Origin of the sequence: Chelativorans sp. ZYF759, assembly GCF_012911015.1 — a bacterium.
Classification (GTDB): domain Bacteria; phylum Pseudomonadota; class Alphaproteobacteria; order Rhizobiales; family Rhizobiaceae; genus ZYF759.
In genome coordinates, this window is sequence record NZ_WVVV01000001.1 from 1 (window position 1) to 114,634 (window position 114,634).

The following is a 114,634-nucleotide window of genomic DNA, read 5'->3' on the forward strand; positions in this document are numbered from 1 at the left end:
CGACGCCGGAGCGGCGGGCGCGGGTGGCGTCTCGGACGCCTGCGCGTCGCCTTCCGGCATGTGGGCGAAAGCGCTCGGCCGCGGGCCGGAAAGGCGCTGCGAGCGGACATGCCGGGCGAGCCGCTCGCCCGCCGCGTGCGCAAGCCGGCCGGCATCGGTCGACAGGGTCTGGGCGTCGTTGGAAACCATCGGCCTGCTCCTCTCAGCTGGGATATGGGCGGGGGCGGCGATCTCCGCAAAGGGGTCGCCGCCAGCCTTCGCGTCGTACCGGCCGACAAAGGCGCTCGGGACGCTTGCCTCGCGCCGCACGAAGCGGATGAAGGCCGCCTGGATGGCGCCGGCGCGGCTTGCCAGTTCGCCCATGAAGCGGCCCATCGCCTCGAGCGTCGACGGCAGCGCGAAGGGAGCCGGCAGCCTGATCTTGCGGCTTGCCGTCTGCGGCTTCTTCTCGGTGGCGCCGCCGAGATAGGCGTTGATCACCGCCGGGTCCTCGGCCAGCGCGGCGGCCGTGTTCTCGCCGGTGATGAGCCCGTTCTCGATCAGATAGCCGCGATCGGCGATCTTCAGGCTTTGCTTGGCATTCTGCTCGACGAGCAGGATCCCGACGCCGGTCGCCGCGATGGCGCGCAGCGACTTGAAGAGGTCCTTGGTGAGCAGCGGCGACAGGCCGAGCGAGGGTTCGTCCAGCATCAGGATGTTGGGTTTCGACATCAGCGCGCGGCCGATGGCCACCATCTGCTGCTCGCCGCCCGACATGGTGCGCACGACCTGGCCCTTGCGTTCGGCCAGTCGCGGGAACAGCTCGTAGATGCGCTTCAGCGTGGCGGATTCGAGGTTGCGGGCGCGGCGCGCGAAGGCACCCAGCTGCAGGTTCTCGCCCACCGTCAGATCGCCGAAGATGCCGCGGCCCTCCGGCACCAGCGCGATGCCCTCCTCCACGATCCGGTGCGGTCTCATCCCGGTGATCGTTTTGCCGTTCATGACGATCTCGCTGCCGGCCTCGACCTTGACCATGCCGGAAATGGCCTTGAGCAGGCTCGACTTGCCGGCGCCGTTGGCACCCAGGATGACGCAGATCTCGCCCTTCTCGACCTTGACCGAGACGCTCTCAAGGGCCAGGTGGTGGCCGTAGCGCACACCCACGTTGCGGATCTCAAGCATCCTCGTCGTCTCCCAGATAGGCGCGCATCACCTCTGGATCCGACAGCACCGCGCCGACCTCTCCCTCCGCGATCTTGTGGCCGGTGTTCATGACCACGCAGCGGTCGCACAGGGCACGGATGGCGTCCATCACGTGCTCGACCATGATGATGGTACGCCCCTCATTACCCAGTTCCTCGATCAGCGAGATGCCGATCTGGAGCTCGCTCGGATTGAGGCCGGCCAGCCACTCGTCGAGCAGCAGGAGTTTCGGGTTCGAGGCGAGCGCACGGGCGAGTTCGATACGCTTCTGATCGATATAGGTGAGCGCGGAGACCGGCAGATGGGCCCGCTTTTCCAGCCCGACACGGGCCAGGAGGTCGCGCGCCACGTCGCGCGCCTCGTCGCCCCACAGGCGGGCATGCCCGAACACGGCACCCGCCATCACGTTGCGCTCGGCCGACATGGATGGCAGGACGCGCACGAGCTGGAAGGTGCGGGCCACGCCCTTCTGGGCGATCTCGTGCGGCGACTTGCCGGAAATGCGCTCGGCGCCCAGCCGGATCTCGCCGGCGGTCGGCTTGAGGGCTCCCGAGATAAGGTTGAGCATCGTGGTCTTTCCGGAGCCGTTCGGTCCGATCAGTCCCAGAAGCTCGCCCTCGCGAACCTCGAAATCGACGTCGTTGACGGCGACCAGGCCGCCGAACTGCTTGCGGGCGGCGTTGACGGTGAGGGCCGGCGTGCTCATGCGGGCTTCTCCTCGCTCACCGCCTCGGGCTTGGGCTGGCGATGGCGCAACCTCTCGCGCAGCTGTTCGAGCCGTCCGGTCACGCCGTTCGGCAACAGATAGACGATCGCCAGAAAGGCAATGCCCATGACGATGTAGGTGTGGTTGGGGAAACGGGACGAAACGATGTCCATCAGGATGGTGAAGGGGATGACGCCCACGAGCGGCCCCCATAGCCGTTTCGTGCCGCCGAGCAGCGCCATGATGACGACCAGGAAGGAGATCATGGGATTGAAGGCGGAGGGCGGCTGGATATAGGCGTAGCGCGGCGCCATGATGGCCCCGGCGATGCCGATGAAGGCGCCCGAAATCATGAACAGCAGGATCTTGGCGCGGGCGGTGTCGATGCCCGAGTGCTTGGCGACCGTCTCGTCATTGCCGATGATCTCCATCGCGAAGCCGAGCCGCGAGCGGTTGATCAGCCAGCCGGTCAGGAACACGACCACGGTGAGCGCCAGCAACATCCAGAGGATGTGCATCTCGCGGATGTCGGTGAAGACATAGAGGCCCATGCGGCCGGTGAATTTCGACTGCGACCAGGAGACGAGCTGGCGCACGAGTTCCGCAAGACCGAGCGTGAAGACAACGAAGTAGACACCCGATATGCGCAAGGTGGCCGCGCCGACAATGCCGGCGAGAAGGGCGGCCGCAACGGCGCCGACGCCGACAAGCACGGGGAACGGCAGATGGTCGATGCCCAGACCCACCGCGTAAGTGCCAATGCCGAAGAAGGCCGCGGTGGCAAGCGACACGTAGTGGGTCGGGCCGGAAAACAGCGTCCAGGCGGTGCACAAAGCCGCGTAGAGCATGATGTTGACCGTCAGCGACAGATAGAAGCCGTTGTCGAAGAAGGGCAGGAGTGCGACCAGCGCCACGACGACGGCACCGATGACGCCGATACGGATTTCCTCGGTGGTAAGCCGCGTCATGATTGCTGCCTTCCGAAGATGCCCTGCGGCCGGACCATCAGGACGAGAATGAAAAGCGCATAGGTTGCGGCAAGCGTCAGCCCCGGGTCGATCAGGGTCGCCACCGCCGTCTCGGTGATCCCGAGAACCATGGCCGCGATGACGGCCCCGCGCACGTCGCCGACGCCGCCCATGATCACGATGATAAGCGCCTTCATGGTGAAGACCACGCCCATCGAGGCATTGAAGGTATAGAAGGTCGACAGCAACGCACCCCCGCAGGCGGTCAGCGCGCCCCCCAGCGCGAATGCGATCATGGCAGTTCTGGCCACATCGATCGCGACCAGATTTGCAGAGGTCGGATCGACCGCAACCGCGCGCACGGCGGTGCCCTGCCTTGTGTGGAAAAGATAGACGTAGAGCGCCGCGGCGATGATCGCGGCGACAGCGAAGGCCACCACGCGATTGAGCCCATAGGCGCTGCCGAGGATCACGAAGCGCTCGGCCAGGAACGTGTAGGAGAAATAGGCGCCGCCAAAGCCGAGGATCATCAGGCCCTGGAGAAGGAAAAGCAGACCGAAGGTCGCGAGGATGGAATCCACCTCCAACTGACCACGGTTCTTGGCCCGGTCGACCAGCGGCTTCAGGAGAAACCAGTAGATCGCGCCGTTCACGACGAAGGCCAGAGGCGCGATGACCAGCAGACCCAGGAGCGGGTTGATATGGTAGGCGGTGAACAGCCAGAAGGCGATGAAGCAGGCCGCCACGAAGGTCTCGCCATTGGCGAGATTCATGATGCGCGCCACGCCGTATTGCAGCGTGAGGCCCATGGCGATCAGTGCGTAGGTTCCACCAAGCAATATGCCCGTGACAAGGATGGTCATGTCTTCACTCTGTTGCCCCATCGAGACGTCGGCGCGGAGGACCGCGCCGACGCGTTTTGTTGATCAGTAGCGGGAGATTACTCCCAGCCTTCCTTGCGAACCGGCTCTGCGGAGACGTCGAGACCATCGGCCGCAACCGCCACGAAGACGCCATCGCGCCACTGGCCCGTGGTGTAGACGTTCGGGTTGACGTTGTTCTCGAAGGTCACTTCGCCGATGACCGTATCGAAGGTGCCCGACTTGATCGCCTCGATCACCTCGGCCCGGTCGATCGTCCCTGCAGCCTCGATGGCCTGCTCGAGGACCTGCAGCCCCGCATAGGTCGTGGCACTGGCCCAGAAGTCGGGACCGGCGCCAGCGGACGCATTGTGCCGCTCGATGTAGTCGGCGATCTTCGGATCTTCGACATTGATGCCGCCGATGCCGAGGACGCCCTCGGCTGCTGCACCGAACCGGCCGACATAAGGCGGGAAGGCAGTGCCGACGCCGGTGTAGAACGCGCCGACGTCGAGGCCCTGAATCTGGGCCTGCTCGGTGAGCGCAAAGGTGTCGCCCGGATAGGAGAACGCCACGAAGGAATCAGGATTGGCGGCAGCAGCACCACTGATGATGGGAGCCACGTCCTGGGTGCCGAGCGGATATGAGGCTTCGTAGACGATCTCGAAACCGGCTTCTTCGAGTTCGCCCTTGGCCGCGTTCACCAGTTCGAGGCCGAAGGCGTCGGCGACGTGTACCAAGGCAACGGTGTCGCCAATGTCGCCATTGTCGCGAAGCTTGATCAGCGTCTGGACGGCACCCTCGGCGAGCTGCGTAGCCGTGCCGAGCATCCAGAACGAGTTCGGCCAGCGCTCGGCGAACTCAGCCACGCCATCGGTCGCCGCGCTCGTGGTGATGTGCGGATAGCCGTACTGGGCGATCATCGGCGCCGTGGCGACGTTGATGCCGGTCGAGTAGGGCGTGATGAGGAAATCGACCTGATCCTGGGTTGCCAGGCGCTGGATGTTCTGAATGGCCGTTTCGGCGCTGGTCTGATCGTCATACTCGATCAGTTCGATCTGCATCTGCTGATCGCCCACCTGCAGGCCGCCGCGCTCGTTGACCTCGTTCACCCACATGTGGACGTTCGGCCAATGGGTCATGGCGGCGCCGCCCGCCAGCGGGCCCGACTTCGGCGCGCTGGCGCCGATCTTGATGGTGTCGGCGGATGCCGCACCGGCGAATGACAGCGCCGCAGCCGATGCCGCAAGTGCCAGGAATGTACGTCTGATCATGTCTTCCTCCCTTTCGTCTCACTGGATAGTTGCAAGCGGGTATCCCGCATGCCGTAATCTCAGATCGGATAGTCGACCTTTCCGGTCTGAATCGTCAGCCACCGCAACTCGGTGAATTCTTCTATGCCCGCCTTGCCGCCGAAACGGCCGTAACCCGACGATTTGACGCCGCCGAAAGGCATTTGTGGCTCGTCATGGATCGTCGAGGAATTGATGTGGCAGATGCCGGTCTCCAGTCGCCGCGCCACATCGAGCGCCCGCGTGACGTCCCGCCCGAAGACCGCGGCCGAGAGGCCGTATTCGGTGTCATTGGCGATCGAAACGGCTTCATCGACATCCACGAAGCGAATGAGCGAGGCGACCGGCCCGAAGGTCTCCTCGTGATAGACGCGCATGTTGGGCGTGATGCCGTCGAGCACCGTTGCATCGACCCAGGCGCCCTGCTGGCTGCCGCCGGCGATCAGGCGCGCACCCTTCTGCAGGGCATCGTCGATCAATCCCTTCACGCGGATGGCGGCGTGTTCGCCGATCAGCGGCCCGATGCGGCTGCCTTCCGTGCGCGGATCACCGGCGGTGATCGAATTGGCAAGGTCTGCCAGCCGTTCGATGAAGGCATCGGCCACGTCGTCATGAACGATGATGCGCTCGGTCGACATGCAGATCTGGCCCTGGAAGGCGAAGGCCCCGTAAGCCGCCGCGCGGGCCGCCTCGTCCAGATCGGCATCGTCCAGAACGATGAGCGGCGCCTTGCCGCCCAGTTCCAGCAAAGCTCTTTTCAGGTGCCGGGCACAGAGATCGGCGATGACCCGGCCGGTGCGCGTGGAGCCGGTGAAATTGATCCGGCGAACGGCCGGATGCGCGATGAGGGCTTCCACCACCTCGGCCGCCGAACGATCCGGCGTGTGGAGGATCGAGAGGACGCCATCGGGCAGGCCAGCGGCGGCGAAGATGTCCCCCAGCAGCGAATGGACCCCGGGGCAGAACTCCGAGGCCTTGAAGACGACGGTGTTGCCGCAGGCGAGCGGCGTGGCGAGTGCGCGGCAGCCGAGTACGATGGGCGCGTTCCAGGGCGCCATGGACAGCACCACACCACAGGGCTGGCGTACCGACATCGCGAGCGAGCCAGGGCGGTCTGCCGGAATGACCTCGCCGGAAATCTGGGTGGTCATGGCGGCGGCCTCACGGAGGATGGAGGCGCCGAGCCTGATGTTGAGTTCACCCCAGGCCCGCGTTCCGCCGGTTTCCGCGCAGATGAGGGCGATGACGTCTTCCGATCGCTCGATCATGATGTCGGCGGCGCGCATGATGATCTCGCGGCGCGCTGACGGCGACATGCTCGACCACGCAGGAAAGGCGGAAGCCGCGACATTGGCCGCATGGCGCGCATCGGCGACGGTGGCCGCCGGCACGCGCGTGACGACCTCGCCCGAAACGGGGTTCGCCCGTTCGAGATAGGGACCGTCGGACATGACGGCTTCCTGCGTCTTGATTGACGCCTGGTCGTTCAATGCAAGCCTCCCTTGACGAATATTCGGCTGCACAGGCTTGGCCTTCTCGCTCCCGGCCCAGCGCGCAGTTCTTCGTCCCAGCTACAACACCTCCAAACGATGCCGACGAGAATGCAAAAAACTGGCTATCACTTGCGGGAAAATGGTAACCCTGATCGATTCTCGGCGAATGGGCATAAGCCCGGCTGCCAGTATGGAGGCAATTGCCATGCGCGTGGAAAGGATCGACAGCAGCCTGCATGCGCGCTTCTGGTCCTTCAACCGGCGGCCGGCGGAGGCCGAACGACAGGTGGTCCTGCTTCTGGACGGCTCCGGCGAGGCTGAGGTCGAGACGCGATACGCGATCGCATCGCCAGCGCTGCTCTGGCTGGGCGACCTGAAGCCCGGCCGGCTGCGCACGGAGGCGGGCGCGACGGGGTTTCGCGGCACCATCTCCAACGACCTCATCATCGCGTCGATCGGCGATCTGCCGGAATCGGTGGACCTGCGCTATCTGGTCGACAGGGATTTCGTGCTCTCACTGGCGGGCGCACCGGACCAGATCGGGGTGCTGGAGCGCTGTTTCAACGCTGTATCGCTCGAGAACCAGCTGCCGCGTGAGGCCTCCTCGCTGCTCCTGTCTGCGCTCCTGCGCATTATCCTTGTGGTGATGCTGCGCCAATCCAGCGGCAGCGAGTTGATGTTGCCTGGCGTCGGCGAAAAGGCGGGCCTCCTGCAGCGTTTCCGGCAATTGGTGGAGATGAACTTCCGGGCGCATTGGACGATCGGTCAGTATGCCGATGCGCTCGGCATATCCTCCGACCGGCTGCACGCGATCTGCACCACCGGCATCGGCAAACCGCCCAAGGCGCTCGTCTCGGAAAGGCTCGCCCAGGAGGCCGTGCAGCGCATGGAGCGCTCGTCCATCACCATCCAGCAACTCGGCCATTCACTGGGCTTCAACGATCCAGCGCATTTTTCCAGCTTCTTCAAACGTATGACCGGCATGGCGCCGAGCCGCTATCGCGAACTCATGGTGAAGTCGCGCGCCGACGGTCAGAGCCCCCAGCAGAAGCGCTTCGCGGACTGGCCCTGAACGCTAATGCTCGTGGCGCCGGGAGACGAGGTCAGGGCGGCCCGGCAGCCGAAGCCGGGCATGTGCGGCTGGTCGCTCGGAAACGATTTTTCCACTCGCGATGACGCAGAGACGCTGGGCTCGCAGCCGGATGGCCTCAACGGGATCGGCGGCGTCCAGCACCAGGAGGCTGGCCTTCTTGCCGGCTGACAGCCCGTAATCATCGAGCCCCATGATCGCGGCGTTCTCGACGGTCACCATATCGAAGCAGCGCTTCATGTCGGCGGGACTGGTCATCTGCGCCACGTGCAGGCCCATGAAGGCGACATCGAGCATGTCAGCCGTGCCGAGTGGGTACCAGGGGTCGAGCACGCAGTCCTGGCCGAAGCCGACGCGGATGCCATGGGCCAGCATCTCCGGCACGCGGGTCATGCCGCGGCGCTTGGGATAGGTGTCGTGGCGGCCCTGGATGACGATGTTGATCAGCGGGTTGGGCACGGCGGAAACCTGCGCCTCTGCCATCAGCGGCAGGAGCTTGGAGACGTAATAATTATCCATCGAGTGCATGGAGGTGAGATGCGAGCCGTTGACGCGGCCCTGGAGCCCGAGCCGCTGCGTCTCGTAGGCAAGCTGCTCCACATGGCGCGACATCGGATCGTCGGTCTCGTCGCAATGCATGTCGACGCGAAGTCCGCGCTCGGCGGCGATCTCGCAGAGTTCGGTCACCGAGCGACGGCCATCTTCCATCGTGCGCTCGAAATGCGGGATGCCGCCGACTACCTCGACGCCCATGTCGAGCGCGCGGATGGTATTCTCGCGCGCCGTCGGCGAACGGTAGAATCCGTCCTGCGGGAAGGCGACGAGTTGCAGGTCGATATAGGAAGCAACCTCCTTCTTAACCTCGAGCAGCGCCTCGACGGCGAGGTGGCGGTCGTCGCAGGTGTCGACATGCGAGCGGATGGCGAGCAGGCCCATCGAGACGGCCCAGTCGCAATAGGCGAGCGCCCTCTCCTTCACCGCCTCATGCGTGAGAAGCGGTTTCAGTTCGCCCCACAGGCCGATGCCTTCCAGCAATGTGCCGGACTTGTTGATGCGCGGGATGCCGTAGGAGAGCGTCGCATCCATGTGGAAATGCGGGTCGACGAAGGGCGGCGACACGAGGCAACCCGAGGCGTCGACCACCTGGCCGGCCTCCGCCTCGATATCCGGCTCGACCGCCGCGATGCGGTCGCCGCGAATGGCTATATCCGCCTTTGTCCGATCGGGCAGCGTGCCCCCTCTGACGATCATGTCGAAGCTCATCTCTCGCCTTTCTGGTACGGCACCATCAGCGCCTTGGGATAGGACGCGCGGCGCGACATCACGATCAACGCCAGGATCGACAGCACATAGGGCATCATCAGGAACAGCTGGTAAGGGATGCCTTCGGCCACCTGCTGAAGGCGGATCTGGTAGGCGTCGAAAGCGGCAAACAGGATGGCGCCCAGAAGCGCCTTGCCCGGCCGCCACGAGCCGAACACCACCAGCGCGATGCACACCCAGCCGCGGCCATTGACCATCTCGAAGAAGAAGGAGGAAAAGGCCGACATGGTCAGGAAGGCGCCGCCGACGGCCATCAGCGCGCTGCCGACCATGACCGCGCCCATGCGGATGGCGGTGACCGACATGCCTTGCGCCTCGACGGCGGCCGGGTTCTCGCCGGCCGCCCGGACCGCGAGCCCCAGCGGCGTGCGGTAGAGCACCCAGGCCACGAGGCCCACGGTGATGAAGGCCAGATAGGTGAGCGGCGTCTGGTTGAAGAGCGCCGGGCCTATCAGCGGGATATCGGAGAGGTAGGGAACGGCGAACGGCCGGAAGGGCTCGATGCGCGGCGGCGAGGTGACCTCGGGCAGCACGAGCCGGTAGACGAAATAGGTCAGGCTCGTCGCCAGCAGCGTGATGCCGATGCCCACCACGTGCTGGGAAAGCCCGAGCGGCACGGTCAGCGTCGCATGCAGCGCGCCGAACATGGCGCCTGCCAGCGCCGCGACCGCCACGCCCGTCCACAGATCGCCGCCCGAATAGACGGTGAACCAGCCGGCAAAGGCGCCCGCCGTCATGATGCCCTCGATGCCGAGATTGAGCACGCCCGCCCGCTCGCAGATCAACTCGCCCATGGTGGCGAAGATCAGTGGCGAGGCGATGCGGATGGCGGCGACCCAGAAGGAGGCGGTGAAGAGGATCTCGAGCGCTTCCATTACGCGCATTCCCCGAACGGCTGAACCTGGACCTGCGCCCCCTCCACCATGCTTCGCATGGTCCCTTGGGGCGAGTCGCTTGCCTCGCCCGTCCTTCGGACCCCCCGCTTCGCAGGGGAGGATAGGCCGTCGCGGCCATATGCGCCCTCAATCCTCCCCCGTTTACGGGGGAGGGGGACCGCCGAAGGCGGTGGAGGCGGCGCATCACGACCGGGTCCGATCATCCCTACCTCCACCTGATCCGGAAACGCGACAGCATGATCGCGGTGACCATGGTGAGCAGCGCCGTGGCGACCATCACATTGGCGATGTAGCTCGGCACGCCGGCGGTGCGGCTCATGGCGTCGGCGCCAACGAAAATGCCGGCCACGAAGATCGCGGCGGCCACGACGCCGAGCGGGTTGAGCATGGCAAGCATGGCGACGACGATGCCGGTATAACCGTAGCCCGGCGACAGCTCGAGGGTGAGGTTGCGCGCCGTGCCCGAGACCTCGGAGAAGCCGGCGAGCGCGGCCAGGCCGCCCGAGATCATTGCCGTTTTCAGGAGCACGCGGTTGACCGGAATGCCGGCAAAACGCGCGGCCTCGGCATTGTGGCCGACGGCGCGCATCTCGTAGCCGAGCGTGGTCTTCTTCATCACGAACCAGACGGCGATCGCCGCAACCACAGCCAGCACGAAGCCGTAATGGAGGCGCAGCCCGGTTACCACGCGGGGCAACCGCGCCTCCGCGATGACACTTGCAGAACGCGGCCATCCCAGCGCCATCGGGTCCTTGAGCACGCCTTCAAGGAGCATGGAAACGAAAAGCAGCACGACGAAGTTGAGGAGTAGCGTGGTGACGACCTCGTCCACGCCCAGCCGGACTTTCAGGAAGGCCGGGCCGAGCAGCATAAGGCCGCCTCCGATCATCGACGCTACAATCAGGACCGGGATCAGTATCGGCGCCGGCAGGGGTAGCGCGCCGGTACCCAGCACCACGGTGACGACTGCGCCGACATAAAGCTGCGCCTCCGCGCCGATGTTCCACAGCTTGGCCCGGAAGGCGACAGCGACCGCAAGGCCCGTGAAGATCAGCGGCGTCGCGCGCGTCAAAGTCTCCAGCGCGGCGAACGGGGTCCCGGCCGCGCCCACCAGCACCAGTTGGAAGACGGAAAATGGCGAGGCGCCTGCGGCCACGACGAGCGCAGAGACAATGACCAGCGTGACCGCCACGGCGCCGAGCGGATAGGCCAGCGATTGCGCGAGCGAGGGCATGGGCTTGGCTTCGAGCCGCATCAGGCGGCCTCCCCGATGCCATGACCCGCCATCAGTTCGCCCAGTTCGGCCACCGAACGTTCACCGCGCTTGGATGGCATCGAGATCTGGCCCTGATAGGCGACAATGACAGTGTCGGAGAGTGCCAGCACCTCGTCCAGGTCCTCTGAGATGAGCAGGACGGCCGCGCCGCGGTCACGCGCCTCAAGCAGCTTGCCATGAACATAGGCGACGGCGCCGACATCGAGCCCGCGCGTTGGCTGGTTGGCCAGAATGACGATCGGGTCGGGATCGAGTGCCCGGCCCAGGATGAGCTTCTGCATGTTTCCGCCCGACAGGAGCCTGATGCGCGTGTCCGGCGACGGGCACTTGACGTCGTAATCGGCAATGAGCCGGCTCGCGAATTCATGTGCCTTTGCCCAATCCATGACGCCACGCCGGCTGAAGGGCTTTTCCCGGTAGCGTTCAGCGACGACGTTTTCAGCCACCGACATGTCGGCGATGCTGCCGACGGCGTGCCGATCTTCGGGGATACGCGCGATGCCCGCCGAAAGCGCCGCACGTGGCGACCAGTCGCCGATCTCCCTTCCGCTCACGATGATACGGCCCGAAGCTGGCCGCTCGACCCCGGCGATCAGTGCCGCAATCGCGCCCTGACCGTTGCCCGAGACCCCGGCAAGGCCGGTGATGGCACCGGCGCGCAGTTCGAACGACAAATTCTGGAGGCGGCTGCCGCCCGAGCGCTGACCTGTCGAGACATTCTCGAAGACGAGCAGCGGCTCGCCGGGGCTGGCCGGGCGCGGCTCCGGCATCTTGACGTCCTGCCCCACCATCAGCGCGGCGAGTTCCTGTCGCGTGGTCTCGGCTGTGCGGCGTTCGCCCACCAGCCAGCCACCGCGCAGCACCAGAACCCGTTCGGAGACGGCCATGACCTCGTTGAGCTTGTGCGATATGAATATGATGGAAAGCCCTTCGGCGACCAGCTTCCTGAGCGTGGCGAAGAGGGCCTCCGTCTCCTGCGGCGTCAGCACGGCCGTCGGCTCGTCAAGGATCAGGATGCGCGCATCGCGATAGAGCGCCTTGAGGATCTCGACCCGCTGACGCTCACCCACGGCGAGCGAGGAGACTGGCGCGAGCGGATCGATCGCCAGGCCGAAATCGGACGACAGCTTGCGAATGCGCGCGACGGCTGCCGCCCGGTCGAGCCGCCAGGACCATTTGCTCTGGGTGCCCAGAACGATGTTTTCCAGCACGCTCATATTGTCGGCCAGCGTGAAGTGCTGGTGGACCATGCCGATGCCGGCCTGAAGCGCCGCCTTGGGATCGCCCGGTGGCAAGGGCTGACCGAAGGCCTCGATACTGCCCTCATCGGCCACGTAGTGGCCGAACAGGATATTCATCAGCGTGGTCTTGCCGGCGCCGTTTTCCCCCAGAAGCGCCACCACTTCGCCCTTCGCGAGGCGAAGGTTGATGGCGTCGTTCGCCACCAGCGCTCCGAAGCGCTTGGTAATGGAGGAGAGATTGAGGACGGTTTCGGGCATCGGAGACGCGGTGATCTGTTCTGGAAGAGCGTCCTACCCTCTCCCGTTACGGAGAAGGGGGTGCGAAGAAGACAGGCGGGATGACGCCGGCGCCATCCCACCCACCCTTGGCAGATTCCTCTCGGGAGGAAAGGAAGGCTCAGCCCGAACGTGGTTCGTCGTCGTTGATGTTGACCACGAAATCGCCGGCCTTGATCTCGGCTTCGCGCTGGGCGACCAGGGCCTTGATGTCGTCTGAAACGCGATCCTCGAAGGTCCCGAGCGGGGCCATCGAGCAGCCGCCGTGCTCCATGAAGGAGTAGACACCGTAATCGGCTGCCTCGAAGGTTCCCGCGCGAACCTCCTCGATCGCTTTGTCGAGCGTCGGCTCGAAATGCCAGATTGCCGAGGCGGCCACCGTGTCGGGATAGTCGGCCTGGGTGTCGATGACATTGCCGATGGCGAGAATGCCCCTTTCCTGGGCGGCATCCGACACACCGAAACGTTCGGCATACATGATGTCGGCGCCCGCATCGATATGAGCGAAGGCGGTCTCCTTGGCAGCCGGCGGATCAAACCAGGAGCCGATGAAGGCGACCTGGAAGCGCGCGTCGGGCGCAATCTCGCGCACGCCGTCCATGAAGGCATGCATGAGGCGGTTGACCTCGGGGATCGGATAGCCGCCGACCAGGCCAATGTTCTTGGTCTCCGTCAGCGAGCCGGCGACGAGGCCGGTGAGATAGGCGGCATCCTGGATGTAGTTGTCGAACACCGCGAAATTGGGCAGCGCGGCGTCTTCCTTGAAACTTGATCCCATCAGGAAGGCTGTGTCGGGATAATCAGCGGCGACCTCGCGCGCGGCATCCTCGACGCCGAAGACCTCGCCGATGATCAGGTCGTGGCCGGCCTCGGCATATTCGCGCATGACGCGCTCGTAGTCGGCGTTGGAGACATTCTCGGTATAGACATATTCGATGTCGCCACGGTCACGCGCGGTGTTGGCAGCGAGATGGATGCGGCTCACCCATTGCTGCTCGGTGGGCACGGTGTAGATCGCGGCGACCTTGATCGGCTCCTGGGCGATGAGACGGCCGGGAAAGCTGCCGATGGCGGCAAGCGAGGCGCTTGCTCCGGCAAGCTGGAGAAGCCGCCGGCGTGAAACGAGTAACTTGTTCCGGGAATTCAGAAAATTCGACATGGTCCACCTCTGGTATGGGGACGTTGCCCCGCTGCTTTTTGATCGTTTGGTCAAGCGTATGTCAGAACTTCGTGAACGGCAATCGGCTCGTGCGGCCATGCACATATTGCGGCGCAACAATCATTTGCCGGCAATCGCCAAGGCAATCGCCGCGCGCAACTCTTCGAGCCCCTGGCCTTTTTCCGAGGAGGTGGCCAGTACCTCGGGGAAAGCGGCCGGGCGCTTCGCGATCTTCGCCAGAGATTCGGAGATCAGGCGCGGCACGCCAGCCTCCTTGATCTTGTCGGTCTTGGTCAGCACGATCTGATAGGAGACGGCCGCCTTGTCGAGAAGGCCCAGCACCTCCTCGTCATTCTTCTTGATGCCGTGGCGCGCGTCGATCAGGACATAGACGCGCTTCAGCGTCACACGACCGCGCAGATAGTCGAAGACAAGCTTCGTCCATTCATCGACCTTCTCCTTGGGCGCCTTTGCATAGCCGTAGCCCGGCATGTCCACGATGGCGAAAGGTGGCAGATCTCCGGGATCACCAGAGAAGCCGCCCGGCACGAAATAATTGAGTTCCTGCGTGCGTCCCGGGGTGTTGGAGGTTCGGGCCAACGCCTTCATGCCGACAAGAGCGTTGATGAGGGAGGACTTGCCGACATTGGACCGGCCGGCGAAGGCGATCTCGGGCGGCCCCTCTGGCGGCAGGAACTTCATCGCCGGCACACCGCGGATGAAGACCCAGTTGCCGGCAAAGAACCGCTCGAGGGAAGTCTCGCCGTCGCCTGTCATCGCCATCGCCTATCCTGCCTCTTCCAATGCGTCCACGCTGCCGCCACGAATGGCGCCGAGATTGCGCGAGATCTTCTCCGGCGGCCAGTTCCACCAGCCGATTGCCAGCAGCCGCGCGACGGTCGCATCATCGAACCTTCGCTTGACCGTTTGCGCCGGGTTGCCCGCCACGATCGCATAAGGCGGAACGTCGCGCGACACCACGGACTTCGCAGCGATCACGGCACCATCCCCGATGGTTACCCCCGGCATGATGGTTGCGTCGTATCCGATCCAGACGTCGTTGCCCACCACCGTATCGCCGCGCACAGCATCTGCCCACGTTTCGGCATCGAAACCTTCTTCCCAGCCCCCTCCGAAGATGTTGAAGGGGTAGGTCGACAGCCCCGACATGGCGTGATTGGCGCCGTTCATGATGAAGCGCACGCCGGCCGCGATGGCGCAGAAGCGACCGATCACCAGACGGTCTTCGATGAACGGGTAGTGGTAGAGGACGCATTTGGCAACGAAATGCTCCGGACCGTCGGGATCGTCATAGTAGGTGTAGTCGCCGATCTCGATGTGCGGGTCGTCGACGAGCGGTTTCAGGAAACCGACCCGGGGCTGGCCGTCCATGGGATGGGGGTTGAGGGGATCTGGTCCGTGCATGCGCCAGACCTCCTTCGATCTGTATTGAGCTGTCGGACCATCGTAGCCAGGGCACGCCATCAATCAATGCAAGACGCGGCCACGAGAAATCAGTGGCCGCGTCGGATGGTCAAAGCTGCACGAGCGCAAGACCGAAGGCGAGCGAGGCGAGCGCGCTGCCTACCGTGCGCACATGGTTCCAGACAACCCACCGGCCGACGAACCCATCCCAGGCTTCGGCTGCCTGGTGTCCGATCGGGTCGACACGGGCGAGCCGCCGGTTCATCGGCACGTTGACGATGGCGGTCGCCCCGATGCCGAGCAGGAGATAGGCGGCGGAGCCGGCCAGCAGCAGAGGTGCGGCGGGCGCGGTGAAGTTGACGATCGCGAATCCCCCGAGTGCTATGGCAAGCAGGGTCGTGCCCGCCAGCAGGAATCCGAAAAGCACGTTTTCCACGACCACGTTGATCGTCTGCATGGTCCGGATCGCCGCCGGCGCGTCCTGGCGCGCCAGCGATGGCATCACGACGTTGGAGAAGGCGAAGAGGAAGCCGGCGAAGAGACCGGTGCCAAGCATCGCCAGCGCCGTGGCGGTGAAGATCAGGCCGGTCATCACGCGGCCTCCCACAAACCGTCGGCGGCTGCCTTGCGGGCGAACTCGGCAAAGTCGCGGGGCGGGCGGCCGAGCGCCTGCTGCACGCCGTCGGCGAGATGTTCGTTGCGGCCGTCCAGCACCTCGCGGATCAGCAGTTCCAGCACGGCCAGCAGGTCTTCGGGAACGCCTGCACCGCGTGCCGCGTCGAGATAGGCATCCGCCGACAGGGGCGTGTAGGTGACGGGCCGGCCGGTGGCGCTGGCGATCTCCTCGACGGCATCGGCGAAGGTCATCAGGCGCGGGCCCGTCACCTCGTAGAGCTTGCCTTCATGGCCAGGCTCGGTCAGCGCAGCGACCGCGACATCGGCGATGTCGTCGGCATCGATGAACGGCTCCAGCACCTTGTCGGCGGCAAAATGCACCTCGCCGGCCGTGATCCCCGGCGCGAGCAGGCTTTCCGAGAAATTCTGGGCGAACCAGGAGGCACGAACGACCGTCCAGTCCGCGCCGGAGCGCATCAGTTCCTCTTCGGCCGCCTGCGCCTCCGGCTCGCCACGACCGGACAGCAGCACCAGACGCTTCATGCCGTGCTCGATAGCGAGGGCGGAGAAGTCGCGGATGGCCTCGACGGCGCCCGGTGTGGCGAGATCGGGATAGTAGACGATGTAGGCGGCGCGGGCGCCGGCGATGGCTGCCGGCCAGGTCGATCTGTCGGTCCAGTTGAAGGCGGGTGAGGAAGCGCGAGAGGCGAGACGGACGTCTACGCCTTTCGCCTCGAGCCGGTCGGCCACGCGGGCGCCGGTCTTTCCCCTGCCGCCGATCACCAGGACGGTGCCTTGGTCAATTGCTTCGCTCATTTCCACTCTCCTTATTGTGAGGACTGCTCATGTTTGTAAATGTGATAAATCCTCGTATTATAGGCGTCAAGTGAAAAAGTGAGGATGCCTCATATTATGGATGGAACCCCCGAACTGGCGGCCGAGCAGCTTCCGGCTCCGCGGCGCGAACCCGTTCAGAAGCGGAGCCGCGAGCGCTACGAGCGCATGCTGGCTTCGGCGACGGAGATTATTGCCGAAATGGGAAGCCACGCGATGCGGATGAGCGACGTGGCGGCGCGCGCGGAGGTGGCGATCGGCTCGCTCTACCAGTACTTCCCCGACAAGGCGGCGATCATCCGCGTGCTGGCCGAGCGTAGCCATGCGGAATGCCGGCGCTGCATCGTGGAGCGGCTGGCGGGGGTGGAAACCATTGAGGAATTCCGCGTCGGGTTCCGCGAGATCTTCGACGAGTATCTCGACATGTTCCGCGCCGAGCCGGTGATGCGCGACATCTGGAGCGCGCTGCAGGCGGAAAAATCGCTCGCGGCGGTCGAGATGGCGGAGAGTCGTGCAAGCGGACGTGTCGTGGCCGACATCCTGGCGCGCCTGCGCCCGACTGCGGACCGGCGCGAGCTCGAGGAATCGGCTTTCCTCGTGATGTATCTGGGTGAGACGGCGATCCGCCTCGCCTCCTCGCAGAACGAGGAAGACGGCCGGCAGACCACGCAGGCCTATTCACGCATGGCGCTGCGCGAACTGCTGGACGAAGGCGCGAAGGAAAGGGCCTGAAACGACGAGGGCCCGCGCGTGCGGACCCTCGTGCCGAAACATCTCTGCCTGCCCCGAAGGGGTGGTGTTGCCTGAGACACCCTGCATCCGAAGAGCCGGCGACGCGCTGGTAGCGCCGAATGAGGGCGAAAGAAAGGGCCGGCCTCCACGAGGGTCATTGCGGAGACCGGCCCGAAGCATCCGGTCACGTGGACCGGCGCTCCTTACATCGCCGGCAGGAGCACGGCGTTGATGACGTGGATGACGCCGTTGGACTGATTGACATCGGCGATCGTCACCACGGCCTCGTTGCCATTGGCATCAACGACCGCCACGCCCTGGCCGGAAGGCACCACGGTCAGCATGCCGCCCTGCACGGTGGTCAGCATGGCGTTGTCGCCGCCCATCTGGGCCATGCGACCGAGTTCGGGGCCCGAAAGATTGCCGGCGACGACGTGATAGGTGAGCACGCCCGTCAGCTGATCGCGGTTTTCTTCCATCAGCAGCGTGTCGACGGTGCCGTCGGGCAGCATGTCGAATGCGGCATTGGTCGGGGCGAAGACGGTGAAGGGGCCCGGACCCTGGAGCGTATCGACGAGTCCGGCAGCCTGCACGGCAGCCACCAGCGTCGTGTGGTCGGCGGAATTGACGGCATTCTCGACGATGTTGCGGTCGGCCAACATCGGCGCACCGCCCACCATCGGATTGTCCTGGGCATGGACGGCGCCCGTGAAGGCGATCGCGGCCGAAAGGGCAAGGGTCTTAAGGGTGAGGTTACGCATTGGACAGTCTCCCTGTGTTTAAGTTTGCACAGGGGGTACACGGCAGAATGGCGCCGGGATGCGATCGCATCATCACATGAACGTGAGGCCGGATAGCTCCGACCTCACGAGCTTTGGATACCGGGCGCGAACGCGCGCCCCGGCTACTCGGCCGGCTGTTTCGGCTTCTTCTTGAACAATCCCGTGAGATTGTCCCACAGCTCGATCCTGGCTCCCTGACGCTTCATGATGATGCCCTGCTGGAGGATCGACAGGAAGTTGTTCCACGCCCAGTAGATCACCAGACCGGCCGGGAAGGTGGCGAGCAAGAACGTGAACACCACCGGCATCCAGTTGAAGATCATCGCCTGGGTCGGATCGGGCGGCGTCGGGTTCATGCGCATCTGGAGGAACATGGTAATGCCCATGATGATCGGCCACACGCCCACCATCAGGAAAGACGGAACGTCATAGGGCAGGAGCCCGAACAGGTTGAACACCGTGGTCGGGTCCGGCGCGGCCAGATCTCGAATCCATCCGAAGAAGGGCGCGTGCCGCATCTCGATCGTGACGTAGAGCACCTTGTAGAGCGCGAAGAAGACCGGGATCTGGATCAGGATCGGCCAGCAACCGGCTAGCGGATTGATCTTCTCCGTCTTGTAGAGCTCCATCATCGCCTGCTGCTGCTTCATCTTGTCATCCGCGTATTTCTCACGGATTTCCAGCATCTTGGGTTGGACCTTTTTCATATTGGCCATGGAAACGTAGGACTTGTTGGCCAACGGGAAGAAGATCGCCTTGACGAGAACGGTCGTCGCCAGGATGGCGAGGCCGAAATTGCCGAGCAGGCGGAACAGCCAGTCGATGACGTAGAAGAGCGGCTTGGTGATGAAATAGAACCAGCCCCAGTCGATCAGCATTTCGAACTGGCGGATGTTGTGCTGGGCCTCGTATGCGTCGATGACCTGGACTTCCTTGGCTCCGGCGAAGACCATGTTCTCGACGGTGACCGACTGGCCCGGCGCGATTGCGATGGCATCGGTCAGGAAGTCGACCTGAAAACGTTCGCGACCATCATCGAGAAATGCGTAACGTGGTTGGAAGCTCTCGCCCGAACGCGGGATCAGCGTGACGGCCCAGTACTTGTCGGTGATGCCGAACCAGCCATCGACGGAGCGGCTGGGCTGGATCTGGCGATCGTCGCGCAGGCGCGAGTATTTGATCTCCTGCAGCCCTTCGTCGCCCGTGACGCCGATCAGGCCTTCGTGCAGGATGAAGAAACCTTCGATGTCCGGCATCCCGATACGGGTCACACGGCCGTAATTGTAAATGCTGACGGCTTCCCCACCCTCGTTGATGACCTCGTCGGAGTAGGTGAAGAGGTAGTTATCGTCGACCGCGATGGTGCGCTGGAAGGTCAAGCCGTCATCATTGGCGTAAGTCAAGGTAACAGGCGTGTCAGGCGTCAGGACGGCACCCTGTTCGGCCGTCCATTCGGTCTGGGGTCCCGGCAGGGAATTAGCCTGCTGCGCGCCCGTGTAGCCGATCTCCGCATAATAGCCGTCGGAAAGCGTGGACGGATTGAGAAGTTCGATGTTGGGCGAATTGGGCTCGACGGTCACACGATAGTCGTTGAGCACGAGATCGTCGACTCGTGCACCAACGAGATTGATCGAGCCTGACAGGCGCGGCGTGTCGATGCGGACGCGCTGGCTCGCGGCAAGCGCGGCATCGCGGCCTTCGGCCGTCGGAAGCGCCGTTCCGCCACCTGGGATGGCCGGCTGGCCCGCCGGCGCGCTCGCATCGCCCGGCTGCGGCAGGTCCGCTGCCTCGCCCGGCTGCACCTGGCGCTGCTCGGATTCGACGCGCGCCAATTCGCGCTCCCGCTCGGCCTCGATGCGGGGGTTCATGTAGAAGAGCTGCCACACCGTCAGGATCAGAACCGACAAGGCGATCGTGATCAAAAAATTACGGCTGTTTTCCATCGGAGATCCCTGGCCCCTGACCCCGCCCGCGTATGCGGCGGGACAGTTCTCGCTTCAGTGTCTCGAAGGGCGCGTCGAGCACCTCGTTTCGTCCGACGACCACATAGTCATTTCCGGCCGCCATGTCATTACCCGCATATTGGCGCACCGCTTCGCGTATACGCCGCCTGATGCGGTTGCGCACCACCGCGTTTCCCACCTTGCGGGTCACGGTGATGCCGAGGCGCGGCGGCCCGCCATCCTTTCGGTCGCGGACTTCCAGCAGGAAAAGCTTGCCGCGGCGTTTCTCGCCGTTGCGCGCGGCCAGGAACTCGGCGCGCCGCGTAAGGCGGCCGATTTCTTGCGTTCCGGCCGGCCGTTCCTGCAATGCGATTCGCCCGCCGACTAGGCCGACAGGCGCTTGCGGCCGCGGCTGCGGCGAGCAGCGATCACGGAGCGGCCGCCCTTTGTGGCCATGCGTGCACGGAAACCGTGACGGCGCTTGCGAACGAGCTTGGAGGGTTGGTAAGTGCGCTTCATTTGTTTGATTACCGCGGAGTGCGGCCCTTCTTGTATCTGTCTCTCAAGGAGCAGGAGCTGGGATCGGTCGTCTGCGGTCAAGCATGATGGCGCCGGGCGGCAAGTCCGATCGTGGCGCGGCTTATAGTTTCAGGGCCTCACAGAGTCAATCGGTCGGCCCAGGCAGAGCACACGCCGTCACTTTCAGGTGAAGGGGCCTGTTTTGGCCGTTCAATCGGCCGCGACCGCGGCAGCGGCGATTGCATTGCACGCTCTCAGGGTACATTTCAATTCGGCGATGAGGGGCTCGGTGTGCCGCCGGACGGTCGAAGACGCGAAAAGGTTCGGATGCAGTATGAGTGACAAGGCCGGACGGATAATCGACGAAGAGACGACAGCTGGCCGTTCATCCTGGATTCGCCGGCTTTTGCCGCCACTGCTGCTCCTGGTCCTTTTCACGACCGGCTATCTCATGGGCTGGCATCAATATCTGACCCTGGAGCGGCTGGCTGATAGCCGCGTCGCGCTCAAGCAACTCGTCAACGCCTACCCGCTGGCCGCGCCCCTGGCCTATGCGCTGCTCTATGCACTGGCCGTCGCAATCGCCTTCCCCGCAGCCTGGGTACTCACGCTGCTCGGCGGCTTCCTGTTCGGGTGGCTCCTGTCGAGCGTGCTTGTGGTCCTGGCGGCAACGGCTGGCGCAAGCGTGCTCTTTCTGGTTGCCAAGACCGCCTTCGGCGAGAGCCTGCGCAGCAAGCTGTCGGGACGGGTCGATGAACTGGCAGCGGGGTTCGAAAAGAACGCATTCGCGTATCTCCTGGCTCTGCGGTTGGCGCCCATTCTGCCCTTCTTCCTGGTCAACATCGCACCCGCCCTCTTCGCGGTACGGCTTCGCACCTATGCGGCTGCGACCTTGCTCGGCATCCTTCCCGGCGTCGTCGCCTATTCCTGGCTCGGAGAGGGTCTCGACAGCGCGTTTGATGCGGCGGAAATGTCAGGAGAGACGGTCTCGCCCGCCGATCTCGTAACCGTCGAGCTCACGGTGGGTCTTGCCCTTCTGGCGCTTGTCGTGGCCGTTGGCGCCATAGTAAAGGGCCGGCGCACGCGATGACGGGCGTCGCATAAGGCAGAACAGGCCCGCATCACGGGACATCGGGGGGAGTGTCAAGGCGCAATGGAACGACTGCTCAAGCCAGACATATGCGTGATCGGCGCCGGTTCAGGCGGGCTGACCGTCGCAGCCGCAGCCGCGGCTTTTGGTGTCACGGTTGTTCTCATCGAGCGCGGACGCATGGGCGGCGATTGCCTGAATTATGGCTGCGTGCCGTCCAAGGCGCTGATCGCATCTGCCAAGCTCGCCGAACGCATGCGTCATGCCTCGGCGTTCGGGATGGGCGGCATGGAGCCCGAAATCGATTTCGCGGCTGTGAACCGTCATGTGCAAGGCGTGATCGAAACGATCGCTCCCAATGACTCGGTCGAGCGTTTCACCGCGTTGGGCGTCAGGGTGATCCAGGCGGAGGCGCGCTTTCTCGACAAGCGAACCGTCCAGGCCGGGGACACCCGCATCCGCGCCCGGCGTTTCGTCATCGCGACCGGATCCTCTCCCCAGGTGCCGCCCATCCCCGGTCTGGATGAGGTTCCCTACCTGACCAACGAGACCATCTTCGAACGAAAGCGGCTGGCCCGCCGGCTCCTCGTCATCGGTGGCGGGCCGATCGGTCTGGAACTGGCCCAGGCCCATCGCCGTCTCGGTGCGGAGGTGAAGGTGATCGAGGCGGGCGAGATCCTTGCGCGCGAAGACCGGGAACTTGCGGCTCTCGTGCGTCGCCGCCTCCTCGACGAGGGCGTCGAGATCCGCGAGCGGGCGAAGGTCGTCCGGATCGAGAAGCGGGGCAATGGCGTGCGGGCCCATCTCGAAGAGAACGGCCAGGCGACCCAGATTGACGGCTCGCATGTGCTTCTGGCAACCGGCCGCCAGGCCAATGTCGAGAGGCTCGGTCTCGATGCCGCGGCGATCCGCCATTCGCGTTCCGGCGTGGTGGTCGATCCGCGCCTGCGCACCTCTAACCGGCGGGTCTATGCGATCGGCGACATTGCAGGCGCGGGCCAGTTCACGCATCTCGCATCCTTCCACGCCGGCATCGTGCTTAGGAACATCCTGTTCCGTTTGCGGGCCAGGGCCGATCGGACGGCAATCCCGCGCGTGACCTTCACCGATCCCGAGTTCGCTCATGTGGGGCTGAGCGAGGTCGAAGCGCGGGCCGCGCGGCGCCGTATCCGCATCTTGCGCTGGCCCTATGCGGAGAATGACCGCGCGCAGGCCGAACGCAGGACCGAAGGTCTCATCAAGCTGGTCACCGATCACCGTGGCCGGGTGCTGGGGGTGTCCATACTGGGCGACGCTGCCGGCGAGCAGATCGCGTTCTGGTGCCTCGTCGTCGCCAAGGGAATGCGCGTGCACGACGTCGCCGGGCTGGTGCTGCCCTATCCGACGATGAGTGAAATTGGCAAACGCGCCTCAGTGGCCTATTTTTCGGAAGCGACAGCCAGGCCGATCGTGCGCCGGATCATCGGATTCCTGGGCATCTTCGGCTGAGGCCGGCACGAGCCGGCGATCAGGGAGCTTCAGATAGGATGAGCGCTGCCGACCGCGACAAGAAGCCGGATGCGGGCGAGACGTCGCCGCGCGCCGTCCCCCTGTCGCGTGGCCTGTCGACAAAACTCCTGCTGTTGACCGTGCTGTTCGTCATGCTGGCGGAAGTGCTGATCTTCATGCCTTCGGTTGCCAATTTCCGCATTGCATGGCTGCAGGAGCGCCTGTCGACGGCGGCCGCCGTCGGCCTCGTCCTCATCGACAGCGATCCCGACACGCTGTCGCCGGCCACCCAGGACGACGTCCTCATGGCGATCGGCGCGCGCGCGATCGCGGTACGCGACGCAGGCGCGTCTCGCCTGCTGGTGGTCTCCGAAATGCCGGCCGTCATCGACGAGCACGTCGACCTTCAGGCCGTCACTCCGATGGCCGCGATGCGCGATGCGCTGGACACGCTCATCTTCGGCGGCCAGCGCATGGTGCGCGCCTTCGGCCCCGTGGCCGAGAGCGACAAGGAATTCGAGATCATCATCCCCGATGCCGGCCTGCGCCAGGCCATGCTGACTTTTGCGCGCAACATCGCGATCCTGTCGCTCATCATCTCCCTCATCACCGCGGCGCTTGTCTTCTACGCCATCACCCGCATCATGATCCGGCCGATCCGCGCCATGACACGGGCCATGCTCTCCTTCGGCGAAGCCCCGGAGGATCCGGCACGCGTGATCCGACCCGCTGCGCGCGACGACGAAATCGGCGTCGCCGAAAGGCAACTGGCGGAAATGCAGAGCGAATTGCAGCGAACGCTGGCCGAACGGCGACATCTGGCCGATCTCGGCCTCGCCGTCTCCAAGATCAATCACGACATGCGCAACATGCTGACCTCGGCACAGCTCGTTTCGGACCGCCTTCGGGGTGTGAAGGACGAGACCGTACAGAGGCTGGCGCCCAAGCTTGTACGCGCGCTCGACCGCGCCATCTCCTATTCGCAAGGCGTCCTGACTTACGGCCAGACGCGCGAACCCCCGCCGGTACGGCGACTTGTGCGGCTATGGGGCATGGTGGAGGAGGTCTTCGAACTGGTGGAGCTTGGCACCTATCCCGAAGTCGAGCTTGTCAACGCGGTCGACGAGTGTTTCGAGGTCGACGCCGATGCCGACCAGCTCTTCCGCGTATTGGTCAATCTCGCGCGCAATTCGGTGCAGGCCATGTCGGGCAGGAGCGAACCCGACATCGTCGTGCGGCGCCTGACGATGTCGGCAGCGAGGGAAGGCAGCGTGGCGCGGATCGTGGTCGAGGACACCGGCCCCGGACTCCCGAAGAAAGCGCGCGAGAACCTCTTTGCCGCCTTTCGAGGCTCGACGCGCAGCGGGGGCACCGGGCTGGGCCTGGCAATCGCCAGCGAACTGGTGCGTGCGCATGGCGGGAGCCTGGAACTGCTTGAGAGCCGGGGCGGACGCACGGCGTTCCAGCTGACCATCCCCGACCAGCCCCTCCAGCTGAACGAGGCCCGCGGAAAGCTGCGACGCCCCGCCTGAAGTTCGGATCATCCACCGCAGCACGGTTTTTGCGATTCTCGCGCTTGCATTTGTCCGCGCGTGTAGCTAGGTAACCGGCTCACCGGCACGGACATCCGTCGCCGGGACGGCAGAAATTGCCAAGCGCGCCCGTAGCTCAGCTGGATAGAGCACCAGACTACGAATCTGGGGGTCAGAGGTTCGAATCCTTTCGGGCGCGCCAGTCTCTTCAGAGATTTATGCAGATTGCACCGTTTCGATTTTCTGGTCTGAAACGGTTGTGGGCTTTTGGATAGTTCCGGGTAACCTTGCGAACGATCTGCGCCTGCTTCTGCCAACGGCTGCCCAAACTGGATGAGGCTCTAGCGGCAGGCCCCCCCCACTAAAATGCGCCGCCCTGACTTCTGCTGGATGGTGGCTGCCCGGCGGACGTTTAAGCGATCATGCGCAGCGGCCATCGCCAGGCGTTGGCGCCTCAAAGCGATAACCTGTCCGGAGCGTAGCGCTCATGAGCCAAGAGCAGTCATAAATGAATACCGCCCTCCGGCTTGTTCCTTATCAGTTTGAGGAGACGGGTCCCACGTCGGATTGCCGTTCATGTGCTGCCGGGAGCATGAAGCCCGCAAAGAACGTCGAAAGCTCGTCATGGGCGTCGATCGGCAGGATATGGGCAACATACTGGTCAGGGCGCACAATGACGAGGCAGCCCTGCTGCCGGTCGATTCCGCGCATCTCGAAGATGTCGCGGCCGCTCTTCAGGTCAGGGCAGAACATCTTTTCGTAGTCGACCAGCCCCAATCTGCCTTTTTTCGGCAGCAGCAGACCCGGCATCGCCTCCAGCGCGAGATCGCGGAATCCTTGCTGGAAGATCGCCCGCAGATCGATGACGGAATCGATGTCCTCCCCGTCGGGCGTGTGGTTCCGAACGGGCGACGCGGTCCCTTCAGCGAGAAACCCGCACAGCTGGCGGATCGCAGAATCCTTTTCGGCCGGATCTCCGGCGGGGCAGAAGGCATAGAGGCGCCAGCGCGCATCGGCCTTGACGGTGTGGCCCAACTCCACCGGCTTGGCGTCGGCCAGCCTCACGACAGGCGCGGAGTGGAAACGCGCGCCGATCGGAAACCCCGGCGCCAGCTTCTGCCAGTCCGGCTTTCCCGTCAGCACCGAGGGCGCATAGGTGACAGACATCCCGGCGGTGTAGCGACCATGCTGGATAAAATAGCGCTGGAACCTGGGAGCCTCCTCACCATCCGCCTCGCCGGTCTGCGGCCTCTCGCTCATGATGCGCGACCATTCCCGATCAAACTCGATCAGGTCCATCGCCACCGCCTGCCGCTCGGCCGAATAGCTGTGCAGGATTTCCGGCGGGCAGCGGCCCTTGAGCACCGAGACCAGTTTCCAGCCTAGATTGAAAGCGTCGCCCATCGACACGTTCATGCCCTGTCCCGCCTTGGGGCTATGGGTGTGGCAGGCGTCGCCGGCAATGAAAACATGCGGCAGGCGCGCGGCGATCTCGTCATCGGGAACGTCGTCAAACTTGTCCGTCAGCCGCTGTCCAATCTCGTAAACCGACCACCATGCTACCTCCTTCACTTCCAGCGAGTAGGGCTGGAAGATGCGCTGCGCGGTGGCCACCAGCTGGTCGATGGTGATGTTCCGGCCAGCCACCCGCTCGCCGGGTTTGAGCTTGTCGAGCTCGATATAGAGCCGGGTGAGATAGCCGCCCTCGCGCGGGATGATGATGATGTTGCCCTCGGCCGCCGACTGGATCAGCGTCTTGCAGCGTATGTCGGGGAAATCCGTGACCGCCAGGACGTCCATGACCCCCCAGGCCTGGTTCGCCGAGTCGCCGACGAGTTCGCGGCCGATCGATTCGCGCACGCTGCTGCGCGCCCCGTCGCAGCCGACGACGTAGCGCGCGCGCAATTCCACGATCTCGCCTTTGCGCGCCTCGTCCAGACGCTCCAGACGCACCGAAACAGGGTAGTCGCCTGCCTCAACCTCGATGCTCAGATCGACCAGTTGCAGATCGTAGTCGGGCGTCAACCGGGAAGGCGACTTGCGCATGACCTCAAGATACATGTCGTGCACGCGCGCCTGGTTGAGGATGATATGGGGCATCTCGGAAAGCCCGTCCTCCACATCCTGGATGCGCCCGTTCCGCACGATGTGCTCGGGTCGCTTTCCCTCGGGCTTCCAGAAGGTGGTCTCGTTGACCCAGTAGCCCTGCTTCATGACCTTTTCGGCAAAGCCGAAGGCGTTGAACATTTCCATCGAGCGGCAGGAGATGCCGTCCGCCTGTCCCTTCTCGATACGCCCCGGCTTTCGTTCGACGATGCGGGTCGAAATCTCGGGAAAGGCGGCCAGTTGTGCAGCCAGCGTCAGCCCCGCCGGACCACAGCCGACGATCAGCACATCCACAGTCGCAGGCAGATCCGATTCCTCAAGGTCGCGGCCGGGCGCGGCATCGAACTGTTCCGGATCACCTGGCTGGAAACCATCAAGGTGATACTGCATGCTTGTCTCCCCCGAAATATGATATGTGTACTTATTATTTTGATGGAGCCACGTCAACGCTATTGAAGGCAGCGGTTTTCGTTGCCTTGGTCGCGGAACTGGGCCAAACCGGAAACCGGCGGCAAAGACTGGCCGAGCGAGGGGTCAATGTACGTAAGTTCCGGGATGCCTGGGCATCTGATCAGGCGACTGCACCAGTATTCGACGCAGGTTTTCATGCGTCATGTCCGCGAGGCTGGATTCGACCTGACCCCCGTCCAGTTTGCCGCACTCGACGCTCTGCGCGACAACCCGGGAACCGACCAGGCCGGACTTGCCGAGGCCATCGCAAAGGACCGTGCGACCGTCGGAGCGGTGGTCGATCGACTCGAGCAGAAGGGGTTCGTCGCTCGACATGTCAGCCGGCGGGACAAGCGGGCCCGCGAATTGAGCCTGACGGCCGAAGGCGCGGCAGTTCTCAGCCGTCTGCTGCCCGTCGTGCAGGATCTGCAGAAGGCGATCCTGCCCGGCCTTGATGATGCAGAGTATCGCCAGTTCATCGAGCTGGCAGCGCGAGCCGCCAGGGCTGCCGGCACCCAGGAATGCGATTGAGCGGCCGTCAACGGAACATGGCCTGCGGTATCGTCAGGGCGATCTGCGGGAATACCACGATCGCCAGCAGGCAGATTGCCATGGCGAACCAGAACGGCAGCACCCCGCGGAAGATGGTCGACATCGGCACGTCGCCAGCCACACTCTTGACCACGAAGACATTGATCCCGACCGGCGGCGTGATCATGCCCATCTCGATGACGATGACCGCGATAACGCCGAACCAGATCGGGTCGAAGCCGAGCCCCATGATGATGGGAAAGAAGATCGGCGTGGTGACCACGAGCATTGCCAGCCCGTCCATGAACATTCCCAGCACGACATAGGTCAGCAGGATCAGGAACAGAACGCCGTACGGGCCCAGCCCGATAGAGGTCATCGCATCGCCAAGTGTTGCGGGAACGTGGGTGAGCGCCAGGAACGGGTTGAGGACGCTTGCTCCGATGATGATCAGGTAGAGCATCGCCGTTGTCCGAACTGTGTCGGATACAGCCCTTTTGGCCGACGCCAGGTTAAGCTTGCCCGAAAAGACCGCCATCAGGATCACGAACCCGGCCCCGATTCCCGCAGCTTCGACAGGCGTAAAGATGCCCATGTAGATGCCGCCGATGGAGACCACGATGACGAGCAGCAGCGGCAGCGCCCGAAGCAGCGCGACGAAGCGCTCAGCGAACGGAACGGCTGCCCCGCGCGGCCCGGCGGATTCGTCGCGCAGGGTCACCAGCGTGATGGTGAGCATGAACAGAGCAGTCAGCAGCAGCCCCGGCAGGATGCCCGCCATGAACAGCTGCCCGATGCTCTGTTCCGTAAGGATGGCGTAGACCACGAACCCTGTGGAGGGTGGAATGAGAAAGCCCAGCGTTCCCCCCGCGGCCACGGCGCCCGTGGCCAGCGAATCGGAGTATCCGAACCGCTTCATCTGCGGCAATGCGACCCGCCCGATGGTCACGGCGGTTGCGACCGAAGACCCGCTGACCGCGGCAAAGGCCGCGCAGCCCATGATCGACGCGGAGGCGAGCCCGCCGCGCAGCCGACCCACCCACGCGAACGCGGCCTCGTAGAGCCGGCTGCTGAAACCCGCGGCCGAGGCCACGTTGCCCATCAGGATGAAGAGCGGAATGACGGTCAGGGAATAGCTGGAGGCGGCCGAAAAGGTCTCGGTCAACAGAACCGCGTTGGCCGCGCGGCTGCCATTCAGGATCCAGACCCCGAAAAAGCCGACCACGAGCATCGCCATGCCGACTGGTGTGCGCAGGATCATCAGGACGAACATCGCCCCGAGCCCGAGTAGCCCGATCGCGAAATCAGTCATTCTGGGTGACTCCGGGCCGGATGACGTCGAGCAGCTGGAGCGCGAGCACGATGGCGTAGAGCAGCGCGCCCAGGCAAAGGAGCCCATAGAAGGGCCACAACGGTATGTTCAGCATGTTGGTGGCATCACGGAATTCAACAGCGTCCCACATTTTCGCCCAGGAGCGCGACGTCAGCAGCCACAGCAGGTAGACCGACACAACGCGCGACAGGATGTCTGCCGCGAACCGTCCCCACCTGCCGAGCTTGCCGTCAAAAACGTCAACGCGGACGTGATCGTCGTTCTGCGCTGCCGCCGGCATTGCCAGCATCACCAGCGCGACCGAGACCAGTTGCACGATCTCGTTGCCACCCAGAATTGGCGCGGAGAAGACATAGCGCATCACGACGCCCGCAAATGTCGCCAACAGCAGGACCGCCAGCGCCAGCGAAGACAGCAGCGTCAGAAGGCGGACGGCCCAAAGAACAATCGTCGAATGGGCCAGTCCGTTTGTTCGTTGCATGGGGAAGATTCACTCGCCACGCAGGGCTTCGACATAGGCCCTGGCCTGGACACCGCTGGCCTCCACCTGCTCGATGACCTGCTCCACGACAGGCGCGGAGGCGGCATTGAACTTCTCTGCTTCGTCGGGCGAAAGAACGATCAGTTCCTTGCCGTCGGTCGCTGCGAAGTCATCCAGCGTCTTGTCGGCAAGGGCAAGCCAGGCCGCATTGGCGCGGATCGCCGCCTCGCGCCCGGCTTCGCGAACGACCGCCTGATACTCCTCGCTCAGATCGTTGAAGCTGTCGCGATTCATGACCAGGAAGAAATCCGAGATGGCGGTTTCCATTCCCATGGTGATGTAGTTGGTCACTTCGCCGAGCCGGAAGGCGGTCAGCGTCGTGGCATCGATCATCGCGCCGTCCACGACGCCGGTCTGCATGGCGTTGTAGATTTCGGGCGCAGGCATGGACACCGGGGTGGCACCCCATGCCTCGACCACGAGACCGGAATTGCGCGACGGCACGCGGATCTTCAGGCCACGGAGATCCTCCATTGTGCGGATGGGCTTGTCGGCCATGAAGAGGATGCCGGGGGCGTTGTTCCAGATCCCGAGCAGCACGACGCGCCGGTACTCGTCGTCCAGCATGTCGATATTGGCCAGCATCCGCTCGGTTCCGGTCTCCACCGATATGACACCGGGCAGTTCAGCCAGCAGTGTCTTGGGGAAGGTCGATGCGGTATAGCCCGGCAGGCCAAAGGCGATATCTGCGACGCCATCGACGGCGCGGTTATACTGCTCGGCGGGTCCGGGCCCCAGTTCGCCGCCCATATAGATGCTGACCGTCACCGCGCCATTTGTCTTTTCCGAAATCGTTTCGGCAAAGGGCTTGTAGACCTGGTCGAGGATGAAATGGGTCGGCGGCTGGAAATCGGCGAGCTTTAGATCGCGCGCAACGGCATATGAGGCCGTGGCGACGCATGCAGCGGCAAGGGCCGAGACAAGAGCTTTCTTCATCATTGGTTTCTTCCTCCCTTTCTGATTCCTCGCGACCACTGGAACCCCCCAAAAAAGTCCGGCCACATCGGAAAATGATAAGTAGACTTATCATATGCACCCTGATCAGGAGCGAGTCAATCAGCGCGAAACCGGTCTCTGGCGCAGTTCTTTTGGCACGGCGGCGGTCAGGCAACGTCAAGCGCAGCCCTGCGGCTGAGCTGAAGGGGCGCATTCCCGTCGAAGCGTTGCTGCCACGACGATGACCCTTTTCCAGTTTCCCAGCTCAGAAGCCGTAGGGCAGGAAACCTCCCCATCCCAGTCGTGGGCATCCGGCCGGCTTGCTGAAGCTGCGATTGGACCGGCGCAGCCGATTGCCGCCCTGGCAGAGGTGACTGTCATCCTCAGGATAGTAGATGAGGTCGGCACGCTCGAAGCTGCCATCGTCGCCGGCGGATTTGTCGAACACCGGGATGGGCGGCGCGATGCCCTTTTCGTCGACTAGCCACCCAAGGTTCGCCGCGGAGCCATACGCAGCATTCGCAACAAGCCCAAGGGGCCAGATCGGGAAGCGCTCCCGCATAAGCCTCTCGACACCATGCAGGCCGCGGCATTCAAAGTGTGATGCCTGGGCAATTCCCTCATTGCCTTGGCGAATTGTCCTCACCGGGCGAGCGAAACGACCCGGCCGCACTCATCAAGGCGTGGCATCGCCAGGTTCGGGGTCAGTTGTCACAGGCTGCCCACCAGCTTTGCGTCTGCCGCAGCCAACTCTTTGAAAAGACGCGCGACGGCTTCGGCGCCGGGGTCGTTGTGCCCCAGAATGCTGTTTTCGGCCAGATAGCTAGCCCTGCCCGCCCGGGCGCGCCTGATCTGAGCTGTCGCGTCCGCGCCAGACCGCGCCGCCGCGGCTGCCTGGGCGGGCGAACGGGAGAGTTCTTCGAGCGCAGGGGCTAGTGCGTCGATCATCGTGCGGTCACCGGGACGCGCGCCACCCACCTGCTGGACCCGGTCGAGGCCGGCCTTGAGCGCATCGATCGTGTTGGCCCCGCTGGCCGACGCATCACCGGCGGCGGCGAAGAAGATCGCCAGCAACACGCCCGACGACCCTCCCATCGTCTGGCTGAGTTCAAGCCCGATCGCGCGGTAGAGTTGCGTGTGATCGGCCAGCGGCAAGCGGTCCAGCGCCTTGAGAAGGGCGCGCCCGGCGGTAGCGAGCGTCGAGCCCGTGTCGCCGTCTCCGGACTTGGCATCGAGCGCATTGAGATCGCCTTCAGCCGCGATCAGAGCGTTGCAGCAGCGTTCGATCAGAGCGCGGGTGGTGTCGTTGCGCGAGGGAATGGGCTGTATCGGGGCCAACCCGTCTGGCAGGACCATGATCTCGATCTCGCCGACGGGCTTGCAGCCGGGCCATGCCCATGGCGCAACCGGGGCCTGCAGCGCTGCCTCGTCGGCCTGGGTGGCCGGCAGCAGCGAAACGGAGAAGCCCTGCATGTCCAGCGAAGTCATCAGCGGCGCCGGCCCGACCAGCCAGCGGATCTGCTCGCCGATGCGCGAGCGCACCAGCTCTTCCGCGAGTACAGACATTTCCAGCGGCGTCGCGCCACCCAGATTGTTCAGCAATGCCACATGCGGGCCCGAGCCGATCTTCGGCGTCAGGCGCGCGACCACCTTTTCCATCGCGTCCCGCGCCGTCGAAAAATCGACCTGCTCGATTCCCGCCTCGCCGTGGATGCCCAGTCCGAGCTCGGCCTTGCCCGGAGCGATGCGGTCCTCCTTGGGCGAACCCGGAACCGTGCAGGTATCGAGCGACATGCCGATGGACACGACACCCTTGATGATGCGCCGCGCCTCGCGGGTCAGCGTGTCAAGATCGGCACCCTGCTCGGCCAGCGCGCCGATGATCTTGTGCACGAACAGGGTTCCGGCAACGCCGCGCGCCTGCGGCAAATCTGGCAGCGCCACGTCATCGTCGACGATCACCATGTTGACCTTCAGGCCCTGTGCGCGCGCGCGTTCGGCCGCCAGTCCGAAGTTCAGCCGGTCGCCGGTGTAGTTCTTGACGATCAACAGGCAGCCGGGCTTTCCGGTCACAGCGAGGATGCCAGCCAGAACGGCATCGACCGAGGGCGAGGCGAAGACCTCGCCGCAGACGGCCGCCGTCAGCATTCCCTGCCCCACGAAGCCGGCGTGGCTGGGTTCGTGGCCCGACCCGCCGCCCGACACCAGCGCCACGCGCGAGCGGTCCCAGTCGCTGCGCAGAACGACCTTGATGTGCGGATAGCCATCCAGCCGCGCCAGCCGTCCGTCTGCCGTGCGCAGAAGTCCATCGATCGCCTCGGTGACGAGCGTTTCCTTCGAGTTGATGAACTGCTTCATGGGATCCTCCTCAGGCGATACGCGCGCCGGCCGCGTCGAAATAGAGAGCGTTGACGGGTTCGATTGGCAGGGTGTCGCCCGGTTCCAAATCCAGATCGGGCTCAGACAGCGTCACCACCGGATGCCCCTCCAGCACCAGGTGAAGTCTGGTCTGGTCGCCCAGATGCTCGATCCTGACCACGCTGGCGGGTCTGCCCTGACCGATGCGGATATGCTCGGGGCGCAGCGCGATCGTCCCTGCGCCCGCAGGCGCGCCGGGAAACAGGTTGGCCGGCAGGACGTTGATGCGCGGTTGGCCAAGCCGGCTGGCGACATAGAGGTTCAGCGGCTGCTCGTAGATTTCACGTGGCGTGCCGATCTGCACAAGTCGGCCATTTTCCAGAACCCCGATCCGGGTCGCCATGGTCATCGCCTCGATCTGGTCGTGGGTGACGTAGAGCAGCGTGGCGCCGAGCTCGGCATGGATGCGCTTGAGCTCCACGCGCAGATCGGCCCTAAGCTTGGCGTCGAGCGAACTGAGCGGCTCATCCATCAAGAACAGCGCCGGATCGCGCACCAGCGCGCGCCCAATGGACACGCGCTGCATCTCGCCCCCCGACAAGGCGGTCGCCTTGTTGTCCAGCTTGTGCGCGATCTGCAGGGTTTCGGCCACCTGCTGCACCTTCCGGCGCACCTCATCGGGCGGCGTTCGCAGCACCGGCGAGCGCAGCGGAAATGCCAGGTTTTCCCGCACGGTCATGTGGGGATAAAGGGAGTATTGCTGAAACACCATCGCGACGTCGCGTTGCGCGGGCGTCTCGCCCACCACCGATCGTCCGTCTATGAGGATGTCGCCGCGCTCGGGCGTCTCCAGCCCCGCGATCAGGCGCAGCGTCGTCGTCTTTCCCGCCCCGGTGGGCCCCAGCAGGACCATGAACTCGCCATGGCCCATGCTCATGTCCATGTCGATCACGGCCGGCGTCGTACCGAAGGACTTGGTCACGCCGGCAAGCCTGACTTCAGCCATGCTGCAGCACTCCCTCGTTGAGTTCCGAACGCAGGGCCCGCCCCGACTGGGCGTCGAACAGGGTGATGGTGCCCGGGTTGAAGGTCAGCCCCACCGTCTCGTCCATGCGCGCCACCTGCTGCGCGGTTACCCGCGCCTTGATCTGGCCGTCCTCGGTCTGCAGCGTGACGATCTGCGTGGTGCCGAGATATTCGCTGGCCAGCACCCTGGCGCGATAGGGCGCGTCATCGGACAGGCGGACGTTTTCGGGCCGAACGCCCAGCACCATCTCCCCTTCGAAGGCGACGCGCATGGCCGGCACGGCGATCTGCTGGTGATGCAGCGTCACCTGGCGGTCACCGATGCCCAGCCGACCGCGAAAGCGCAGCAGGTTCATCGCTGGCGAGCCGATGAAACCGGCCACGAAGAGCGTGGCGGGCTTGTCGTAGATGTCGCGCGGAACGCCGAACTGGTCGATCACGCCATGGTTCATCACCACGATCTTGTCGCCCATCTGCATGGCTTCGAGCTGGTCGTGCGTGACATAGACGGTCGTCGCCCCCATGCGGTCGTGAAGTGCGCGCAGTTCCTCCGCCATGCGCTCGCGGAATTCGGCGTCCAGCGCCCCCAATGGCTCGTCCATGAGAAAGCATTTGGGATTGCGCACGATGGCGCGCCCAAGCGCCACGCGCTGCCGGTCGCCGCCGGAAAGCCCGCCCACGGGGCGGTCGAGTATCCCCTCAATGCCGAGTATGCGCGAAACCTCGGCCACCTTCTCGCGGATCTGGGCACGCGGCATGCCTTGGCTGGCCAGCGGATAGCTGATGTTGCGGCGCACGTTCATGTGCGGATAGAGCGCAAACATCTGGAAGACGAAGGCGATGTCGCGCTGGCTGGCCGGCTTGCGGCCGACTTCCTCGCCATCGATGAAGATTTCGCCCGACGTCGGCAGTTCCAGCCCCGCGATCATGCGCAGCGTCGTCGTCTTGCCGCAGCCCGAGGGACCGAGCAGCATGAAGAACTCGCCATCCTCGATCCGGAAGCTCGAGGACTGGACGGCGGTGAAGCTGCCGAATTCCTTGCGCAGGTTGTGAATAACAATCTCGGCCATGCTTATTCCGGAAAATGGCTGACGACGAGGAACATGACAGTGCCCGTCAGCGTGACGATGAAGGACCAGGAAAAGGCCCAGAGAAGATATGGCTGCATCAGCATGACCACGCCCAGTCCGATCAGCAGGGAGGCGAGCATTTCCCACGGCCCGCGCCGCAGCCGCATCAAACCATCAAGGAAAGTCCTCATTTGCGCACCGCGCCGAATGTGATCCCGCGCAGCAGATGCTTGCGCAAGAGAATCGTGAAAACGATGACCGGTAGCAGGAAGAGGGTCGCCCCGGCAGAAACCGCGGGCCAGTCGCGCCCGCTCGAGCCTATGATCGTGGGAATGAAGGGCGGGGCGGTCTGCGCCGTACCGGAGGTCAGCAGCACGGCGAAGGCATATTCGTTCCAGGCAAAGATCAGGCAGAAGATTGCCGTCGAGGCGATGCCTGTCGCGGCCTGCGGCAGCACGACCTTGTAGAAGGCCTGAAAACGCGTGTAGCCATCGATAAGGGCAGCCTCCTCGTATTCTCGCGGGATCTCGTCGATGAACCCCTTGAGCAGCCAGACCGCCAGCGACAAATTGACCGCCGTGTAGAGCAGGATCATGCCCGCATGCGTGTCCGACAGGCCGGTCGCGCGAAACATCAGGAAGATTGGTATGGCGACCGCAATCGGCGGCATCATCCGCGTCGACAGGATAAAGAACAGCAGGTCGTCCTTCAGCGGCACCCGGTAGCGCGAGAAGCCATAGGCCGCGAGCGTTCCCAGGAACACCGACAGAAAGGTCGAACCAAAGCCGATGATGACCGAATTCATGAAGCGCTCGCCGAAGCGCGAAGGACCGCTGATCATCATGCCCTTGTCGTGAACGATCTGCTCGTACCAGGTCTCGGGCGGGTTGGCGGCCAGTTGCTCCGGGCTGGCTCGGTTCTGGACGGTGAACAGGTTCACGTAGCCTTCCAGCGTCGGCTCGAACACGACCTTGGGCGGATAGGCGATGGAGTCACTTGAGGATTTGAAGCCGGTGGCGATGATCCACATCAGCGGCATCAGCGTGACCAGCGCATAGCCGACGACCAGCAGGCCCGCGATCCATTTCAGCCGCCGCGAAGGCTCGGTGACCGAGAAACTGCTCATCGTTGTTTCACCCTGTTCAAAGCCTTGACGTAGATCGAAGCGAGGCCAAAGACGGTGACGAACAGAATGACCGCATAAGCCGACGCAAAGCCCGTGCGCCATTTCTCGAAGGCTTCACGCTTGAGGTTGATTGAGGTGAGTTCGGTGACAGAGCCCGGTCCGCCGCCTGTCAATTGCACCACCAGATCGAACATCTTGAAGTTCTCGATCCCGCGGAACAACACCGCCAACATGAGGAATGGCATGATCATCGGAACCGTGAGCGTCCAGAACTGGCGCCATTTCGATGCCCGGTCGCATTCGGCCGCCTCGTAGATCGAATCCGGGATCGAACGCAGGCCTGCAAGGCAGATCAGCATGACGAAGGGCGTCCACATCCAGGTGTCCACGATGATGATCGCCCAGGGGGCAAGCCGGACATCGCCGATCATCGAGAACCCGCTGGGATCCGCGCCGGTGAAGAAGCCCACCACGTAGTTGAAGACGCCGATCTGCGGCTGATAGAGAAACGTCCAGAAATTCCCCACCACCGCTGGCGACAGCATCATCGGCAGCACGATGACGGTGGTCCAGAAATTGCTGCCGCGAAACTTGGCATTGATGAGCCACGCCAGAGCGAACCCGATCAGGACCTGGAAGAACAGCGTCCAGAACAGGAAATGCGCCGTCGCCTGCATGGTCTGCCAGATTTCCGGATTGCTCAGGATGCGCTGGTAGTTCTGCAGGCCCACCCATTCCACATCAGCGTTCGGACGGTTCGCCCTGAAATTGGTGAAGCTCAGATAGATGGTCCACAGGAGCGGGAAGATGTTGACGGCCAGCAGCAGCACGATCGTGGGCCCGATGAAGATCCAGGCAATCGTCCGGTCTGACAGGCCGTGGATCTTGCGGGCGACCCGCGGCGGGGTCGCCTTCGCGATGCGGTCAATCGCGGTAACGGACATGCGCGTTTCCCTGGTGGCAAGCCTGGCGGCAGGACAAGGTTGTATTGCGGTACGGAACGGCGCGGGCGCCCCAGAAGTCAGGGCGCCCGCATCTACCTACATCTTGCCGTCGTCTTCGAAGACCTCGGTCCAATCGCGCACCAGAGCGTCCAGGGCTTCCTGTGCCGTGCCCTCGCCTGCCACGACGTAGCGGTGGACGCGGTTCTGCATAGACAGCAGCAGTTCGGCATAGGTCGGCTCGGCCCAGAAATCCTGCACGATCGCCATGGAATCGAGGAAGGTCTGCGCATAAGGCTGGCTTTCGGCGAAACCGTCGGCTTCGACGACCGCGCTCAGCGCGGAGAACCCGCCGAGTTCCCACCAGCGCTGCTGGACCTCCGGCTGGGCAAACCACTTGATGTATTCCAGTGCCGCCTCGCGGTTCTGCGAATACGACACGACGGAAATGCCCTGTCCGCCGAGCTGGGCCAAATGCCCCGCAGGGCCGGCAGGGTTGGGGAAGTAGCCGGAACGATCGCCACCGACATTGGCATCCTGATCGACACCTGGCCAGATGAAGGCGAAGTTCATCTGAAGGGCCACCTGGCCCGAGCGGAAGGCGTCGATGGTCTCGGACATGTACCAGTCCGAGGAGCCGGGGGGCGTGCAGCACTCGTAGAGTTCCTTGTAGAACTCCAGCCCCTCCACCGCGCCGGGCGAGTTCACATAGCCTTCGAGATCATAGGGATTGTCCGGGCTGCCATAGGTGAAGCCGTAATTATACAGCACATTGGTCACACCCATGGTGATCCCTTCGGAGCCCCTTTCGGTGTAGATGGCGGCGCCATAGACGGTCCGTCCGTCGATCTCGCGCCCCTGGAAGAATTCGGCGATGTCCTTCAGCTCGGCGAGCGTCTCGGGAACGTCGAGATCGCGGCCATAGGCCTCGCGGAATTCGGCCTGGAGCTCCGGACGCTCGAACCAGTCGCGCCGATAGGTCCAGCCGACGACATCGGCAAAGGCCGGCAGCGCCCAGTAGTTCGGCGTGCCTTTCGGCCATTCCGAATAGCCTTCGACCGTGGCGGGAATGAAGGCATCCATGCTGATGCCCTCGGCATCGAAGAATTCGTTCAGCTGGACATAATGGCCGGACTCGGCAGCCAGCCCGATCCACTGGCTGTCGCCGATCATGAGGTCGCAGAGCTGCCCCCCCGAATTCAGCTCGTTGAGCATGCGATCTGCGAAATTGGGCCAGGGCACGAACTCGAAACTCATCCGGTGGCCTGACTGTTCTTCGAAATCGCGCGACAGCTCGATCAGCGCATTGGCCGGATCCCAGGCGGCCCAGCAAAGGGTCAGGTCGGCGGCCTGCGCACCCGTGGCGGCACCGCTCATCAGGCCGGCGAGAGCCGTTGCCGCAAGCATGCGGGTCTTCATCTTCATGATTTCTCTCCTCCCAGATTTCCGGCTGGCACGATGGCCCCGGACGATCCCCCCGTATCGGGGAGACGGCTCACCATAAATGATGTGCGTACCTCATTTCAACTTGAATCTTGATGTACGTCTCGCGCCTCCAGTGTTCGAATGATGAAAGTTACCCGGACTCAGGCAGGTTCTCGCGCAGCACGATCTCGATGCGCAGCCGTTCCTGGGGTTCGAATATGGGCAGATTGTCGCTCAAGCTGCGCAGGACACGGATAGCGCTGCGCACCAGATGCCCCACATTCTGCGCAATGACGGCATCAACCTCATTGGCCATCAGGGCGGCGCGCGTCGGCGGCGTCAGTTCATGCATGATGACCGGGATTTCTCCCACACGCGTGCTTCGCCGCAAGGCCCGCAGGACCGACAGATTGCCGGACCCCATCGAATAGAGGCCCACCAGCTGAGGTTTCCGGATCAGCATGCCGAAAACCAGCTCTTCCATCCTTTCGGGATCGTCGAAGGATTCGATTGTCGGGATGACGGTAAGGTGCGGAAAGTCGGCCTGCATCACTGCATCGAACCCGAGCCGTCGCTCCAGGCTGTCGCGGGACCTCATCGAATTGGTTGCAAGCAGGATCTCGCCTGGCTTGCGGGCGAATTTCCCCATCAGGAGCGCCGCCGTGCGGCCCGCGGCTATGCTGTCCGTGCCGACGAAATAATCCCGTGGCGAGTTGGGCAGGTCGGAGACCATCGCCACGATCGCGATGCCTTCCTGCTTGATGCGGGCCAGGGCGTCGCGCACCTGCGGCGTTTCCGGGACCATCAGCGCCAGGCCGTCAAGCTTCCTTGGATCCAGCGAAAGCAGCGCCCGCACGATGGCATGTGGGTCATTGGCCGGCACCGAGATTATGCGCAGCACCAGACGATCGGCAATTTGGGACGAATAGGCGTCACGCAGCGCGGCGCGAATGGACTCGGCGAACTGGCTAGGACCTTCTGGCAAGACGAATGCGAAAGTGTATCGCCGCTGCCGGGCAAGGTTTGCGGCGGAGGTGTCACGCACGTAGCCGAGCCTGGCAATCGTGTCGTTTACCTTGTCGATGGTCTTCTGGCGTACGCCTGCGCGCGCATTCAGCACGCGGTCGACCGTGGCCAGGCTGACCCCGGCTTCTCGGGCGATGTCATGTACTGTCGGGCGATCCACGCGTCTCTTTCCTCCCCCATCGAAAGTACCGAACCGGACTGACGTACGTCAATCACGCCAGAGGCACAATATGGTCGCCGGGCGCAGATCCGCCTTTCGGCAGCGGCCGCGTAATGTCAGCATATGCACCTCGAACGCCATCTCACCTGGGCGGATCACGACCACGTCGAGTGGCCTGACATCGCGCCGGCTGGCAGGACGGCTCCGTCGCGTGCGCCGCACCTGATCTGCACAAAGTTTCATCACACCATGGCCGCTGCCTATGATTTGACAGAAAGAGAAAATTTCTCTATTCGGAAAATCGTTCGAATGCCGCCACTCTCAGAGGTGAACCATGCCATCTGCTGCCTTTCTGACGCGTATTGCCGCGCTCGCCCTTCTCTCAGCCACAGCCTTCACTGCTCATGCCCAAGACCGCCAATTGGTGATTTCCGACTGGGGCTACAGCAACGAGTTCTTGATCCCCAACCTGTTTGAACCCTTCGAGCAGGAGCACGACGTCAAGATCGTGCTGGAAACGGGCAATGCACCTGACCGCCTGAACCGGCTGCGAATCCGCGGCGGCGTCGACCTGATCTATCTTACCGACGTGTTCTCGCAGCAGGGCATCGATTCTGAGTCCTTCGCCCCGATCGACCCGGCGCTGCTGTCCAATTTCGACGACCTCTACGAACCTGCCAAAAACCCCCAGGGCGACTACGGGCCTGCGGTCACCTTTGGCCAGTACGGCATCATCTACGACACTGCCAAGGTCGACGAGACGATCACCTCCTGGGAAGATCTTTGGCGGCCCGAATTCAGCCGCGCGATCGCGATGCCCGGCTTCAACACCACCTCCGGCCCGCTTACGGTTCTGATGGCCGCCAAGCGCGTCGGCGTGGACGCTTTCCAAGACCCCGACGCCGCCTTCGCGTCCATGGCCGAACTCGAACCCAACATTCTGAAGACTTACAATTCGGGATCGGAACTGACCAACCTCTTCACCACGGGCGAGGTCTATATCGGACTGGTTCAGGATTTTGCTTTCCCAGCCATCAAGGCGGCCATCCCCACCGTCGAGTGGGCGGAGGTCAGCGAAGGCAACTTCCGGATGATGAACACGCTCAACATTGCCGCGCGCTCGGAGAATGTCGAACTCGCTCACGCCTTCATCGACTGGCAGCTGAGCCAGAAGGCGCAAAAAGACGGTGCCGTGGCCCTGCGGACGGGGCCCGTCAACAAGGCGGTCGAGTTGTCGGACGAAGAGGCTGCACAGGTCATATATGGCGAGGAGCAGGTGATGGGCCTGCAAAGCTCTCCCTATCGCGATCTGCTCGACAACAGGGCCGATTGGGAAACCCGCTGGAACGCCATTTTCGGCCAGTGATCCAGAACGATGGGCGCTGACACCATTACACGCACGAACCGGGTCACCGCCCTTGCGCCATGGTTGCTGGTCTTGCCGGCAACCATGGCAGTGTTCGCGCTGCTTGCCGTACCGGTGGGGAGCACACTCGCCGAGAGCTTTTCCAACCCGCTCGGCGTGTTCGAGAACTATCGCCGCTTCTTTGCCAGCGACTACAATCGCATGGTTGTGCTGCGCAGTTTCTGGATCGCTTTTGCAACGACCGCGATTGCCCTGGCCGCCGGATTTTTCGCGGCCTATCTGATCGCCGGAAGCGGTCCGCGCACGAAACGTATCCTGATTCTGCTTTCCGTCTTTCCCCTTCTGACCGGCGTGGTTGTACGCTCATTCGGCTGGATGGTGATCCTCGGGCGCAACGGCATCCTCAACAATGCGCTCATCGAGCTTGGCCTGATCAATGCACCGCTAAGCCTGCTGTTCAACCAGGGGGCCGTTCTGGTTGGCATGGTCTACCTCTTCCTACCGCTGATGATCCTGTCGCTTGTCGGGGTATTGGAAACGATCGACCAGGATCTCTATTCGGCGGCGGAATCGCTTGGCTCGTCTCCCTTCGGCGTCTTCCGTCAGGTGACCTTCCCGCTTGCGCTTCCGGGGATGGTCGTAGGTTCGATCCTCGTCTTCACCGGCAGTCTGGCCACGTTCGTCACGCCGCGCCTGCTGGGCGGCGAGCGCCAGATGACATTGGCCACGCTGTTGCACGAAAAGGCGATCATCTCCTTCGACTGGGAGGCCGCCAACACGATTGCAACCATCATGATCGTGCTGACGGCCCTGTCGCTTGTGGCGCTTGGCATGCTGGCGAAGCGCCTGTCGCCGAAGGGGAGGGCGTGATGCAACAGCGGTCCGTGAATCCTGTCGTGGCTGCGATCGGGTGGCTGGTCATGGCGTTCTTGATGGCGCCGATCGTGATCGTGATCGGAGCAGCCGTCAGCGACACTACCTATCTGGCCTTTCCTCCCCAAGGTTTCTCGCTCAGATGGTTCGGGAACGTGCTGCAGCAGCGCAGCTTCATGGCCTCCTTCCAGACATCGATGCAGGTAGCCATCAGCGCGACATCCATTGCGCTGGCCATCGGCCTTTTTGCCGCTTATGGCCTGGCACGTTTCGGCAAGACGATCCCCGCGTGGTTCGGTTCGGTCTTCTTGCTTCCCCTGTTCGTGCCGGAGATCGTGTTCGGCTTCTCGCTGCTCAAAACAGTCATCGTATCGCTCGAACTGCCTGTTACCACCGCCCTCATCGTCGGCCACACCATTATCTGCCTGCCCTACATGGTGCGCGTGATCAGCGCGAGCCTGTCCTCGTTCGACTTCTCTATTGAAGAAGCGGCGGTCAGCCTGGGCATGCACCCGATCAAGGTCTTTCTGACGATCGTCCTTCCCAACATCCGGTCCGGCGTCATCGCGGCGGTGGTTCTTGCCTTCATCACCTCGCTGAACGACGTGGCGGTATCGCTGTTTCTCACCGGGCCGGGGGTCAGCACGCTGCCGATCGAGGTGTTCACCTACGTCGAACAGTTCTTCGACCCCTCCGTGGCCGCGGTATCGGTGCTTCTGATGGGCGTGACAATCATCGTCATGGCACTGGTGGAACGCACGCTGGGCCTGGGCAAGGCTGTAAAATAAGGGAATCTCATGCAAAGCAATGCCGTCAGCCTGAACGATATTGTAGCTCACTACGGGAACTCGCAGGTCCTGCACGGCTTGAACATGTCGGTCGCAGACGGGGAACTCGTCTCGCTCCTGGGATCAAGCGGCTGCGGTAAGACGACGACGCTGCGCCTGCTGGCGGGGTTCATCAGGCCCTCGTCGGGCAGCATTGCCCTTTCAGGCAGGGATGTCACTGGACTTCCTCCCTACAGGCGCGGCATCGGCATCGTCTTCCAGAACTATGCGCTGTTTCCTCATCTCACCGTCGCCCAGAATGTCGGGTTCGGGCTGAAACAGCGCCAGGTGGCGGAACCGGAACGGGGCAAGCGCGTCGCGGCGATGCTGGAGCGGGTGGGACTGTCATCGTTCGCCGATCGCTATCCCTCTGCATTGTCGGGAGGCCAACGCCAGCGTGTCGCGCTGGCTCGCGCTCTGGTCATTGATCCCCCATTGCTGATGCTCGACGAGCCCCTATCCAACCTGGACGCCAAGCTGCGCGTCGACATGCGCTCCGAGATCCGCGAATTGCAGCGCGCCAACAAGCGCACCGCCATCTACGTGACGCACGATCAGGAGGAGGCGTTCTCGATCTCTGACCGCGTGGCCATCATGGATGCCGGTCGTATCGTCCAGCTCGACGCACCAGAGACGCTGTTTACTCGGCCCGTAAACGCCTTCGTGGCCCGCTTCGTCGGCTTCGAGAACCTCGTCCCCATGATCGTCGTGGAACGGGATGGAGACCGCGTCATCTGCGAGGCTGCAGGCGGTGTACGCACCACGCTGTCGCTCGCGGCGACCGGCCCGGTGGGGGATCGCTTTGTGATTGGAGCGCGCCCGGAAGGTCTCGCGATCGGCGCGCCGTCGAACAGCACAATCCCCGGCACCATCGGTGTTCGTACCTATCTCGGCCGCACCTATCAGTACCGCATCGACACGCCAGCCGGACCCCTTGTGGCCAACGGTCCCTTCTCTCAGCCGCTGCAACAAGGAGAGGCGGTTGGGATCGGTTTCCTGGCCGACCAATGCTGCATTCTTCCAATGGAGAACAATTGAGCATGTCCCGTTCAATCATGGGAGCGGCCGCACAGCTGGGGCCGATCGCGCGCTCCGACCCTAGAAAAGAGGTCGTGGCGCGATTGATCTCGTTGTTGAGAGAAGCGCACGGCCGCGGTGCGGAACTGGTCGTGTTTCCCGAACTTGCGCTGACGACCTTCTTTCCACGCTGGTATCTGGAAGATCCTGCGGAAATCGACGCATTTTTCGAAACTGAAATGCCGGGTCCAGAGACGCTGCCGCTTTTTGAGGAGGCGAAGCGCCTAGGGGTGGGCTTCTATATCGGATATGCCGAACTGGCATCCGAAAGCGGCGCGCGCCAGCGCTTCAACACGTCCATTCTGGTGGATCGCGCAGGCAGGATCGTCGGCAAATACCGCAAGGTTCATCTGCCGGGATATGACGCGCCACAACCGGGCCGCACCTCCCAGCATCTGGAGAAATACTATTTTCAGCCTGGCGATTTCGGCTTCCCCGTCTGGCGCACCATGGGCGCGGTCATGGGCATGTGCATCTGCAATGATCGTCGCTGGCCAGAGACCTACCGCGTGATGGCTCTTCAGGGCACCGAGATCATTCTTGTGGGCTACAACACGCCGGATGACCATACTGGCGATTTCGACTTCGACAGTCTTACCGGTTTTCACAACCAACTCTCCCTCCAGGCAGGCGCCTATCAGAACTCGACATGGGTCATTGCCACGGCTAAGGCTGGGCTCGAGGAAGGGTCCCGGCTCATCGGCAACTCGATGATCGTCGCACCATCGGGTCAGGTCGTCGCCATGGCGACTTCGACGCATGACGAGGTGGTGGTCGCCCGGTGCGATCTCGATCTGGGAACACTATACCGTAAGACGATTTTCGACCTGGCGCGCCACCGAGAGCCGCGCCATTACGGCCTGATCGTCGAAAGAAAGGGGCCTGTGTCCCCACCTGAGGAGGGGTGAGTGCGGGCACAATTGCGGGAGGAAAAGTGAAATGACCCAACCGGCGGAAATGCAGTCGGCGCGGTACGATAGGTCGAGCGCGGTAGGCAAGATCCTCGCCGATTTGCGCCGCAAGAACGCATGGACTCTTGCAGACGTTTCCAAGCGGACCGGCGTGTCGATCTCAGCGCTTTCGAAGATAGAGAATGGGCAAAGCCAGCCCGCCTACGGTGTTCTCACCCGGCTGGCTTCCGGACTGAACATCGACTTCGTGGAACTGCTGGACAGCGGCGGCCATATGCGGTTTTCCGGCGCTACCCGAGCGATCACACGCGCTGGCGCGGGCACTCATTTTCGCAATGACATGGGAATCTACGAGGCGTTGGCCCCTGATATTGCCGCCAAGTCGCTGCAGCCGATGCTGATCGAGATCAGCCCACGCGAAGCCGATGGACCGCGGGTGCGCAGCTCCCATCGGGGCGAGGAATTCGTCTATGTCCTCGAGGGTGAAGTGGTGTTCGAGATGAGTCCCTATACGCCGGTGCTGCTGGCCGCCGGAGATTCCGTCTATTTCGACGGGTCGATGGATCACGGATTTTATGCCGTTGGCCCCGCCTCCGGCAGGATCCTGTCGGTCTGCTTCCCCGGAACGTCCGAACTCCCCGCAACCCCGGAAAACATCTCGAAATGATCAGCGCACGCTCCGAAGTCAGCCTCCGCCAACAACTGGTCCTCGTCGCGCTGGGAAAGGCGCCCGCCGATCTGTGCCTGAGGATCGGCCGGCTGCTCGATACGGCGACCCGGACCTGGATGGACGATCAGGAGATCGTCGTGGCCGGGGATCGCATCGCCTATGTCGGTCCTTCCGGTTCCTATCCCGGCACGGCGAAGCGCACCGTCGAAAGACCCGGGCTGATCGCCGTCCCGGGGCTGGGGGAGGTGCACAAGCATATCGAGAGCTCGCATCTGACGCCCGAATGGGAGGCTGCCCTCGTGCTGCCCCGCGGCAACACATGGACCTGCGAGGCCAGCCACGAATTCTCCAATGTGCGCGGATCGCGCACGCTCGAATTCTGGATGACGGCACGCCGGCATGGCTCACCCCTGAAGATCTTCCCGCTGCCGGGCTCGGCCGTACCGCCGACCAGCTACGAGCATGGCGGAGGCTGGCTGGGCTACGAGGAGCAGAAGGGCTTCATGAAGGACAGCCTGATGGTGGCCGGCCTCGACGAGGTGATGGACTGGCCGGCTGTCTGGGACGCGACCAACCCATCGCATGAACGTCTCTGGGGGATGATCGAGGCGACCTTCGAGCAGCGCGGCGTCGTCGAAGGCCATGCGGCTGGCCTGCGCGACCTGCCGACGATCAACGCCTTCGCGGCTGCGGGGCTCGCCTCCGACCACGAGGCATGGACGGCCGAGGAGTTCTGGGACAAGCTCTCGCACGGCCTGTTCATGGAACTGCGACCCCATTCCATGCCGGAGGTGATCGAGGGCCTGCTTGCGCGCGGCCTGGCCGACTGGTCGCAGATCGCGTTCACGACCGACGACCGCAGCGCCACCGAGACCCTTGAGAAGGGGGCGACCGACTACAATGTGCGTCTGGCCATCCAATCGGGCCTGGCGCCCGAGATCGCGATCCAGTGCGTCACCATCAACCCCGCCCGCCATATGCGCCTGACGCCCTGGGTCGGGTCGATCGCGCCCGGCCGGTTCGCCGATCTGGTGCTTCTGTCGGATCTCGAGGAGTTCGCCATTGCCGAGGTGTGGGCCGACGGCCGGCTGGTCTCGCAGGGCAGTACCTATACCGAGCCCGTGCCGGCCATCGACTGGCCCGGCTGGGCGACCGACACGATCCGGATCGGCGGCGCGCTTTCGGCAGCGGATTTTGCCATCGCCGCAAAGCCAGGGCGACAGACCATGCAGGCCGCGGTTCTGCGTCCCTTCCATTGGGAAGACGATTTCCTCGTCTATGAACTGCCCGTCGAAGATGAGCAGGTGCAGCGCGACGCAGGCCGCAACATCACCAAATTCGCGATCGTCGACCGCTATTCTGGCACCAGATCGGTCTCACGCATGTTCTGGGCAGGCACCGGTCCGCGCACGCCCGACACCGCGCTCGCCAGTTCGCTCGCCCATGACAAGCACAATATCTGGTGCGTGGGTTCCTCCGACGCGGCCATGGCCATGGCGGTCAATGCGCTGGCCGAGATCGGCGGCGGATGGGCGCTGGTGCGCGAAGGCGAGCTCGTGGCCACGGTCCGCTACGAGGTGGCTGGGCTGATGTCGTGCCGCCCGGCCGAGGCGCTCGATGCCGACATGCAGAAGATGTACGCCGAGGCCGAAAGCATCGAATGGATGTACGAGCCGAGCTCCTCGCCGCGCTGGTGGGCCGGCTTCCCAGAGCGCCTCGCCTTCGCGACGCTGACCTGCGCGCCGTGGCGCTGGGTGCTGGTCGCCCCGTGCGAACACGCGCCCGAAGGCCTCGTCAACGTCCAGACCGGCCACACGCATCCCGTGGTCTGGTAGGACAGGAAGTCTCGATGACAATGAACTATCAGGGCGATCCGCTCGACCTGGAGCGGCACTTTGTCGGCTTCACGGAGGCTGCCACGCCACGCGTCGTCGTCGACGCGCGAGTGCTCGACGCCAACATCGCGGCGATGCAGGACCGGGTCGGCGGTGCCGCTGCGCTCCACCCTCACATCAAGACCCACAAAAGCATCGCCATCGCGCGCCGACAGATTGCTGCGGGTGCTTCAGGCATCACTGCATCGCGGCCCAATGAGGCCGCCGTCTTCATCCGCGCGGGCATCGGTCCCGTCACGATCGCCTACCCACTGGTCGAGCCACGCCAGGTCGCTGCGCTGCTGCGGCTCGGCGCCGAACACGGCATAGGCTTGCGGCTGATCTGCGACAGCGAGGAAGGACTGGACAGCCTCGTTGCGGGAAGTCGAATGGCAGGCATCCCGGCAAGTGTGTTCCTGAAGGTTGATGTCGGCCTTGGCCGGGTCGGCGTGGATCCACAAAGCCAGCGTGGCGTAGCTCTTGCCGAGCGGATCGCCGGCTGCGAGCTTGAACTGCTCGGCCTGATCTCTCATGCGGGGCAGGCCTATGGAGCTGACGGTCGTGACGGAATCGAAAAGATTGCCCGGCAGGAGCTGGCCATTCTGCATGGGTTTCGCGACAGGCTGACGGCCGGCGGGATCGCGGTTCCGATCATTTCCATCGGCAGCACGCCCACCATATGTGCCCATGCCGGGTTCGAGGGCATCGCCGAATTGCGGCCCGGCAACTATGTCTTTTTCGACCTGACCGCCATTCGGTTGGGCATTGCGCATCGCAGCGATCTCTCGCTCGCGGTCGCCGCGACCGTGATCGCGTGCAACGACACGCATGCCATCATCGATGCCGGTTCCAAGACGCTGAGTTCCGATCTCGGACCTCATGGGACGCGGGCCGGCAAAGGCTACGGCGAGGCGTGGGTTGTGGGCCGCGACGCACCGCTGCCGGTTGATCGGCTGTCGGAGGAACACGGCTTCGTGGCGCATGCGGGAATGCGCCCCGCCATCGGCTCCAAGCTTCTCGTGTTGCCGAACCACGCCTGCCCCGTGGCCAATCTTGCCGCATCGCTTCTGCTGCTGGGCGACCGCACGACAGAGGAAGTGCGGGTGGACGCGCGCAATGGCGAACTGCACCTGTAGCGTCGCGGCACGCTGACGGAAAAGACCGCGCTCGCGGCCATCAAGCCGCTGATCCCCACTAGCCCGGAAATGCTGGGCGACATCGCATGAACCGCTGTACCGATCTCCATCCAACCCGGGCGGAGGCCCCGTTCATGCATTGCTACTGGTGCAAAAAGCTGTCGCGTATCAGCCGGGAAGCTGGGTGACGAATTTGGTGCTCAGATAGGCCTCGATGGCGTCCGACCCGCCTTCCGTACCATGGCCGGAATCCTTGATGCCGCCAAACGGCACCTCGGGCAGAGCGAGGCCGTTGTGGTTGATCGACGTCATGCCGGCCTGAACCCTCAGGCCCAGTTCCTGCATGGTCTGCGGCGAGCGGGTGAATGCGTAGGAGGCGAGCCCGAAGGGAAGACGGTTGGCTTCCTCGACGGCATCGTCGAGCGACGCAAAGGGCGCAAACACCGCGACCGGCCCGAACGGCTCCTCATTCATGATGCGGGCGGATTTCGGCACGTTGGCGAGCACCGTCGGCTCGAAGAAATAACCCTTGTTGCCGATCCGGCGGCCGCCGGTCTTCAGCTCGGCGCCATTGTCGAGAGCGTCCTGAATCAATTCTTCGAGCATGGGAATTCGGCGCTCGTTCGCCAGCGGTCCCATCTGGATGCCGTCTTCGAGCCCGTTGCCCACCTTCACCGCCTTGGCTGCCTGGGTGAAGTCTTCGAGGACCTTTTCGTAGACGCCTTCCTGCACGAGGAAGCGGGTCGGCGACACGCAGACCTGGCCGGCATTGCGGTACTTGGAACCCGCCATGATTTTCACCGCCTTCTCGAGATCGGCGTCGTCGAAGATGATGGCCGGGGCGTGACCGCCGAGTTCCATGGTAGCCAGTTTCATGTGCTGGCCGGCGAGCGCCGCCAGATGCTTGCCGACCGGGGTTGAGCCGGTGAAGGAGATCTTTCGGATCACCGGATGCGGGATAAGATATTCCGAGATCTCGGCCGGCACGCCATAGACGAGGTTCACCACGCCGGCCGGCACGCCGGCATCGACGAAGGCGCGCACGAGTTCGGCCGGCGAGGCCGGCGTCTCCTCGGGCGCCTTGACGATGATCGGGCAGCCTGCGGCAAGCGCGGCCGACAGCTTGCGCACGACCTGGTTGATGGGGAAGTTCCACGGCGTGAAGGCCGCCACGGGGCCAACCGGAAGCTTTATCGCCATCTGCATGACGCCTGGCGCACGGCCAGGGATGATCTGGCCATAGGTGCGGCGGGCCTCTTCGGCGAACCAGTCGATGACGTCGGCGCCCGCCAGCGCTTCCATCCGGGCCTCGGGCATCGGCTTGCCCTGCTCGCGCGACATGATCCAGGCGATCCGGTCGGCGCGTTCGCGTAGCAGATTTGCCGCCTTGCGCATCAGCTTCGAGCGGTCAAAGGGAGATGTCGCCGCCCATTCGGGTGCCGTCCGCTCAACGGCGGCAAGCGCGGCATCCAGATCGGGGCGCTTGGCATGGGCCACGCGGCCGATCTTCTCCTCGGTGGCAGGGTCGATGACGTCGATCCAGTCGCCGCCAACGGCGTCGCGCCACTCCCCATCGATCAATAGTTGCGTGTCGGGATAGGAAAACTGGGTCATCGCAAGCTCCGCTTCGGATAATGGCGCGTCAATCACGCGGCCTTGTGCCACGTCTGGGCCGTCATGTCTCTGGGTCAAAGAACGCCGTTGCCGTCATGCATGTCGCGGGCCTGACGCTGAGTGGGCCCTGCAGCCCCAGGGCGATCTCGGTCTGCATGTCGGCGCTTGTCCATGTTGCATCGCAGTGTCATTTGGCTGTTAAAGATAGGGCGCTACGTAGCGCCATATTTCTCCCGCCCGATTTTCCCTCGTCGAGACCGACCCAATGCTCATTGCCCAGATTTCCGATGCCCATGTCGGCGTGCCCGGCACGCTGTTTTACAACCGCTTCGACACGGCGGGCGCATTGCGGCGCGCGGTCGAGGAACTGAACCTGCTCGACCCGCGTCCGGACGTCGTTCTTTTCACCGGCGATCTCGGCGACAAGGGCACGCCGGAAGAGTACGTCTTCATTCGCGAGCTGCTCGCGGCGCTCGAAATCCCGCTCTTCGTCATCCCGGGAAATCACGACAATCGCGCCGCGATGCTGGCGGCGTTCGGCGATGTCCCATATCTCGACGGTGCCGACGAGTTCTTCCACTACGCCGTCGATGACCATCCCGTTCGCCTGGTCGGGCTCGACACGGTCAACCCGTCGGAATTCGGGGCCGGAGAGATGTGCGGCGCGCGTCTCGACTGGCTCGACCGGACGCTGGGCGCCCAGCCGGACCGCCCGACCGTGATCTTCATGCATCACCCGCCCTTCGACACGGGCATCGTCCATATGGACCGCATCAAATGCGCCAATGGCAAGGCCTTCGCCGAGATAGTGGCACGCCACCCGCAGGTCGAACGCGTGCTGTGCGGCCATGTCCATCGTCCGGTCCAGATCCGCCTTGGTGGGACCATCGCGCAGATCGCGCCTTCGATCGCGCATCAGGTGCCGCTCGATCTGCGTCCCGACGGCCCGCCGGCCTTCGTGTTCGAGCCTGCGGCCTTCATGCTGCATCATTGGCAGGCGGATCGCGGCATCGTCTCGCACATGCATTATATTGGGGACTTCGGGTCGCCGATCAGCTTCAGCACAGGCGAGCCGGTCGCATGAGAACCACGTTCGACACGTCGGAAATGCAGGCTGTCACCGATCTCCTGCGCGAGGTCGCCGAAGCGCAGATCAGGCCGCGCTTCGGCATGCTGGCAACCCACGAGATCGCGCAGAAATCCGCCGTCAACGATCTGGTGACCATTGCCGATCTGGAGACCGAGAAGGCGCTGGCGCAGCGGTTGCGGCAGCTTTTTCCGGGCTGTGCGATCATCGGCGAGGAAGCCGTTGCGACCGATGCCGCACTGCTCGACACGATCGAGGATGCCGAGCTTGCCTTCATCATCGATCCGGTGGACGGCACATGGAATTTCGCCCATGGCGTGCCGATGTTCGCCACCATGGTGGCGGCCGTTCGGCGCGGCGAAACGATTGCCGCCTGGATCCATTACCCGATGAGCGATGACACCCTGGCGGCGGTGCGCGGCGGCGGTGCCTGGCGGGCCGATGCTTCCGGGCAGGCCACGCGCTGCAGCGTTTCGACCCGAACCACGACCGCAGACATGTCCGGTTTCATGGCGCTGCCCTTGTTCGAGCCCGCTCACCGGCAATCCCTGGCCCTGAGCCAGATGCGGCTTGGCGGCGTCACCAGCTATTTCTGCTCGGCCTATGAATACCGGATGCTGGTGACGGGTGCCAAGGAGTTCGGCCTCAATGGCAGGCTGATGCCATGGGACCATGCGCCTGGACAATTGCTGCATGCGGAAGCCGGCGGCCATTCGGCCCTGTGCGATGGGCAGGCCTACCGTCCGGCCTTGCGGGAAGGCCCGTTTTTGCTTGCACCGGACCGGGACAGCTGGAACGCGCTCAACATGCTCCTCGCGCGGCCCAGTTAGGCAAGGCGGCAAGGGCCAAAAACCGAATGGTCCTGCACTTACGGCACGATCAGCGTGCCGGCGCCGTGCTCGGTGAATATTTCCAGAAGCACGGCATGGGCCGTCTTGCCGTTCAGGATAACGACGCCCTCGACCCCGCGCTCGATGGCGTCGATGCAGGTCTCCACCTTGGGAATCATGCCACCATGGATGGTGCCGTCGGCGATCAATGCCCTCGCCTGCGCCACCGTCAGTTCGTCAATGAGCTTGCCGTCCTTGTCCAGCACGCCCGGCACGTCGGTCAGGAACAGGAGCCGGGTCGCCGAAAGCGCGCCAGCAATGGCGCCTGCGAATGTGTCGGCGTTGATGTTGTAGGTGTGCCCGTCGCGGCCTGGCGCCACCGGCGCGATGACCGGAATCATCTCGGAGCGCGCCAGAAGGTCGAGAAGCGTCCGGTCCACCTCCACCGGCTCTCCCACGAAACCTAGATCGAGCACGCGCTCGATGTTCGAGTCCGGATCGCGCACGGTCTTGTGGGCCTTTTCAGCAAAGACCATATTGCCGTCCTTGCCGCACAGGCCGATCGCCCATTCGCCCTCGGCATTGATGAGGGCCACGATCTCCTTGTTGATCGAGCCGGCCAGGACCATTTCCACGATCTCGACGGTCTTCTCGTCAGTGACCCGGAGGCCGCCCTCGAAGCGCGATTCGATGCCCATCTTCTTGAGCATCGCCGCGATCTGCGGTCCGCCCCCATGCACGACGATCGGGTTCACCCCCGACTGCTTCAGCAGCGCGATGTCGCGGGCGAATGCCCGGCCGAGCGCCGGATCGCCCATGGCATGACCGCCATATTTGATGACCACGGTCTTGTTCTCGTAGCGCTGCATGAAGGGCAGCGCCTCGGACAGAAGGCGAGCCTGCTCGGAAGGGTCGGAGAAATTGTCGGCGGTCATGAAAGGCATACTCCGGCGGATAGGCAGCGGGGTCTTAGCTGCAAACGCCCGCCATCGCAATTGCCGGGCTTCAGCCTTCGGGCAAGATCAGCGGCGCCCGGCGGTGAAGCCAGCCCGACTGCCGTTCCATCTGTGCCGCGAGCGAGAACAACGTTTCCTCGTCGCCCGGGCGCCCCACCGCCTGTATGCCGAGCGGGAGCCCTTCCGCCGTTACATGGACCGGCAGCGCGATGGCGGGCTGGCCCGTCACGTTCTGGATCGCCGGCCAGTGGGTGAACCAGAGCGACTTGTCCATCAGCTGCCCGAACAGCGCGTCGATGCGCAAGAGGCGCGTCAGGCGAAGACTATCGAGCGCCTTCTCCAGGAACTCGTCCGCGCCCCTGGCATCCATCGCGCCCACGGCCAGCGGCGGATGCGCGATGATCGGCATCAGCACGGCGTCATATTTCGCCGTGTGGGCGATCAGCGCACGCGAGGCCGCATGCAGCCGGTCCAGCGTGGCGTAGAGCTCGCCGGCGGGAATCAGATCGCCGAGACGGGCGAGCAGCCGGGTGGCTCTTTCCAGGTCGGGCAGCACGGCGTGACCGCTGCGGGCCGCCTCCGTGCGCAGCAATCCGGCGATCGACGCGGTAACGACGCGGCAGAAATCGGCCATGAAGGCGCGTCCGATCATCGGCAGGTCGATTTCCTCCACCAGATGTCCTGCTTCCCGCGCGAGATCGGCCGCGTGGTCTAGGGCAGCGTCCGTTTCGCTCGACACTTCGAGCCCAAGTGGCGAGCGTCGGAAAAGGCCGATGGAAAGCCCTGCGGGATCGCGAGCGGCAGCTTGCGAGAACGTGCCTTTCGGCGGGCGGGCGCCATAAGGGGCCAGCGCATCCGGTCCATGGCAGAGATCAAGCAGCAGCGCGCTGTCGCGCACCGATCTCGTCACGGCATGATCGACCACGAAACCGAACCAGGTTTCGCTGGCGAGCGGCGTCGCCGGAACTCGCCCGCGCGAAACCTTCATGCCCACGAGACCTGTGGTGGCGGCTGGCACACGGATCGATCCTCCGCCGTCCGAGGCGTGGGCGGCCGGCACGACACCGGCTGCAACCAGTGCCGCAGCGCCGCCGGAGGAACCGCCGGAAGTATGGTTGACGTCCCAAGGGCTACGCGTCGCGCCGAAGGCGGCCGACTCCGTCATCAGCTTGAGGCCGAACTCGGGCGTGGTGGACATGGCAATCGGGATCAGACCGGCGGCCACATATCGCTCGGTAAGGACGGAATCGAAATCGGGTGTGAAGGGCGGGACGCGGCTGCCGTGGCGCGTGGGAACCCCCTTTACGGCCAGGCCCAGATCCTTGAGCGCGAAGGGCACGCCTGCCAGCGGCGCGTTACGGTCGACCTTGGTGGCCATGGCTCTCGCGCGTTCGAAAAGCGGCGTGGCGATCGCGTTGATTTCTGGATTGACCTTTTCGGCACGTGCGATCGCCGCGTCGACCAGTTCACGCGGTTCGACTTCGCCGTCGCGCACCAGTTCGGCCAGACCGGTCGCGTCCTGCGACCACAAGAGCTTTTCGATCGACATCGTCCCCTCCGGTTTTGCGGCGACCTTGGCGCGAATGCCTCCGGCGGGCAAGCCGCGCACGAAAAAGCCCCGCCGGATGAACCGGCGGGGCCTTTGATGTTTGGGATCGGAGGCTGGACTTAGAAGTCCATGCCACCCATGCCGCCCATGCCGCCGCCCGGCATTGCCGGCGCGCCCGAGTCCTTCTTGGGAGCTTCGGCGATCATGGCTTCGGTGGTGACCAGCAGACCCGCGATGGAGGCTGCGTCCTGGAGCGCGGTGCGCACGACCTTGACCGGATCGACGATACCCATGGCGATCATGTCGCCATATTCGTCGGCCTGGGCGTTGTAGCCGAAGGTGGCACCCTTGTTGTCAAGGATCTTGCCGGCCACGATGGAGGCTTCGGCACCGGCGTTGGTCGCGATCTGGCGGCAAGGTGCCTGCAGTGCGCGGCGCACGATGTTGATGCCGGCATCCTGGTCGGGATTGGCGCCGGTCACCTTGATGGAGGCCGAGGCGCGCAACAGAGCGGTACCGCCGCCCGGAACGATGCCCTCTTCGACAGCAGCGCGGGTCGCGTTGAGCGCGTCGTCGACGCGGTCCTTGCGTTCCTTGACCTCGACTTCGGTCGAGCCGCCGACGCGGATGACCGCAACGCCACCAGCCAGCTTGGCCAGACGCTCCTGCAGCTTCTCCTTGTCGTAGTCCGACGTGGTCTCTTCGATCTGCGCCTTGATCTGAGCCACGCGGCCCTGGATCTCGCCCTTCTTGCCGGCGCCGTCGACAACCGTCGTGTTCTCCTTGGTGATGGAGACCTTCTTGGCGCGGCCGAGCATGTTCAGCGTCACGTTCTCGAGCTTGATGCCGAGGTCTTCGGAGATGACCTGGCCACCGGTGAGGATCGCGATGTCCTCCATCATGGCCTTGCGGCGGTCGCCGAAGCCGGGCGCCTTGACGGCGGCGATCTTCAGGCCGCCACGCAGCTTGTTGACGACGAGCGTGGCAAGCGCCTCGCCCTCGACGTCTTCGGCGATGATCAGCAGGGGCTTGGACGACTGGACGACAGCCTCCAGAACCGGCAGCAGCGCCTGCAGGTTGGACAGCTTCTTCTCGTGCAGGAGGATGTAGGCATCATCCAGCTCGGCGACCATCTTGTCGGGGTTGGTCACGAAGTAGGGCGACAGGTAGCCGCGGTCGAACTGCATGCCTTCGACGACTTCGAGTTCGGTCTCAGCGGTCTTGGCTTCCTCGACGGTGATGACACCCTCGTTGCCGACCTTCTGCATCGCCTCGGCGATCATCTGGCCGATCTCGGATTCGCCATTGGCGGAGATGGTGCCGACCTGGGCGACTTCCTCGGAAGTCTTGATCTTCTTGGCCGACTTGACGAGCTGGGCGACCACATCGGTAACGGCGAGATCGATGCCGCGCTTGAGGTCCATCGGGTTCATGCCAGCGGCAACGGCCTTGTGGCCTTCCTGCACGATGGCCTGGGCCAGGACCGTGGCAGTGGTGGTGCCGTCACCGGCGATGTCGTTGGTCTTCGACGCCACTTCGCGCACCATCTGGGCGCCCATGTTCTCGAACTTGTCCTCAAGCTCGATTTCCTTGGCGACGGTGACGCCGTCCTTGGTGATGCGCGGTGCGCCGAAGGACTTGTCGAGAACGACGTTACGACCCTTGGGGCCGAGCGTGACCTTGACCGCGTCGGCCAGGATGTTGACGCCGCGCAGCATGCGCTCGCGGGCATCGCGGGAAAATCTTACTTCTTTAGCAGCCATTTGTTCCTGCTCCCGGGCTTCTCGTGAAGCCCTTTCATAGGTTTCGTTGAATTGGGTTCTGGCTTGCGCCTCAGGCGACGACGCCCATGATGTCCGACTCCTTCATGATGAGGAGCTCCTGGCCATCAAGCTTGACTTCGGTGCCGGACCACTTGCCGAACAGCACGCGGTCGCCGGCCTTGACGTCGAGCGGGACCAGCTTGCCGGCCTCATCACGCGCGCCGGGGCCGACGGCGATGACTTCGCCTTCCATCGGCTTTTCCTTGGCGGTGTCGGGGATGATGATGCCGCCGGAGGTCTTCTCCTCGGACTCGACCCTGCGCACAACCACACGGTCATGGAGCGGGCGGAATTTCGTCTTAGCCATGTCTGTCTATCCTTGAATCGGATGAAAATATCTGGTCCGCCCGGCCAGGCCGGAAGCGGGCTATTAGCACTCACTCATGGGGAGTGCTAATGCGCTGTGGAGATAGTGGCTCGCGGCTGGGCTGTCAAGAAAAAGGGAAGACGCGCGTGCCGGGATCGCGCGGCCGCGACCGGAGAAAGACCTCCTCCGGTCGTTTGCCTGCGGGATGGCTACGCGCCTCTTCTAGCCAACGATGCGCAAATTGGAAAGTTCGTCAGCGATCTCGCGGAACTTGTCGGCCAGATTGCTGCCATTCGCATTCCAGAAAAGCTTGGCCGCTTTGGTGGGATCGTTGGGGTCACGGCGGAACCGCGAGTCGGATGCGCATCGGGTCATGGCGTTGATCGCCTCACGCTCGTCGGCCACGCTGGAGCTGAGGTCGAGCGCCACCGTCATGACGATGATGCCCGCCGCCTTCGCTGCCTCGCAGACGCTGTCGAGATGCTGGTTCATGGCGGTCGTGAAATTGGCGTTGGTGTGCGTGGTGGCAGTCACTGTCGTGTTCTGGAACAGCCGCGTGCGGTTGGCGCCGGGTGCGTTGACGCCGGTGTAGCCCTTGTTGGAGTAAATGGACCGGTTGTTGGCCAGGTCGTTGTAGCCGAGCGAATTGGGTGTGTAGTAGGTATTGAACCCGTCGGTCAGCACGATGAGCACCTTGTCGTTGCCGCGCTCATGCTCCGGCCGCCCCTGGGTGAAAGGCGCCGCACTGTTCAACGTGCGCCACCCCCACGCGGTGCCTTCCGGAATGTCGGTCGCGCCAAGGGCCCGCATGTCGGTGATCGCCTTCTTCACCGTGTTGACGCCAGCCGTTGTCGAGACATCCGTCAGGGGCAGTATGGGCGTGGTCGTGCACATGGCGTTCGGCCCCTTGTCGGTTCCCATGAAGTCGGAACCCAAGGGCGCGGCTTGGAAATATTTGGGCATGAACCGCTGACGCTGGGCGTCGGTGCCGCTCGTCATGTCCTTCCACCAGTTGCCCATCGCGTCGCGCCGCCAGCTATCTTCGTTATCGGTCTCGTCGGGCGCAAACATCGGCACGAACAGCGAAGACGGATGCTGGCTGCTGGGCGCCGTCACGTCATAGGCCAACGTCCCGGGGCGGGTTTCGACACATCCTGCCCAACTGGTGGCAGGTCCCAGAACGGGAACCTGCTCTGTCGTGGTAACCCAGCCGTTGGTGCGGCATATGTTCGTGCCCCACCAGTATTGTGTGCATCCCCACACTTGGGTCTGCTGGGTTTGCGTGCCGGTGACGCGCTTGATTTCGTCAAACATAGAGAAGCGCGTGACGATCTGGTTTACCTCTGTTCCCCACCCGGTGCCGCGCTTGCGAAAGACATCGCCATCCTTCTCGACACGCCGGTTGGTGTCATGAGCGCCCATCGTGGACCAGTCGAAATTCTCGTGGTGAATGGGTGACCGTCCCTGCGTGTCCATCCAGGACGCGCTGGCATTCTGGGCACCGACATTGACCGTGCCGGAGAAGGGAACGACGGAGAAGCGCACCGGCTCGGCAACCTGCTTCATCTGCTGCGCTCTCTGCGCGATCGTCGTGACGAGTTCGGTCGCTGCTTCCTTCAGCAGGTCCATCCGCTTGCGGCCGGAACCGGTCCCGACAAAATCCATCGAGCCGGAATTGTCCAGCACAAGGGCGACCTCGAGCGTGTTCTGGAGACGTATCTCGGAATGCGCACTGAAAGTCAGGCTCTCGGCGCTGTCGGCGGTTCCCATGATGAAGGAAGGGAGGAAGAAGGGATCGTACCGGAGATCGGCATCAAGTTTCAGCGTTTCGCGCCCTGCCTGCTGGGAGGGCAATTGAACCCGCAGCGTCACTTTGGACGCCTCGACGCTGCGCAGGTTGGCGGCGAAGAATTGCTGCGCATAGGCAAGGGCTTCGGCCTCGCTGGCACCTTCGAGAATCCGTCGCGCCGTGGCAATGCCGGCTGCGTCGAGCGCATGGAGCGTCACCTGCCGTTGCCGCGACATTTCCGTATAGTCCACGCCCAGGGCAAGAGCGCCAAGAAGCGGCACCATCAGCAGAGCCGTCATCATCGCGTAGTTGCCGCGCGTGTCCCTGAGAAAGCGTAAGAAGGTCATTTCCTCAACCCAGCACCCAAATATATCAGGCCATCCTGCCAGAGCGAGATTAAGGATTGCTTCGCGCGACCCGGAGAATCGGCGAGACTTCGTCAACGACTGCTTAGCCGGCTGGACGCCCAGGCGTCACCCCAAAGTCGGTCTGCCTCCCTCCTGGCCATGGGCCAGATGCGGGTCACCGCGACTCATGCGCCGTGGCGGCGAGAACCAGTCGCCCGCCATCAGATCGACACCGAGATCGATGAGGCGCAATGCGGTTTCCTCCGCCCTGACGCCCAATGCGATGATCGGTGGACAGGCCCCCGGCCAGATGCGCGCCCACAGGTCATCGAGAGTGCCAATATCCATCGTGTCGGCGAGAGCGATCAGGACCTGCGCTTCGACATTTACATATTGGAGCGGGGGCAGGCCGTTATCGGCATGGATCGTGCTGCCATCCGAGTCCAGCGCCAATGCCATGCCGGCATCGGAGAGCGCGCGCGCTGCCCGCGCCAGATCCGGGTGGCGCGCGGCCGTCCCCGGCAGCGAAAGGACCATCGATCGCGCAATTCCCGGATGGAGATCCACGAGCGCGCAGATGTCGGCAACAGCTTCCTCATGGCGCAGGACATCCGGCGAGAGCGACAGATGCAACCTCATGCGCTCGCTCACGCTGCCCATGCGTCGCCGCGCTGTGTCCACCGCCACGAGAAACATCGACATGTCGAAATCGACGGGATCGAGTGCGCCGCCGATAGCGATCCGCTTGAGGTGCACTTGTCCGAGGTCAGGCAGATCGACCCTGGTCAGGATATCGAATGCGACGGACTGACCGCGCGAGACCGATACGATCGGCTGGAGACTTATCTCCATCCGATCCTCGGCGATCATGACGGCAAGTTTTCTGGCTACGGCCTCCTGGTCCTCGGGGCCAAGGGCTCCGCGGTCCGGAAGAGCAAGACTGGTTTCGGCCTCGGGTCGGACAGCCGATAGAGCTTCCACCGCCGAACGATCGGGTTCGCCCGGTTCCCTCAAGCTGATCGCGGGGGGCGGCGAAGCGACAGGGTCCGGCATTCGGTGGGCAGGGTATGCCTGCGATTGGATTTCGCTTTCTGCAGACCTGCGCGGCGCGCGCATGATCGTATCGATGGATCGGGCCAGATTGGCGTGATGGCGCTCCAGAGACGCAATGCGCCTGTCGCTCCGCCACACATGCAGCAGAAACAGAGCTGCCAGCCCGGCCAACAGGAGCAGGGCTGGCCCGCTTGCCGAGAAATCTAGCATGGCGCGGCTGGCCCCCGGCCGCGCACGCAGACAATCCCCATAGGTCCGTTCCCGTCCCTTTCCACAAGCGCAGCAGCGCTCACATCGCTCAGCCAGACATTCTAGCGGACGAGGGTTAACTGAAACCTCGTGACAGCCCGAACGGCTTCGGTTAATTCCGGTCGCCGCCCCGAAGATGAAGTTCCCAGGTCGAAAGCAGAGGCCCAATGTCCCGAATGATCGATACGCTCGACGAGATCGCCGACGCCTACTCCGTCATTCTGAGCGATGTCTGGGGCGTGCTTCACAACGGGATCGCCGCGTCACCCGAAGCCGTCGCTGCCCTGGTGCGTCAGCGCGAACAGGGCAAGACCGTCATCCTCATCACCAATGCGCCCCGGCCCCACCCTTCGGTCATTGCCCAGTTGCAGTCTCTGGGCGTCGACGACGAAGCCTGGGACAGTGTGATCACCTCGGGCGACGTCACCCGCAGGCTCATCGAGGAAGGTCCCCGGAAGATCTACCACATCGGCCCGGATCGCGATCTCATCATCTATGATGGCCTCGACGTGGAGATGGTGGACTATCCGGAGGCCGGCGCCATTGTATGTACCGGTCCGTTCAATGACGACGTGGAGACCCCGGACGATTATGCGGAACTCCTCCCCCTCCTGCGCGGCCGCAACCTGCCCTTCATCTGCGCCAATCCGGATATCGTGGTGGAGCGCGGAGACCGCCTGATCTGGTGCGCGGGCGCCCTGGCACGAGACTATGCACGGCTCGGCGGTCGCACCTTGATCGCCGGCAAGCCGCATCGCCCGATCTATGAGGCAGCCCTTGCTGCGGCAGCCGAAATCACGGGCAAAGAAGTGCCCTTGGACAAGGTCCTCGCGATCGGCGACGGCGTGCTGACGGACGTCAAGGGCGCCGTCGACAATGGCTTCGATCTCCTCTACGTGACGACCGGCATTCATGCGCACGAATATGCCGGGGAAAGCGGACCCGATCCTGAAAAGCTCACCGCCTTTCTCGAATCTCACGGTTACCGGCCACTGGCCTCCATACCGAGGTTGAAGTGAGTTCAGGACGAACTCCTTTCGTGCGGCTGAGTGCCGGCGAGGCCCTGCCAGAGAGCCTTCGCGGCGCGGTGGCGGCAATAGGCAATTTCGACGGTGTCCATCGCGGGCACCAGGCGGTTCTGTCCCATGCTCTTGCAGATGCCGACGCCGCGGGCCTGCCCGTCCTGGCCCTGACCTTCGAGCCTCATCCGCGGGCATTCTTCAATCCCGCCACACCTCTGTTCCGCCTGACACCGGCCGCCATGAAGGCCAGGCTGCTGGAACTGATGGGTTTCGATGGCGTGGTGGAACTTGCCTTCACGCGCGATTTCGCGGAGCGCTCGGCCGAAGCCTTCGTGTCGGACGTGTTGGTCGGGGAACTCGGAATCTCGGTGGCCGTTACCGGCTTCGATTTCCATTTCGGCCATAACCGCCAGGGCGATCCGGCCTTTCTCGCAGACGCGGGCAGGCGCCACGGTTTCGATGTCCGGCTGGTCGATGCCTTCTGCGACGAAGGCGCGGAGATCATTTCGTCGAGCAGGATCAGGCCTCTCCTCCAGGAAGGCGACGTCGCCGGAGCGGCCGGGCTGCTCGGCTATCGCTTCACGGTCGAGGCTGAAGTGATCGACGGCCAGAAGCTCGGACGCACGCTCGGCTATCCCACCGCAAACATGACGCTGCCGAGCGAAACTGCGCTGGCGCACGGCATCTACGCGGTTCGGTTCCGGCGCGCCGATGGCTCGCTTTATGACGGGGTGGCAAGTTTTGGCCGGAGACCGACCGTCACCGCGGATGGCGCTCCTCTGTTGGAGACGTTCCTCTTCGATTTCGAAGGCGATCTCTACGGAGAAACCTGCGACGTCTCGTTCTTCGGTTTCCTGCGGGGCGAGGAGAAATTCGACGGGCTGGAGGCGCTGGTCGCCCAGATGGACCGCGATGCGGCAGAGGCGCGCGCGGCGCTGGCGCGGGTGCGGCCCCTGTCCGAACTCGATCTCGCGCTGTCATTTTCCTCGGAACGCTGATCCGAGAGCGCTTGAAAACGTAATTCATTCAAACTTTACGGGAAGCATGCAATTTGCGGGCGTCCTGAACAGAATGATTTTTCGCAGCCCGGGGGAAGATTTGTCCAGATCGTATAAACTGCTCGCTGCCGGCCTTGTGATGCTGGCCGCATCCGCCTCGTCGACGGCGCTGGCATTCGACCAGCCCGCCGGACAATGGCAGGACGCCCAGTACGGCTATCAGGACAATACGACCTCGCAGGGTTGGATTTCGGGAGACTGGTACCTCAAGGTCGGCGGTGCCGTTCTCCATGCCCCGCGCTTCGAAGGAGCGGCCCGAAACCAATTCGCCTTCCAGCCCATGATCTCACTTGGCAGGCACGGCCCTGCGGCGCGCTTCACCTCGCGCAACGACAATATTTCGCTCGGCATCGTCGACAATGGTTTCATTCGCGCAGGCGTGGCCGGGAAGTTCATCTGGGGCCGCGACAGAAGCACACATCGCGACCTGGCGGGGTTGTCCACGGTGCGCTTCGGCGGCGAACTTGGCGGCTTCGTCGACGTCTACCCGACGGACTTCGTGCGACTGCGCGCCGAGATGCGGCGCGGGATCCGGTCCCATGATGGCGTCGTGGTCGATCTGGCGGCCGACGCATTTCTCGACTTCAGCGACACGATCCGCATTTCCGGCGGGCCGCGCCTCGCCTGGGCCTCGCAGGGATACTACCAGGCCTATTACGGCGTGGGACCCGCGCAGGCAGCGGCTTCCGGCTTGAGCCAATACAGCCCGACCAGCGGCTTCAAGTCGTTCGGCCTTGGCGGTGCCGTCACGTGGCAGGCGACCGACGCGCTCGAGACCAGCGTGTTTGGCGAATATGCCAGGCTGATGGGGCCGGCCGCAAATTCCTCGCTCGTGCGCGAGCGCGGATCGCGCAACCAGTTCACCATCGGGACTTCGGCGGTCTACCGTTTCGATTTCTCCCTGCGCTGACCTGGGAATCGGCTCTTTATTATCTTCGACCGCTCCGGTAAAAGCCGGCCCATGTCCATGCACCCCATGCAGATGTCGGCTTGCCTGCGAATTATGGGCCCGGCCTTCCGGTAACCGCCGGAGGGTCCGGGACATTCCGCGCGTCTGCACGCGCCTCCGCCAGTTTTCGACGACCCTGCCCCGACCGGGCCAATTCACGGCAAGACCATGACCGACACCGCCGACAAGCTCGACTATTCCAAGACGCTCAACCTTCCCCAGACCGAATTCCCCATGCGCGCCGGGCTGCCCGACAAGGAGCCGAAGATCGTGGCGCGCTGGGAGGAGATGGGCCTCTATCGCCGTCTGCGCGAGGATGCCGCCGGCCGCGAGAAATTCGTCCTCCATGACGGTCCGCCCTACGCCAATGGCAACATCCATATCGGCCATGCGCTGAACAAGGTGCTGAAGGACGTCATCACCCGCTCCTTCCAGATGCGCGGCTACGATTCCAACTATGTGCCCGGCTGGGACTGCCACGGCCTGCCGATCGAGTGGAAGATCGAGGAGCAGTACCGCGCCAAGGGGCTCGACAAGGACCAGGTGCCGGTCAACGAATTCCGGAAGGAATGCCGCGACTTCGCGCAGGGCTGGATCGCGGTCCAGACGGAGGAGTTCAAGCGGCTGGGCATCGTCGGCGATTTCGACAACCCCTACACGACCATGAACTTCCACGCCGAGGCGCGCATCGCCGGCGAACTGCTGAAATTCGCCATGAGCGACCAGCTCTATCGCGGCTCCAAGCCCGTGATGTGGAGCGTCGTCGAGCGCACCGCGCTGGCGGAGGCCGAGGTCGAGTATCAGGACTATGAGAGCGACACGGTCTGGGTGAAGTTTCCGGTACTCGCTGCAAGAGGCGGAGCAGGTCCAACCTGGGGCGGGGTCGAATTGTCGGACCCGCCGACTGACGAAGAAATGCACCGAGTGTATCCCGGCGACGCAGTCGTTATTTGGACTACCACTCCGTGGACCATCCCAGGCAACAGAGCCATCTCGTTCTCCCGTCGGGTTGACTACGGGCTTTACAGGATCACTGAAGCTGAGAACGACTTCGGGCCGCAGCCGGGCGAACGCGTGATACTGGCGGACAGTTTGGCTGATGAATGCTTGACGAAAGCAAAAGTCGGCGCGGAGCGGCTCTATCAAGTTCCTTGGACGGTGTTGGCGGGCCTCCGTTGCGCCCACCCCCTGCGCGGCCTCGCAGGTGGCTACGAGTTCGATGTCCCCCTCCTCCCCGGCGACCATGTCACCGACGACGCGGGCACCGGCTTCGTGCACACCGCGCCCGGCCACGGACGCGAGGACTTTGACGTGTGGATGGAGCAGGCGCCCGATCTTCGTGCGCGCGGCATCGACACGAAGATCCCCTTCACCGTCGACGATGCCGGCTATTTCACCAAGGACGCACCGGGCTTCGGGCCGGACCGCGAGGGCGGCGCTGCCCGCGTCATCGACGACAACGGCAAGAAGGGCGACGCCAACAAGGCCGTCATTGAGGCGTTGATCGCCAAGAACATGCTGTTTGCGCGGGGCCGCCTCAAGCACACCTATCCGCATTCCTGGCGCTCCAAGAAGCCGGTCATCTTCCGCAACACGCCACAATGGTTTGTCCACATGGACAAGGATCTGGGCGGCTACGGCCTTCCCGGGGAAGGCCAAGCGCCCGACCGGGCGCCGGGCGACGTTTCGCCCGCCCCCGCGGAGGCGTCTGCGCAGCAGACTGCCGTGAGCGCAGGAAACGACACGCTTCGCACCCGCGCGCTGGCCGCCATCGACGCCACGCGCTTCGTGCCGGCGGCCGGCCAGGCGCGCCTGCGCGCCATGATCGAGGACCGTCCCGACTGGGTTCTGTCGCGCCAGCGCGCCTGGGGCGTGCCGATCTGCGTCTTCGCCGACGATCAGGGCGAGGTGCTGAAGGACGAGGCCGTCAACGCCCGCATCCTGGAAGCCTTCGAGGCCGAAGGGGCCGATGCCTGGTTTGCCGAGGGCGCCAAGGAGCGTTTCCTGGGCAACGACCACGACCATGCCAAATGGCATCAGGTCCGCGACATCCTCGATGTCTGGTTCGATTCCGGCTCCACCCATGCCTTCACGCTGGAAGACCGGCCCGACCTCAAATGGCCGGCCGACGTTTATCTGGAAGGCTCCGACCAGCATCGCGGCTGGTTTCACTCCTCGCTTCTCGAAAGCTGCGGCACGCGCGGCCGCGCGCCCTACGACACGGTGATCACCCACGGCTTCACCATGGCCGAGGACGGACGCAAGATGTCGAAGTCACTCGGCAACACGGTGGTGCCGCAGGACGTCATGAAGCAGTCGGGCGCCGACATATTGCGTCTCTGGGTCATGACGACCGATTATTGGGAGGATCAGCGTCTCGGCAAGAACGTCATCCAGACCAATGTCGACGCCTATCGCAAGCTCCGCAACACGATCCGCTGGATGCTCGGCACGCTCGCCCATGACGAGGGCGAGGAGGTGGCGTTTTCCGACATGCCGGAACTTGAGCGCCTCATGCTGCACCGGCTCGCCGAACTCGACGAGGTGGTCCGCAAGGGCTACGACAATTTCGATTTCAAGCGCATCGCGCGCACCCTGCTCGACTTCATGGTGATCGAGCTGTCGGCCTTCTATTTCGACATCCGCAAGGACACGCTCTACTGCGACGCGCCGTCGAGCACCCGCCGCAAGGCCTCGATCGTCGTCGTGCGCCGTCTGTTCGACAGGCTGGTGACGTGGCTGGCGCCGATGATGCCGTTCACCGCGGAAGAGGCGTGGCTGGAGCGTTATCCGGATGCGGCGTCCGTGCATCTGGAGCAGTTCCGTGAGACGCCGGCCGAATGGCGTGACGAGGCGCTTGCCGCCAAATGGCGCAAGGTGCGCCAGGTTCGCCGCGTCGTCACCGGCGCGCTGGAGATCGAGCGGGCGGCCAAGACCATCGGCTCCTCGCTGGAGGCGGCTCCCGTCGTCCACATCACCGATGCCGACCTGCGCGCGGCGATCGCCGACCGCGACATGGCCGAAATCTGCATCACCAGCGGGCTGACCGTGCTGGATACGCCCGCCCCGGAAGGCGCCTTTGCGCTCGACGAGGTCAAGGGTGTCGGCGTGGTCTTCGCGCGCGCCACAGGCACCAAATGCGCCCGGTCCTGGCGCTATACCGACGATGTCGGCTCCGATCCGGACTATCCGGAGGTCTCGGCCCGCGACGCCGCCGCCCTTCAGGAGTTGAAGGCCCTCGGCCGGCTCTAGGGCCGGCTGGTGGTGCCGATACGCAACGCCCGAAGCTCAAAAAGCCTCCATTTGCGCTTCGGGGCACGCTACGGTAAAAGACGGCAACGAACGCGCCTTGCTCTTGCCCCATTATCGGGGAAGGTCGAGCGCGGTTGCCGCCTTTGACGGCAATGACCGATCTCAAGATTTCGATATGAGGGGCAGGACAGACATGAGGCGCACAACGCTCACAGGCGGGCTTATCGGCCTCTCCGCCCTGGCACTTTCGGGCTGCATGGGGCCGACCTACGGCACGGACACCCCGGCGACCGAGCAGCTTTTCCGTGATGTATCGAGCGCGGTTGCTCCATCATCGGAGCGCCGCGAGCCGATCGCGTATCAGCCGCGTCCGGAACTGGTGCGCCCCGCCTCGACGACCGTCCTGCCGACGCCTCAGGATCCGGCGACCCGCACGTCGGGCAACTGGCCGGAGGGTCCCGAGCAGCGCCTGGCGCGCATTCGCTCGGAGGCCACCGCCAATCAGGACAACCCTTTCTACCGCGCACCGGTCCAGGCTCCCACGAGCACGCTGCCGGAAGTGCCGGACGACCCGGAAGCCTGGGAGAATCTGACGCCGCAGCAGCAGCGTGCCGAATTCCAGCGCCGTGCGGCATCGCGCGCCGGCAGCCCGAACACGCGTCGCTATCTCAGCGAACCGCCGGTGGATTACCGGACGCCCGCCGCTTCCGCGCCCGCAGATCAACTGGGTGAGGACGAGTGGCGCAAGGAGCGCCAGGTCCGGCGCGCCTCCGGCAGCGGCGGATGGCGCGACTGGGTACCGTGGCTCTGAGGCCTAGCGCCGGCTTCTGAAAAATTCCCTGAGGATCGCGGCAGAACGAACCTCGCCGATGCCCGAGTAGATGTCCGGGGCATGGTGGCAGGTGGGCTGGGCGAAGAAGCGTGGTCCATGGACCACGCCGCCGCCCTTGGGATCTTCGGCGCCGTAATAGAGACGTCTGATGCGCGCAAAAGAGATCGCCGCCGCGCACATGCCGCACGGCTCCAGCGTTACGTAGAGATCGCAGTCGGGCAGGCGCTCCGAGGCTGTCTTTGCGCAGGCCTCGCGGATTGCAAGAATCTCGGCATGGGCGGTCGGATCGTTGAATTCGCGCGTCCGGTTTCCGTGACGCGCAATGACTGCCCCGTCCTGAACGACGACCGCGCCGACCGGCACTTCGCCACGTCCCGCCGCGGCCTCCGCTTCGGCAAGGGCGATCTCCATGAAATCCGGTCTGACGGCAGGTCCGGGCAATGCTATTTTCCTCGCAAGCGCCATTTGCGTTTGCTAGTTACCCTTCTCCACTGATGAAGGCCACCATGACCGACGATTCTCCAAGAGGACCCCGAAAAGGCGGACCGCGCAAACCGTTCGACGGTCCGCGCGGCCAGAAGCCGGCGGGCAAAGGCGGGAAGCCCTTCTCGAAATCGAAGGATTCCCGGCCGGCGGGTCCCAGACCAGCTGGCGCAAAGCCTTTCGGGCGCAAGCCGGGCCGCGATGGCGAGACCCCGTTCGCGGCGCGCAAGGAGCGCCCGGGTGGCAAGCCCTTCCGCAAGCCCGCCGCACCTGCACAGCCGGCTGGTACCGAAACGCTGGGCGGCTCCGAGCGCATCGCAAAGCGCTTGGCGCGCGCGGGTGTTGCTTCGCGACGCGACGCCGAGGAAATGATCGCCGCGGGCCGCATCAAGCTCAACGGCCACGTCCTGTCCTCGCCAGCAATCAACGTTTCCTTCGCGGATCGCATCGAGATCGACGACAAGCCGATACCCGCGATCGAACGCACACGCCTGTTCCTCTTCAACAAGCCGCAAGGCGTGGTGACCACCAGTCGCGACCCGGAAGGCCGGCAGACAGTCTTCGAGAAGCTGCCCGAGGGCCTGCCCCGGCTGATCACGATCGGTCGGCTCGACATCAACACCGAGGGCCTTCTGCTTCTGACCAATGATGGCGGCCTTGCCCGCCAGCTGGAACTGCCGGCGACGGGGTGGCTGCGCCGCTACCGCGTGCGGGTTCATGGAAAGGTCGACGAGGCGCAGCTCGCAACGCTGAAAGAGGGCATCGCGGTCGACGGCGTCTATTACGGCGCCATCGAAGCGAGCCTGGAACGCGTGCAGGGCTCGAATGCGTGGCTCCTGCTCGGCTTGCGGGAGGGCAAGAACCGAGAGGTGAAGAACGTGCTCGGCGCACTCGGCCTGGACGTCACGCGTCTGATCCGGATTTCCTACGGTCCGTTCCAGCTCGGCGAACTGGCGGATGGCGAATTGAAGGAAATCAACGGCGCGACGCTGCGCGAGCAGTTGGGCGAGAAGCTGGTGGCGGAAGCCGGCGCGAATTTCGACGCCCCCATCCTGCGACCGTTCTCGGGCAAGACGCAGACCGTGTCGGCCCCGCGACAGAAAGCGGATGCGGCAGCGCCGCGGACACCAGGACGCAAGCCCAGCCGGGACGAGGTTCGCACCGCCGCGCTCGGCAAGCTCAGCACGCGCCCCGGGCGCGGGCGGGACGACGATCGCAAGGGGCGCAACGATAAATCCGGACCAGGTGGCAAGCCGCCCAGATCGGCCAAACCGGACGATCGCGAACAACGGCAGCGCGGAACCCATGTCTGGATGGCACCGGGCGCACGGCCGCTCGGCGAGAAGAAGGCGGCCGAAATGGCGGAGAAGAACGAAGGTCGGCGTTACGCGGGCAAGCCCCGCCCCGCTCCGCGCAAGCCAGGTCGGGACAAGTAGGCATGCGCGTCGTGGGCGGTGAATTCCGCGGGCGCACGCTGGCTGCGCCACGTTCAGACGCGATACGGCCGACCACGGATCGCACGCGGGAAGCCCTCTTCAACGTGATCACGCATCGCTATGGCAGCCTGCTGGAGGGCGGCCGGGTGCTCGACCTCTTCTCCGGCACCGGCGCGCTGGGCATCGAGGCGCTTTCGCGCGGTGCCGCCTTCGCGCTCTTTATCGAGGAATCGGTGGAGGGCCGAGGTCTCATCCGCGCGAATGTCGAGACCCTTGCCCTGCAGGGCCGCTCGAAGCTCTTCCGCAGGGACGCCACGCGTCTGGGCGTTGTCGGAACGATGGCTCCCTTCGATCTCCTGCTCGCCGATCCACCCTATGGAAAAGGCCTTGGGGAAAAGGCGCTGGCCTCGGCGCTGGCTGGCGGATGGCTCGCCCCGCACGCGATCTGCGTGGTCGAGGAAACCGCCGACCATGAGCTCAAGAGCGTGGACGGCTTCGAACTCGTCGAGAGACGCGTCTATGGCGACACCGCGACACACTTTATGAAACGTGCCTGACTTTGGTCACGCTCTGCTGTCAGTTGACGCAGATGTCATTCCCGCATGCTTTAAGGCATATCTCAGTGCCGCTATCTCTTGGAGCAGGCGAATTTCGGGAGCACCGCATGATGTCCATTGAGTTGCCGAAGCTGCTCGGCGCCGCCCTCCTCGCAGGCGCGCTGCTGATGCCTTCCGTTCAGGCGTCCGAGACGGAAGAACCTTCCTACCGGCCGGAGGTGGTTGATTTTACCCTCGACAACGGTCTGGAGGTGGTGGTGATCCCGGACCGCAGGGCGCCCGTGGTTACCCACATGCTCTGGTATCGGGTGGGCAGCGCGGATGAGGATTTCGGCCGTTCCGGCTATGCGCATTTTGTCGAGCACCTCCTGTTCAAGGCCACCGAGAACCACGATGTGGGTGAATTCTCGCGGCGCGTGGCGGAGGTCGGCGGGCGCGAGAACGCGTTCACCTCCTATGACTTCACCGGCTATTTCCAGCAGGTCGCGCCCGCGCAGCTGCAAACCATGATGGAGTTCGAAGCCGACCGGATGGTCAATCTGGCCCTGACCGACGAAGTCGTGCTGCCCGAGCTGCAGGTCGTTATCGAGGAGCGCGTGCAGCGTATCGACAACAACCCCAGCGCCATGCTGGGCGAAGCCATCAACGCAACGCTCTACCAGCATCACCCCTACGGCATTCCGATCATCGGCTGGATGCATGAGATCGAGGAGATGAACCTCGAAGGGGCCAAGGAATTCTATCGCCGCTTCTACGGGCCCAACAATGCGGTCCTGATCGTGGCGGGCGATGTCGATCCGGACGAGGTCCGGACCATGGCGGAAGCAAGCTACGGCCAGGTGCCGCCCAACGATGCCATCGTGGAGCGTCAACGCGTCCAGGAGCCGCCGCAGGCCGCCGCGCGGACCGTCACGCTGCGCGACGAGCGCGTGGGAACTCCCAGCGTCAGCATGTACTGGCTGGTGCCTTCCTACAGCATGGCCGAGCCCGGGCAGGCCGAGGCACTCGACCTCCTCGCTGCGGTGGTTGGCGACGGCGTTCGCAGCCGGCTCCATCAGTCGCTGATCGTTGACCAGGGCATCGCGGCTTCCGCCGGTGCCTTCTACAGGGGCACCTCACTCGATACGACGAATTTCGTCCTTTACGGCACGCCGCGCGGCGAGGCTTCGGTCGAAGACGTGGAAGAGGCCCTTCTGGCCGAGTTGGGCCGCATTATCGATGAAGGCGTCACCGAGCGCGAACTGGAGGCGGTCAAGCGCCGCTTTCTGCGCTCCACCATCTTCGCGCGCGACAGCCAGTCCGGCATGGCGCGCATGTTTGGTGCCTCGCTGACGACCGGCTCATCGGTGGAGGACGTTCTCGACTGGCCCGATCGCCTGCGGGAAGTGACCCCCGAGGACGTCCAGGAGGCCGCCCGGCGCCATCTGATGGATGGGCCGGCCGTTACCGGATATCTTCTCCCGAGCGAACAGGAGCCGTCATGATCAGGGCCACCGAGATGAATCTGCGAGCGGTCCAGGACGGGCTGTTCCGGGCGCTGAGCATCGTGATCCTCGCGCTCGCCTTCGTCACCTTCCCGGTGGTGATGGCGGCGCGTGCCGATGTCGACATCCAGGAAGTCACGTCCGAAAAGGGCATCACGGCCTGGCTGGTCGAGGACTACACCGTTCCGATCATCAATATCCGCTTCTCCTTTGCTGGCGGCAGCGTGCAGGAGCCTGAAGGCAAGGAGGGTCTCGCGAACCTCATGACCGGGCTCTTCGACGAAGGCGCGGGCGACCTGGAGTCGGCCGCGTTCCAGGAGCGGATGGACGATGCCGGCGGGGAGCTCAGCTTCTCGGCCTCGCGCGACGTGATCCACGGCTCGATCCGCATGCTGGCTGAAGACCGCGAGGAGGTGCTCGACCTCTTGCGCCTGGCGCTCACGGAGCCGCGTTTCGACGACGCCCCCTTCGAGCGGATCCGCGCCCAGATCCTGACCGGCATCCAGTCGCGCGAGCGCGATCCCGACCACCAGGGCCGCCAGGCCTTCGCGCGCGCGCTGTTCGGCGACCATCCCTACGGGCGCTCCGACGAAGGGACGAGCGACACGCTGGCCGCCCTCACGCCTCAGGACGTGCGCGGGCTCCATGAGCGCCTCTTCGCGCGCTCCAATCTCAACGTCGCGGTGGTCGGCGCCATCGATGCCGGCACGCTCGGCGAGGTGCTCGACGATGTCTTTGGCGACCTGCCCGAGGAAGCCGATCTCGCCGAGATCGAACCCGTCGAACCCGAACTCGCGCAGGAGGTGGCGTTCGAGTTCGCGCTTCCGCAGTCGACCCTGCAGCTGGTCTTTCCCGGGCTTGCCCGCGACGATGACGAATTCTTCGCCGCCTTCCTGATGAACCACATACTGGGTGGCGGGTCGTTCTCCTCGCGTCTCTTCAACGAAGTGCGCGAGGCGCGCGGGCTGACCTACGGCATCGGTTCCTGGCTGCGGACGGACGACTACTCCAATTCCCTCAACATCTCGACCTCGACACGCTCCGACCGCGTGGAGGAAGCGATCGAGGTCATCGAAGCCGAAATCGCGCGGATGATCGCGGAGGGCCCGACGGACGAGGAACTGGCGGATGCGAAACGCTATCTCATCGGTGCCTATGCCATCAACAATCTCGACACCTCCTCCTCGGTCGCCCGCACGCTCGTGGAACTGCAGCGCAACGAGCTCGGCATCGACTACATTGCGCGGCGCGAGGAACTCATCAACGCGGTCACGCGCGATCAGGCTCACGCGGCAGCGCGGCGGCTTCTGACGGCCGACCCCGCGGTCCTGGTGATCGGACCGGCCAGGACCAGCACCGCCGAACCAGGCTGAGCCAAACGCGCGCCTCTTGCCGGAGCCGGACATGCCCGCACGCCTTGCAGACCGGAAAAGCGCGCCGCCCAAGGGCCGCGAACATTCGGGGCCGACGGTCGGCGTCGCGCTCGGCGGCGGCGGCGCACGAGGTCTGGCCCACATCCACGTCATCGAGGCGCTGGACGAGATGGGTATCCGGCCCACCGTGATGGCCGGCACCTCGATCGGCTCGATCATCGGGGCCGGTGTCGCGGCTGGCATGAGCGGTCGCGACATCCACGAGTTCGCCGAGGAGACGCTCGGCCAGAAGGCCGAGGTGCTGAGCCGGATCTGGCGCTCGCGCCCTTCGAGCATTTCGGAACTCGTGGAGGGAGGCGTCCGCCTCGGCCAGTTCAACGTAGAGCGAATCCTGCGCTCGTTCCTGCCGGAATCCATCCCCGGAACCTTCGCCGAACTCGCGATCCCGTTGCGGGTGGCCGCCACCGACTATTACGCCCATGAGACGCTGGTCATGGAAGAAGGCGATCTGCCGCGCGCGCTGGCGGCGTCGTCTGCGATCCCGGCGGTATTCCGGCCGATCCAGCACAGGGGCCGGCTTCTGATTGACGGCGGCTTTTCGAACCCCGTTCCCTTCGATCTCCTGCGCGACCGCGCCGATATCGTGATCGCCGTGGATGTCGTCGGCGCACCCGTTGCGGAGAGCCCGAAGATTCCCAACACGATCGATCTGAGCATCGGGGCGAGCCAGATCGTCATGCAGCAGGTCGTGGCGCTGAAGCTGAAGGAATGGCGGCCGCACATCCTGCTGCGCCCCGCGGTTTCGCGCTACAAGGTTCTCGACTTCCTCAAGATCGCGAACGTGCTGGAAAGCAGCCGGTCCATCCGCGAGGAAACCAAACGCGCCGTGGAAGCCGCGTTTGAAGGCATCGAGTCCACCCGCTCCTGAACCCCGGCTCAGATGCGGTCGCGAAGCGCGTACCAGTTCAGCGCCAGATAGAGCAGCACGGGACGCAGGGCCTTGCCGCCGGGAAATGCCGGTATCTTCAGTTCCTCGAACAGCTTGAGCCGGTCGCGGTTGCCCGATACCGCTTCCGCGTAGAGCTTGCCGGCGAAATTGGCCAGCATCACCCCATGGCCCGAGAAACCGCCGATCGAGATCACATTCGGCTTCACCTCGCGCATAAAGGGCTTGCGCGGCATGGTGATGCCGACATAGCCGCCCCACGCATGCGTCAGTTCGACATCCGCCAGATCCGGATACACTTCCGCGATCTGACGGCGGATGGCGTTCTCGATGTCGCTGGGATCGGAGGTCGAATAGATTTCGCGACCGCCGAAGAGAAGACGCCCGTCGCCCGTCTTGCGGAAGTACCGCACCACGAAGCGTGAATCGTCGACGCTCTCGCCGCCCGGCAGGACGGGACTGTCGTCGCCCAGCGGCGGGGTGGCGCCGATGAAGGATCCGATCGGCATGATGTGGGCGGCCGAGACGGGATCGAGATCGCGCCCATGCGCATTCGTCGCCACCAGCACCTTGTCGGCGGTCACCGTGCCCGAAGGGGTTCTGACGATCACCTTGCCGCCAGCGGTCTCGATGGCGGTGACGGGCGTATTCTCATGCAGCAGCGCGCCGGCCGCGCTTGCCGCGCGCGCTGTGCCGACGAGCAGCTTCAGCGGATGGATATGACCGGTTCCCGCATCCCGCATGCCCCCGAAATAGCGTCGCGAGCCGACCCGCCAGGCCGTCTCCTCGGCATCCATGAAGCTGACATGAGGATAGCCGACCCGGTCGGTGAGATAGTCGCAATAGGCCCGATATTCGGCGACGTAGCGCTTCTTGTGCGCCACGGAGAGATGACCGGGCCGGTAGTCGATGTCGATGCCATTGGCCTCGGAGAATTCGAGCAGATGCGCCTTCGCTTCCTCGGCAAGGTCGAAAAGCGCCTTGGCGCGGGTCCATCCCAGTTCCTGCTCGAGCTCGTCGACGCCGGTGCGCTGGCCGGTGTTCAACTGTCCGCCATTGCGACCCGAGGCGCCATCGCCGAAGCGGTACTGTTCGAGAAGGAGCGCGCGCACGCCGGACTTCGCGAGATGGACAGCAGCCGACAAACCGGTGAAACCGCCACCGATGATCGCGACATCTGCACGCGCATCGCCGTTCAGTGCGGGGTAGGTGGGCCGGTCACCGACCGAATCCTCATACCAGGAGACACCGGGGGAGATCGGGGATTGGTAGCGCATGACTGGACCTGAACACGAATTGCGCGCCATGTCTTTGGCGGCTTGGGTTTCCAGTCTTTTGGACGATGTAGGCGAAGATGCCAAGCACCCGTGGTTCAGCCCTCCGTCGCCAGCGGCTCCGTGGCAATACGCGAAAGCCGGATCACCGCCTGTGTGCGGCTATCCACCCCGAGTTTCTGAAGGATCGCGGAAACGTGGGCCTTCACCGTGGCTTCCGAAACATGGAGTTCGAATGCGATCTGCTTGTTAAGGAGCCCTTCGGCCAGCATGGACAGGACGCGCGTCTGCTGCGGCGTCAGCGTACGAAGCCGCGCGATGAGGTCGCCGATCTCGGGATCGCCTTCGACACCGAGTTCCATGCCTGCCGGCTTGACGATCTCGCCGTCGATGACCCGGCGCACGGCGCCCCGGATTTCGTCCATGCTGGCGGATTTGGATATGAAGCCCGATGCGCCCAGCTCCAAGGCCCGGCGAATGGTGGCTGCGTCGTCATGTGCGGAGACGATCACGATCGGCAAGGAAGCGTCCATCCCGCGCAGCGCGACAAGGCCCGAAAGACCGCTGACGCCGGGCATGGAAAGGTCGAGAAGAACGAGATCGATCTCCTGACCGCCGCCGATAAGGGATTTGGCTCCTTCGAAGTCTCCGACTTCGATTATCCGGCTCTGGTCGTCTATGCCCGTCAAGGCCTGCCTGAGGGCTCCACGAAATAGCGGGTGGTCGTCCGCGATGACGAAGCTTATTCCGGTTGCCAAATCTTCCCCTCCCGCGCTCTCCCCGCCGCTTTTGCAGCGAAAAGAGGGTGCGAAGGTCGATCTTGCCTTTACTGGGTGCAATTTACAATGCTCGCGGTCCCTGGCTGGCCCAGTCGGCAAAAAGGGGCGCGAAAGCCGCGCTGCCGCGAAACGGCATCGCAAAAGCGTGAATTGTGGGAACTTATACTTTCGTCGAAGATTTTCTGGAAAGGATGTATCGGGAACCAGATCCGGGATCATCTCCATGGATAAGATCCAGAAAATTGCGACTTTCTGCACGGCAAGGCTCGTTTTCCTGGCGGGCATCGCGATCTACATCGTCATGATGTTCTTTTCGGCCGATCCCTCTTTCGCCTTCAAGGCCGGTGCGACCCTCACCCTGCTCATGGCGGGCATCCTGGTGTGGAAGGCTCATTTCATCAAACGGCAGGAACCCAGCAGCACCGAGGTGTGGCTCTATCTCGACAATGCCACGCGGCCCCGCAGCGCGAAGGCCAAGCGCGACTTCGCCGAGAAGCTCGGGCAGGTTTATGGGCGGTTTTCGCTGCACAGCCTGGCGATCGCCTGCATCATGTTTGCGATCTCGAGCGGCCTGCTGGACGTGCTGGAAGACCCGGGGACCCAATCCCTTCTGGCGGGCGCCTACTGACAGCTCAGGCTCGGCCGAGTTCCTCCGAGCGATTGCGTGCCGCCTCGACGGCCTTTTCCATCAGTTCGAGAAGTCGGTGCTCGCCCATCAGAACGTCGAGCGCGGCCTGCGTCGTGCCGTTGGGACTCGTGACCTGACGACGCAGTTCGGCAGGGTCTTCCTCCGTTTCGATGATCAGGCTCGCTGCGCCGAAAGCGGTCTGGCGCGCCAGGAGCGCTGCCACGTCGCCCGGCAACCCGGCCTTCTCGCCCGCCTTGGTCAGGCATTCGACGAAGTGGAAGAGATATGCCGGCCCCGAGCCCGACACCGCCGTGACGGCGTCCATCAGACCCTCGTCGGCGATCCGTGCGACTTCCCCGCTCGCTGACAGGAGGTCGGCGACAAATTTCTCTGTCGGTCCATCGACATTGGCGTTGGCGACGAGGACCATCATGCCCTTGCCGATCGAGGCGGGCGTGTTGGGCATGCATCGCAGGATGGGCGTGTCCGAGCCCAGAATGGCCTCGAAGGCTGCGATCGACGTGCCCGCGGCCACGCTCACGAACGCGCTGCCGGATTCCGCGAAGGTGCGATAGGCTGGCACCACTTCGCCGACCGATTGCGGCTTCATGGCCAGAACGATCAGTTCAGGGCGCAATCCGTGTTCGAGAGAGGCCGGTTCGGCCACGACCTTGACCCCGAGCTTGCGGGCCTTTTCAGCATTGTCGTGACCGGGCTCGACGACCGCAACGTCTTCCTGGGCAAGGCGCCCGGCCGTGAGCCAGCCTGACAGCATTGCGCGGCCCATATTGCCGCAGCCCACGAGTACCACCTTGATGCCCATGGTCCATTCCTCCCGCAAGATTAGCTTCTTCGGCAGACTGTTTGGACCGGATGACGATTTCGTGCAATGCAGCGGGTCGGAAGGTCGTGTCTCAAATTGCCGATCACGCCAGGGGGGCGCTTCTGGACGTCAGGACCGGCAGGCCCTTAGTGGGTCGTATCGCGACGCAGAAGGGTAACGAGAACGGTCCGCATCGCGGAGTATTCTTCGCTGCCGATTTTGACTTCCCGGTCTCCCCTTGCCTTTCGCGGCGAAAAATTCGCGCGTCGCAGCGCAGCTCCGAACACGGCCGCATCGACCCCGATGTCATGAGCCATATTCTCGACGGTCGTGTGTTTCGCTAGCATGAACGCTCCTATGCTTCAGTCTGAATATATAGGTATTCCCGCCTGGAGCGGCAAACGGGTTGGGCGAACCCGCAGATTACAGACTGAGGCACCGCCGGCTCGGAGCGGGGGCTACGCGTGCGACTTTTCGGGGATCGTGGACCGCGACACCAGTCTCAAGCCGAGCGCCGCAAGGACAAAAACCATCCAGACGGGGTCCGCGCGCCGGAAGAAGAAGCTTTCCAGAAGGGCGTTGAGGAGGGTGTAGGTCAGCATCATCAGGAAGAGATCGGCCAAAAGCACGTTGGTCCTGAAGAGCGGAGCGCGCGCATAGTCGCGCAGGGGTATGAACACGAAGACGAGGATGGCGACGACCAGCGTCGGCAGCCCCATGGTGAGCGCGACATCGAGATAGCCATTATGCGCGTGCACGATGTTGCGCACGTCCCAGGCCATGTCGAAATGCATGTCGGTCTGGTTGACCGCCACCGCGCCCCAGAAGCTCTCATATCCATAGCCGGACCAGGGGCGTCGCCCGATCATGTCGAGCGAGAATTCCCAGATGGCCAGTCGTCCCGTGTAGGTCATGTCGGGCAGGTTCGCTTCCGCAAGCCGGGCCACGGGATCGAAAAGCGCGATGCCGATCGTTGCGACCGCCCCGAGCACGAGGCCTACAGCAACGGCAAGCGATGTCAGCCGATGCAGACCCAGGAAACGCGGCAGCAGCACCACCAGTACCGTAATGGGGAGGAGGCCGGCGGCCGTCTTCGAACCGGTGTTCCAGACGAAGACGAAAGCGGCGAGAAGGATGGCCGCGCCGAGCGCGAGACGGCCCTGGCGCATCAGAAAGAGCCCCACGAAGCCGATGGACGCCACCACGGGGCCGGCAATGTTCTTGTGCGAGAAGACCCCTCGCCACATCCCGGCATGTTCGGGCTCCGGGCCGACCGCGCCGTGGACCGCCGATCCCGGCAGCAGGAAGACACCGAAATAGCAAAGGCCAAGAGTGACCACCGAGGCAAAGGTGAGGACGAGGGTGAATGCGCCCATGTCGCGCGGAAGACTAAGGACCGCCGCCACGCTGATTATCGCGATCACCGTGAAGGCATAAGAGCGGAGCGCGCCGTCGCTGTCATGCGAGGTCAGCACGGATATGCCGGCGAAAAGAAGCAGAAGAAGCCACCAGGGGCTGATGATCGACAGGACGGTCCGTCGGTCGGCGAGCATCAGCATGGAGAGAAGCGCCAGCGCTCCCATCACCCCGTAGCCGAGCTGGTTCAGCGGATCGCCACCCGTGCCGACGGCCTCGCTGGATGACGAGAAGGGCCGGAACGTCAGAAATAGCGCTGTGAGGATGAGTGTCGCGACGACGGACGCAATGGCCGCTGCCCCGTCGGTCGCCCGGTCGGCGGCCGGCTCAATTCTTCTCTGGCTGACGATACTGTTCATTGACGTAGCCAAATTCGGCCAGAACCCTTCCTGCCGCGACATATACCGGATAGATCGCCGATGCTGGCCATCGTTTCGTGACCAGCCTGGCGGTCGCTCGCAGCGGGGAGGCGGCCAGCAGCGCCAGGCTCTTGCCCGTGACGCGCATACGACCCCATGGGCTGTCGGCCCGGTAGCCGCGCTCCACCAGTGTTGAAATGACGCCGTTTCTCAGCGAGCGGGATCTGATCCAGTCCGATTCGAGCCGGCGCGGCGGGATGGTCTCGTGAACTTGGCCTTCGGCGCACCAGGCAAGCACGAAACCCTTCTTGCGGGCACGGCTCAGAAAGTCGGAATCGCCACCACCCATGAAATTGAAACGCAGATCGAGAAAGGGCGGTCCCATCGCCATGAGGACCTGGCGGGTCAGCAGAAGATTGCCGGAGGAATACAGTGCCTCGACCCTCCCCGTTCTTTGATGGGGAGGAGAAAAAACCGGATGGTCGGCCCAGCGCGCATGGGCAGGGTTGTCGAACACCGGCACTTGCGGCCCTCCGACAATGTCGGCACCGAGCGCTTCCGCCGCAGAGCACATGTTCTCCATCCAGCCTATATCGGCCAGCTCGTCATCGTCGATCGACAGCAGGTAGCGAAAGCGCGGAAAGACCGACAGGGCCGTCTCCCAGCCCGCATTATAGGCGCAGCAATTGCCGCGCTCGTGGGCGACGATACAGAGGCCCTGCGCCTCGCCCGTTTCGAAAAATGGGCCGGCGGCGGCGAGACCTTCGCGCTGCTCTGCCTCGTTCTCGACCACGATCACGGCAAAGCTGCGCGCAGTCTCCTGCCCGAGGATCGAACGAAGGGTCGCGATGAGGTGGTCGGGCCGGCGGAATGTGGGAACCACGACGACGCACTCGATCGCCTCGGGCTCCAAACCCGGCGAACGAAGCCCGATCGTGTGCGTGGATGTGCCGGTCTCGGTCATGAAATCGCGCTCTGCCTCGCCTGCAGCTAATACGCGCGGCGCTTAAGGTCGCGTTAATCGTCTTGCCGATCGCGGTCGGCTTTGCGCGACAATTAAGAATGTTAGCGATCGGCTTAGTCAGGTTTTCATCCGAAACCTGTATTCGGCGTATCGGGAAGGTTAGCGATGAAACTCTTGTTTGCGACATCCATCGTGCCGACGACGAGCGTCGGCAGCGGCTACGAGATCGCCAATCGGGCGATCCTCGACGGGCTGTGCCGTGCCGGTGTCGACGTGACGGTGGTCGGCTTTTCCTGGCCGGGCCGTCCCGTCGCCGATCCCGACCGCACCATGGTGCTGGGCGAGATCGACGTCCGCACCGACACCGCACCATGGCCGGTGCGGCTCAAGTGGCTGGCGCGGGCCATTTCCTCGGGGACGACGTTTTCGTCATCCAAGCTTCTGGAGGTGTCGGCGGACCAACTGCGCCAGGCGCTTCATCAGCATGGTCCGTTCGATGGCGTCATCCTGAACTCGGTGCAGTTCGCGGGGGCGTTCGAGCAGGTTTTTGCCGATTGGCCAAGCATCTATCTGGCGCACAATGTCGAGCATGTATCGGCGCGCGAGAATGCAAGCTCCCTGACAGGCTACAAGGCCGCCCTCTTCCGACGGGAAGCGCGGTTGCTGCAGGATCTCGAACGTCGGTTATGCGCGCGAGCCCGGTTTGTCTTCACGCTTGCACCAGAAGACCTGAAATCCCTCGGCCCTGGCGCTGAGGGTGGGGCGTATCTTCCGCTTGTCAGTCGCCAAGATCCAGAGCCGCCATCCCCACGTCAAGCCAGCTACGATGCAGCGGTTATCGGAACATGGACCTGGCAGCCCAACTTCATCGGACTGCGCTGGTTTCTGGACGAGGTAGTGCCGCACCTTCCCCCCGAACTTACCGTCCAAATCGCCGGAAGCGTGCCGAATGGGATTTCTTCCAATCATCCTGGAATCCGGTTCGTGGGACGTGTTCCCGACGCGACGGCCTTCTTGCGCGGCGGAAGAGTCGTGCCACTGTTCAGCCGCGCGGGAACTGGCGTCCAGTTGAAAACGATCGAGACATTCGAGCTTGGACTCCCGGCCGTGGCGACCACGGCGTCGTTGCGCGGTGTGGAAGCACGTCCGGGCAATTGTCACGTGACCGACGACCCGCGCGCTTTCGCCGCCGCCATGATCGGTATCGCGCGCCGCAGCGCACCGGACCTGGATGGCCGCGACTTCCACGCGCGTCAGCGTGCTGCGCTCGACGACGCGCTGGCACGCGGGCTGCGGAGCCTTGCCTGCAAGAGAACAAGGATCGCGGCATGAACATCCAGCATTCCGCGGGAGACATGATGCCAACCGACGTGCGCGATGTCCTAGGCACGAAGGTCTTGTCATTGCACCGGTCCGAGGCAATTGCGCTGCTCAAGGAGGTGATCGCTCAGAAGCGGTTTACGCGGCTGGCCTTTCTCAACGCCCACAACGCCAACATTGCCTGTACGGTGCCTGATTTTGCCCGGGCACTCGATCACTTCGTTGTTCTTCCCGACGGGATCGGCGTCGATATCGCTTCCCGTGTTCTCTATGGCGATGCCTTTGCCGAAAACCTCAACGGTACGGATTTCGTGCCCGATCTTCTGCGGGAATTCGACGAACCGATCACCGTCGGGCTGGTCGGATCGCGCACGGAACACGGCTCCCTGGCCCGGGACAAGCTCGAGGCGATTGCCCCGAATCTGAGGTTCGTGTTCATCAACGATGGCTATTTCGACGTCGATCGACAGGACGCTATCCTGGAAGAACTCCGCGCCATCAAGCCGGACATCCTGCTCGTTGCCATGGGGGTGCCGCGGCAGGAGTTCTGGATTTCAGAATACGTGACTGCCGATCATTGCACGCTGGCGATCGGGGTGGGGGCGCTATTCGACTTCCTGAGCGGCCAGGTTGCCCGGGCGCCTCTCTGGATGCGGCAGCTGCGTATCGAATGGGTCTATCGTCTCGTGCTGGAGCCGGAACGGATGTGGCGGCGCTACATACTGGGGAACCCGCTGTTTCTGCTGCGCGTGATTCGCCAGAAGCTGACCTCGCATGGCAGGGGGCGATGAACACCCATGTCCTTCCTGAACTGATGGAGACGGTGAGCCGGGATCGACCGGTCTTCGCGATGGTGACGGCAAGCCATGGGCCGGACTTCGAGCGCTGTCGCCTCTTGTGCGAATCTATGGATCGCTGGGTGACGGGTGCACGCCGCCACTATCTGCTCGTTGCAGGCCACGACGTCGATCTATTCCGTCAGCTCGAAGGTCCAGGACGGGTCGTGGTCGACGAACGCGACGTTCTGCCGGGTTGGCTCCATGCCTTTCGCGACCCTAGCAGCCTGATGCGTCGCCACATCTGGCTGTCATTTCGCACACCACCGCTGCGCGGCTGGCACGTTCAGCAGATGCGGCGCATCGCCATTGCCGAAAAGGTCGATGAGGACGTTCTCATCTACTGCGATTCGGACGTGATCTTCGTGCGTCCCTTCGACTGCTCGACGCTCTTCGGTTCTGGCGGCCTTAGCTTTTACAGAAAGACCGATGGAATTGGAGATGGTACCCCTCCAACGCATCGCCAATGGGTCGCCAATGCGGGCCACGCGCTGGGTCTCGAACGGCACCCTGTCCACGCGCATGACTACATCGCCACGCTCATTGCGTGGCAGCGGGAAACAGTCCTGGGCATGTGCCGGCATATCGAGATGCTGCACGGGCGACATTGGGCCGCGGCAATCGCGGCGCGCCGGCATTTTTCCGAGTGCATCCTTTATGGTCGCTACGTTGACGAAGTGCTGACGGGCACGGGACATGCACGCACCCAGGAACGGCTCTGCCGGGTCATGTGGAACGGTCAGGCGCCGGACGACGACGATATTCTCGGTTTCCTTTCCGGCCTGGAGCCCCATCAGGTCGCCGTGGCAATCCAGTCGTTCATCGGCGTGGACCCACAGAGGGTGCTTAGTCTCCTGGCCCGAGCCGGCCTTTAGCCTTCGGCTTTGCCTTTTCCGTCGAGCCGCCTTATATTGAAAAGGTGTAGTGGGGCTCATGAACCCCCGCGCGGCATGTTGGTGCTGCGGTTTGTGCCGATTGTCGGCCTCCCGAATCGTGTCATGCGGTGTCGGCCACCCCTCCAGGGGATGATCGGCTTTTCCGTTATCGACCATCAAAACAGAAGAAGGAAGAACATTGCAGGTATTCGTTCGCGACAACAATGTGGACCAGGCTCTCAAGGCGCTGAAGAAGAAGATGCAGCGCGAGGGCATTTTTCGTGAGATGAAAGCCCGCCGCTCCTACGAAAAGCCTTCCGAGAAGCGTGCCCGCGAGAAGGCTGAAGCCGTTCGCCGCTCCCGCAAGCTGGCGCGCAAGCAGGCGCAGCGCGAAGGCCTGTTGCCCGGCAAGAAGAAGCCCGTTCGGCCCACCGGCCGTCCCGTCGCTCCCTCCGCGCAGCGCGCCTAGTTTCCTTTTCCAACGTTCCGTTCTGCCGACGCCATCCCCTGTCGGGGAGCGGCGTTGGCGCCGTTGGCAGGCCAGCGGTCGCTTTTCCACGACCTATTTTTGCTTTCCCACCCGGCCGCCATTTCCTCTTCTCCCGCGGCGCGCTAGCGTCCCGCCGGTCCAACTGGGGGGAGACTGAAATGGGTGAGGCAGCCGAGCAACCGGGTCGGGGCGGGCGGATCGAACCGCGCGCCCATGGCGGGCCGATTCAGCTTTTTTACGGTCCAGAACCCGCCACTCCGCGCCCCGTCATTTCACATGCCTCCGGCATCCACATGTGGGACATGGACGGCCGTCGTTACCTTGACGGCTCGTCGGGTCCGGTGGTGACCAACATAGGCTACGGCAACCGGCGGGTGCTGGATGCCATGGTGCGGCAAGCGCAAAAGGTCTGCTATGCCAGCCGCGCGGTCTTCGAGAACCAGGCGAATATCGATCTGGCCGATCTTGTGACTGGCCTGGCGGGACCGGGTCTGGATCGGGCCTTCATCACGTCGGGAGGATCGGAGGCCACCGAGGCCGCAATCAAGCTTGCCCGCCAATATGCCGTCGCGCGGGGCGAACCCGAACGATGGAAGGTGCTGGGGCGTAACCCGGGATATCATGGCGCTACTCTTGGCGCGGCGGCGGTGACGGGCGACCCCGATTCCGATGCGCTGTTCGGCGCGGGAATGCTGGTCATGCCGAAGGTACCTGCCCCCTTTACCTATCGCCTCCCGGAAAACCACGACGTCGACAGCAACGCCCGCCGATGCGCGGCTGCATTCGAAGAGGCGATCCTGGCCGAAGGCCCGGAAACGGTGCTGGCCTTCATCATGGAGCCGGTCGGCGGACTTGCGACCGGCGCATTGGTGGCGCCTGACCATTACTACCGTGCAGTCCGCGACATCTGCGACAGACACGGTGTGCTCCTGATCTACGATGAGGTAATGAGCGGCGCGGGGCGAACCGGGAGTTTCCTGGCGGCCGATCATTGGCCCGATGCCCGTCCCGACCTTGTGACGCTCGCCAAAGGAATTGCTGCCGGTTACACGCCGCTCGGCATGGTGCTGGCCCCGGCTACCATGGTCGACACGGTCGTGGCCTCCGGCGGCTTCATGCACGGCCACACCTACTCGGCCAATCCGCTCTCCTGTGCCGTCGGTCTGGCCGTCGTCCAGGAAATGATGGACCACGATCTGATCGCCAATGCGCGCGACATGGGCGTGCTCCTGCGGCAGCGACTCCAGGCTCTCATGGGCGCAAGCTCCATCATCGGCGACGTCAGAGGGCTCGGTCTGCTCAATGCGGTGGAAATCGTCGCCGATCGCGACAGCAAGGCCATGTTTGCGTCAGAGACCCGCGCTGTCGAGCGGATCATCGCACTCGCGCAGGAACGCGGCCTGCTGCTGTATACACGCAGAACGGCCGGCGGGAAGTTCGGCGAATGGCTTATGTTGACCCCGCCGCTGATCGTATCGCCGCAGGATATCGAGGAGATCGTCTCGCTCCTCGCCGACTCGCTGGCGGCGTTTGAGCGCGAGATCGGCAGGACCTGACAGCAAAGCGGCGGCCCAAAGGCCGCCGCTCGTTCGTTTTGCGGTCGTTGTTCCGGATCACGCAGCCGGTTTGCGGAACCGCTGAATGCCCCAGGCGAGATGGCCGGCATCGGCAGCCTTCACCCAGTTCTCGAGACCCTGGATCATCTTGTCCAGATAATCCTTGGAGGCCGAACCGGTCAGCTTGTCGTAATTGGCGATCAGGTCTTCGCGGACGCGCGCATAGTGGTTGCGCAGATGGGCCGTCAGATCGACCTGGTCCAACACCTGAAAACCTTGCGCCAGGGCCGCCTCGCGGTAGAAGCGGAATGAACCGAGACTGGTCAGGTTGAGCCGATCGTAGACCGGCTGCAGCACGCCTTCCGGACAATCATCCGCCTGCATCGGATCGGTGAAGATGAATTCGCCACCCGGCTTGAGGACCCGGTAGACCTCGGCCAGGACCTGTGCACGCTGATCGGAATGCAGGATTGCATCCTGCGACCAGACGATGTCGTGGCTGCCGTCGGGCTCGGGAATGTCTTCGAAGACGCCATGGACCACCGAGACCTGGTCGGAGAGCCCCAAGCGATTGTTCTTGTGGCGGTTGGTGTCATTCTGGGTTTCGGAAATGTTGAGGCAACGCACGCTGGCGCCGAACTTCCTGGCGATCCGACGCGCGGAGCCGCCGTAGCCAGCGCCGATGTCGAGCACCTTCGTATCGGCATCGATCTTCTCCAGCATTTCAGCCATGCGGTCGACCGTCTCCGCGCTTGCCTCACGGATGTCATTTGTCGTGTCGTAGATCCCGATGTGAAGATCCTCGCCGCCCCACACGGTGGAATAGAATGTATCGGCATCGTCACTGTCGTAGTAGCTCTCGGTGACGTCACGCACATCCGGTTGGTCGTCGAGACGGGAGACCCCGCCCCAGCGCTTCAGTTGCAGGGCAGACTTCTCGGCCACGTGAACGAAGAAGTCAGGCTCGGCTTCCTGATAGGTTTCCTGAAAATCGCCATATGTACGCACCCGCTGGAAGCCCGCTTCCTGGAGCAGCTTGCGCACGTAGTTCTTGCGTATGGGGCACAGGTTCAGCGTGTACTCGGAACCATCGTCGAAGGAGTATTTGAAGCGGACAAGACCTTCATCGATATGCTCGGGCTCGGCCGTCACACGATCCCCGCAGTAGTAGTATTTGTGTTTCGACGAGAAACCGTGATCGAGGATCGAATCGTAGTTGCGCTGGTCGAGGATGAGGATGCCGTCATGCTTTAGCGCGGCATAGAATTCCGCCAGCGCGCGTCGGCGATCGCTCTCCTCATGCATGTGGGTGAATGAATTGCCGAGACAAATGATGGCGTCGTACTTGCCCTGGATGTCTCGGTTGAGCCACCGCCAGTCAGCCTGAACCGTTTTCAGCACAATTCCCCTCGCCTGGCCGTTTGCGAAGGCCTTGCCGAGCATCTCGCCCGAACCGTCCGCTGTGGTGACGTTGAAACCAGCCTGCGTCAGCCGCACGGAGTGAAATCCGGTGCCGGCCGCCACGTCCAGGACAGTTTCCTTGCCACGGGCACGCAGAACGTCGATGAAGAACTGGCCCTCGCTTTTGGCCCGGCCTTCCCAGTCGATCAGCTCGTCCCACTTCTCCACGAAGCTCTTGACGTATTCACCGACATATTTGTCGGTCTCACGGACGGCGAGCGGATCATCGCCATAATCCTGGACGTCGGTCGGCTGGGCTACGGTTTGAGAACTCATGCGGTTCATCCCTCCTGGTCTGTTGTTCGGTAGGCCCTGTCCGGCGTGGGCGGACATGCGCTGAGGTCAGCGGGGCCAAGGCAGCATCACACACTGTCGCCGCGGGCTTCATCTGAACGCCGCCCGCGCTGGCCACATCCGCGACCACAATCTGTAATGATAAATCTATCTGCCTACGTTCAATGATATATGGATATCTCAGGGCGTCAAATCTGCTTATGCAAATGAAACACCACTCCAATTTCAAAACATCTTAGAAAAGGGAATTCGAATGATACATACATCCGACTTAAGGTCGTCTTGCCTATATAATCGATAGATGAAATACCTTCTCATTCAAGTCGAAATTTTTTTTCGACGTTTCAATAAGATCGGCGCATTTGGGAATGTCGTTCTTTCGCGCCCAGGCCAGAGAAAAGGCTGTATACAGCGAGGTTTCGAGTTGCCGGGTCGCCTTGCCGAAGCAGGACACAGGCATCCGGTCATTGCGTCGCCGCATCGCCTGCCATATTAGATCGCTCGGCAATAGGAGGCACCGGCTTTCATGATGACTATGCGCACCGAGACAGACACTTTCGGCCCCATCGATGTTCCCGCGGACCGCTATTGGGGCGCGCAGACCCAGCGATCACTCCAGAACTTCAAGATCGGCACCGACCGCATGCCATTGCCCGTCGTTCGCGCTCTTGGGATCGTCAAACAGGCCGCCGCTGACACCAACATGGCGCTGGGTTTGCTCGACGCCGAGATCGGCGCGAAGATCGTGGCCGCCGCCGCTGAAGTCGCCGATGGCAAGCACGACGACCACTTTCCGCTTGTCGTATGGCAGACCGGATCGGGCACGCAATCCAACATGAACGCCAACGAGGTGATCTCCAACCGGGCGATCGAGATGCTGGGCGGCGAGATGGGCTCCAAGAAGCCGGTCCATCCGAACGACCATGTCAACATGAGCCAGTCGTCCAACGACACCTTCCCGACGGCCATTCACATCGCCGTGGTCATGGAAACGCATCGCGTGCTTCTGCCGGCATTGGACCATCTTATCGGCGCGCTTTCGGAGAAGGAAAAGGCCTTCGCCGACATCGTGAAGATAGGCCGTACCCACACGCAGGACGCCACTCCGCTGACTCTGGGCCAGGAGTTCTCCGGCTATGTCGCGGCGCTGATCTATGGTCGGCGGCGGGTGGTCGAAAGCCTTCACGACGTGCATGCGCTGGCCCAGGGCGGCACAGCGGTTGGCACCGGCCTCAACTCGCCGGAAGGCTTCGACACGGGCTTTGCCGCCCGCGTTGCCGAACTGACGAGCCTTCCCTTCCGCACCGCAGAGAACAAGTTCGAGGCGCTGGCAAGCCATGGCGCCCTGACCTATTTCCACGGCGCACTGTCGGCGCTCGCGGCAGACCTCTTCAAGATCGCCAACGACATCCGTTTCCTCGGCTCTGGTCCGCGCTCAGGCCTCGGCGAATTGGTGCTACCGGAGAACGAACCCGGCTCTTCCATCATGCCGGGCAAGGTCAACCCGACCCAGGCCGAAGCACTGACCATGGTCGCCACCCGCATCATGGGCAACCAGACCACCGTCGAGATGGCCGCCAGCCAGGGTCATTTCGAGCTCAACGTGTTCAAGCCGGTCATCGCCGACGCGGTGCTTCAATCCGTGCGGCTCGCGGGCGACGCCATGCGTTCCTTTGCGGACAATTGCGTGGTCGGGATCGAGGCCAACGAGCGCCGGATTGCCGAACTCATGCAGCAGTCGCTGATGCTGGTGACCGCACTCGCGCCGAAGATCGGCTATGACAATGCGGCCAAGATCGCCAAAACGGCGCACAAGAATGGCACTACCTTGCGCGAGGAGGCCCTGGCTACAGGACTGGTAAGCGAGACGGAATACGACACCATCGTGCGGCCGGAAAAGATGGTGCGTCCGGGCTGAGCAGACCATCGATCGTTCGGAATATGTGAACAAACAGTCGGCGGTTTGTGATCTCGCGCGAACGGTGAGAATGCGTATCTTCGGCCGCCTGTTGCACCGCACAATCTCCGAGGATCACATGACCACGACCAATTCCGCCACGCTTCTCGTCGCCCGTATCTTCCTGGCGATCCTGTTCATCGTTTCCGGCCTCGGCATCCTGGCCGCGCCGTCCGGCTTTGCCGGCTATATGGGCGCGATCGGCCTGCCCTTCCCGACGCTCGTCGCCTGGGTCATCATCGCACTCAAGGTGCTGGGCGGCCTCGCCATCCTGGTCGGCTTCCAGACACGCTACGCGGCTTACGCCATCGCCGCCTTCACCATCGGATCGGCTTTCCTCGGCCACATGGACTTCTCCGACCAGATGGAAATGACGGCCTTCATGAAGAACTTCGCCATTGCCGGCGGCTTCCTCGCGCTCTCGGTCGCCGGTCCCGGTGCCTGGTCGATCGATGCCCGTCGCCGTGAGCCTGCGCTGGCCCACGCCTGATCGACCTCATGGTCGGCAAGAAGCCCGGATCAATCGATCCGGGCTTCTTTCATATGAGGGTCAGCTGTTGGCGTTCAGGCGCTCGGCCAGTTCGCGGATCGCGACATCGTCGGCCGTAGATCGGCCCTTGCGCGAGACGGCAAGGCAAGCCTCGGAGCGCAGTATCACACCGTCGGACAGCACCTTCAGGTGGTTGGCTGTCAGGGTCGAGCCGGTGGTCGTGATGTCGACGACCACGTCGGCCGACCCGGCAGCGGGTGCACCTTCCGTGGCGCCCAGGCTTTCCACGATGCGGTAGACCTGGATGCCGTGCTGAGCAGAAAAAAACCTCTGGGTCAGCCGCCAGTACTTGGTGGCGATCCTGAGCCGCCTTCCGTGACGCTGCCGGAAATCCGCTGCAACGTCGTCGAGGTCGCCCATCGTGTCGACGTCGAGCCAGCAAGCAGGGACGGCAACCACCACATCGGCGCGTCCAAAGCCCAGTCTGGCGGCGATCTCGATGCGGTCGTCCATGTCTGCCAGGCTCTCCTGCAGGAGATCCTCGCCGGTAATGCCGAGATCGACCTTGCCCTGGCCCAGCTCGCGCGCGATCTCGCCAGCCGAGAGCAGCGCAACCTCGATGTCATCGCGCCCCTTGACGACCGCTCTGTAGCGACGGTCGTCACCCGGCTGCTCGATCTCGAGCCCGGCGCCAGCGAGGCGCTCCAGCGCCGCCTCCTTCAAGCGCCCTTTGGAGGGGAGGGCCAGTGTCAATGCCATTACGCGCCTTCCCGCAATGCCGCGACCCGGTCGAGCCAAACTGAAAACCCAACGCCTGGAATAGGCGCCCCTGAACCCAGAAGGGTCAAGAGTCGGTCGTAGCGCCCGCCGCCAACCAGCGTGCGGTCGCTCCCCGACACCGAGACCTCGAAAACGAGCCCTGTGTAATAGTCGAGCGGCCGCCCAAAGCCGGCATCGTAATATGCGACATCTTCCGGCAGCCCGTGCTCGGCCAGCACTCTGGCACGCGCGCCGAATGCTTCCAGCGCCGCCCCTAGAGAAATGCCCGTCTCGCCCGCAAAGGCACGCAGCGCGTCGCCCGCTCCTCGCAGCGGCACCCGTATGGACAGGAAGGCCTGCAATGCCGCCAGCGCGTCCGGCGCAAGGCGAACGCTGGCAAGTTCGGACTTCTCGATGAGGCGCGCTGCAATATCTTCGGGCTGACGGCCCGCATGAGCCGATATGCCGGCCTCCTCCATGCGTTCGGACACATGGCTGGCAAGCATCTGCTTGTCGCCAGCAGCGACAAGTTCGACGACATCGTCTGGCAGTGGCGGCCTGCGTGGTGGGTTGGCCAGATCGGCCAAGGCGGATTTCAGCAGTTCCGGCGACCCAAACGCGCGGGCAAGCCGCTTCTGCCAGCCACGCGGCAGACCGAGTGCCGCCAGCACCGCCTCGAATACCCGCTGGTCACCGAGCGTAACACCGAGCGGCCTGCCAGGCAGCAGGGCTGCAATCAGCGCGTGGGCGTCTGCGATGGAGCGCGCATCGGCCTGAGCCGTATCTGCGGTGCCCAGATCCTCAATGCCCGCCTGAAAAAACTCGGCCCCGCCTTCGCGGCGCTGGCGGAATACTTCGCCTAGATATGCATAGCGACGCGGCGTGCCCGATCGATTGGCGATGTGATCCAGACAGACCGGAATGGTGAACTCCGGACGCAGACACAGCGTCTCGCCCGTCTCGCTTTCGGTAAGAAATATACGGCGGCGCAGCTCCTCGCCTGCCATGTCGAGAAAGGGGTCAGCCGGCTGGATTACCGGCACCTCGACCAGTTCAGCCCCGCGCGCGGCGAAATGGGCAAGGATGTCGTCGGCAAAGGCGGGATAGCGCGCGGTCATCCCCGCTCCACCGCCTGGGCGTCGATGACGCCGCGGACTGCCTCGACCAACTCTTCTTCCTTCACGGAAAACTGCGCCGGGCGGCTTCCGCGCCATTCGGTGTTGTCGGTGATCTCGGCCGCGGCTCTGGCGCCGGCGACGAGGTCCTTGATCTCTACCTCGCCTTTTTCGCGCTCGTCACCGCCTTGGATGATGACGCAGGGCGCGCCGCGCCGGTCGGCATATTTCATCTGCGCCTTCATGCCCGACCCGCCGAGATACATCTCGGCGCGGATGCCGGCATCGCGCAGGCTGGCGACCATCTTCTGGTAGCGGCCGAGGCTTGTCGTGTCGCGATCCATGACCAGCACGACCACGGGGGCGATCGTGCCGGCATCGTTCAGCTTGCCGAGATTCTTCAGCGCCGTCATGAGGCGCGAGACGCCGATGGAAAAGCCTGTCGCCGGCACGTCCTGGCCAGTGAAACGCTTGACCAGCCCATCATACCGCCCGCCGCCGGCAACCGAGCCGAAGCGTACGGTCTCGCCCTTTTCGTTGGTGACGGCGAAGGTCAGTTCGGCCTCGTAGACGGGACCGGTGTAATATTCGAGGCCGCGCACGACGGAGGGGTCGATCTTCACCCGTCCGTCGTCGTAACCGGCGGCCCTGCATAGGGCCTCGATCTGGTTCAGTTCCTCGACACCTTCGTTGTTCTCGATTGCGCCGGTCTCAATGTATCCGAGCACCATGGCGATAGCATCTTCATCCAGCCCGGCACCCTTCGTAAAATCGCCACTCTCGTCCAACCGGCCCTTGCCCAGCAGCAACCGCACACCCTCCGGTCCGAACTTGTCGAGCTTGTCGATCGCCCGCAGCACGCCGAGTCGCCGGCCGGCATTCTCGTCGCCGCCAAGCCCGATCGCCTCCAGCACGCCGTCGAGCACTTTCCGGTTGTTCACCCGGATCACATAGTCGCCGCGCGCGATGCCGACCGCTTCCAGCGTGTCTGCCATCATCATCGCCATTTCGGCATCGGCCACCACGCCGGGCGAACCGACGATGTCGGCATCGAACTGCATGAACTGGCGGAAGCGACCCGGCCCCGGCTTCTCGTTGCGGAACACCCAGCCCTGGCGATAGCTGCGATACGGCTTCGGCAGCTTCTCGAAATTCTCGGCCACAAAGCGCGCCAGTGGCGCGGTGAGGTCGTAGCGCAGCGACAGCCACTGCTCGTCATCGTCCTGGAAGGAGAACACGCCCTCGTTCGGCCGGTCCTGGTCGGGCAGGAATTTGCCGAGCGCGTCGGTAAATTCGATCATCGGCTGCTCGACGGGCTCGAAGCCGTAGAGTTCGTAGACGGCGCGGATCCGGCCCATCATCTCTTCGCTGGCGCGGATGTCTTCCGGCATGCGGTCGACAAAGCCGCGCGGCAGCCTTGCTCGCGTACGTTCAGCCTTGTCAGCCATGTGAGAATCCGCCTGCAAAAATGAAAAAACCGGCGCCCGCGAAGGGCGCCGGTGTCCTAACCGATCAGGCCGGAAGCGGCAAGGCCGCCGTGTCCGACCGCTATTCGGCTGCGGGCGCGCGGCGCTGGTGCCAGCCGCCCCGGCGCGGGCGCTCGCCGCTTTCCATGCGCTCCATGCGGGCGAAGGCGCGCTCGGCGCGTTCGTCCACGGAGGCCAGGAACTCATCGCGCGAGATTTCGCCATTTCCGTCCGCATCGAGCCTGTCGAAGCGGGCGGCAGCCTGTGTTTCCAGAAGGGTCGAAAACTGCTCGAGATTCATGCCATCGCCCATCATGGCGCGCATCTCCCGCATGTGCTCAGGCCCCTGGCCGCGCATGCCGCGCCCTTCCGTGCGCTCCGCGCCGGCCTGTCGGCGCTCCGAAAAGCGCTCGACACGAGCCTGCATGCCGGTCTCGAACTCCTCCAGCGAGATCATGCCATCGCCATCGGTGTCGAGACGAGCGAACGCCTCCGCCGTGCGTTCGCCCAGGCGTTCGGCGCGCTGATCTGCGTCCATGCCACGCGTTCCGCCGCCGCGCGCGGCGCGCGGACCACCGCGCTCACCAGCACTGCGGGTAACGATACCGTCTTCGTTGGGACCCATGCGCGCGAACATGGCTTCGGCGCGTTCGCTCGCGGCTGCGACGAACTCGTCGCGCGAGAGGACCCCGTCTCCGGCAGCATCGAGCGCGTCGAACCGAGCGGTTGCCTGTTCCCGCATGTGCTCGGTGAAGCCTTCGAGCCCCATTTCCTGCATCTGCTCGACCATCTGGGCACGGCCAGCCTGACGATCGGTTCGCTCGCCGTCCGCAGGCGCCTGGGCATGGGCGGCCTGCCCTGCAATGGCGACCGAGGCCAGAAGGGTGGCAATGACGATCTTGTTCATCTGGTGTATCCTTGTCTGATGTCGGGCAAATCACCCAGCCCCACAGTGACCGATCTCACATTACCGCGCGCTTGCCGGCGCATTACATGTGGGTAAGGCGCGGCGGCCGTCATTGACCCCTTGGGCGATGATGGAACCTCTTGTGGCGGTCTGGTTCTCATCGCCTTTCCGGCTTGCTGCTGTTTGCCGTCGCGGTCGGTTGGAAGAAACAAGACGATGCGGTCGCTGCGCCACGCCCGGTCGCATGAAGCCACCCGACATGGAGCCGCATCCACCGCCAGACGATGCGGCGCCATGTCTGATCATGCGAGGTTAATTATCGCCTTTAGCCTGCTGGACAGGGGATAAACTCGTGATATAAACCCGACGCTTTCCGGCGGTCGACCAACGCCGCCGGGTCGACGATTTCGCACCATGCGGTCTCGACAATGCGTGCCCAGGTAGCTCAGTTGGTAGAGCAGCGGATTGAAAATCCGCGTGTCGGCAGTTCGATTCTGTCCCTGGGCACCACTTCGCCTCTTTCGTCTCCCCTTCCTGCCTGCACCTAAGCTCCCGATCGTCGGCAACGCTCCGCAGATTCCTGCTTTCTGTCGCAGCATGGACGCGCCTTGCACCGCTCCGGAAACCAGACTAAGAAAGTCAAGTTTTATCAGGTCTCGTCACCAAAACGATCAGGGGTGCACACCGCGTTGAGTGGAAAGGTTCTGGCATGAGCTTCATGCCCGCTATGACCTGGCGCACTGAAGGTATCAGCGTGCGGGCGCCCGTAAAGTGGCGGGCCTTCGATGGAATGATGGGCGCCTTCTGGGAAGCTGAATGCCATGGAGGCGCAACCGGGTATTATCTGGCCGAAGACCCGCGCATCATGATCTTCTTCGACAATGTGTCGGGCATCATCACCCTGTCCAACAGCAGCGCAGGCGACATGACCTGCTTTCGACCAATGCAGCGTGCGCACTATATTCCCGCCGGAATGCCCATGTGGACAAGGACAGAGACCCTCCACGCCTTTGCCCATCTCAATCTGCACATCCACAAGGACAGGCTGCTGCGCTTCCTCACCCAGTCCATCGGCCGATCGGCCGCCCTTGAGGCGATGCGCCGACCCGTCGAGACGCAGGACGTCGATGCGATCGAGCCGCTGGCGCGGCTTGTCGTCGATGAACTCGCACAGCCGACACGGCACCCGATCTTCATCGAGAGCCTCGTCGGCAGCATCGTGGCCGGATTACTGGACATCAACGATGCGACAGGCAGTAGATGTGCCGGGCGCCTGACGCAGGCGCAGATGAAGAAGGTCGTGGCCCATGTCGAAAGCCGGGGCTTTGGGCGCGTGACGGTCGCCGAGATGGCTTCGGTCGTGGGGCTTTCGGAAAGCTGGTTTGCCACCGTGTTCAAGCAGACCACCGGTGAAACGCCACTGCAGTGGAAGCTGGCCAGGCGCATCGACATGGCCAAGCAGATGCTGCTCGAAAACCACCATCCGCTGGCCGAAATCGCTGACCGCCTTGGATTCTCCGATCAGGCTCACCTGACGAAGGCGTTTCGCCAAGTGGTCGGCGAAACGCCCGCGGCCTGGCGCCGGACGCGCCTGTCCGCCTGATCCTGCGTGGCCTACCAGGTATGGCGAAGCGTTGCTGTGACGGATCGGCCCGGATTGTAGAAATCGGCCCCGAACCCGCCATAAGCGACATGCTTGGTGTCGAAGATGTTGGTCACGTTCATCTGCAGGGCCGTGTTTTCCTGGAGCTGATAATTGAACGAGGCATCGAACACGACGTTGCCGCCGGTCGACTGCGTGTTGGCGTCGTTGAAGAAATAGGCCCCCGTGTAGCGCGCGCCGACACCAAAAGTCATGTCGCCCCGCACGCCGTTGCCGCGCAGCGTATAGTCGGCCCATAGCGAAAAGCTGTGATTGGGGACGAAGGACAGCTGGTTGCCGATATTGCCGGCGGTGCCATTCTCCACGATCTCCGACATCATGTAGGAATAGGCGGCGATCAGATTGAAATTGTCCAGAACCTCCGCCTTTGCCTCGAGCTCGATACCGCGCACCCTCACCTCTCCGATGGTCTCGGGAAGATTGGTTGCGGGATTGGTGCGGGTGATGTTGGTCTTGGTCAAATCGTAGATGGCAGCCGTGAACAGAGCCGGGAAGGCCCAGGGCTGGTATTTGATGCCGGCCTCGCGCTGATGGCCACGCTCGGGCTCGACGCCGATTGAGGGCGGCGCAACCGATTCCGCGTAGCTGCCGTAGACAGAGAACTGGTCGGTGATTTTGTAGGTGAGCGCGCCACGCTTGGTGAGTTCGCTCACATCGGCCTCGCGGGTGACGCCGGACAGGTTGTTCGTCGAACTCAGGTCCAGCCAGTCGTTACGCAGGCCGATCGAGGCGATCAGCTTCTCGCTGAACGTGAACTCCTGCTGGACGAAGAGCGCGCGGCCCGACTTGCGACCATTGGTGCTGGCGAAGAGCGGCACGGATGCCGGCGCGCCGGTATAGACCGAGTTCGTCCAGTCGATGCCGGGCGCCGCGCCAAAGAAGCTATCGTTGCGGGTGCGATCATTGCTGTATTCGGCGCCCACTATGGTGCGGCTGTCGATGCTCTCCCAACTCGTATCGTATTGCAGCCGCCCGTCCATGATGAAGTGCTCGCGGCTGGACTCGTTGCCGAAGAAGGAGCGGCTGGCGATGGTCGACCCGTCTGTCGGCGTGGCCGAGATATAGGCATAACCGAAATCGGTGTTTGACCGACTGTAGCGCGCGTTGGACGCGAAGGTCAGGCCATTGTCGAAATCATGATCGAACATGACGCTGACCGTGTCGCGTTTCACACCACGGAAATTGTAGTCGGGCTCGCCGAAGAACCTGCTGCGGTCGAAGTCCGTGCCCACGGGATGGCCGCCGCTGCCGGGCACGCCATCGCGCGAAAGATGGTCGTAGACCACCGTCAGGTTCGTCAGGGCAGTGGGACGCCACGTGAGGCCGCCCATAATGAAGCGGTTGTCGTCGCGCGAGAAGTCGTATTCTGCATGAGCTTTGCGGAACGTGCCGGTGAGGCGGTAGGAGAGGGTTTCGTCGCTGGTGATGTTGTCACCGAAATCGAACCCGACTTCGCCGCGCCGGAAAGATCCTCCGCTGAGATAGGCCTCGCCGAAGCGCTCGGTCCGCGGCGTCTTCGTGACGTAGTTGACCGAGCCCCCCGGATCGGAAACGCCAAATGACGAGGAATTGGCACCCTTGAGCACTTCAGCCCGCTCGAAGGCGTAAGGCTCCTCGCGAATGCCGCCGAAAGGCGCACCGATCGCCAACCCGTCGCGGTAGACCCATGCATCGAAGCCGCGGATCTTGAAGAAGTCAAAGCGGTCATCCGAACCATAGAAGTCGGTTACCGCGCCGGCGGTGTATTGAAGCACCTCTTCGGTGCTCTGGACGTTGCGGCGGCGGAACTCTTCGGCCGTGATGACAGAGACGGATGCCGCCTCGTCAAGGAGTGGCGTCGCCAGCTTGCCGCCACCCGTGGTCCCTCTGGCAACGATGGACTTCTGATCGTCGTCACCGACACCGGAGCCCGCGCCCTCGACCACGATTTCGGGCAGAAGCGTTGATCCGTCCTCCGAGACCTCCTGGGCCAGGGCCGCGCCGGACATCATCAATACAAGCCCGGTCGAGCATAATAGCGCGCGCGTGCGTGCTCCCCCTGCTCTCGGCGTGTCGTTCGATACGTTCTGCCCACTCACCATCGTTGATCCCACCATAGTCGCCGTTCGCCTGATCGATGCGCAATAGCGGCCGCCTGAGTGCCGCATGCGATGCCGGCTCAATTAACTTGAATGGAATTGTCATGTATTGGCAAATTCCGCGCTTTTGTATGTTCCTGCGGGAAATTTGAGATTCTGGCGCCCCGTCGGCCGCAGGGCGTTGACGCCCACCGTCGAAAGCTGACAGAGAAAGTCCACTTTTCACCTGCGAGGACGTTTCCATGGTGTGGCGCTCTGTTTTCATTTGCCCGCTGGTCTGCCTGCTGGGCCTCTTTCCGGCTGTGGCGATGGCCGAGGGCACGAATGGTTTTCCGCTCACCATCGAACATGCCTTCGGCACGACGGTGATAGACAAAAAGCCGACGCGGCCGGCCACGGTTGCGTGGGCAAACCATGAAGTTCCCCTGGCCCTGGGCGTGGTTCCGGTCGGCTTTGCCCGCGCCAATTTCGGCGACGACGACGGCAATGGCCTGCTGCCTTGGGTTGAGGACAGACTGGCCGAACTCGGCGCCGAGCCTCCGATCCTTTTTGACGAAGGCGACGGGATCGACTTCGAAGCGGTGGCTGCGAGCGAACCGGATGTTATCCTTGCCGCCTATTCGGGTATCAGCAGGTCAGATTACGAGACGCTAAGCCAGATTGCGCCGGTCGTCGCCTATGTGGGCACACCCTGGTCGACGGACTGGCGCGAGATGATCCGCCTGAACAGCGCGGGACTCGGTATGGTTGCCGAGGGCGAAGACCTGATCGATCGCCTCGAAAACGAGATCGCAGCGCGCGTGGCTGACCATCCCGAACTAAGCGGCAAATCGGCGATGTTCCTGACCCATCTCAATGCGTTCGACCTCGGCACGATCAATTTCTACACGATCAACGACACGCGCGTTAAGTTCTTCCAGGATCTGGGATTGGGCAATCCTGCAAGCGTTGCCACGGCGGGTGAAGACGGTCGTTTTGCGGCCTCCATCAGCGCCGAGCGCATCGACGAATTCGATGATGTCGACATCGTGGTCACCTACGGCGACGATCAGCTGCTGGACGCCGTCAGGTCCAACCCGCTGATCTCGCGGATGCCGGCGATCGCCGATGGCGCCCTGGTTGTGCTCGGGCGCAACCCGTTGGGCACGGCTGCCAATCCAACCCCGCTATCGATCCCCTATGTCCTCGACGCCTATGTCGACATGCTTGCCAAGGCAGCCGGGAAGCGGGAATGAGGTCTGTCTCAGCGGGCGTGCTGCCTCCGACGATCGGGCGCTCTGGCCACAGGCGCGGTCTCGTGCTTGCTGGACTTGTGCTGTTTCTGCTGGCGCTGTGCGCGGCGTCCATCACGGTCGGCGCTCGCAGCGTGGCGTGGGCCGATATTGTTGCGGCGCTTTCGGGACAAGTCGAGACGGTCGGCCAGGCAGCCGTGGCACTGCGGGTTCCGCGCACGCTGCTGGCGGTGATCGCCGGCGCCGCGCTCGGTCTCGCGGGCGCGGTCATGCAGGGCGTCACGCGCAATCCGCTTGCCGACCCCGGCATTCTTGGCATCAACACCGGTGCTGCCCTCGCCGTCGTGATGGGCGTGGCGTGGTTCGGGATGGCTTCCACGGGCGCTTTCGTCTGGGCCGCCACCGTCGGTGCCGCGCTGACGGCCATCTTCGTCTATGCGGTCGGCTCCATGGGGCGGGGCGGGGCAACGCCGCTGAAGCTGACCCTGGCGGGAGCGGCGACCTCCATCGCACTCGCCTCTCTAGTCATTGCCCTGGTGCTGCCCCGTAACGATATCGCCGGAGGTATCCGTGCCTGGCAGATCGGCGGCGTCGGCGGTGCCAGCTTCGAGCGTATCCTGCCTGTGCTGCCCTTCATTCTGGTGGGCCTTCTGCTGTGCGCCCTCTCGGCCAAACGGCTCAATTCGCTGGCACTGGGCGACGAACTCGCGGCGGGACTCGGCGAACGCGTCGCCATCGCACGTGCGACCGCGGCATTCGGGGCCGTGCTGCTGTGCGGGGCGGCCACGGCCGCATGCGGGCCCATCGGATTCGTCGGTCTTGTCGTGCCGCATCTCTGCCGCCTGCTCGTCGGTGTCGATCACCGCTGGCTGCTGCCATACTCGGTTGTCGGCGGCGGGTGTCTGCTGGTCCTCGCCGATATTGTGGGACGCGTGGCCGCACGTCCGGCCGAAATCGATGTCGGCATAATCACCGCCCTTGTCGGCGCTCCGTTCTTCATCTGGATCGTCCGGCGTCAGAAGGTGCGTGAGTTATGATCACGCTACCGGCATCATCGTTTTCCAATGCTGAGGATCGAGCACGGCGCCTGCGGCGGGAAGCCGGCATCACCATGATCCTGGGCGCGCTGTTGCTGGGCGTTTTCGGCCTGACGCTGATGCTCGGTCAATCCTACACCCCTCCGGGCGAGGTGCTTCGTGTTCTCCTGGGCGAGGAGGTGCCGGGAGCCGCATTCACGGTAGGGCAATTGCGGCTGCCACGTGCGGCAATGTCCATTCTTGCCGGCATGAGCTTTGGACTGGCAGGCGTGGCTTTCCAGATCATGCTGCGCAATCCGCTCGCCAGTCCCGACATTATCGGCATCAGTTCGGGCGCCAGCGCAGCCGCCGTCTTCGCCATCGTCGTCCTGTCGCTCAGCGGAACAGCCGTCTCCGTTTTCGCCGTGATGGCGGGACTTGGCGTCGCCATGACGATCTACGCCCTCGCCTTCCGCGATGGCGTGGTGGGCACGCGGCTGATTCTCATCGGCATCGGCGTCTCGGCAATGCTGGACAGCTTCATCGCATATGTTCTTTTGCAAGCACCCGAATGGACGCTCCAGGAAGCGCTGCGATGGCTGACGGGAAGCGTCAACAGTGTCCGTCTTGATCAGGCCGCAGCGCTGGCTGGTTCCCTGTTCGTCTTCGGTGGATTGCTCCTGTCGCGCACCCGCGAGCTGGAGGCACTCAGGCTGGGTGACGACAGCGCCGCGGCGCTTGGCGTGAATGTGACCTGGACTCGCATAACAGTCATCGTGGCAGCCGTCGGCCTGATCGCCATGGCAACGGCGGTTACGGGCCCGATCGCCTTCGTGGCCTTCCTGGCCGGTCCGATCGCGGTTCGGATTCTGGGGCCACGCGCGTCTCTTCTGATCCCCTCAGCGCTGGTCGGCGCGCTTCTGGTGCTGGCGAGCGATTATGTCGGCCAGTTCCTCCTTCCCAGCCGCTATCCGGTCGGCGTCGTGACTGGCGCACTCGGGGCTCCCTATCTCATCTATCTGATCGTGCGTGCAAACCGAACCGGGCGAAGCCTATGAACCCGCATTCCCTCTCCATCGAAGGCATTTCGGTTCGCTATGGCGGACCTGACATACTTCATGCCCTTGATCTGAATGTTCCCGCCGGCAAGACCACCGTGATCGTCGGCGCCAATGCCTGCGGCAAGTCGACCCTGCTGCGCGCCATGTCACGGCTGGTCACGCCCCACCACGGGCAGGTCTTGCTGGACGGCAAGGCGATCCACCGCATGGCCTCCAGAGAACTGGCCCGCACGCTGGGGCTTCTGCCGCAATCCCCCCTGGCGCCAGAAGGGATCACGGTGGCCGATCTGGTTGGACGTGGGCGCGCGCCCCATCAGGGCATGTTCTCGCGCTGGACGCGTGAAGACGACAAGGCGGTCGAACATGCGTTGGAGGTCACTGGCACGACGGCGCTGGCCGAACGCGCCATCGACGAACTGTCCGGCGGTCAGCGCCAGCGCGTCTGGATCGCTATGGCGCTTGCCCAGCAGACCGACATATTGCTCCTGGACGAGCCCATCACCTTTCTCGACATCCGCCATCAGATCGAGGTGCTGGATCTGCTCGCCGAGCTCAATCATGTGCAGGGCACGATGGTCGTCATGGTCCTGCATGATCTCAACCTTGCCGCGCGCTATGCCGACAATCTGGTCGCCATGGTAGACGGACGAATTCACGCGGCGGGCAGTGTCGAACAGGTGCTGACCCGCGAAACGATCCGCGCGGTGTTCGGCGTGGACAGTCGCATCGTTTCCGACCCGATCTCGGGAAGGCCGCTGATGCTGCCGATCGGCCGCCACAACAATATGCTCCGGGAAGACGACGATCCGGTCCAGGTCCGGATCGAACTGGAAGGTGATCTCGCATGAACTCCGCAGCCCCGTTCAAACTGTCCGGTACGGCACACACTACCGATGTCGGCGCCATGCTCGATCAGATGTGCGAACATTTCGTGGAACACGCCGAGGTTCAGCGGCAGGGCCGCCATGCCTTCTTCACCAGCCGCAGCGGCACCGCCAGCCTGCGGGCAGAGGGTCGCCGCATCCTCATCGATCTTGCCAGTCCTTCACAGCACGCACTGCAGGCGAGCCGCAACGTCATTGCCGAGCACATGTTCTTCTTCGCCGGCGACGAGCCTTTCGATCTCCATTGGGCGACCGATTCCCAGCCCGGCATCCTGACGAACCTGCATCATGTGACGGTCGTCGGAACCGAGAAGGTGACGCCGCTGATGCTGCGCGTGAAGTTCTCATGCGCAGACGTCTCGCCCTTCATCGGCGGCGACATGCATGTGCGGCTCCTGGTTCCGCCAGCGGGCCGGCAGCCGGTCTGGCCGACACTCGGCGCCGACGGCCGCGTGGCGTGGCCTGGAGGGGACGATACACTTCTGGTTCGCGCCTATACGATCCGCAAGGTCGATGTGGGGCGCGGCGAGCTGTGGATCGATTTCTTCCAGCATCCCGAGCCTGGCATCCTCACGCCGGGGGCCGATTTCGCTCGGGATGCACCACCCGGCATGGAAGTTGCGCTTCTCGGTCCGGGCAGCGGTCATCTTCCACAGGCGCGACGCATCTTTCTGGCCGGCGACGAAAGCGCCCTGCCCGCCATTGCCCGGATCGCGGAGGAAGTTCCGGCTGGCACGGAACTGCGCGTGCTGATCGAAGTAGCCGACGAGAACGAGGAACAGCGGCTTGCCGGGGCCGGGTCGCTCGACATTCGCTGGCTGCACCGCAACAGTCATAGCGGCAACAGCGGAACGGTTCTGAGCGAAGAGATCATGATCATGATCGAAACGCTTGATGAGGACTGGTTCGTCTGGGTGGCCTGCGAGAAGCAGGACGTGCGAGCGGTCCGAAACCTTCTCAGAAAACGTGGCCATGATCGAAGAAACATGTATGTGGCCTGGTACTGGGAACACGCGTAAACGGTGAGGTGCACTCCGTGGTCTCGTGAGGGCCGGGCCGTTCCTCACGCGACGCCGCGCCGGGGGATCGGGCCCGAACGTCTCCGGCGCAAGCACCGAGACAGCACGGGTTGATCTTCACATGCCCTCAGGGACCGTCAGGCAGGGAATGGGCTGATATGAGAATCATGAGTCTGAATGGATGGGGCGGCAAACTCCATGAAGCCTTGATATCCTATATCCAGTCGGCCCAGCCTGACGTGCTTTGCCTGCAGGAGGTGGTTCATAGCCCGGAGACAGCGAAGGATTGGCTGACCTACCGAGACGGGGAACATATTCTGCCGCAACGCGCAAATTTCTTCCGCGACGTTTCGGCGGCATTGCCGGACCACGCGGGCATATTCTGCCCGGCAGCCCAAGGCGTACTCTGGGATGACGACGAGGCCGTCCCATCGCAATGGGGGCAGGCTACTTTCGTCCACCGTTCACTGCCCATCACCGAGCAAGCCCAAGGGTTCGTACACAAATCCTTCTCTCCCCATGGGTACGGCGACCATCCAAGGTCGCGGTGCGCCCATGCGATCCGGGTCTATGACGACACGCGAGACCAGGCGATTAGCATCGCACATATGCACGGCCTGCGAGATCTCGGCGGGAAAATGGATACGCCCGCCAGACGTGCCCAGGCCGAAAGGCTGGCCAGCTTGGTGATGCAGATCGCACAGCCCGACGATCCGCTGATCGTGTGCGGGGATTTCAATGTCGAGCCCAGAAGCGAGACGTTCGACGTTTTGGGCAAGATCGGCCTGACGGACCTGGTCACGACCAGGGGATTCGAAGGGACGCGGAGTTCCCATTACCGAAAGTCTGGAAAATTTGCCGACTACATGCTTGTGAATCGACACGTGCCCGTTCGCCATTTCACCGTGGTGAGGGAACCGGAGGTGTCAGACCACTGCCCGCTCGTCCTTGATATCTGACGGTGTCGCGTGTCGGCTCTCGGAGAAATCCGCGGCAGTGACCGACCCGCACAGTTCCCCGGAGATAATGTGGCCCGGGCGCGGTGTTGCCGGATGCCCCTACCCGTACACCAGCAGCAAGTCCTTTGCGTCGATCTGATCGCCGGCCTTGACCAGAAGTTCGGCGATCTCGCCGTCGCGTTCGGCGTGGAGTGCGGTTTCCATCTTCATGGCTTCGATGGACAGAAGCACGTCGCCGGCCTTCACCGTCTGGCCGGCCGCGACCGAGACGGAGGAGACCACGCCGGGCATCGGGGCGCCGAGATGGGCCTCGTTGCCGGCTTCGGCCTTGGGCCGCGCCTTGGCAGCGGACGCGCCATGCACCCGGTCTGGCACCTTGACGCGGCGGGGCTGGCCGTTGAGCTCGAAGAAGACGGTGACCATGCCCTTCTCGTCGGTCTCGCCGATGGCCAGGCAGCGGATGACCAGCGTCTTGCCGCGCTCGATCTCGACGAAGATCTCGTCTTCCTGCTCCATGCCGTAGAAATAGACGGGCGTGGGCAGCACCGAGACCGGGCCGTATTCCTCGGAAACGGCGGCGAAGTCGGAAAACACCTTCGGGTACATCAGCCAGGCGGCGAATTCGTATTCGCTGGCGTCACGGCCGAGCTTTTCGGCGAGCTCGGCGCGGCCGGCATCGAGATCGGCGTCGGCCAGCAGCGAGCCGGGGCGGACCGTGATCGGCGCCTCGCCCTTCAGCGCCTTCTTCTGCAGCGCTTCCGGCCAGCCGCCCGGTGACTGGCCGAGATCGCCGCGCAGCATGGAGACGACCGAATCCGGAAAGGCGATGTCCTTTGCCGGGTTTTCGACATCCGCGACGGTCAGGTCCTGTGAGACCATCATCAGCGCCATGTCGCCCACCACCTTGGAGGAGGGGGTGACCTTGACGATGTCGCCGAACATCATGTTGGCGTCGCGATAGGTCCGCGCCACCTCGTGCCAGCGGGTCTCGAGGCCAAGGCTGCGCGCCTGTTCCTTGAGGTTGGTGAACTGGCCGCCCGGCATCTCGTGCAGATAGACCTCCGAGGCCGGGCCCTTCAAATCGCTCTCGAAGGCGGCGTACTGGTTGCGCACGGATTCCCAGTAGAAGGAAATCTTGCGGATCCATTCGGGATCGAGGCCGGGGTCGCGCTCTGTGCCGCGGAAGGCCTCGACCAGCGAGCCGAGGCAGGGCTGCGAGGTGTTGCCGGAAAAGGCGTCCATGGCCGCATCCACCGCATCGACATTGGCCTCGACGGCGGCCAGCACCGTGGCGGCCGCGATGCCGGAGGTGTCGTGGGTGTGGAAGTGGAGCGGCAAATCGGTCGACTCGCGCAGCGCCTTGAACAGCACGCGCGCGGCGGCGGGCTTGAGGAGGCCCGCCATGTCCTTGATGGCGATGATGTGGGCGCCGGCGGCTTCCAACTCCTTCGCGAGGCTGACGTAGTAGTTCAGGTCGTATTTGGCGCGGTCGGGATCGAGGATGTTGCCGGTGTAGCAGATCGCCGCCTCGCAAAGCTTGCCTTCCTCGGCCACCGCATCCATGGCGACGCGCATGTTCTCGACCCAGTTGAGGCAGTCGAAGACACGGAAAAGATCGATGCCGCCACTTGCTGCCTGATGCACGAAATGGCGCACTACATTGTCGGGATAGTTGGTGTAGCCGACGCCGTTGGCGCCGCGCAGCAGCATCTGCAACAGGATGTTGGGGGCCGCCTCACGCACCAGCGACAGGCGCTCCCAGGGGTCTTCGGTCAGAAAACGCATGGCGACGTCGAAGGTCGCGCCACCCCAGCATTCGAGCGAGAGCAACTGCGGCAGAGCGCGAGCATATACCCCGGCGATATTCGCGATGTCATGCGTGCGCATGCGGGTGGCGAGCAGCGACTGGTGGCCGTCGCGCATGGTGGTGTCGGTGAAGAGTACGCGGTGCTCCTCTCGCATCCATTTGGCGAAACCTTGGGGCCCCAGCGCCTCGAGCCGCTGCTTCGAGCCGTCGGGGATGGGGGCGTCGACATAAGGCACGCGCGGGGCGGCGATCTCGGCCTTCGGCTGCGGGCGGCCGCGTGTCTCGGGGTGGCCGTTGACGGTGACGTCGGCGAGGTAGTTCAGGAGCTTGGTCGCGCGGTCCTGGCGTTTGACGGCGGTGAAGAGTTCGGGCGTCGTGTCGATGAAGCGTGTGGTGTAGGTGTTGTCGCGGAATTTCTCGTGGCCGATGATGGCTTCGAGGAAGGTAAGATTGGTTGCCACGCCGCGGATGCGGAATTCGCGCAGGGCCCGGTCCATGCGCGCGATCGCCTCCTGCGGCGTCGGTGCCCAGGCGGTGATCTTCTCCAGCAACGGGTCGTAGAAGCGGGTGATGACCGCGCCGGAATAGGCGGTACCGCCATCGAGCCTTATGCCGAAACCGGTGGCGCCGCGATAGGCGGTGATGCGACCGTAATCGGGGATGAAATTCTGCTCGGGGTCTTCGGTGGTGATGCGGCACTGAAGCGCGTGGCCGTGCAGCGTGATGTCTTCCTGCGCGGGCACGCCGGATTCGGGCGTGCCGATCGCCTCACCCTCCAGGATGTGGATCTGCGCCTTGACGATATCGATGCCGGTCACCTCCTCGGTGACGGTGTGCTCGACCTGGATGCGCGGATTGACCTCGATGAAGTAGAACTTGCCCGTGTCGGCATCCATCAGGAATTCGACCGTGCCCGCGCCGACATAATCTGTGGCAAGGGCGATCTTCAGGGCGTATTCGCTGAGTTCGGCGCGCTGGGCGGCGTCGAGATAAGGCGCGGGGGCGCGCTCGACGACCTTCTGGTTGCGGCGCTGGATGGAGCAGTCGCGCTCAAACAGATGCACGGCATTGCCGTGCGTGTCGCCCAGAACCTGCACCTCGACATGGCGGGCCCGCTCGACCAGCTTTTCCAGATAGACCTCGTCCTTGCCGAAAGCGGCCATGGCCTCGCGCTTGGCTTCCGTCACCTCGCGGGCGAGGTCGCTTTCCGCACGGATGGCGCGCATGCCGCGCCCGCCGCCGCCCCAGGAGGCCTTGAGCATGACGGGGTAGCCGATCTCGGCGGCCATCTTCTGCACCGTGTCCATGTCGTCGGGCAACGGCTCGGTCGCCGGCACGACGGGCACGCCGACCTCGATCGCCAGGTTGCGCGCGGCGACCTTGTTGCCGAGCCGGCGCATGGTGTCGGGGCTGGGACCTATGAAGGTGACACCGGCATCGCCACAGGCTTCGGCGAATTCGGGGCTTTCGGACAGCAGGCCGTAGCCGGGATGGATGGCGTCGGCGCCTGAGAGCTTGGCCACGCGCAACACTTCCTCGATCGACAGATAGCTTTCGATCGGACCCATGTCGCGGTCGAGATGCGGCCCCCTGCCCACCTGGTAGCTCTCGTCGGCCTTGAAGCGGTGGAGGGCGTATTTGTCCTCCTCCGCCCAGATCGCCACGGTGGCGATGCCCAGCTCATTGGCGGCGCGGAAGACCCGGATCGCGATTTCGGAGCGGTTGGCGACAAGCAGCTTCCTGATCTTCAATTGCGATCTCCCAAGGTCAAGGCATGATAGTTATCGCGCAGTTTGCTGCATCGCAACAAGGCGAAGTCGGGACGCCCCTTTTCGGAGACTATGCTTCATCGGGCCAGCCGCCTTTGGCCTGCCAAACATCAAGGCGCCGGTCCTCAAGAGGGCTCCGGCGCTGCCGATCGCGTGTCGACCTCGATCCGTCCCTTGAAGCCCTTGGCCAGGATGTAGAGTTCGACCGATTCCTCGCGCGAGGCGGGCGGCTTTATGTGGTGAACGGTGGCGAAGTTGCGTTTCAGTATGTCGAGCAGTCCGCCTTCCGTGCCACCCTGGAAGGTCTTGGCGAGGAAATGACCCCCGGGCCTGAGCACCGATATGGCGAAGTCGGCGGCGACCTCGCACAGATGCATGGTGCGCATGTGGTCGGTGCGCCGGTGTCCCGTTGTGGGGGCGGCAAGATCCGACAGCACGATGTCGGCGGGGCCGCCGAGCGCTTCTTCCAGCCGCGCGGGCGCCGTCTCGTCGAGAAAATCCATCTTCAGGATGATCGCGCCTGGCACCGGGTCGACGTCGAGATAATCGATGCCGACCACCTTCGGTGCCTCGGGCGTGGATTTCACGCGTGCGACGGCCACCTGGCACCAGCCGCCGGGGGCGGCGCCCAGGTCGACCACGCGCTGGCCGGGCTTCAGGAGCTTATGGCGGTCATCGATCTCGATCAGCTTGTAGGCCGCGCGGGCGCGATAGCCCTCGGCCTGGGCGCGCTTGACATAGGGATCGTTGAGCTGGCGCTCAAGCCAGCGCCGCGAGGAGGGCTTCACCTTCTTCTTGGTCAGCCGCGTCTTCAGCGCGCGCGCACCCGATCCGGCCTTTGCGATCTTCTTCATGCCTGCCGTTCCCCGCGTCGCCGGCGGCGACGCCACACGCCGTCCTCGGCCATCAATTCGCTCAGCATGCCCTCGCGCAGGCCACGGTCGGCGACGCGCAGGCGTTCACTCGGCCAGGCATTGCGGATCGCCTGCAGGATGGCACATCCGGCCAGGACAAGATCCGCCCGGTCGGGTCCGATGCAGGGATTGGCCACGCGCTCCTCATAGTTCCAGCCAAGCAGGCGCTCGATCATCGCATCCACATTGGCGCGATCCATCCACAAGCCGTCCACCCGGCGTCGGTCATAGCGGGCGAGCTCGAGATGGACGCCCGCGAGCGTCGTCACGGTTCCCGATGTGCCAAGCAGATGGAAACGGCCGCCCTCGACGATGGTGCTGAACGGGTTGGATGCGGCGAAGTCGGCCAGCATGGCGCCGACGTCGTCGACCATGTCGCGGAAGACGGCAGGCGTCACGTCGCGCCCGCCATGGCGCTCAGCCAGCGATACAACGCCCACCGGCAGAGATGTCCAGGCGGCGATGTTGTTGGCAAGCCGTGGCGAACGCTCCCGGGTGAGGTCCACGAGCGCGATTTCGGAAGAACCGCCGCCGATGTCGAACAGCGCAACACCACGCGTATCGGCATCGACGAGGGAGCCGCAGCCGGATACGGCGAGTCGCGCCTCGGTCTGCCGGTCGATGATTTCCAGTTCGAGCCCCGTCCTCTGACGCACCTGCTCGATGAAGGCGGCGCCGTTCTCTGCCGACCGACAGGCTTCTGTCGCGATCAGCCGGGCCTTTCGGACGCGGCGTGTCTCGAGCTTGGCCGCACAGACGGCCAGCGCCTCGATGGCGCGCGCCATGGCTTCCTCGCCGAGCCGGCCGGTGAGCGAGAGGCCCTCCCCCAGGCGTACGATGCGCGAGAAGGCGTCGATGACGCGGAACTGGCCGCGACGCGCAGGAACCGCCACCAGCAGCCGACAATTGTTGGTACCGAGATCGAGTGCGGCATAGGCCGGCGGCCGCTCTTCCCCGGTGGGCGCCGCGGCCGCGACGACGGGCTCAGGGACGCGCAGTTCCCGCGGCTGAACCGATATTTCGGCCGCCTTGGCACCTTCGCGCGCGAAGACCTTTCGCCCACGCTTTCGCTTGCGCCGCTTGCGGCGCTTTTCGGGAGCGGGAACGGCGGCTGCCGAAGCTCCTTGCGCGGGAGCCGACGAACCGACAGCCGGCTCGCCGGCGGTCGAAGCGACGGTTTTCCCGTCTTCCACCTTCAGCAGCACCCCGCCCGCCGGGGCGCCTGCGCCCTGTTCCGGGTCCTTCACGAGACTGTCCTTCGGCGCCCGCTCAACCCGCCGCGCGGACCGGCAGGCGCTCCAAATCCAAACGTTGGGAAGAGACTAGCAGGCGCGGCGGCGAACACCAAGAGGCCGCTTCAGTCGCGGCAGCAACCAACCGCTGGAAATGCCGCATGGGGTTGACTATGATGGCGACCTATACCAAATAGCCTCGCAGACGGCGGGTACAGCTCGCTGCGCGTTGGGGAATAGGTTAACGGTAGACCCACGGACTCTGACTCCGTTAGTCCTGGTTCGAATCCAGGTTCCCCAGCCAACCCGCTTCCCAAACCCTTTGAGAACCGCGGGATTCCGGCCATCCGGACAAGGCGTTTCATCGCGCCGAATCGGCCTTCCGCATCTGGTGCCCACACCTGATGCCCAGAGGTGGTGTCCATCCGCCCTGGGCCGACGGAGCACGGGCGGATGGGACTGCGCAGGCAGGCTGCGGGCAAGCTCGAAGCGAGGTGACGGCAGCACGTCAAATAGGCTTTGAACTGTTATGTCGCTCGAGTATCGGCATCATTAAGCCGAACAGCTCCGCCTGCGAGGATATCCCGCACTTGCTGTAGAGCTGCTTGCGGAAGACCTTCACGGTCTGGGAACTGATGCCTAGATGCAAGCCGATCGAGGGCGATGAGTGTCCACGCAGAATGAGCAAGGCGACTTCAGCCTGACGGGCGGTCAAGGCGACGCCTCGCTGCTTGCTCATCGCCGATCGCAAGTCTTGGACTACGGAACCCGGCGTCTCGGAAATGTCCACGCTCGACGTCGCAGCGTCCCAGTGCGCTTCGAGCAGACTCATGATGATCGGCTCGTGAGCACGCAGCCTTTCGTCCGAGCGCAGGCCGAACAATTTGCCCGATGATTGGTCCCGTCCCATTGAGACAGTGATGGTTGTGCTTTCCTTGACGGGCAGAACCACAGATATCTCATCCGTGATGCCGATGCGGCCATAGTACCACTTGTAGTACCGGCTACGGCGGAAATTGTCCGGGGCGGTCTCCAACAGGCGGTATAGACCCGGTGCGGCACGGTTGATGTGCATGTGGTAGATCGGATCGAGGACGTAGGCTGCAGGCAGATATTGTTGTTCCAGAAACCGAAAGACGTCGGGGCCGTAAATCTTCTTGTAGGCGACATGGGGTTCGGCCGATCCCCGGAACACGATCACGATGACGTTGTCGTACTCCAGGCACGCCCGCAGGTAGTCGGTGAACCTCTCGAAGAACCGATCCGTCCCCACCGCTTCCAGGGCTTTGGCCAACTTGTGAAACTCAGTTTCCATCATCCATACCCCGTTGGGGGTATATACCCCTTGTTCGAGCGATACATAAGTTCGAACAGTGAAGGGAAGGGGTATGTCCCGCTGAACCGACGAAAGGTGGACGCGGATGATACAGCGCACTGTCGATCACGAGGCAATGCCGGTGAGCGGCTACACCGTGCCCTGGACTGCTCGCGCAGGCGGCCAGATCCGTCTCCATCTGTCCTCACCATTCGATATCGAGAGCGTGACCATCAGGCGAATCGACCTGCCGTCAGCGCGAAATATGGCGTGGCCAGTCGAAAAGATCGACGACGTTTCGTCACGGTCATTGGCCCAGGGATCGTTCCTGTACATTGGCGCGCATGCCGAAGCGGGCCCGGTGAACATGGTGCGCTTCGAACTCCTCCTGACGGCCAATGACGGCTTGCGCGTCATCCTGAAGGCGGGGCGGGTCGAGCTGTGCCTTCGGGATGGCATCGTCTGCGCCCGGGTCGCAGGCCGGTGCGTGTACGAAGGACGTAAGGTTCCCGAAAATGTCTGGCTCGAAATCAACCTAGAGAACAAGGAGGGCGGCATCGCGTTCACGATCCGGTCGGCCGACCAGATGCACCCCTTCGCCCTCGATACGGTGCTTCAGGGCTGCTCGCTGGACCTGGCAGACGAGCGGATCGTCTTCGGCACCGACCCGGACGGAGACGGGCTACGGAGTTTGAACGCACGCTATGGGCGCATATCGATAGCCACGGGGACTGAGCTGCATAATTGGCGCTTCCCGACAATCGTTCCCGTTGGCCCGATCCCGTCGGACGCGCGGTCGCCGCTCGACCTCCAGGTGGTGAACCTGCCAACTTTTTGCGTCAGGTCAGCGCGCTGGGACGGCTCGAGCTTCGATCCGCGCCTGGTACCGGATCACTACGACGCGGTGCATTGCCACGAGGACGACACGGGACCGCTGGATTGGCCGGCGTCCCACGTTGCGCAGGTGCCGCCCGACTGCGAAGCGGGAATCTACGCTTTCGATGTCGAAACGGGCGAGGGAGCCGAAAGCGTCGTATTCTTCGTCACGTCCAGCAAACGCAGATCTCCGCTCGTCTTCCTGGTGCCTACGGCGACCTATCTCGCCTATGCGGACGAAGCCCTGCCTCCCCATCTGTACGAATGGAAGTGCGACGACCGGGGACATCGCTTCGCCAACGCGAATGGGCTCCTCTCGCTCTACGATTATCACCGCGACCTCAGCGGTGTCTCGATCTGCTCCTGGCGCAAACCGAAGGCGACCTTGCGCGAGGACTATCGCTACCCATTGTGCGGTTGCCCGCACAATCTGCCTGTCGATCTTCGTCTGCTGCGATTCTGCCGCGCCGAAGGCATCGAAATTGATGTCATCACGGACCACCACCTGCACGAAAACGGCGTGGCGGCGCTGGAAGGCTACCGCGGTTTGGTAACGGGTAGTCATCCCGAGTACATGTCGGTGGAAATGGAACAGGCGATTCGCAGTTTCGCTGCCCAAGGCGGCGGGGTCGCCTATCTGGGCGGAAACGGCTTCGCCGCAGTCGTCGCCTTTCGCGATGATTTGATGGAATTGCGACGGTCGCCGCTGGAAGCTGGGCGCACATGGGACGGGCCGGTCGCCGAGCAGGCGCTAGCCCTGACCAACGAGCCCGGGGGCATGCTGCGTTCGCGCGGCCGAGGCGAATTCTCGCTCGTCGGTGTCGGCATCTCGCTGATGGGTTTCGACAAAGGCAGACCATTCGTCCGGACTGGCGAAAGTCGTGCTGCCGAGGTGGCCTGGGTGTTCGAAGGCGTCTCCGGCGAAGAATTCGGTGACTACGGATCGGTCCTCGGCAGTGCCGCCGGCTACGAGGTAGACGCAACCGACCCGCACCTCGGCACCCATCCCGATACGGTCGTCCTGGCGCGCGCGACAGGTTTCGGCGACAGCTTCTTCCACGATCCTTCACGCTGGTACCACGGCGGTGAGCCCGCCATGCAGGATCGCCGTTGCGGGGAGATGGTGATCCGGCACCTGCCGTCGGGAAGCCTCATCTTCGCCGCGAGTTCGGTCGCCTGGTGCGGCGCTCTGCCGGAGGCGGGCGAGATGAATGATGTCGGACGGATCACTCTGAATGTCCTGCAGCGCTTGTCCGAAGCGCCGACAGGAACCGAAAAAACGGAAATCGGACGAAACCCCTAGAGATGTAAGACAGAGGAGAACACAAAAATGCTGAAGAAACTCATGATCGCCCTCATCGCGACGGCCGCATTCGTTCCAGCCGCCAGCGCCGAAACCGTCCGCATCGGTCTGCAGCCCTGGCTCGGTTACGGCCCGCTTTGGGTCGCCGCCGAAAAAGGATTTTTCGAAGACCGCGGCCTCGACGTCGAACTCATCAACTTCAACTGGGACCAGGACGTCAATGCAGCTCTGGTCAGTGGCAACATCCAGGTTCAGGCGGCCGCGACCAACACGCTGATCAATCTGCTGAATGCGGGAGCCGAACTCAGGGGCTTCATGATCATGGACGCCGCTTACGAAGCCGATGCAGTCATTGCTGGGGAGGGCATCGAGAGCATCACCGATCTTGCGGGCAAGCGGGTTGCCTACGAACTGGGTGCCACGAGCGACTTGCTGTTGAATTACGCCCTTCGCGAGAACGGCATGAGCATCGACGATGTCGAGGCAGTTCCTATGGGCGCGTCCGAGGCCGGGCTCGCTGCGATCGCAGGTCGAGTCGAGGCTGCGGTTAGCTACGAGCCCTACATCTCTGCGGCACTAGCCCAGGGGGATGGATACAAGGTCATCTACGACGCAAGCGCCGCACCCGGCCTCATCAGCGACCTGCTCGTCGCCGAGACATCCTACATCGAAGAGAACCGCGACACGCTCGTGGCGATCGTGAAGGCGTGGGACGATGCCGTCACCTTCATCCGCGAGAATCCGGAAGAGGGCGGGGGTATCATCGCCGCGGCAGTCGGGAGCGAGATGGACCAGTTCACCGTCGCTTTCGAAGGCGTGCGCCTGTACGACCTTTCCGAAAACGTGGAGGCGCTGGCCGGGCCTTTCCAGGAGGCCTACGAGTCGATCGGTTCGATCATGGTTGAGGTCAATCCGACGGACGTACCACAGTATCCGGCCGTCGCCGATGCCCTCGACCTGTCGGTCATCGAAGCGGCCGCAGCCGAATGACCTCCCGGCGCAAACCGCTCCTGCGGCTGCGCGCGCCGATCCCGCGCCGACTTCACGTCGGTGCGGGTATCGCGTTTCCGTTGATCCTGCTGGTTGCCTGGTGGTGGGTGACCGCGTCGGGCATGGTGCGGCCGCTCTTCCTGCCGTCCCCGCAGGCGATCGTCATGGAAGCCTGGCGACAGATCGAGACCGGAATCCTATGGCGCGACGCCACGGTGTCGATCTATCGCATCGGCGCCGGTTGGTTGGCCGCTACAGTGCTTGCAGTGCCGATCGGTATCCTGATGGGCAATTTCAGGCTGGTCGAAGGAACGCTCGAGCCTTTGATCTCGACCGTCCGCTACATGCCGGTCGTGGCCCTGATCCCGCTTTCAATTCTTTGGGCAGGCATTGGCGATACGCAGAAGATCCTGATCCTCTTCATCGGAACCTTCTTCCAGCAGGTGCTGATGATCATGAACAACACCAAGTCGGTCGACATGACGCTCATTCGCGCGGGACAGACGCTCGGCTTCTCCAATGCCGAAATCCTGTGGCGGATCGTCCTTCCGGCCTCCATGCCCGCCATCTGGGATACGTTGCGCATCACGATGGGTTGGACCTGGACCTACCTCGTCGTCGCCGAGCTCGTCGCCGCACAGGACGGACTTGGACGGCGCATCATGGACGCGCAGCGCTATCTCGCCACGCATACGATAATCTTCGGCACCATCTTCATCGGCTTGCTCGGCCTGGTCACCGACTATCTGTTCAAGCTCGGCGGGCGCAAGATGTTCGGCTGGTCAGAAGGGCAGAGATGACCATGAAACTCTCCATTCGCGACCTCGACATGACATTCGAGACGGAGGGCGGGGAACCGCTCAACGTGATCGAGGGCATCGATCTAGACGTCGCGGCCAATGAGTTCGTCGCGATCGTGGGCACTTCAGGTTGCGGAAAATCCACACTTCTATCCATCGTCGGCGGGTTGACGGAGCCGACGGCAGGGCAGGTATCGATCGACGGGCAGCCCGTGACCGGGCCAGGCCGGGACCGCGGCTTCGTCTTTCAGAACTACTCGCTCTTTGAATGGATGACCGTCGAGCGGAACATCGATTTCGCCCTGGAGAAAAGCAAGATCAGCAAGAGCGATCGACGTGATCTGGTTGCCTACTATATTGCGAAAGTTGGCCTTTCGGGCTTCGAAAAAGCCCTGCCAAAACAGCTTTCCGGCGGCATGCGCCAGCGCGTCGCTATTGCCCGTGCGCTCGTATACAAACCTTCCGT

At 63.7% G+C, this 114,634-nt stretch carries 100 protein-coding genes and 3 tRNA genes (1 of these 103 cut by a window edge); 48 read left to right on the forward strand and 55 right to left on the reverse strand.

The window, feature by feature from the left end:
* The 6 genes from GRZ55_RS23675 to GRZ55_RS00030 all read right to left on the reverse strand — a co-directional run.
* On the reverse strand, positions 1–1,161 hold a 1,161-nt coding region (locus GRZ55_RS23675), incomplete at its 3' end, for an ABC transporter ATP-binding protein (RefSeq protein ID WP_210257160.1).
* Positions 1,154–1,888, reverse strand: a complete 735-nt coding sequence (locus GRZ55_RS00010; RefSeq protein WP_169284838.1) for an ABC transporter ATP-binding protein — start codon at positions 1,886–1,888, stop codon at positions 1,154–1,156. The genes GRZ55_RS23675 and GRZ55_RS00010, both read right to left, overlap by 8 nt.
* Complete coding sequence (locus GRZ55_RS00015) at positions 1,885–2,856, reverse strand: branched-chain amino acid ABC transporter permease (protein WP_169284839.1); 972 nt, start codon at positions 2,854–2,856, stop codon at positions 1,885–1,887. The genes GRZ55_RS00010 and GRZ55_RS00015 overlap by 4 nt, the downstream gene beginning before the upstream one ends.
* Positions 2,853–3,719, reverse strand: coding sequence for a branched-chain amino acid ABC transporter permease (locus tag GRZ55_RS00020; RefSeq protein ID WP_169284840.1), 867 nt, complete (start codon positions 3,717–3,719; stop codon positions 2,853–2,855). Before GRZ55_RS00020 ends, GRZ55_RS00015 begins: the two co-directional genes overlap by 4 nt.
* A gap of 77 nt (positions 3,720–3,796) precedes the next feature.
* The gene (locus GRZ55_RS00025) at positions 3,797–4,990 is read right to left on the reverse strand and encodes an amino acid ABC transporter substrate-binding protein (RefSeq protein ID WP_169284841.1); all 1,194 of its coding nucleotides are present in this window, start codon (positions 4,988–4,990) and stop codon (positions 3,797–3,799) included.
* Positions 4,991–5,049: 59 nt separating this feature from the next.
* On the reverse strand, positions 5,050–6,459 hold the full coding sequence (locus GRZ55_RS00030; RefSeq protein ID WP_169285529.1) for an aldehyde dehydrogenase: 1,410 nt from the start codon (positions 6,457–6,459) through the stop codon (positions 5,050–5,052).
* Between the two features lie 247 nt (positions 6,460–6,706).
* Here GRZ55_RS00030 and GRZ55_RS00035 point away from each other — a divergent pair, with 247 nt between their 5' ends.
* Positions 6,707–7,573 carry an AraC family transcriptional regulator gene (locus GRZ55_RS00035; protein WP_169284842.1) on the forward strand — a complete coding sequence of 289 codons (867 nt, stop codon included), beginning with the start codon at positions 6,707–6,709 and terminating at the stop codon, positions 7,571–7,573.
* A gap of 3 nt (positions 7,574–7,576) precedes the next feature.
* On the opposite strand, the gene GRZ55_RS00040 is transcribed toward GRZ55_RS00035, so the two are convergent.
* The 9 genes from GRZ55_RS00040 to GRZ55_RS00080 all read right to left on the reverse strand — a co-directional run bounded on the left by GRZ55_RS00040 (position 7,577) and on the right by GRZ55_RS00080 (position 16,618).
* Positions 7,577–8,854 (reverse strand): amidohydrolase family protein, encoded by a 1,278-nt coding sequence (locus tag GRZ55_RS00040; protein ID WP_169284843.1) that lies wholly within the window; start codon positions 8,852–8,854, stop codon positions 7,577–7,579.
* The gene (locus GRZ55_RS00045) at positions 8,851–9,789 is read right to left on the reverse strand and encodes an ABC transporter permease (protein ID WP_169284844.1); all 939 of its coding nucleotides are present in this window, start codon (positions 9,787–9,789) and stop codon (positions 8,851–8,853) included. Before GRZ55_RS00045 ends, GRZ55_RS00040 begins: the two co-directional genes overlap by 4 nt.
* Before the next feature lie 226 nt (positions 9,790–10,015).
* A complete protein-coding gene (locus GRZ55_RS00050; RefSeq protein WP_169284845.1) occupies positions 10,016–11,065 on the reverse strand; it encodes an ABC transporter permease in 1,050 nt (349 codons plus the stop codon).
* A complete protein-coding gene (locus GRZ55_RS00055) occupies positions 11,065–12,585 on the reverse strand; it encodes an ABC transporter ATP-binding protein (RefSeq protein WP_169284846.1) in 1,521 nt (506 codons plus the stop codon). The genes GRZ55_RS00050 and GRZ55_RS00055 overlap by 1 nt, the downstream gene beginning before the upstream one ends.
* A gap of 139 nt (positions 12,586–12,724) precedes the next feature.
* Positions 12,725–13,762 carry a BMP family protein gene (locus GRZ55_RS00060; RefSeq protein ID WP_169284847.1) on the reverse strand — a complete coding sequence of 346 codons (1,038 nt, stop codon included), beginning with the start codon at positions 13,760–13,762 and terminating at the stop codon, positions 12,725–12,727.
* 120 nt (positions 13,763–13,882) lie between these two features.
* Positions 13,883–14,539 carry a ribosome biogenesis GTP-binding protein YihA/YsxC gene (gene yihA, locus GRZ55_RS00065; protein WP_169285530.1) on the reverse strand — a complete coding sequence of 219 codons (657 nt, stop codon included), beginning with the start codon at positions 14,537–14,539 and terminating at the stop codon, positions 13,883–13,885.
* Between the two features lie 9 nt (positions 14,540–14,548).
* Positions 14,549–15,187, reverse strand: coding sequence for a CatB-related O-acetyltransferase (locus GRZ55_RS00070; protein ID WP_169284848.1), 639 nt, complete (start codon positions 15,185–15,187; stop codon positions 14,549–14,551).
* A 109-nt stretch (positions 15,188–15,296) separates the two neighbouring features.
* A complete protein-coding gene (locus GRZ55_RS00075) occupies positions 15,297–15,779 on the reverse strand; it encodes an anthrone oxygenase family protein (protein WP_169284849.1) in 483 nt (160 codons plus the stop codon).
* The gene (locus tag GRZ55_RS00080; RefSeq protein WP_169284850.1) at positions 15,779–16,618 is read right to left on the reverse strand and encodes an NAD(P)H-binding protein; all 840 of its coding nucleotides are present in this window, start codon (positions 16,616–16,618) and stop codon (positions 15,779–15,781) included. The genes GRZ55_RS00075 and GRZ55_RS00080 overlap by 1 nt, the downstream gene beginning before the upstream one ends.
* 96 nt (positions 16,619–16,714) lie before the next feature.
* Here GRZ55_RS00080 and GRZ55_RS00085 point away from each other — a divergent pair, with 96 nt between their 5' ends.
* Positions 16,715–17,368: a TetR/AcrR family transcriptional regulator gene (locus GRZ55_RS00085; protein ID WP_169284851.1), complete on the forward strand. Its 654-nt coding sequence runs from the start codon at positions 16,715–16,717 to the stop codon at positions 17,366–17,368.
* Between the two features lie 203 nt (positions 17,369–17,571).
* Here the strand turns inward: GRZ55_RS00085 and GRZ55_RS00090 are convergent, their stop codons facing one another.
* The 4 genes from GRZ55_RS00090 to rpmH form a co-directional block, all read right to left on the reverse strand.
* Positions 17,572–18,129, reverse strand: a complete 558-nt coding sequence (locus tag GRZ55_RS00090) for a fasciclin domain-containing protein (protein WP_169284852.1) — start codon at positions 18,127–18,129, stop codon at positions 17,572–17,574.
* A 143-nt stretch (positions 18,130–18,272) separates the two neighbouring features.
* A complete protein-coding gene (gene yidC / locus GRZ55_RS00095) occupies positions 18,273–20,093 on the reverse strand; it encodes a membrane protein insertase YidC (RefSeq protein ID WP_169284853.1) in 1,821 nt (606 codons plus the stop codon).
* Positions 20,077–20,460 (reverse strand): ribonuclease P protein component, encoded by a 384-nt coding sequence (rnpA, locus tag GRZ55_RS00100; RefSeq protein WP_169284854.1) that lies wholly within the window; start codon positions 20,458–20,460, stop codon positions 20,077–20,079. The genes yidC and rnpA overlap by 17 nt, the downstream gene beginning before the upstream one ends.
* 17 nt (positions 20,461–20,477) lie before the next feature.
* Positions 20,478–20,612 carry a 50S ribosomal protein L34 gene (gene rpmH / locus GRZ55_RS00105; RefSeq protein ID WP_169284855.1) on the reverse strand — a complete coding sequence of 45 codons (135 nt, stop codon included), beginning with the start codon at positions 20,610–20,612 and terminating at the stop codon, positions 20,478–20,480.
* A gap of 334 nt (positions 20,613–20,946) precedes the next feature.
* Here rpmH and GRZ55_RS00110 point away from each other — a divergent pair, with 334 nt between their 5' ends.
* The 4 genes from GRZ55_RS00110 to GRZ55_RS00125 all read left to right on the forward strand — a co-directional run bounded on the left by GRZ55_RS00110 (position 20,947) and on the right by GRZ55_RS00125 (position 24,924).
* The gene (locus tag GRZ55_RS00110) at positions 20,947–21,702 is read left to right on the forward strand and encodes a TVP38/TMEM64 family protein (RefSeq protein WP_246734433.1); all 756 of its coding nucleotides are present in this window, start codon (positions 20,947–20,949) and stop codon (positions 21,700–21,702) included.
* A 63-nt stretch (positions 21,703–21,765) separates the two neighbouring features.
* On the forward strand, positions 21,766–23,190 hold the full coding sequence (locus tag GRZ55_RS00115) for an NAD(P)/FAD-dependent oxidoreductase (protein ID WP_169284856.1): 1,425 nt from the start codon (positions 21,766–21,768) through the stop codon (positions 23,188–23,190).
* A gap of 38 nt (positions 23,191–23,228) precedes the next feature.
* Positions 23,229–24,722 (forward strand): sensor histidine kinase, encoded by a 1,494-nt coding sequence (locus GRZ55_RS00120; RefSeq protein WP_169284857.1) that lies wholly within the window; start codon positions 23,229–23,231, stop codon positions 24,720–24,722.
* Between the two features lie 125 nt (positions 24,723–24,847).
* Positions 24,848–24,924: transfer RNA gene (locus GRZ55_RS00125), tRNA-Arg, on the forward strand.
* A 335-nt stretch (positions 24,925–25,259) separates the two neighbouring features.
* Here GRZ55_RS00125 and GRZ55_RS00130 read toward each other — a convergent pair.
* Positions 25,260–27,218, reverse strand: coding sequence for an FAD-binding monooxygenase (locus GRZ55_RS00130; RefSeq protein ID WP_169284858.1), 1,959 nt, complete (start codon positions 27,216–27,218; stop codon positions 25,260–25,262).
* A gap of 147 nt (positions 27,219–27,365) precedes the next feature.
* On the opposite strand from GRZ55_RS00130, the gene GRZ55_RS00135 reads away from it, so the two are divergent.
* Positions 27,366–27,809, forward strand: a complete 444-nt coding sequence (locus GRZ55_RS00135) for a MarR family winged helix-turn-helix transcriptional regulator (protein ID WP_169284859.1) — start codon at positions 27,366–27,368, stop codon at positions 27,807–27,809.
* Positions 27,810–27,816: 7 nt separating this feature from the next.
* Here GRZ55_RS00135 and GRZ55_RS00140 read toward each other — a convergent pair whose 3' ends face one another.
* The 12 genes from GRZ55_RS00140 to GRZ55_RS00195 all read right to left on the reverse strand — a co-directional run bounded on the left by GRZ55_RS00140 (position 27,817) and on the right by GRZ55_RS00195 (position 39,751).
* Complete coding sequence (locus GRZ55_RS00140) at positions 27,817–29,121, reverse strand: TRAP transporter large permease (RefSeq protein WP_169284860.1); 1,305 nt, start codon at positions 29,119–29,121, stop codon at positions 27,817–27,819.
* Positions 29,114–29,623 (reverse strand): TRAP transporter small permease, encoded by a 510-nt coding sequence (locus GRZ55_RS00145; protein ID WP_169284861.1) that lies wholly within the window; start codon positions 29,621–29,623, stop codon positions 29,114–29,116. The genes GRZ55_RS00140 and GRZ55_RS00145 overlap by 8 nt, the downstream gene beginning before the upstream one ends.
* A gap of 9 nt (positions 29,624–29,632) precedes the next feature.
* Positions 29,633–30,622 (reverse strand): TRAP transporter substrate-binding protein, encoded by a 990-nt coding sequence (locus GRZ55_RS00150; protein WP_169284862.1) that lies wholly within the window; start codon positions 30,620–30,622, stop codon positions 29,633–29,635.
* A 262-nt stretch (positions 30,623–30,884) separates the two neighbouring features.
* Positions 30,885–31,181, reverse strand: a complete 297-nt coding sequence (locus GRZ55_RS00155; protein WP_169284863.1) for a hypothetical protein — start codon at positions 31,179–31,181, stop codon at positions 30,885–30,887.
* 149 nt (positions 31,182–31,330) lie between these two features.
* A complete protein-coding gene (locus GRZ55_RS00160; RefSeq protein ID WP_169284864.1) occupies positions 31,331–32,977 on the reverse strand; it encodes a dihydroxyacetone kinase subunit DhaK in 1,647 nt (548 codons plus the stop codon).
* Positions 32,978–32,987: 10 nt separating this feature from the next.
* Positions 32,988–33,983, reverse strand: a complete 996-nt coding sequence (locus tag GRZ55_RS00165; protein WP_169284865.1) for an ABC transporter ATP-binding protein — start codon at positions 33,981–33,983, stop codon at positions 32,988–32,990.
* A complete protein-coding gene (locus tag GRZ55_RS00170; RefSeq protein ID WP_169284866.1) occupies positions 33,976–35,073 on the reverse strand; it encodes an ABC transporter ATP-binding protein in 1,098 nt (365 codons plus the stop codon). Before GRZ55_RS00170 ends, GRZ55_RS00165 begins: the two co-directional genes overlap by 8 nt.
* A 2-nt stretch (positions 35,074–35,075) precedes the next feature.
* A complete protein-coding gene (locus GRZ55_RS00175) occupies positions 35,076–35,264 on the reverse strand; it encodes a hypothetical protein (RefSeq protein ID WP_169284867.1) in 189 nt (62 codons plus the stop codon).
* Complete coding sequence (locus GRZ55_RS00180) at positions 35,261–36,199, reverse strand: carbohydrate ABC transporter permease (protein WP_169284868.1); 939 nt, start codon at positions 36,197–36,199, stop codon at positions 35,261–35,263. The genes GRZ55_RS00175 and GRZ55_RS00180 overlap by 4 nt, the downstream gene beginning before the upstream one ends.
* Positions 36,196–37,143 (reverse strand): carbohydrate ABC transporter permease, encoded by a 948-nt coding sequence (locus GRZ55_RS00185; RefSeq protein ID WP_169284869.1) that lies wholly within the window; start codon positions 37,141–37,143, stop codon positions 36,196–36,198. Before GRZ55_RS00185 ends, GRZ55_RS00180 begins: the two co-directional genes overlap by 4 nt.
* Before the next feature lie 96 nt (positions 37,144–37,239).
* Positions 37,240–38,565 (reverse strand): ABC transporter substrate-binding protein, encoded by a 1,326-nt coding sequence (locus tag GRZ55_RS00190; RefSeq protein WP_210257161.1) that lies wholly within the window; start codon positions 38,563–38,565, stop codon positions 37,240–37,242.
* Positions 38,566–38,716: 151 nt separating this feature from the next.
* Positions 38,717–39,751 (reverse strand): LacI family DNA-binding transcriptional regulator, encoded by a 1,035-nt coding sequence (locus GRZ55_RS00195; protein ID WP_169284870.1) that lies wholly within the window; start codon positions 39,749–39,751, stop codon positions 38,717–38,719.
* A 334-nt stretch (positions 39,752–40,085) separates the two neighbouring features.
* Here GRZ55_RS00195 and GRZ55_RS00200 point away from each other — a divergent pair, with 334 nt between their 5' ends.
* From GRZ55_RS00200 to GRZ55_RS00235, 8 genes are read left to right on the forward strand one after another with little or no spacing between them, the layout of a single operon-like run.
* Complete coding sequence (locus GRZ55_RS00200; RefSeq protein WP_169284871.1) at positions 40,086–41,117, forward strand: PotD/PotF family extracellular solute-binding protein; 1,032 nt, start codon at positions 40,086–40,088, stop codon at positions 41,115–41,117.
* A gap of 9 nt (positions 41,118–41,126) precedes the next feature.
* Positions 41,127–41,987 (forward strand): ABC transporter permease, encoded by an 861-nt coding sequence (locus GRZ55_RS00205; RefSeq protein ID WP_169284872.1) that lies wholly within the window; start codon positions 41,127–41,129, stop codon positions 41,985–41,987.
* On the forward strand, positions 41,987–42,778 hold the full coding sequence (locus GRZ55_RS00210; protein WP_169284873.1) for an ABC transporter permease: 792 nt from the start codon (positions 41,987–41,989) through the stop codon (positions 42,776–42,778). Before GRZ55_RS00205 ends, GRZ55_RS00210 begins: the two co-directional genes overlap by 1 nt.
* A gap of 9 nt (positions 42,779–42,787) precedes the next feature.
* Positions 42,788–43,855 carry an ABC transporter ATP-binding protein gene (locus GRZ55_RS00215; protein ID WP_169284874.1) on the forward strand — a complete coding sequence of 356 codons (1,068 nt, stop codon included), beginning with the start codon at positions 42,788–42,790 and terminating at the stop codon, positions 43,853–43,855.
* A gap of 2 nt (positions 43,856–43,857) precedes the next feature.
* Entirely contained in the window at positions 43,858–44,802 is a 945-nt protein-coding gene (locus GRZ55_RS00220) for an N-carbamoyl-D-amino-acid hydrolase (protein ID WP_169284875.1), read from the forward strand.
* A 31-nt stretch (positions 44,803–44,833) separates the two neighbouring features.
* Positions 44,834–45,472, forward strand: a complete 639-nt coding sequence (locus GRZ55_RS00225; protein ID WP_246734435.1) for a helix-turn-helix domain-containing protein — start codon at positions 44,834–44,836, stop codon at positions 45,470–45,472.
* Entirely contained in the window at positions 45,469–47,310 is a 1,842-nt protein-coding gene (locus GRZ55_RS00230; protein WP_169284876.1) for an adenine deaminase C-terminal domain-containing protein, read from the forward strand. The genes GRZ55_RS00225 and GRZ55_RS00230 overlap by 4 nt, the downstream gene beginning before the upstream one ends.
* A gap of 14 nt (positions 47,311–47,324) precedes the next feature.
* Positions 47,325–48,485, forward strand: a complete 1,161-nt coding sequence (locus tag GRZ55_RS00235; RefSeq protein WP_169284877.1) for an alanine racemase — start codon at positions 47,325–47,327, stop codon at positions 48,483–48,485.
* Between the two features lie 168 nt (positions 48,486–48,653).
* Here the strand turns inward: GRZ55_RS00235 and GRZ55_RS00240 are convergent, their stop codons facing one another.
* Positions 48,654–50,099, reverse strand: a complete 1,446-nt coding sequence (locus tag GRZ55_RS00240) for an NAD-dependent succinate-semialdehyde dehydrogenase (RefSeq protein WP_169284878.1) — start codon at positions 50,097–50,099, stop codon at positions 48,654–48,656.
* Between the two features lie 265 nt (positions 50,100–50,364).
* Here GRZ55_RS00240 and GRZ55_RS00245 point away from each other — a divergent pair, with 265 nt between their 5' ends.
* Together GRZ55_RS00245 and GRZ55_RS00250 are read left to right on the forward strand one after the other, a co-directional pair.
* The gene (locus GRZ55_RS00245) at positions 50,365–51,183 is read left to right on the forward strand and encodes a phosphodiesterase (protein ID WP_169284879.1); all 819 of its coding nucleotides are present in this window, start codon (positions 50,365–50,367) and stop codon (positions 51,181–51,183) included.
* The gene (locus GRZ55_RS00250) at positions 51,180–52,016 is read left to right on the forward strand and encodes an inositol monophosphatase (protein ID WP_246734436.1); all 837 of its coding nucleotides are present in this window, start codon (positions 51,180–51,182) and stop codon (positions 52,014–52,016) included. Before GRZ55_RS00245 ends, GRZ55_RS00250 begins: the two co-directional genes overlap by 4 nt.
* Before the next feature lie 38 nt (positions 52,017–52,054).
* On the opposite strand, the gene argB is transcribed toward GRZ55_RS00250, so the two are convergent.
* The 6 genes from argB to GRZ55_RS00280 form a co-directional block, all read right to left on the reverse strand.
* Complete coding sequence (gene argB / locus GRZ55_RS00255) at positions 52,055–52,951, reverse strand: acetylglutamate kinase (protein WP_169284880.1); 897 nt, start codon at positions 52,949–52,951, stop codon at positions 52,055–52,057.
* 70 nt (positions 52,952–53,021) lie between these two features.
* A complete protein-coding gene (locus tag GRZ55_RS00260) occupies positions 53,022–54,521 on the reverse strand; it encodes an amidase (RefSeq protein ID WP_169284881.1) in 1,500 nt (499 codons plus the stop codon).
* 119 nt (positions 54,522–54,640) lie between these two features.
* On the reverse strand, positions 54,641–56,284 hold the full coding sequence (groL, locus tag GRZ55_RS00265; protein WP_169284882.1) for a chaperonin GroEL: 1,644 nt from the start codon (positions 56,282–56,284) through the stop codon (positions 54,641–54,643).
* Positions 56,285–56,354: 70 nt separating this feature from the next.
* On the reverse strand, positions 56,355–56,651 hold the full coding sequence (groES, locus tag GRZ55_RS00270; protein ID WP_169284883.1) for a co-chaperone GroES: 297 nt from the start codon (positions 56,649–56,651) through the stop codon (positions 56,355–56,357).
* A 222-nt stretch (positions 56,652–56,873) separates the two neighbouring features.
* Positions 56,874–58,787: a TadE/TadG family type IV pilus assembly protein gene (locus tag GRZ55_RS00275; protein ID WP_169284884.1), complete on the reverse strand. Its 1,914-nt coding sequence runs from the start codon at positions 58,785–58,787 to the stop codon at positions 56,874–56,876.
* A gap of 126 nt (positions 58,788–58,913) precedes the next feature.
* The gene (locus GRZ55_RS00280; RefSeq protein WP_169284885.1) at positions 58,914–59,657 is read right to left on the reverse strand and encodes an EAL domain-containing protein; all 744 of its coding nucleotides are present in this window, start codon (positions 59,655–59,657) and stop codon (positions 58,914–58,916) included.
* Positions 59,658–60,265: 608 nt separating this feature from the next.
* Here GRZ55_RS00280 and GRZ55_RS00285 point away from each other — a divergent pair.
* From GRZ55_RS00285 to GRZ55_RS00305, 5 genes are all read left to right on the forward strand, one after another.
* Complete coding sequence (locus GRZ55_RS00285; protein WP_169285535.1) at positions 60,266–61,108, forward strand: TIGR01459 family HAD-type hydrolase; 843 nt, start codon at positions 60,266–60,268, stop codon at positions 61,106–61,108.
* 20 nt (positions 61,109–61,128) lie between these two features.
* Complete coding sequence (locus GRZ55_RS00290; RefSeq protein WP_169284886.1) at positions 61,129–62,109, forward strand: bifunctional riboflavin kinase/FAD synthetase; 981 nt, start codon at positions 61,129–61,131, stop codon at positions 62,107–62,109.
* A 100-nt stretch (positions 62,110–62,209) separates the two neighbouring features.
* Positions 62,210–63,079, forward strand: a complete 870-nt coding sequence (locus tag GRZ55_RS00295) for a MipA/OmpV family protein (RefSeq protein WP_246734438.1) — start codon at positions 62,210–62,212, stop codon at positions 63,077–63,079.
* 207 nt (positions 63,080–63,286) lie between these two features.
* Complete coding sequence (ileS, locus tag GRZ55_RS00300) at positions 63,287–66,370, forward strand: isoleucine--tRNA ligase (RefSeq protein ID WP_169284887.1); 3,084 nt, start codon at positions 63,287–63,289, stop codon at positions 66,368–66,370.
* A 193-nt stretch (positions 66,371–66,563) separates the two neighbouring features.
* A complete protein-coding gene (locus GRZ55_RS00305) occupies positions 66,564–67,181 on the forward strand; it encodes a hypothetical protein (protein WP_169284888.1) in 618 nt (205 codons plus the stop codon).
* Between the two features lie 3 nt (positions 67,182–67,184).
* Here the strand turns inward: GRZ55_RS00305 and GRZ55_RS00310 are convergent, their stop codons facing one another.
* On the reverse strand, positions 67,185–67,613 hold the full coding sequence (locus GRZ55_RS00310; RefSeq protein WP_169285537.1) for a nucleoside deaminase: 429 nt from the start codon (positions 67,611–67,613) through the stop codon (positions 67,185–67,187).
* A gap of 95 nt (positions 67,614–67,708) precedes the next feature.
* Here GRZ55_RS00310 and GRZ55_RS00315 point away from each other — a divergent pair, with 95 nt between their 5' ends.
* The 5 genes from GRZ55_RS00315 (at position 67,709) to GRZ55_RS00335 (ending at position 73,463) form a co-directional block, all read left to right on the forward strand.
* Positions 67,709–69,121, forward strand: coding sequence for a pseudouridine synthase (locus GRZ55_RS00315; protein ID WP_169284889.1), 1,413 nt, complete (start codon positions 67,709–67,711; stop codon positions 69,119–69,121).
* A gap of 2 nt (positions 69,122–69,123) precedes the next feature.
* The gene (gene rsmD, locus GRZ55_RS00320; RefSeq protein ID WP_169284890.1) at positions 69,124–69,678 is read left to right on the forward strand and encodes a 16S rRNA (guanine(966)-N(2))-methyltransferase RsmD; all 555 of its coding nucleotides are present in this window, start codon (positions 69,124–69,126) and stop codon (positions 69,676–69,678) included.
* A 107-nt stretch (positions 69,679–69,785) separates the two neighbouring features.
* Positions 69,786–71,162 (forward strand): pitrilysin family protein, encoded by a 1,377-nt coding sequence (locus GRZ55_RS00325; protein ID WP_169284891.1) that lies wholly within the window; start codon positions 69,786–69,788, stop codon positions 71,160–71,162.
* Complete coding sequence (locus GRZ55_RS00330) at positions 71,159–72,535, forward strand: pitrilysin family protein (protein WP_246734439.1); 1,377 nt, start codon at positions 71,159–71,161, stop codon at positions 72,533–72,535. Before GRZ55_RS00325 ends, GRZ55_RS00330 begins: the two co-directional genes overlap by 4 nt.
* Before the next feature lie 31 nt (positions 72,536–72,566).
* Positions 72,567–73,463 carry a patatin-like phospholipase family protein gene (locus GRZ55_RS00335; protein ID WP_169284892.1) on the forward strand — a complete coding sequence of 299 codons (897 nt, stop codon included), beginning with the start codon at positions 72,567–72,569 and terminating at the stop codon, positions 73,461–73,463.
* 8 nt (positions 73,464–73,471) lie between these two features.
* Here the strand turns inward: GRZ55_RS00335 and GRZ55_RS00340 are convergent, their stop codons facing one another.
* Both GRZ55_RS00340 and GRZ55_RS00345 read right to left on the reverse strand, forming a co-directional pair.
* Positions 73,472–74,758, reverse strand: a complete 1,287-nt coding sequence (locus GRZ55_RS00340; RefSeq protein WP_169284893.1) for an FAD-binding oxidoreductase — start codon at positions 74,756–74,758, stop codon at positions 73,472–73,474.
* Between the two features lie 95 nt (positions 74,759–74,853).
* Complete coding sequence (locus GRZ55_RS00345; RefSeq protein WP_169284894.1) at positions 74,854–75,513, reverse strand: response regulator transcription factor; 660 nt, start codon at positions 75,511–75,513, stop codon at positions 74,854–74,856.
* Positions 75,514–75,757: 244 nt separating this feature from the next.
* Here GRZ55_RS00345 and GRZ55_RS00350 point away from each other — a divergent pair, with 244 nt between their 5' ends.
* Positions 75,758–76,162 (forward strand): hypothetical protein, encoded by a 405-nt coding sequence (locus GRZ55_RS00350; RefSeq protein WP_169284895.1) that lies wholly within the window; start codon positions 75,758–75,760, stop codon positions 76,160–76,162.
* Between the two features lie 4 nt (positions 76,163–76,166).
* Here the strand turns inward: GRZ55_RS00350 and proC are convergent, their stop codons facing one another.
* From proC to GRZ55_RS00365, 3 genes are all read right to left on the reverse strand, one after another.
* Positions 76,167–76,985 (reverse strand): pyrroline-5-carboxylate reductase, encoded by an 819-nt coding sequence (gene proC / locus GRZ55_RS00355; protein WP_169284896.1) that lies wholly within the window; start codon positions 76,983–76,985, stop codon positions 76,167–76,169.
* A gap of 458 nt (positions 76,986–77,443) precedes the next feature.
* Positions 77,444–78,760 carry an O-antigen ligase gene (locus GRZ55_RS00360; protein WP_169284897.1) on the reverse strand — a complete coding sequence of 439 codons (1,317 nt, stop codon included), beginning with the start codon at positions 78,758–78,760 and terminating at the stop codon, positions 77,444–77,446.
* Positions 78,729–79,724 carry a glycosyltransferase family 2 protein gene (locus GRZ55_RS00365; RefSeq protein WP_169284898.1) on the reverse strand — a complete coding sequence of 332 codons (996 nt, stop codon included), beginning with the start codon at positions 79,722–79,724 and terminating at the stop codon, positions 78,729–78,731. The genes GRZ55_RS00360 and GRZ55_RS00365 overlap by 32 nt, the downstream gene beginning before the upstream one ends.
* A gap of 165 nt (positions 79,725–79,889) precedes the next feature.
* Here GRZ55_RS00365 and GRZ55_RS00370 point away from each other — a divergent pair, with 165 nt between their 5' ends.
* The 5 genes from GRZ55_RS00370 (at position 79,890) to GRZ55_RS00390 (ending at position 84,801) form a co-directional block, all read left to right on the forward strand.
* Positions 79,890–81,056: a glycosyltransferase family 4 protein gene (locus tag GRZ55_RS00370; RefSeq protein WP_169284899.1), complete on the forward strand. Its 1,167-nt coding sequence runs from the start codon at positions 79,890–79,892 to the stop codon at positions 81,054–81,056.
* Positions 81,053–81,835: a WecB/TagA/CpsF family glycosyltransferase gene (locus GRZ55_RS00375; protein ID WP_169284900.1), complete on the forward strand. Its 783-nt coding sequence runs from the start codon at positions 81,053–81,055 to the stop codon at positions 81,833–81,835. The genes GRZ55_RS00370 and GRZ55_RS00375 overlap by 4 nt, the downstream gene beginning before the upstream one ends.
* On the forward strand, positions 81,832–82,755 hold the full coding sequence (locus GRZ55_RS00380) for a DUF6492 family protein (protein ID WP_246734441.1): 924 nt from the start codon (positions 81,832–81,834) through the stop codon (positions 82,753–82,755). Before GRZ55_RS00375 ends, GRZ55_RS00380 begins: the two co-directional genes overlap by 4 nt.
* A gap of 199 nt (positions 82,756–82,954) precedes the next feature.
* A complete protein-coding gene (gene rpsU, locus GRZ55_RS00385; RefSeq protein WP_169284901.1) occupies positions 82,955–83,224 on the forward strand; it encodes a 30S ribosomal protein S21 in 270 nt (89 codons plus the stop codon).
* A gap of 179 nt (positions 83,225–83,403) precedes the next feature.
* Positions 83,404–84,801, forward strand: a complete 1,398-nt coding sequence (locus GRZ55_RS00390) for an aspartate aminotransferase family protein (protein ID WP_169284902.1) — start codon at positions 83,404–83,406, stop codon at positions 84,799–84,801.
* 57 nt (positions 84,802–84,858) lie between these two features.
* Here the strand turns inward: GRZ55_RS00390 and GRZ55_RS00395 are convergent, their stop codons facing one another.
* Entirely contained in the window at positions 84,859–86,538 is a 1,680-nt protein-coding gene (locus GRZ55_RS00395) for a methyltransferase domain-containing protein (protein WP_169284903.1), read from the reverse strand.
* Between the two features lie 544 nt (positions 86,539–87,082).
* Here GRZ55_RS00395 and fumC point away from each other — a divergent pair.
* Both fumC and GRZ55_RS00405 read left to right on the forward strand, forming a co-directional pair.
* A complete protein-coding gene (fumC, locus tag GRZ55_RS00400) occupies positions 87,083–88,474 on the forward strand; it encodes a class II fumarate hydratase (protein ID WP_169284904.1) in 1,392 nt (463 codons plus the stop codon).
* A 118-nt stretch (positions 88,475–88,592) separates the two neighbouring features.
* On the forward strand, positions 88,593–89,003 hold the full coding sequence (locus GRZ55_RS00405) for a DoxX family protein (RefSeq protein ID WP_169284905.1): 411 nt from the start codon (positions 88,593–88,595) through the stop codon (positions 89,001–89,003).
* Positions 89,004–89,063: 60 nt separating this feature from the next.
* Here the strand turns inward: GRZ55_RS00405 and hisG are convergent, their stop codons facing one another.
* The 4 genes from hisG to GRZ55_RS00425 all read right to left on the reverse strand — a co-directional run bounded on the left by hisG (position 89,064) and on the right by GRZ55_RS00425 (position 93,250).
* Positions 89,064–89,762 carry an ATP phosphoribosyltransferase gene (gene hisG, locus GRZ55_RS00410; protein ID WP_169284906.1) on the reverse strand — a complete coding sequence of 233 codons (699 nt, stop codon included), beginning with the start codon at positions 89,760–89,762 and terminating at the stop codon, positions 89,064–89,066.
* Positions 89,762–90,880, reverse strand: coding sequence for an ATP phosphoribosyltransferase regulatory subunit (locus GRZ55_RS00415; RefSeq protein ID WP_169284907.1), 1,119 nt, complete (start codon positions 90,878–90,880; stop codon positions 89,762–89,764). The genes hisG and GRZ55_RS00415 overlap by 1 nt, the downstream gene beginning before the upstream one ends.
* Positions 90,877–92,325, reverse strand: a complete 1,449-nt coding sequence (gene hisS, locus GRZ55_RS00420; RefSeq protein ID WP_169284908.1) for a histidine--tRNA ligase — start codon at positions 92,323–92,325, stop codon at positions 90,877–90,879. Before hisS ends, GRZ55_RS00415 begins: the two co-directional genes overlap by 4 nt.
* Positions 92,326–92,425: 100 nt before the next feature.
* Positions 92,426–93,250 carry an EF-hand domain-containing protein gene (locus tag GRZ55_RS00425; RefSeq protein ID WP_169284909.1) on the reverse strand — a complete coding sequence of 275 codons (825 nt, stop codon included), beginning with the start codon at positions 93,248–93,250 and terminating at the stop codon, positions 92,426–92,428.
* A gap of 434 nt (positions 93,251–93,684) precedes the next feature.
* Here GRZ55_RS00425 and GRZ55_RS00430 point away from each other — a divergent pair.
* Together GRZ55_RS00430 and GRZ55_RS00435 are read left to right on the forward strand one after the other, a co-directional pair.
* Positions 93,685–93,760: transfer RNA gene (locus GRZ55_RS00430), tRNA-Phe, on the forward strand.
* A 199-nt stretch (positions 93,761–93,959) separates the two neighbouring features.
* Positions 93,960–94,853, forward strand: a complete 894-nt coding sequence (locus tag GRZ55_RS00435; RefSeq protein WP_210257163.1) for an AraC family transcriptional regulator — start codon at positions 93,960–93,962, stop codon at positions 94,851–94,853.
* A gap of 11 nt (positions 94,854–94,864) precedes the next feature.
* On the opposite strand, the gene GRZ55_RS00440 is transcribed toward GRZ55_RS00435, so the two are convergent.
* Positions 94,865–96,901, reverse strand: a complete 2,037-nt coding sequence (locus tag GRZ55_RS00440; protein WP_246734471.1) for a TonB-dependent siderophore receptor — start codon at positions 96,899–96,901, stop codon at positions 94,865–94,867.
* Positions 96,902–97,299: 398 nt separating this feature from the next.
* Here GRZ55_RS00440 and GRZ55_RS00445 point away from each other — a divergent pair, with 398 nt between their 5' ends.
* The 6 genes from GRZ55_RS00445 to GRZ55_RS00470 all read left to right on the forward strand — a co-directional run bounded on the left by GRZ55_RS00445 (position 97,300) and on the right by GRZ55_RS00470 (position 103,162).
* Entirely contained in the window at positions 97,300–98,226 is a 927-nt protein-coding gene (locus tag GRZ55_RS00445; RefSeq protein WP_246734472.1) for an iron-siderophore ABC transporter substrate-binding protein, read from the forward strand.
* The gene (locus GRZ55_RS00450) at positions 98,223–99,260 is read left to right on the forward strand and encodes an iron ABC transporter permease (protein ID WP_169284912.1); all 1,038 of its coding nucleotides are present in this window, start codon (positions 98,223–98,225) and stop codon (positions 99,258–99,260) included. The genes GRZ55_RS00445 and GRZ55_RS00450 overlap by 4 nt, the downstream gene beginning before the upstream one ends.
* Before the next feature lie 74 nt (positions 99,261–99,334).
* Positions 99,335–100,297 (forward strand): iron chelate uptake ABC transporter family permease subunit, encoded by a 963-nt coding sequence (locus GRZ55_RS00455; protein ID WP_246734473.1) that lies wholly within the window; start codon positions 99,335–99,337, stop codon positions 100,295–100,297.
* Complete coding sequence (locus GRZ55_RS00460; RefSeq protein WP_169284914.1) at positions 100,294–101,148, forward strand: ABC transporter ATP-binding protein; 855 nt, start codon at positions 100,294–100,296, stop codon at positions 101,146–101,148. The genes GRZ55_RS00455 and GRZ55_RS00460 overlap by 4 nt, the downstream gene beginning before the upstream one ends.
* Complete coding sequence (locus tag GRZ55_RS00465) at positions 101,145–102,203, forward strand: DUF2218 domain-containing protein (RefSeq protein ID WP_169284915.1); 1,059 nt, start codon at positions 101,145–101,147, stop codon at positions 102,201–102,203. The genes GRZ55_RS00460 and GRZ55_RS00465 overlap by 4 nt, the downstream gene beginning before the upstream one ends.
* Positions 102,204–102,361: 158 nt before the next feature.
* The gene (locus GRZ55_RS00470) at positions 102,362–103,162 is read left to right on the forward strand and encodes an endonuclease/exonuclease/phosphatase family protein (RefSeq protein ID WP_169284916.1); all 801 of its coding nucleotides are present in this window, start codon (positions 102,362–102,364) and stop codon (positions 103,160–103,162) included.
* 99 nt (positions 103,163–103,261) lie between these two features.
* Here the strand turns inward: GRZ55_RS00470 and pyc are convergent, their stop codons facing one another.
* From pyc to GRZ55_RS00485, 3 genes are all read right to left on the reverse strand, one after another.
* Entirely contained in the window at positions 103,262–106,720 is a 3,459-nt protein-coding gene (gene pyc, locus GRZ55_RS00475; protein WP_169284917.1) for a pyruvate carboxylase, read from the reverse strand.
* 143 nt (positions 106,721–106,863) lie between these two features.
* Positions 106,864–107,592, reverse strand: coding sequence for an RlmE family RNA methyltransferase (locus GRZ55_RS00480; protein WP_169284918.1), 729 nt, complete (start codon positions 107,590–107,592; stop codon positions 106,864–106,866).
* On the reverse strand, positions 107,589–108,899 hold the full coding sequence (locus GRZ55_RS00485) for a Ppx/GppA phosphatase family protein (RefSeq protein ID WP_169284919.1): 1,311 nt from the start codon (positions 108,897–108,899) through the stop codon (positions 107,589–107,591). Before GRZ55_RS00485 ends, GRZ55_RS00480 begins: the two co-directional genes overlap by 4 nt.
* Positions 108,900–109,114: 215 nt before the next feature.
* On the opposite strand from GRZ55_RS00485, the gene GRZ55_RS00490 reads away from it, so the two are divergent.
* Positions 109,115–109,188 (forward strand) — tRNA-Gln (locus tag GRZ55_RS00490).
* A gap of 204 nt (positions 109,189–109,392) precedes the next feature.
* Here the strand turns inward: GRZ55_RS00490 and GRZ55_RS00495 are convergent.
* Positions 109,393–110,202 carry a helix-turn-helix transcriptional regulator gene (locus GRZ55_RS00495; protein ID WP_169284920.1) on the reverse strand — a complete coding sequence of 270 codons (810 nt, stop codon included), beginning with the start codon at positions 110,200–110,202 and terminating at the stop codon, positions 109,393–109,395.
* 403 nt (positions 110,203–110,605) lie between these two features.
* On the opposite strand from GRZ55_RS00495, the gene GRZ55_RS00500 reads away from it, so the two are divergent.
* From GRZ55_RS00500 to GRZ55_RS00515, 4 genes are all read left to right on the forward strand, one after another.
* On the forward strand, positions 110,606–112,378 hold the full coding sequence (locus GRZ55_RS00500; RefSeq protein ID WP_246734443.1) for a N,N-dimethylformamidase beta subunit family domain-containing protein: 1,773 nt from the start codon (positions 110,606–110,608) through the stop codon (positions 112,376–112,378).
* A 27-nt stretch (positions 112,379–112,405) separates the two neighbouring features.
* Complete coding sequence (locus tag GRZ55_RS00505; protein ID WP_169284921.1) at positions 112,406–113,368, forward strand: ABC transporter substrate-binding protein; 963 nt, start codon at positions 112,406–112,408, stop codon at positions 113,366–113,368.
* On the forward strand, positions 113,365–114,168 hold the full coding sequence (locus GRZ55_RS00510; RefSeq protein ID WP_169284922.1) for an ABC transporter permease: 804 nt from the start codon (positions 113,365–113,367) through the stop codon (positions 114,166–114,168). The genes GRZ55_RS00505 and GRZ55_RS00510 overlap by 4 nt, the downstream gene beginning before the upstream one ends.
* Positions 114,169–114,233: 65 nt before the next feature.
* Positions 114,234–114,634, forward strand: the 5' portion of a protein-coding gene (locus GRZ55_RS00515) for an ABC transporter ATP-binding protein (protein ID WP_368856564.1). It continues 322 nt past the right edge of the window; only the first 401 of its 723 coding nucleotides appear in the window; the start codon lies at positions 114,234–114,236; its stop codon lies off the right edge, out of view.

Coding starts and splice junctions, on each gene's coding strand:
- GRZ55_RS00330 (WP_246734439.1), top strand. CDS start 71,159: ATGATCAGGGCCACCGAGATGAATCTGCGAGCGGTCCAGGACGGGCTG.
- GRZ55_RS00505 (WP_169284921.1), top strand. CDS start 112,406: ATGCTGAAGAAACTCATGATCGCCCTCATCGCGACGGCCGCATTCGTT.
- GRZ55_RS00425 (WP_169284909.1), bottom strand. CDS start 93,250: ATGAACAAGATCGTCATTGCCACCCTTCTGGCCTCGGTCGCCATTGCA.
- GRZ55_RS00435 (WP_210257163.1), top strand. CDS start 93,960: ATGAGCTTCATGCCCGCTATGACCTGGCGCACTGAAGGTATCAGCGTG.
- GRZ55_RS00460 (WP_169284914.1), top strand. CDS start 100,294: ATGAACCCGCATTCCCTCTCCATCGAAGGCATTTCGGTTCGCTATGGC.
- GRZ55_RS00280 (WP_169284885.1), bottom strand. CDS start 59,657: ATGATCGCCGAGGATCGGATGGAGATAAGTCTCCAGCCGATCGTATCG.
- rpmH (WP_169284855.1), bottom strand. CDS start 20,612: ATGAAGCGCACTTACCAACCCTCCAAGCTCGTTCGCAAGCGCCGTCAC.
- rsmD (WP_169284890.1), top strand. CDS start 69,124: ATGCGCGTCGTGGGCGGTGAATTCCGCGGGCGCACGCTGGCTGCGCCA.
- GRZ55_RS00185 (WP_169284869.1), bottom strand. CDS start 37,143: ATGTCCGTTACCGCGATTGACCGCATCGCGAAGGCGACCCCGCCGCGG.
- GRZ55_RS00010 (WP_169284838.1), bottom strand. CDS start 1,888: ATGAGCACGCCGGCCCTCACCGTCAACGCCGCCCGCAAGCAGTTCGGC.
- GRZ55_RS00245 (WP_169284879.1), top strand. CDS start 50,365: ATGCTCATTGCCCAGATTTCCGATGCCCATGTCGGCGTGCCCGGCACG.
- GRZ55_RS00365 (WP_169284898.1), bottom strand. CDS start 79,724: ATGACCGAGACCGGCACATCCACGCACACGATCGGGCTTCGTTCGCCG.
- GRZ55_RS00415 (WP_169284907.1), bottom strand. CDS start 90,880: ATGACCGCGCGCTATCCCGCCTTTGCCGACGACATCCTTGCCCATTTC.
- GRZ55_RS00335 (WP_169284892.1), top strand. CDS start 72,567: ATGCCCGCACGCCTTGCAGACCGGAAAAGCGCGCCGCCCAAGGGCCGC.
- GRZ55_RS00510 (WP_169284922.1), top strand. CDS start 113,365: ATGACCTCCCGGCGCAAACCGCTCCTGCGGCTGCGCGCGCCGATCCCG.
- GRZ55_RS00205 (WP_169284872.1), top strand. CDS start 41,127: ATGGGCGCTGACACCATTACACGCACGAACCGGGTCACCGCCCTTGCG.
- GRZ55_RS00440 (WP_246734471.1), bottom strand. CDS start 96,901: ATGTCCGGCGCGGCCCTGGCCCAGGAGGTCTCGGAGGACGGATCAACG.
- GRZ55_RS00020 (WP_169284840.1), bottom strand. CDS start 3,719: ATGACCATCCTTGTCACGGGCATATTGCTTGGTGGAACCTACGCACTG.
- GRZ55_RS00240 (WP_169284878.1), bottom strand. CDS start 50,099: ATGACCCAGTTTTCCTATCCCGACACGCAACTATTGATCGATGGGGAG.
- GRZ55_RS00390 (WP_169284902.1), top strand. CDS start 83,404: ATGGGTGAGGCAGCCGAGCAACCGGGTCGGGGCGGGCGGATCGAACCG.
- hisS (WP_169284908.1), bottom strand. CDS start 92,325: ATGGCTGACAAGGCTGAACGTACGCGAGCAAGGCTGCCGCGCGGCTTT.
- GRZ55_RS00310 (WP_169285537.1), bottom strand. CDS start 67,613: ATGGAGATCGCCCTTGCCGAAGCGGAGGCCGCGGCGGGACGTGGCGAA.
- GRZ55_RS00080 (WP_169284850.1), bottom strand. CDS start 16,618: ATGAGCGAAGCAATTGACCAAGGCACCGTCCTGGTGATCGGCGGCAGG.
- GRZ55_RS00210 (WP_169284873.1), top strand. CDS start 41,987: ATGCAACAGCGGTCCGTGAATCCTGTCGTGGCTGCGATCGGGTGGCTG.
- GRZ55_RS00050 (WP_169284845.1), bottom strand. CDS start 11,065: ATGCGGCTCGAAGCCAAGCCCATGCCCTCGCTCGCGCAATCGCTGGCC.
- GRZ55_RS00055 (WP_169284846.1), bottom strand. CDS start 12,585: ATGCCCGAAACCGTCCTCAATCTCTCCTCCATTACCAAGCGCTTCGGA.
- GRZ55_RS00090 (WP_169284852.1), bottom strand. CDS start 18,129: ATGCGTAACCTCACCCTTAAGACCCTTGCCCTTTCGGCCGCGATCGCC.
- GRZ55_RS00145 (WP_169284861.1), bottom strand. CDS start 29,623: ATGCAACGAACAAACGGACTGGCCCATTCGACGATTGTTCTTTGGGCC.
- GRZ55_RS00455 (WP_246734473.1), top strand. CDS start 99,335: ATGATCCTGGGCGCGCTGTTGCTGGGCGTTTTCGGCCTGACGCTGATG.
- GRZ55_RS00130 (WP_169284858.1), bottom strand. CDS start 27,218: ATGCAGTATCACCTTGATGGTTTCCAGCCAGGTGATCCGGAACAGTTC.
- proC (WP_169284896.1), bottom strand. CDS start 76,985: ATGGGCATCAAGGTGGTACTCGTGGGCTGCGGCAATATGGGCCGCGCA.
- GRZ55_RS00045 (WP_169284844.1), bottom strand. CDS start 9,789: ATGGAAGCGCTCGAGATCCTCTTCACCGCCTCCTTCTGGGTCGCCGCC.
- yihA (WP_169285530.1), bottom strand. CDS start 14,539: ATGACAGGCGACGGCGAGACTTCCCTCGAGCGGTTCTTTGCCGGCAAC.
- GRZ55_RS00170 (WP_169284866.1), bottom strand. CDS start 35,073: ATGGCCGAGATTGTTATTCACAACCTGCGCAAGGAATTCGGCAGCTTC.
- GRZ55_RS00315 (WP_169284889.1), top strand. CDS start 67,709: ATGACCGACGATTCTCCAAGAGGACCCCGAAAAGGCGGACCGCGCAAA.
- GRZ55_RS00260 (WP_169284881.1), bottom strand. CDS start 54,521: ATGTCGATCGAAAAGCTCTTGTGGTCGCAGGACGCGACCGGTCTGGCC.
- GRZ55_RS00015 (WP_169284839.1), bottom strand. CDS start 2,856: ATGACGCGGCTTACCACCGAGGAAATCCGTATCGGCGTCATCGGTGCC.
- GRZ55_RS00470 (WP_169284916.1), top strand. CDS start 102,362: ATGAGAATCATGAGTCTGAATGGATGGGGCGGCAAACTCCATGAAGCC.
- GRZ55_RS00085 (WP_169284851.1), top strand. CDS start 16,715: ATGGATGGAACCCCCGAACTGGCGGCCGAGCAGCTTCCGGCTCCGCGG.
- GRZ55_RS00200 (WP_169284871.1), top strand. CDS start 40,086: ATGCCATCTGCTGCCTTTCTGACGCGTATTGCCGCGCTCGCCCTTCTC.
- GRZ55_RS00190 (WP_210257161.1), bottom strand. CDS start 38,565: ATGAAGATGAAGACCCGCATGCTTGCGGCAACGGCTCTCGCCGGCCTG.
- GRZ55_RS00040 (WP_169284843.1), bottom strand. CDS start 8,854: ATGAGCTTCGACATGATCGTCAGAGGGGGCACGCTGCCCGATCGGACA.
- GRZ55_RS00180 (WP_169284868.1), bottom strand. CDS start 36,199: ATGAGCAGTTTCTCGGTCACCGAGCCTTCGCGGCGGCTGAAATGGATC.
- GRZ55_RS00405 (WP_169284905.1), top strand. CDS start 88,593: ATGACCACGACCAATTCCGCCACGCTTCTCGTCGCCCGTATCTTCCTG.
- GRZ55_RS00480 (WP_169284918.1), bottom strand. CDS start 107,592: ATGAAGAAGATCGCAAAGGCCGGATCGGGTGCGCGCGCGCTGAAGACG.
- GRZ55_RS00325 (WP_169284891.1), top strand. CDS start 69,786: ATGATGTCCATTGAGTTGCCGAAGCTGCTCGGCGCCGCCCTCCTCGCA.
- GRZ55_RS00450 (WP_169284912.1), top strand. CDS start 98,223: ATGAGGTCTGTCTCAGCGGGCGTGCTGCCTCCGACGATCGGGCGCTCT.
- groES (WP_169284883.1), bottom strand. CDS start 56,651: ATGGCTAAGACGAAATTCCGCCCGCTCCATGACCGTGTGGTTGTGCGC.
- fumC (WP_169284904.1), top strand. CDS start 87,083: ATGATGACTATGCGCACCGAGACAGACACTTTCGGCCCCATCGATGTT.
- GRZ55_RS00175 (WP_169284867.1), bottom strand. CDS start 35,264: ATGAGGACTTTCCTTGATGGTTTGATGCGGCTGCGGCGCGGGCCGTGG.
- GRZ55_RS00370 (WP_169284899.1), top strand. CDS start 79,890: ATGAAACTCTTGTTTGCGACATCCATCGTGCCGACGACGAGCGTCGGC.
- GRZ55_RS00395 (WP_169284903.1), bottom strand. CDS start 86,538: ATGAGTTCTCAAACCGTAGCCCAGCCGACCGACGTCCAGGATTATGGC.
- groL (WP_169284882.1), bottom strand. CDS start 56,284: ATGGCTGCTAAAGAAGTAAGATTTTCCCGCGATGCCCGCGAGCGCATG.
- GRZ55_RS00305 (WP_169284888.1), top strand. CDS start 66,564: ATGAGGCGCACAACGCTCACAGGCGGGCTTATCGGCCTCTCCGCCCTG.
- GRZ55_RS00275 (WP_169284884.1), bottom strand. CDS start 58,787: ATGACCTTCTTACGCTTTCTCAGGGACACGCGCGGCAACTACGCGATG.
- GRZ55_RS00030 (WP_169285529.1), bottom strand. CDS start 6,459: ATGTCCGACGGTCCCTATCTCGAACGGGCGAACCCCGTTTCGGGCGAG.
- yidC (WP_169284853.1), bottom strand. CDS start 20,093: ATGGAAAACAGCCGTAATTTTTTGATCACGATCGCCTTGTCGGTTCTG.
- GRZ55_RS00360 (WP_169284897.1), bottom strand. CDS start 78,760: ATGAACAGTATCGTCAGCCAGAGAAGAATTGAGCCGGCCGCCGACCGG.
- GRZ55_RS00465 (WP_169284915.1), top strand. CDS start 101,145: ATGAACTCCGCAGCCCCGTTCAAACTGTCCGGTACGGCACACACTACC.
- GRZ55_RS00380 (WP_246734441.1), top strand. CDS start 81,832: ATGAACACCCATGTCCTTCCTGAACTGATGGAGACGGTGAGCCGGGAT.
- GRZ55_RS00035 (WP_169284842.1), top strand. CDS start 6,707: ATGCGCGTGGAAAGGATCGACAGCAGCCTGCATGCGCGCTTCTGGTCC.
- GRZ55_RS00155 (WP_169284863.1), bottom strand. CDS start 31,181: ATGCGGGAGCGCTTCCCGATCTGGCCCCTTGGGCTTGTTGCGAATGCT.
- GRZ55_RS00165 (WP_169284865.1), bottom strand. CDS start 33,983: ATGGCTGAAGTCAGGCTTGCCGGCGTGACCAAGTCCTTCGGTACGACG.
- GRZ55_RS00375 (WP_169284900.1), top strand. CDS start 81,053: ATGAACATCCAGCATTCCGCGGGAGACATGATGCCAACCGACGTGCGC.
- GRZ55_RS00495 (WP_169284920.1), bottom strand. CDS start 110,202: ATGATGGAAACTGAGTTTCACAAGTTGGCCAAAGCCCTGGAAGCGGTG.
- GRZ55_RS00070 (WP_169284848.1), bottom strand. CDS start 15,187: ATGCACGGACCAGATCCCCTCAACCCCCATCCCATGGACGGCCAGCCC.
- GRZ55_RS00140 (WP_169284860.1), bottom strand. CDS start 29,121: ATGACTGATTTCGCGATCGGGCTACTCGGGCTCGGGGCGATGTTCGTC.
- GRZ55_RS00075 (WP_169284849.1), bottom strand. CDS start 15,779: ATGACCGGCCTGATCTTCACCGCCACGGCGCTGGCGATGCTTGGCACC.
- GRZ55_RS00215 (WP_169284874.1), top strand. CDS start 42,788: ATGCAAAGCAATGCCGTCAGCCTGAACGATATTGTAGCTCACTACGGG.
- GRZ55_RS00445 (WP_246734472.1), top strand. CDS start 97,300: ATGGCCGAGGGCACGAATGGTTTTCCGCTCACCATCGAACATGCCTTC.
- GRZ55_RS00225 (WP_246734435.1), top strand. CDS start 44,834: ATGACCCAACCGGCGGAAATGCAGTCGGCGCGGTACGATAGGTCGAGC.
- GRZ55_RS00220 (WP_169284875.1), top strand. CDS start 43,858: ATGTCCCGTTCAATCATGGGAGCGGCCGCACAGCTGGGGCCGATCGCG.
- GRZ55_RS00350 (WP_169284895.1), top strand. CDS start 75,758: ATGGATAAGATCCAGAAAATTGCGACTTTCTGCACGGCAAGGCTCGTT.
- GRZ55_RS00230 (WP_169284876.1), top strand. CDS start 45,469: ATGATCAGCGCACGCTCCGAAGTCAGCCTCCGCCAACAACTGGTCCTC.
- GRZ55_RS00025 (WP_169284841.1), bottom strand. CDS start 4,990: ATGATCAGACGTACATTCCTGGCACTTGCGGCATCGGCTGCGGCGCTG.
- argB (WP_169284880.1), bottom strand. CDS start 52,951: ATGACCGCCGACAATTTCTCCGACCCTTCCGAGCAGGCTCGCCTTCTG.
- ileS (WP_169284887.1), top strand. CDS start 63,287: ATGACCGACACCGCCGACAAGCTCGACTATTCCAAGACGCTCAACCTT.
- GRZ55_RS00060 (WP_169284847.1), bottom strand. CDS start 13,762: ATGTCGAATTTTCTGAATTCCCGGAACAAGTTACTCGTTTCACGCCGG.
- GRZ55_RS00235 (WP_169284877.1), top strand. CDS start 47,325: ATGACAATGAACTATCAGGGCGATCCGCTCGACCTGGAGCGGCACTTT.
- GRZ55_RS00110 (WP_246734433.1), top strand. CDS start 20,947: ATGAGTGACAAGGCCGGACGGATAATCGACGAAGAGACGACAGCTGGC.
- GRZ55_RS00135 (WP_169284859.1), top strand. CDS start 27,366: ATGTACGTAAGTTCCGGGATGCCTGGGCATCTGATCAGGCGACTGCAC.
- GRZ55_RS00120 (WP_169284857.1), top strand. CDS start 23,229: ATGAGCGCTGCCGACCGCGACAAGAAGCCGGATGCGGGCGAGACGTCG.
- GRZ55_RS00285 (WP_169285535.1), top strand. CDS start 60,266: ATGATCGATACGCTCGACGAGATCGCCGACGCCTACTCCGTCATTCTG.
- GRZ55_RS00115 (WP_169284856.1), top strand. CDS start 21,766: ATGGAACGACTGCTCAAGCCAGACATATGCGTGATCGGCGCCGGTTCA.
- GRZ55_RS00150 (WP_169284862.1), bottom strand. CDS start 30,622: ATGATGAAGAAAGCTCTTGTCTCGGCCCTTGCCGCTGCATGCGTCGCC.
- hisG (WP_169284906.1), bottom strand. CDS start 89,762: ATGGCATTGACACTGGCCCTCCCCTCCAAAGGGCGCTTGAAGGAGGCG.
- GRZ55_RS00340 (WP_169284893.1), bottom strand. CDS start 74,758: ATGCGCTACCAATCCCCGATCTCCCCCGGTGTCTCCTGGTATGAGGAT.
- GRZ55_RS00160 (WP_169284864.1), bottom strand. CDS start 32,977: ATGAAGCAGTTCATCAACTCGAAGGAAACGCTCGTCACCGAGGCGATC.
- GRZ55_RS00250 (WP_246734436.1), top strand. CDS start 51,180: ATGAGAACCACGTTCGACACGTCGGAAATGCAGGCTGTCACCGATCTC.